Annotated in this window: 90 protein-coding genes and 13 pseudogenes (1 of these 103 running past the window's edge); 56 read left to right on the top strand and 47 right to left on the bottom strand. The window is 63.7% G+C overall.

From position 1 onward, the window contains the following. Positions 1 to 137: 137 nt before the first annotated feature. The 3 genes and pseudogenes from R4P95_RS26495 to R4P95_RS26485 form a co-directional block, all read right to left on the bottom strand. Positions 138 to 1031 carry an IclR family transcriptional regulator gene (locus tag R4P95_RS26495; protein WP_213575183.1) on the bottom strand — a complete coding sequence of 298 codons (894 nt, stop codon included), beginning with the start codon at positions 1029 to 1031 and terminating at the stop codon, positions 138 to 140. A gap of 237 nt (positions 1032 to 1268) precedes the next feature. Next, a pseudogene (locus R4P95_RS26490) lies at positions 1269 to 1781 on the bottom strand (NAD(P)H-dependent flavin oxidoreductase); the annotation flags it as partial. 63 nt (positions 1782 to 1844) lie between these two features. Next, positions 1845 to 2105, bottom strand: coding sequence for a hypothetical protein (locus tag R4P95_RS26485; RefSeq protein ID WP_317753842.1), 261 nt, complete (start codon positions 2103 to 2105; stop codon positions 1845 to 1847). A 581-nt stretch (positions 2106 to 2686) separates the two neighbouring features. On the opposite strand from R4P95_RS26485, the gene R4P95_RS26480 reads away from it, so the two are divergent. Further along, positions 2687 to 2923 carry a WGxxGxxG family protein gene (locus tag R4P95_RS26480; protein ID WP_317745549.1) on the top strand — a complete coding sequence of 79 codons (237 nt, stop codon included), beginning with the start codon at positions 2687 to 2689 and terminating at the stop codon, positions 2921 to 2923. A 141-nt stretch (positions 2924 to 3064) separates the two neighbouring features. Here the strand turns inward: R4P95_RS26480 and R4P95_RS26475 are convergent, their stop codons facing one another. Together R4P95_RS26475 and R4P95_RS26470 are read right to left on the bottom strand one after the other, a co-directional pair. Then, the gene (locus tag R4P95_RS26475; protein ID WP_317745550.1) at positions 3065 to 3325 is read right to left on the bottom strand and encodes a Txe/YoeB family addiction module toxin; all 261 of its coding nucleotides are present in this window, start codon (positions 3323 to 3325) and stop codon (positions 3065 to 3067) included. Continuing rightward, positions 3322 to 3573: a type II toxin-antitoxin system prevent-host-death family antitoxin gene (locus R4P95_RS26470; RefSeq protein WP_317745553.1), complete on the bottom strand. Its 252-nt coding sequence runs from the start codon at positions 3571 to 3573 to the stop codon at positions 3322 to 3324. Before R4P95_RS26470 ends, R4P95_RS26475 begins: the two co-directional genes overlap by 4 nt. A gap of 222 nt (positions 3574 to 3795) precedes the next feature. On the opposite strand from R4P95_RS26470, the pseudogene R4P95_RS26465 reads away from it, so the two are divergent. After that, positions 3796 to 4044: pseudogene (locus tag R4P95_RS26465) on the top strand (ATP-binding protein); the annotation flags it as partial. 1326 nt (positions 4045 to 5370) lie between these two features. Here R4P95_RS26465 and R4P95_RS26460 read toward each other — a convergent pair. The 9 genes from R4P95_RS26460 to R4P95_RS26425 form a co-directional block, all read right to left on the bottom strand. Then, complete coding sequence (locus R4P95_RS26460) at positions 5371 to 6690, bottom strand: Glu/Leu/Phe/Val dehydrogenase (RefSeq protein WP_317745556.1); 1320 nt, start codon at positions 6688 to 6690, stop codon at positions 5371 to 5373. Positions 6691 to 6957: 267 nt separating this feature from the next. Beyond that, positions 6958 to 7644: a hypothetical protein gene (locus tag R4P95_RS26455; protein ID WP_317745562.1), complete on the bottom strand. Its 687-nt coding sequence runs from the start codon at positions 7642 to 7644 to the stop codon at positions 6958 to 6960. A 188-nt stretch (positions 7645 to 7832) separates the two neighbouring features. Next, positions 7833 to 8765, bottom strand: coding sequence for a PDR/VanB family oxidoreductase (locus R4P95_RS26450; protein WP_317745566.1), 933 nt, complete (start codon positions 8763 to 8765; stop codon positions 7833 to 7835). Further along, entirely contained in the window at positions 8765 to 10054 is a 1290-nt protein-coding gene (locus R4P95_RS26445) for a cytochrome P450 (RefSeq protein WP_317745570.1), read from the bottom strand. The genes R4P95_RS26450 and R4P95_RS26445 overlap by 1 nt, the downstream gene beginning before the upstream one ends. 157 nt (positions 10055 to 10211) lie before the next feature. Continuing rightward, entirely contained in the window at positions 10212 to 11090 is an 879-nt protein-coding gene (locus tag R4P95_RS26440) for an NAD(P)-binding domain-containing protein (RefSeq protein WP_317745577.1), read from the bottom strand. 260 nt (positions 11091 to 11350) lie between these two features. Continuing rightward, positions 11351 to 11764, bottom strand: a complete 414-nt coding sequence (locus tag R4P95_RS26435) for a nuclear transport factor 2 family protein (RefSeq protein ID WP_317745580.1) — start codon at positions 11762 to 11764, stop codon at positions 11351 to 11353. 31 nt (positions 11765 to 11795) lie between these two features. Then, on the bottom strand, positions 11796 to 11903 hold the full coding sequence (locus R4P95_RS33680; RefSeq protein ID WP_397517699.1) for a hypothetical protein: 108 nt from the start codon (positions 11901 to 11903) through the stop codon (positions 11796 to 11798). A gap of 1170 nt (positions 11904 to 13073) precedes the next feature. Next, the gene (locus R4P95_RS26430; RefSeq protein ID WP_317745583.1) at positions 13074 to 13757 is read right to left on the bottom strand and encodes an MspA family porin; all 684 of its coding nucleotides are present in this window, start codon (positions 13755 to 13757) and stop codon (positions 13074 to 13076) included. A gap of 72 nt (positions 13758 to 13829) precedes the next feature. Further along, complete coding sequence (locus tag R4P95_RS26425) at positions 13830 to 14513, bottom strand: MspA family porin (RefSeq protein ID WP_317745589.1); 684 nt, start codon at positions 14511 to 14513, stop codon at positions 13830 to 13832. Positions 14514 to 15632: 1119 nt separating this feature from the next. On the opposite strand from R4P95_RS26425, the gene R4P95_RS26420 reads away from it, so the two are divergent. Beyond that, positions 15633 to 18884 (top strand): protein kinase domain-containing protein, encoded by a 3252-nt coding sequence (locus R4P95_RS26420; protein ID WP_317745591.1) that lies wholly within the window; start codon positions 15633 to 15635, stop codon positions 18882 to 18884. A 653-nt stretch (positions 18885 to 19537) separates the two neighbouring features. Beyond that, on the top strand, positions 19538 to 20584 hold the full coding sequence (locus R4P95_RS26415) for an alpha/beta hydrolase (protein WP_317745593.1): 1047 nt from the start codon (positions 19538 to 19540) through the stop codon (positions 20582 to 20584). 1073 nt (positions 20585 to 21657) lie between these two features. On the opposite strand, the gene R4P95_RS26410 is transcribed toward R4P95_RS26415, so the two are convergent. The 7 genes from R4P95_RS26410 to R4P95_RS26380 form a co-directional block, all read right to left on the bottom strand. Beyond that, a complete protein-coding gene (locus R4P95_RS26410) occupies positions 21658 to 23163 on the bottom strand; it encodes an aldehyde dehydrogenase family protein (protein ID WP_317745595.1) in 1506 nt (501 codons plus the stop codon). Between the two features lie 72 nt (positions 23164 to 23235). Next, on the bottom strand, positions 23236 to 24099 hold the full coding sequence (locus tag R4P95_RS26405) for a phytanoyl-CoA dioxygenase family protein (RefSeq protein WP_317745596.1): 864 nt from the start codon (positions 24097 to 24099) through the stop codon (positions 23236 to 23238). 358 nt (positions 24100 to 24457) lie between these two features. After that, a complete protein-coding gene (locus tag R4P95_RS26400; protein ID WP_317745597.1) occupies positions 24458 to 25717 on the bottom strand; it encodes an aspartate aminotransferase family protein in 1260 nt (419 codons plus the stop codon). Positions 25718 to 25791: 74 nt separating this feature from the next. Next, positions 25792 to 26574: a gamma-glutamyl-gamma-aminobutyrate hydrolase family protein gene (locus R4P95_RS26395; protein ID WP_317745598.1), complete on the bottom strand. Its 783-nt coding sequence runs from the start codon at positions 26572 to 26574 to the stop codon at positions 25792 to 25794. Further along, positions 26571 to 27683, bottom strand: a complete 1113-nt coding sequence (locus R4P95_RS26390) for a Zn-dependent alcohol dehydrogenase (RefSeq protein ID WP_317745600.1) — start codon at positions 27681 to 27683, stop codon at positions 26571 to 26573. Before R4P95_RS26390 ends, R4P95_RS26395 begins: the two co-directional genes overlap by 4 nt. After that, positions 27680 to 29050 carry a glutamine synthetase family protein gene (locus R4P95_RS26385; protein WP_317745602.1) on the bottom strand — a complete coding sequence of 457 codons (1371 nt, stop codon included), beginning with the start codon at positions 29048 to 29050 and terminating at the stop codon, positions 27680 to 27682. Before R4P95_RS26385 ends, R4P95_RS26390 begins: the two co-directional genes overlap by 4 nt. Continuing rightward, entirely contained in the window at positions 29043 to 29660 is a 618-nt protein-coding gene (locus tag R4P95_RS26380; RefSeq protein WP_317745603.1) for a hypothetical protein, read from the bottom strand. The genes R4P95_RS26385 and R4P95_RS26380 overlap by 8 nt, the downstream gene beginning before the upstream one ends. A 352-nt stretch (positions 29661 to 30012) precedes the next feature. Here R4P95_RS26380 and R4P95_RS26375 point away from each other — a divergent pair, with 352 nt between their 5' ends. The 7 genes and pseudogenes from R4P95_RS26375 to R4P95_RS26345 all read left to right on the top strand — a co-directional run bounded on the left by R4P95_RS26375 (position 30013) and on the right by R4P95_RS26345 (position 37356). Then, a complete protein-coding gene (locus R4P95_RS26375) occupies positions 30013 to 31467 on the top strand; it encodes an NAD(P)/FAD-dependent oxidoreductase (protein WP_317745605.1) in 1455 nt (484 codons plus the stop codon). 121 nt (positions 31468 to 31588) lie between these two features. Further along, positions 31589 to 32464 (top strand): NAD(P)-dependent oxidoreductase, encoded by an 876-nt coding sequence (locus R4P95_RS26370; RefSeq protein WP_213575272.1) that lies wholly within the window; start codon positions 31589 to 31591, stop codon positions 32462 to 32464. A 315-nt stretch (positions 32465 to 32779) separates the two neighbouring features. After that, positions 32780 to 32914 (top strand): annotated as a pseudogene (locus tag R4P95_RS26365) (acetyl-CoA C-acyltransferase); the annotation flags it as partial. A gap of 140 nt (positions 32915 to 33054) precedes the next feature. Then, positions 33055 to 34083, top strand: a complete 1029-nt coding sequence (locus R4P95_RS26360; protein ID WP_317745726.1) for a phosphotransferase family protein — start codon at positions 33055 to 33057, stop codon at positions 34081 to 34083. Beyond that, positions 34083 to 35305: pseudogene (locus tag R4P95_RS26355) on the top strand (acyl-CoA dehydrogenase family protein). The gene R4P95_RS26360 and the pseudogene R4P95_RS26355 overlap by 1 nt, the downstream one beginning before the upstream one ends. A gap of 110 nt (positions 35306 to 35415) precedes the next feature. Continuing rightward, positions 35416 to 36354: an AMP-binding enzyme gene (locus tag R4P95_RS33675; protein ID WP_397517698.1), complete on the top strand. Its 939-nt coding sequence runs from the start codon at positions 35416 to 35418 to the stop codon at positions 36352 to 36354. Between the two features lie 393 nt (positions 36355 to 36747). Next, entirely contained in the window at positions 36748 to 37356 is a 609-nt protein-coding gene (locus R4P95_RS26345; RefSeq protein WP_213575278.1) for a TetR/AcrR family transcriptional regulator, read from the top strand. Between the two features lie 146 nt (positions 37357 to 37502). Here R4P95_RS26345 and R4P95_RS26340 read toward each other — a convergent pair whose 3' ends face one another. Further along, the gene (locus R4P95_RS26340; RefSeq protein WP_317745607.1) at positions 37503 to 38954 is read right to left on the bottom strand and encodes an APC family permease; all 1452 of its coding nucleotides are present in this window, start codon (positions 38952 to 38954) and stop codon (positions 37503 to 37505) included. A gap of 465 nt (positions 38955 to 39419) precedes the next feature. On the opposite strand from R4P95_RS26340, the gene R4P95_RS26335 reads away from it, so the two are divergent. The 6 genes and pseudogenes from R4P95_RS26335 to R4P95_RS26310 all read left to right on the top strand — a co-directional run bounded on the left by R4P95_RS26335 (position 39420) and on the right by R4P95_RS26310 (position 46209). Further along, positions 39420 to 41063, top strand: a complete 1644-nt coding sequence (locus R4P95_RS26335) for a fatty acid--CoA ligase (RefSeq protein ID WP_317745608.1) — start codon at positions 39420 to 39422, stop codon at positions 41061 to 41063. 75 nt (positions 41064 to 41138) lie between these two features. After that, entirely contained in the window at positions 41139 to 42032 is an 894-nt protein-coding gene (locus R4P95_RS26330; protein ID WP_317745609.1) for a phytanoyl-CoA dioxygenase family protein, read from the top strand. 272 nt (positions 42033 to 42304) lie between these two features. Continuing rightward, the gene (locus R4P95_RS26325) at positions 42305 to 43210 is read left to right on the top strand and encodes a phytanoyl-CoA dioxygenase family protein (RefSeq protein ID WP_317745611.1); all 906 of its coding nucleotides are present in this window, start codon (positions 42305 to 42307) and stop codon (positions 43208 to 43210) included. 277 nt (positions 43211 to 43487) lie between these two features. Beyond that, positions 43488 to 44531 (top strand): dihydrodipicolinate reductase, encoded by a 1044-nt coding sequence (locus R4P95_RS26320; RefSeq protein WP_213575287.1) that lies wholly within the window; start codon positions 43488 to 43490, stop codon positions 44529 to 44531. Between the two features lie 1094 nt (positions 44532 to 45625). Next, positions 45626 to 45955 (top strand): annotated as a pseudogene (locus R4P95_RS26315) (TetR/AcrR family transcriptional regulator); the annotation flags it as partial. 122 nt (positions 45956 to 46077) lie between these two features. Then, complete coding sequence (locus tag R4P95_RS26310) at positions 46078 to 46209, top strand: hypothetical protein (protein WP_317745727.1); 132 nt, start codon at positions 46078 to 46080, stop codon at positions 46207 to 46209. Between the two features lie 223 nt (positions 46210 to 46432). Here the strand turns inward: R4P95_RS26310 and R4P95_RS26305 are convergent, their stop codons facing one another. Then, positions 46433 to 47467, bottom strand: coding sequence for an IS110 family transposase (locus R4P95_RS26305; protein WP_317745612.1), 1035 nt, complete (start codon positions 47465 to 47467; stop codon positions 46433 to 46435). A 363-nt stretch (positions 47468 to 47830) separates the two neighbouring features. On the opposite strand from R4P95_RS26305, the gene R4P95_RS26300 reads away from it, so the two are divergent. Together R4P95_RS26300 and R4P95_RS26295 are read left to right on the top strand one after the other, a co-directional pair. Then, complete coding sequence (locus tag R4P95_RS26300) at positions 47831 to 48715, top strand: MBL fold metallo-hydrolase (protein ID WP_317745613.1); 885 nt, start codon at positions 47831 to 47833, stop codon at positions 48713 to 48715. A 337-nt stretch (positions 48716 to 49052) separates the two neighbouring features. Then, positions 49053 to 49406 (top strand): annotated as a pseudogene (locus R4P95_RS26295) (RNB domain-containing ribonuclease); the annotation flags it as partial. A 38-nt stretch (positions 49407 to 49444) separates the two neighbouring features. Here the strand turns inward: R4P95_RS26295 and R4P95_RS26290 are convergent. Further along, a complete protein-coding gene (locus R4P95_RS26290; protein WP_317745730.1) occupies positions 49445 to 49651 on the bottom strand; it encodes a hypothetical protein in 207 nt (68 codons plus the stop codon). A 142-nt stretch (positions 49652 to 49793) separates the two neighbouring features. Between R4P95_RS26290 and istA the strand changes: the two are divergent. The 3 genes and pseudogenes from istA to R4P95_RS26275 all read left to right on the top strand — a co-directional run bounded on the left by istA (position 49794) and on the right by R4P95_RS26275 (position 53816). Then, positions 49794 to 51245 (top strand): annotated as a pseudogene (gene istA / locus R4P95_RS26285) (IS21 family transposase). 353 nt (positions 51246 to 51598) lie between these two features. Then, positions 51599 to 51850: pseudogene (locus R4P95_RS26280) on the top strand (transposase); the annotation flags it as partial. Positions 51851 to 52487: 637 nt separating this feature from the next. Beyond that, entirely contained in the window at positions 52488 to 53816 is a 1329-nt protein-coding gene (locus R4P95_RS26275; protein WP_317745614.1) for an MFS transporter, read from the top strand. A 25-nt stretch (positions 53817 to 53841) separates the two neighbouring features. On the opposite strand, the gene R4P95_RS26270 is transcribed toward R4P95_RS26275, so the two are convergent. After that, positions 53842 to 54732: a TetR family transcriptional regulator gene (locus R4P95_RS26270; RefSeq protein WP_317745615.1), complete on the bottom strand. Its 891-nt coding sequence runs from the start codon at positions 54730 to 54732 to the stop codon at positions 53842 to 53844. A gap of 145 nt (positions 54733 to 54877) precedes the next feature. Here R4P95_RS26270 and R4P95_RS26265 point away from each other — a divergent pair. The 7 genes and pseudogenes from R4P95_RS26265 to R4P95_RS26235 form a co-directional block, all read left to right on the top strand. Continuing rightward, a pseudogene (locus tag R4P95_RS26265) lies at positions 54878 to 55159 on the top strand (cyclase family protein); the annotation flags it as partial. 84 nt (positions 55160 to 55243) lie between these two features. Continuing rightward, positions 55244 to 55543: pseudogene (locus R4P95_RS26260) on the top strand (AMP-binding enzyme); the annotation flags it as partial. Beyond that, on the top strand, positions 55540 to 56574 hold the full coding sequence (locus R4P95_RS26255; RefSeq protein WP_317745616.1) for a phosphotransferase family protein: 1035 nt from the start codon (positions 55540 to 55542) through the stop codon (positions 56572 to 56574). The pseudogene R4P95_RS26260 and the gene R4P95_RS26255, both read left to right, overlap by 4 nt. Beyond that, positions 56571 to 57338, top strand: a complete 768-nt coding sequence (locus R4P95_RS26250) for an SDR family NAD(P)-dependent oxidoreductase (RefSeq protein WP_317745617.1) — start codon at positions 56571 to 56573, stop codon at positions 57336 to 57338. Before R4P95_RS26255 ends, R4P95_RS26250 begins: the two co-directional genes overlap by 4 nt. A gap of 35 nt (positions 57339 to 57373) precedes the next feature. Next, a complete protein-coding gene (locus R4P95_RS26245) occupies positions 57374 to 58579 on the top strand; it encodes an acyl-CoA dehydrogenase family protein (RefSeq protein ID WP_317745619.1) in 1206 nt (401 codons plus the stop codon). A gap of 168 nt (positions 58580 to 58747) precedes the next feature. Beyond that, the gene (locus R4P95_RS26240) at positions 58748 to 59068 is read left to right on the top strand and encodes a hypothetical protein (RefSeq protein WP_317745621.1); all 321 of its coding nucleotides are present in this window, start codon (positions 58748 to 58750) and stop codon (positions 59066 to 59068) included. Between the two features lie 89 nt (positions 59069 to 59157). Then, positions 59158 to 59472 (top strand): helix-turn-helix domain-containing protein, encoded by a 315-nt coding sequence (locus tag R4P95_RS26235; RefSeq protein ID WP_317745622.1) that lies wholly within the window; start codon positions 59158 to 59160, stop codon positions 59470 to 59472. Positions 59473 to 59847: 375 nt separating this feature from the next. Here the strand turns inward: R4P95_RS26235 and R4P95_RS26230 are convergent, their stop codons facing one another. The 4 genes from R4P95_RS26230 to hchA all read right to left on the bottom strand — a co-directional run bounded on the left by R4P95_RS26230 (position 59848) and on the right by hchA (position 64413). Beyond that, a complete protein-coding gene (locus R4P95_RS26230) occupies positions 59848 to 61755 on the bottom strand; it encodes a GMC family oxidoreductase (RefSeq protein WP_317745623.1) in 1908 nt (635 codons plus the stop codon). Positions 61756 to 61777: 22 nt separating this feature from the next. Further along, on the bottom strand, positions 61778 to 62068 hold the full coding sequence (locus R4P95_RS33670; RefSeq protein ID WP_397517697.1) for a UBP-type zinc finger domain-containing protein: 291 nt from the start codon (positions 62066 to 62068) through the stop codon (positions 61778 to 61780). 502 nt (positions 62069 to 62570) lie between these two features. Continuing rightward, positions 62571 to 63407, bottom strand: coding sequence for an SDR family NAD(P)-dependent oxidoreductase (locus R4P95_RS26220; RefSeq protein WP_317745625.1), 837 nt, complete (start codon positions 63405 to 63407; stop codon positions 62571 to 62573). Positions 63408 to 63531: 124 nt separating this feature from the next. Continuing rightward, positions 63532 to 64413: a glyoxalase III HchA gene (hchA, locus tag R4P95_RS26215; RefSeq protein WP_317745626.1), complete on the bottom strand. Its 882-nt coding sequence runs from the start codon at positions 64411 to 64413 to the stop codon at positions 63532 to 63534. 473 nt (positions 64414 to 64886) lie between these two features. Between hchA and R4P95_RS26210 the strand changes: the two genes are divergently transcribed. The 18 genes and pseudogenes from R4P95_RS26210 to R4P95_RS26125 all read left to right on the top strand — a co-directional run bounded on the left by R4P95_RS26210 (position 64887) and on the right by R4P95_RS26125 (position 82671). Beyond that, positions 64887 to 66386, top strand: coding sequence for a long-chain fatty acid--CoA ligase (locus tag R4P95_RS26210; protein WP_317745627.1), 1500 nt, complete (start codon positions 64887 to 64889; stop codon positions 66384 to 66386). 7 nt (positions 66387 to 66393) lie between these two features. Then, positions 66394 to 68094: a PHA/PHB synthase family protein gene (locus R4P95_RS26205; protein WP_317745629.1), complete on the top strand. Its 1701-nt coding sequence runs from the start codon at positions 66394 to 66396 to the stop codon at positions 68092 to 68094. A gap of 26 nt (positions 68095 to 68120) precedes the next feature. Beyond that, the gene (locus R4P95_RS26200; RefSeq protein WP_317745630.1) at positions 68121 to 68969 is read left to right on the top strand and encodes an alpha/beta fold hydrolase; all 849 of its coding nucleotides are present in this window, start codon (positions 68121 to 68123) and stop codon (positions 68967 to 68969) included. 225 nt (positions 68970 to 69194) lie between these two features. Beyond that, positions 69195 to 69338, top strand: a complete 144-nt coding sequence (locus tag R4P95_RS26195) for a hypothetical protein (RefSeq protein WP_317745631.1) — start codon at positions 69195 to 69197, stop codon at positions 69336 to 69338. Positions 69339 to 69455: 117 nt separating this feature from the next. Next, positions 69456 to 70619 carry a low temperature requirement protein A gene (locus R4P95_RS26190; RefSeq protein WP_317745632.1) on the top strand — a complete coding sequence of 388 codons (1164 nt, stop codon included), beginning with the start codon at positions 69456 to 69458 and terminating at the stop codon, positions 70617 to 70619. Between the two features lie 424 nt (positions 70620 to 71043). After that, positions 71044 to 71775 (top strand): enoyl-CoA hydratase/isomerase family protein, encoded by a 732-nt coding sequence (locus R4P95_RS26185; protein ID WP_317745633.1) that lies wholly within the window; start codon positions 71044 to 71046, stop codon positions 71773 to 71775. Between the two features lie 46 nt (positions 71776 to 71821). Next, positions 71822 to 72588 (top strand): annotated as a pseudogene (locus tag R4P95_RS26180) (CoA transferase); the annotation flags it as partial. A gap of 111 nt (positions 72589 to 72699) precedes the next feature. After that, positions 72700 to 73560 carry an enoyl-CoA hydratase gene (locus R4P95_RS26175; RefSeq protein WP_317745728.1) on the top strand — a complete coding sequence of 287 codons (861 nt, stop codon included), beginning with the start codon at positions 72700 to 72702 and terminating at the stop codon, positions 73558 to 73560. 8 nt (positions 73561 to 73568) lie between these two features. Continuing rightward, positions 73569 to 74561, top strand: a complete 993-nt coding sequence (locus R4P95_RS26170) for an ABC transporter ATP-binding protein (RefSeq protein WP_317745635.1) — start codon at positions 73569 to 73571, stop codon at positions 74559 to 74561. Continuing rightward, a complete protein-coding gene (locus tag R4P95_RS26165; RefSeq protein ID WP_317745636.1) occupies positions 74558 to 75685 on the top strand; it encodes an ABC transporter ATP-binding protein in 1128 nt (375 codons plus the stop codon). Before R4P95_RS26170 ends, R4P95_RS26165 begins: the two co-directional genes overlap by 4 nt. Then, entirely contained in the window at positions 75682 to 77226 is a 1545-nt protein-coding gene (locus R4P95_RS26160) for an ABC transporter substrate-binding protein (RefSeq protein ID WP_317745637.1), read from the top strand. Before R4P95_RS26165 ends, R4P95_RS26160 begins: the two co-directional genes overlap by 4 nt. Positions 77227 to 77265: 39 nt before the next feature. After that, on the top strand, positions 77266 to 78210 hold the full coding sequence (locus tag R4P95_RS26155) for an ABC transporter permease (protein ID WP_317745638.1): 945 nt from the start codon (positions 77266 to 77268) through the stop codon (positions 78208 to 78210). After that, entirely contained in the window at positions 78207 to 79085 is an 879-nt protein-coding gene (locus tag R4P95_RS26150; protein ID WP_317745640.1) for an ABC transporter permease, read from the top strand. Before R4P95_RS26155 ends, R4P95_RS26150 begins: the two co-directional genes overlap by 4 nt. After that, entirely contained in the window at positions 79085 to 79774 is a 690-nt protein-coding gene (locus R4P95_RS26145) for a GntR family transcriptional regulator (RefSeq protein ID WP_317745642.1), read from the top strand. The genes R4P95_RS26150 and R4P95_RS26145 overlap by 1 nt, the downstream gene beginning before the upstream one ends. A 91-nt stretch (positions 79775 to 79865) precedes the next feature. After that, positions 79866 to 80831 carry an NAD(P)-dependent oxidoreductase gene (locus R4P95_RS26140; protein WP_317745643.1) on the top strand — a complete coding sequence of 322 codons (966 nt, stop codon included), beginning with the start codon at positions 79866 to 79868 and terminating at the stop codon, positions 80829 to 80831. 2 nt (positions 80832 to 80833) lie between these two features. After that, positions 80834 to 81601 carry an SDR family NAD(P)-dependent oxidoreductase gene (locus tag R4P95_RS26135; RefSeq protein WP_317745645.1) on the top strand — a complete coding sequence of 256 codons (768 nt, stop codon included), beginning with the start codon at positions 80834 to 80836 and terminating at the stop codon, positions 81599 to 81601. Positions 81602 to 82021: 420 nt separating this feature from the next. After that, on the top strand, positions 82022 to 82177 hold the full coding sequence (locus R4P95_RS26130) for a hypothetical protein (RefSeq protein WP_317745647.1): 156 nt from the start codon (positions 82022 to 82024) through the stop codon (positions 82175 to 82177). Further along, a complete protein-coding gene (locus tag R4P95_RS26125) occupies positions 82144 to 82671 on the top strand; it encodes an enoyl-CoA hydratase/isomerase family protein (protein ID WP_317745649.1) in 528 nt (175 codons plus the stop codon). Before R4P95_RS26130 ends, R4P95_RS26125 begins: the two co-directional genes overlap by 34 nt. 1138 nt (positions 82672 to 83809) lie before the next feature. Here the strand turns inward: R4P95_RS26125 and R4P95_RS26120 are convergent. From R4P95_RS26120 to R4P95_RS26075, 10 genes are all read right to left on the bottom strand, one after another. Further along, positions 83810 to 85228, bottom strand: coding sequence for an aldehyde dehydrogenase family protein (locus R4P95_RS26120; protein ID WP_317745652.1), 1419 nt, complete (start codon positions 85226 to 85228; stop codon positions 83810 to 83812). 30 nt (positions 85229 to 85258) lie between these two features. Further along, complete coding sequence (locus tag R4P95_RS26115; protein WP_317745654.1) at positions 85259 to 86386, bottom strand: NDMA-dependent alcohol dehydrogenase; 1128 nt, start codon at positions 86384 to 86386, stop codon at positions 85259 to 85261. Positions 86387 to 86961: 575 nt separating this feature from the next. Further along, the gene (locus tag R4P95_RS26110) at positions 86962 to 87498 is read right to left on the bottom strand and encodes a zinc-binding dehydrogenase (protein WP_317745655.1); all 537 of its coding nucleotides are present in this window, start codon (positions 87496 to 87498) and stop codon (positions 86962 to 86964) included. A 628-nt stretch (positions 87499 to 88126) separates the two neighbouring features. Next, entirely contained in the window at positions 88127 to 89200 is a 1074-nt protein-coding gene (locus R4P95_RS26105; RefSeq protein WP_317745656.1) for a tartrate dehydrogenase, read from the bottom strand. A 221-nt stretch (positions 89201 to 89421) separates the two neighbouring features. Then, positions 89422 to 90303, bottom strand: coding sequence for an enoyl-CoA hydratase (locus tag R4P95_RS26100; RefSeq protein ID WP_317745657.1), 882 nt, complete (start codon positions 90301 to 90303; stop codon positions 89422 to 89424). 12 nt (positions 90304 to 90315) lie between these two features. Further along, a complete protein-coding gene (locus R4P95_RS26095; RefSeq protein ID WP_317745658.1) occupies positions 90316 to 91533 on the bottom strand; it encodes a CoA transferase in 1218 nt (405 codons plus the stop codon). Next, a complete protein-coding gene (locus R4P95_RS26090; RefSeq protein ID WP_317745659.1) occupies positions 91526 to 92572 on the bottom strand; it encodes an NADP-dependent oxidoreductase in 1047 nt (348 codons plus the stop codon). The genes R4P95_RS26095 and R4P95_RS26090 overlap by 8 nt, the downstream gene beginning before the upstream one ends. Positions 92573 to 92609: 37 nt before the next feature. After that, complete coding sequence (locus R4P95_RS26085) at positions 92610 to 93722, bottom strand: NDMA-dependent alcohol dehydrogenase (RefSeq protein WP_317745660.1); 1113 nt, start codon at positions 93720 to 93722, stop codon at positions 92610 to 92612. Between the two features lie 19 nt (positions 93723 to 93741). Then, complete coding sequence (locus R4P95_RS26080; protein WP_317745661.1) at positions 93742 to 95256, bottom strand: aldehyde dehydrogenase family protein; 1515 nt, start codon at positions 95254 to 95256, stop codon at positions 93742 to 93744. Beyond that, positions 95253 to 97169 carry an AMP-binding protein gene (locus R4P95_RS26075; protein ID WP_317745662.1) on the bottom strand — a complete coding sequence of 639 codons (1917 nt, stop codon included), beginning with the start codon at positions 97167 to 97169 and terminating at the stop codon, positions 95253 to 95255. Before R4P95_RS26075 ends, R4P95_RS26080 begins: the two co-directional genes overlap by 4 nt. Before the next feature lie 77 nt (positions 97170 to 97246). Between R4P95_RS26075 and R4P95_RS26070 the strand changes: the two genes are divergently transcribed. Then, positions 97247 to 97939, top strand: a complete 693-nt coding sequence (locus R4P95_RS26070; RefSeq protein ID WP_317745663.1) for a GntR family transcriptional regulator — start codon at positions 97247 to 97249, stop codon at positions 97937 to 97939. A 31-nt stretch (positions 97940 to 97970) separates the two neighbouring features. Here the strand turns inward: R4P95_RS26070 and R4P95_RS26065 are convergent, their stop codons facing one another. Genes R4P95_RS26065 through R4P95_RS26055 form a run of 3 tightly spaced genes read right to left on the bottom strand, consistent with a single transcriptional unit; the run spans position 97971 to position 102019 of the window. Beyond that, positions 97971 to 99623, bottom strand: coding sequence for an NAD(P)/FAD-dependent oxidoreductase (locus R4P95_RS26065; RefSeq protein ID WP_317745664.1), 1653 nt, complete (start codon positions 99621 to 99623; stop codon positions 97971 to 97973). Further along, positions 99620 to 100654: an alpha/beta hydrolase gene (locus tag R4P95_RS26060; RefSeq protein ID WP_317745665.1), complete on the bottom strand. Its 1035-nt coding sequence runs from the start codon at positions 100652 to 100654 to the stop codon at positions 99620 to 99622. The genes R4P95_RS26065 and R4P95_RS26060 overlap by 4 nt, the downstream gene beginning before the upstream one ends. A 6-nt stretch (positions 100655 to 100660) precedes the next feature. Beyond that, complete coding sequence (locus R4P95_RS26055) at positions 100661 to 102019, bottom strand: MFS transporter (RefSeq protein WP_317745666.1); 1359 nt, start codon at positions 102017 to 102019, stop codon at positions 100661 to 100663. 918 nt (positions 102020 to 102937) lie between these two features. On the opposite strand from R4P95_RS26055, the pseudogene R4P95_RS26050 reads away from it, so the two are divergent. Beyond that, positions 102938 to 103178, top strand: a pseudogene (locus tag R4P95_RS26050) (acyl-CoA dehydrogenase family protein); the annotation flags it as partial. Between the two features lie 61 nt (positions 103179 to 103239). On the opposite strand, the gene R4P95_RS26045 reads toward R4P95_RS26050, so the two are convergent. Further along, positions 103240 to 104457, bottom strand: coding sequence for an MFS transporter (locus R4P95_RS26045; protein WP_317745667.1), 1218 nt, complete (start codon positions 104455 to 104457; stop codon positions 103240 to 103242). 91 nt (positions 104458 to 104548) lie between these two features. Between R4P95_RS26045 and R4P95_RS26040 the strand changes: the two genes are divergently transcribed. Then, positions 104549 to 105118 carry a TetR/AcrR family transcriptional regulator gene (locus R4P95_RS26040; RefSeq protein ID WP_317745668.1) on the top strand — a complete coding sequence of 190 codons (570 nt, stop codon included), beginning with the start codon at positions 104549 to 104551 and terminating at the stop codon, positions 105116 to 105118. A gap of 112 nt (positions 105119 to 105230) precedes the next feature. Here the strand turns inward: R4P95_RS26040 and R4P95_RS26035 are convergent, their stop codons facing one another. Then, positions 105231 to 106505 carry a helix-turn-helix domain-containing protein gene (locus R4P95_RS26035; RefSeq protein ID WP_317745669.1) on the bottom strand — a complete coding sequence of 425 codons (1275 nt, stop codon included), beginning with the start codon at positions 106503 to 106505 and terminating at the stop codon, positions 105231 to 105233. Positions 106506 to 106826: 321 nt separating this feature from the next. Here R4P95_RS26035 and R4P95_RS26030 point away from each other — a divergent pair, with 321 nt between their 5' ends. Then, the gene (locus tag R4P95_RS26030) at positions 106827 to 107123 is read left to right on the top strand and encodes an antibiotic biosynthesis monooxygenase family protein (protein WP_317745670.1); all 297 of its coding nucleotides are present in this window, start codon (positions 106827 to 106829) and stop codon (positions 107121 to 107123) included. Between the two features lie 121 nt (positions 107124 to 107244). Further along, the gene (locus R4P95_RS26025) at positions 107245 to 107391 is read left to right on the top strand and encodes a hypothetical protein (protein WP_317745671.1); all 147 of its coding nucleotides are present in this window, start codon (positions 107245 to 107247) and stop codon (positions 107389 to 107391) included. 48 nt (positions 107392 to 107439) lie between these two features. On the opposite strand, the gene R4P95_RS26020 is transcribed toward R4P95_RS26025, so the two are convergent. Both R4P95_RS26020 and R4P95_RS26015 read right to left on the bottom strand, forming a co-directional pair. After that, positions 107440 to 108135 carry a type 1 glutamine amidotransferase domain-containing protein gene (locus R4P95_RS26020; protein ID WP_317745673.1) on the bottom strand — a complete coding sequence of 232 codons (696 nt, stop codon included), beginning with the start codon at positions 108133 to 108135 and terminating at the stop codon, positions 107440 to 107442. A gap of 35 nt (positions 108136 to 108170) precedes the next feature. Then, a complete protein-coding gene (locus tag R4P95_RS26015; RefSeq protein WP_317745674.1) occupies positions 108171 to 108647 on the bottom strand; it encodes a MarR family winged helix-turn-helix transcriptional regulator in 477 nt (158 codons plus the stop codon). Between the two features lie 352 nt (positions 108648 to 108999). On the opposite strand from R4P95_RS26015, the gene R4P95_RS26010 reads away from it, so the two are divergent. From R4P95_RS26010 to R4P95_RS25995, 4 genes are all read left to right on the top strand, one after another. Beyond that, positions 109000 to 110292: an MFS transporter gene (locus R4P95_RS26010; protein WP_317745675.1), complete on the top strand. Its 1293-nt coding sequence runs from the start codon at positions 109000 to 109002 to the stop codon at positions 110290 to 110292. A 97-nt stretch (positions 110293 to 110389) separates the two neighbouring features. Continuing rightward, the gene (locus tag R4P95_RS26005) at positions 110390 to 111376 is read left to right on the top strand and encodes an NAD(P)H-quinone oxidoreductase (RefSeq protein ID WP_317745677.1); all 987 of its coding nucleotides are present in this window, start codon (positions 110390 to 110392) and stop codon (positions 111374 to 111376) included. A 293-nt stretch (positions 111377 to 111669) separates the two neighbouring features. After that, positions 111670 to 111882, top strand: a complete 213-nt coding sequence (locus tag R4P95_RS26000; protein WP_317745678.1) for a hypothetical protein — start codon at positions 111670 to 111672, stop codon at positions 111880 to 111882. Between the two features lie 337 nt (positions 111883 to 112219). Continuing rightward, positions 112220 to 112519: a DUF3263 domain-containing protein gene (locus R4P95_RS25995; RefSeq protein WP_317745729.1), complete on the top strand. Its 300-nt coding sequence runs from the start codon at positions 112220 to 112222 to the stop codon at positions 112517 to 112519. Between the two features lie 8 nt (positions 112520 to 112527). Here the strand turns inward: R4P95_RS25995 and R4P95_RS25990 are convergent. Next, positions 112528 to 112993 (bottom strand): annotated as a pseudogene (locus R4P95_RS25990) (IS5 family transposase); it runs 318 nt beyond the window's last position.

Here is a 112993-nt window from a genome sequence, read left to right as displayed (position 1 = left end):
GGGGGGGGGCGGGGGCATGTTGGGGCGCGGCGGGGGGGGGGTTTTTTTGTGGGGGGGGGGGGGGGGGGGGGGGGGCGCCGCCCCCGGGCGGGGGGGGGGGCGCCCCCCCCCGCCCCCCCCCCCCCCCCCCACGGGCGCTACAGCCATTGCCCCGACTGCACCGACAGCAGCTGGTCGAGCGCCTCGGTGGACCACGAGGTTTCCGGTATCTCCGCGGTCCGGCGGGCGCGACGCGGCGTCACGGGTTCGGGATGCAGAGCCCGCGTGACTGCCCGGGCGGCGTCGACGACGAGGGGCGCGACCCGCTCGAGCTGCACCGTACGGGCATCGCCGCACAGCGAGATACCGGCGACCGGGCCGTCGGCGCTCCGGACCGCGACACCGACACAGCCCACGCCGCGAACCGCCTCACCGCGCTCGAACGCGAGACCCCGGCGCTGCCGGATCCGGTTGAGTTCCTGATGGAGGGTGGTGAGCTCGGTGATGGTGCGGTCGGTGCTCCTATCGAGACGCTGCCCGTACAGGCTGTCGACCTCCTCGGGGTCCACCCACGCCAGCATCGCCTTGCCACCGGCCGTCGTGTAGGCGGGAACCCGCCCACCCACCTTGGACGGCAGCGCGGCCGCCATCCGGCCGCCGACCTTGTCGAGGTACAGGCTGTCCCCGCCGTCCAGCACGGTCAGGTGCACGACCATTCCGGTCTGCATGTGCAGGTCGTGCAGCAGCGGCGCCGCGGCCGCCCGGATCTGGCCGTGGCCATTGTCGCCGCCGCCCACACCCATCGCTCGACGGCCGAGGCAGTAACCGAAGCTGGCGTGATTCACCCAGTCCAGGCGCACCAGCTGGTCGAGGATGCGGTGCACGGTCGATCGCGGCAGCCGGGTCCGGCACGCCACTTCCTCCAGGGTCAGGCGGCAGGTGCGGCCGTCGAACGCGTCGAGAATCAGCGTCATCCGTTCCACCATCGACGGCGGCACCTCCTTCTTCACGGCAGGTACCGACGGTGCATTGCCTGAATCGATGACAGTCATCGACGCCTCCAAATATCCTGGTCACGAGCGTGCACCAGACTAAAACTGAAATGAATTCTTAAAATACTAACAGCTGTCCGCGGTGCGGGGAAGCAGACCGACAACGCTGACCCGGGGGTGTCCACCCATGAGAGTCCGTCGCGTTCACCCATTTGGACGCGATCAGACTCGGGCGGCTGCTGCTGCATCCAGCAGAGCGGTGTATGAATCAGATTCGAACCCGACCGGCGCGTCGTAGGCCAGAGCCCGGGCGGCGGCCGGGATCAGCACGAGCCCGGGGACGTCGTCCTCGCCGGAGTGGCAGGCGCACTCGAAACCGTCGATACTGACCCCGTCGACCCCGAGTTGTTCAGCCTTTGACGGCGAGCCGGACGGAGACCACCTTGTGGATGACCTTCACCCCGGCCGCCTCGAGCGCCGGTAGGTGCGGCCCAGGGTTGCCGCCGGGGGTTTCGACAATCCGGAGGCCGCTCTCTGACGATGGCGTCGCGGTATTCCTCGTAGGGCACCGGTTTGGATGGTCGGCAGAATCGTGAGGTCGACGCCGAACGGTTTGTCGGTGAGGTCGCGGCAGCGGGCGATCTCCGTGACCAGCACTTCGGGGGTGGGCTGGGTGAGGGCGATGAGGAATCCGAGTGCGCCGGCGTTGGCTAGGGCGCTGATCAGATACGCGGTGCCGACGGCCGTCATCCCGCCGCACACGATGGGGTGCTCGATGCCGGAAGTATGGGTGAAGTCATTGGTGAACATTTTCCTCGGAGTTGGGTGCCGCCTCTCGAGGGTGGGTGGTCGGAGTGTGCGGTCTGTGTGGGGTCAGGCCGGGAAGTCGAATGCACGGATTGCGTTCTCGCGCAGAAAGACTGCGCGGGCATTCTCGTCGAGTTCGAGTTTGTCCAGCCCGGCGAGGCAGTCGGGTGCGGGCCAGGCGGGGTGGTTGGAGCCGAAAAGCACCTTGTGTCGGCCGTGCCCGCGGAGGTAATCGACAATCTCCGCCGGGAGGTCTTTATGCGCCGCCCTGCGATGGACAAGCCTGGCCCCGCACCCGGCTGACACCCACCGCCCTGCGATGGACAAGCCTGGCCCCGCACCCGGCTGACACCCACCGCCCTGCGATGGACAAGCCTGGCCCCGCACGCGGCTGACATCCACCGACCGTTGATGGACGCCGTCGAGGCGGCCAGGTCGGCTCTTTGCTGAACCGACGCGGCCTGGACACGACCGGTACTCCGGAATATCGGTCACGTCTGAGGACGTGGTACCCCAGTGGGCCACGTCCGACACTGCCGGTGAGGGACCGATCCACAATGGGGCCAGTGGGATCAATCATCGGCTCGATCCAGAGGGTGAACCGGGACTTTGAGGTCCACCACGCGAGAAGCCGCCGGCACCTTGGCGGGGCATGATCCGCCGATTCGTGGGAGCGCGTCCGGAAGGCCTTTAGGTGCAGGCAAACCGAAAGGGCGGTACATCGTCTCGCTGCGTGCCGCGTCGACCAAGAGCGGACTGCCGATCGGCAGCGTTGCTGGGTAGCGGTACGCATCGACGTGTGTGCACGGCTGGTATTTCGCGGAACCTGCTTCGGGTACAGGGAACTCCAGCGATGGTCCGCGAAGCCCGACCGAGGCTTTCCTACATCCGAACCAACACGAGACACGATGCGCAAGACCATTGTCGCCACCTTTGCCGCTACCGCGATCACGTTCGGTGGCGTCGGCGTAGCCCATGCCACCGCTCCCGAAGCCGCACCTAGCGCCTCTGTCGTGGCGCAGCAAGCGCAGGACGAGCACAGTGACAGCGAAGGCAGCGACAAGACCGGGCTGTGGGGGCTCCTGGGCCTCGCGGGCCTGCTGGGTCTCGCCGGACTCGAGCGTCGAAACGTTCCCCAGAACTGAAGCGCACAACGGAATTCACGATCACACAAGAAGCCGATCGGTACATTGAGATTCGCGCATCGGCTCGCCGAACGATCCCAGGCCAGGCAATCTCACCGACTTGACCCCCGCCGCCGGCCCCGCTGTCCGTCGCTGTCGCGATCAGTACCCGTAGTGGTAACGGCACGCCGCAATGCGGATCTGGTCGTCGACGATTTTGTACACCAGCCGGTGCTCGTCGGTGATACGCCGGGACCAGTAGCCCTGAAATCCGTGCTTGAGAGGCTCCGGTTTGCCGATTCCGTCGTTTCCGTTGCGTTCGATGTCCTTGACCAGCGCGTTGATCCGCTTGACGATTTTGCGATCCTGCGCCTGCCACCAGACGTAGTCCTCCCACGCGGACTCGTCCCAGACAAGCTTCATTCAGCCAAATCCCGGACAGTTCCCCCGCCGGCTTCCAGGCGATCGATCGATGCCAACAGCCGACGTGCGTTCTCCGGATTCTTGAGCAGATAGGCCGCTTCCTTCAGCGACTCGTAGTCATCGAGGGAGACCATCACCACCGGTTCATGCCCCGCTCGGGTGATCACGATCTCTTCGCGATCATCAACGACGGCGTTGAGGACCTCGGCGTACCTCGCACGCGACTCCGAGTAAGTCATAGTTCGCATGAGTGCACCTCCCACAGGTAACGTACAAAAAATTGTACGCACATGGTGGTTGGTTCCGCAACCGACCCGTCCCCGGCAACCGGCATCGGGAAGCGGGCCTCGGCGAGACCGTCGCGCAGGTCGCGGACACTACCGCCCGGTGGGTCGGCCGCTAGCCAACCCGACCGTAATCAGGCACTGGGGACGACGGACCGCACGGTCACCGAGGTTCGTCACACTGGCGGCATGTTGCCCGCCGGGCAGGACGCCGCCGAGGCGTTCTATCGCATCGTCGATGCCGCATACGAGCGCCGCTCGGTCGCCGTGACGTCGAACATTCACCCCTCGAGATTCGACACGATCATGCCGAAGACCCTGGCAACCGCCACCGTCGATCGGCTCCTGCACCACGCCCACGTCATCGTGACCAAGGGCGGTTCACACCGCCTCGCCGACGCCCTCGCCGGCAAAGGAGTGCACCCACTCGACTAACGACGCCGGTCACCACCGGTCTTTACGACTACACATCCGGGACTATTGATGTCCACAGATCCGGAGATCTGATGTCCGCCGGCCCGGACTTCCTCGTGTCCGTTGACACGGGGCGCTGGGGTTCCGCATACGCACGTGGGGCGGGTCCCCTGACCCAAAGGGGACCCGCCCGCGAGCACGAACAACCCGGTTACCAGGCGTGCATGGTTGCGCGGTGAAATGTGGCCTCGGCGTCAGGAGACATTTCCCGCCTGACGCAGGCCCACCGCGCTGAGCCCACTTTGGGGGCTTTGCTTTGCGTGGGTACCTACAGCTCGTGCTGGGCGCCACAACCGAGAGGTGGAATCTTCTCTTCCGGTCCGACCTTGGTCTGTCGTGGATCCGTACCTCCGGTCTACGCCGCATTACCAGTTAAAGCAAACAGTAATACGGTCGGTCATTGCACGGACTCGCGAAATGAGCACCCGACCGCCCACCCGCACCCTGGTCAAGCACCAACTCCCAGGTAAATGCGGTCTGCATTCTGCACCGGTCGCGCCGGAGAGCGCCGTGGTCGCCGATCCACGCCCGTCGCGGACGTGCCCTTCCTGCGGATATGAGCCGACCACTCGCGCCGAGGCGGCGCACCAACGTGCCGACCTCGCGGTGAGATGGCCCCGACCCCCATCGCCGGGGGGCGGTCATCAGCTGGCACCACTGTCGGCTTTGCGAACCCGGGCAACCGGCGTTGGGCATCGCCTGCAGCGTCTGCGGCGACGGTCCCATCCTCGCCGGCGCGCTCGCCGAGCAAGCGAAGAACGGCAACCTGACCGGGCCGTGCGACGATGGCTTGCGGCAGCGGAATGGGCAGTCACACCGGATCTCTTATGTTCGGGCCACGCATATGCCGCGGACTGACCCTGGGCGACCACGCTGGTTACGTCGCTACACACTGACCAAAATCATGAATCATTCATGGTCGCTCGACAAGACTCAGCGGCGCGCGGTCGTGCAGTCGTTGGCGAGTGCGTGGCGCGTGGGCTGGACCGAACCGTAACGCTCAAATCAAGGACGGCAGAGTGAAAGAACTGAAAGTACCTTTCCGCCAATTGCTTCCACACGCCGATAATCTATTTAATGTCAACTAGACTGCTCGGAATCGAGCAGAAAAGCAATTACGTTGGCTTGGATGTTGATGTCGAGTTTTCGAAATCGTTGCATCAGGGCCTGTTCGGTGAGGTGATGTCTGGCGCGGGTAACGGCGAAAAGCCAGCGCGAATCGTGGTCTGGCCGACCTCGATGTGCCACTGGATCCACCCCACCACAGCGTGTCTCGGCATTCCCGGTCTACGGGTACAGGCCACGGACCTGGTGTGCCTCGGCGACCTTGCCGACGCCCAAGACATGGGCTGCCAACCGAAGGGGGATTCTCTTGTCGTATGCGAGAGCCCACACCGAGTGGGATGCTGTGCGCATCAGCACGATAAGCTTGCGGTCCACGTCCTCGCTGCTCCAAGAGAATGCCTGCAGGTTCTGTACCCATTCCAGGTAGGAGACGACGACACCGCCGGCGTTGGCGAGGATGTCCGGAACGACGGTGATGCCCTTGTCAGCGAAGATTGTGTCGGCCTCGGGTGAGGTCGGCCCGTTCGCACCCTCGACGATCAGTCGCGCGCGGACGGTGTCGGCGTTCTGCCCGGTCAGCACACCGTCCATAGCAGCGGGCACGAGGACATCCACATCGAGCGCGAACAGTTCCGCGTTGGAGATCTGGTCGGCGCCATCGTAACTGTCGAGGGTTCCACCGCAACCCACCCACTCCTGGATCGCTGCGATCTCGAGCCCGGATTCGCGGTAGCAGCCGCCGGTGACGTCCGAGACCGCCACCACCCGGCAGCCTTCGTCGGCGAAAAACTGCGCTGCATGGGCACCGACCTTCCCGAACCCCTGAATGGCCACCGACGCACCGGCCGGGTCGATCCCCTTCTGCCGCATCGCTTCCAGCGCAGCAAGGACCACCCCACGGGAGGTGGCACCGGCCCGGCCGTTCGACCCACCGACGGCCAGGGGTTTACCGGTGGTCGCCCCGTGGACAGAGTAGCCGGCGCTGACGGAGTAGGTATCCATCATCCAGGCCATGGTGGTTTCGTCGGTATTGACATCGGGAGCGGGAATGTCCTTGTCGGGACCGATGAACGGCAGGATCTCCTGGGTGTAGCGGCGGGTGAGTCGTTCCTTTTCCGCCATGCTCAGAACACTGGTATCTACCGCGATGCCGCCCTTGGCCCCACCATACGGTAGGCCGAGGAGGGCGCACTTCCAGGTCATCCACATCGCGAGCGCGGTGACCTCCTCGATGTCACTGGCGGGGTGGAACCGGACGCCGCCCTTGCCGGGGCCGCGGGTGAGGTTGTGCTGCACACGGTAGCCGGTGTAGATCTCGGTGGTTCCGGTGTCTCGGCGCAGGGGCACGGCCACGGTCAAGGATCGGCGGGGTGTGGCGAGTAGTTGATGGAGTCCCTCGTCGAGTCCGAGGAGATCAGTGGCGTTGCGCAGTTGGGTCAACGCTGCCCGGTGGGCGAGTTGGCCGGGGGACGGCGGCGCGCCGATGGGCGCGGGAGCGGTGGGGGTCGACTCGGTGGTGGTGTGGAGATCGGTGATCGTCATGTGAGGGCGGCCTTTGCTGGTGTTTTGCCTCGACGGTCGGGATGGCGCGATCGAGGCGCTCGATCAGGTACTCGGTTTCGGAGTCGTCGATGGTGGGCAGCGGCGGGCGATCAGGAGCGCGGCGCCGAATCCGCTGGTGGTGGTGTAGAGCAGCAGGCCAGCCCTTGGCAGCAACCTCGACACCCGATCACTGGGACCAGGATGCGCTGAGATCTCCGCTGACCAGTGCCATGCCGGCGAACCCCACGGCCATGAAGGTGCCGGCGATCAGCGCACCAACATGCCGAGCGCTTCGTCCGGGCTCACCCGACGGTAGGACTCGGTGACGAGTCCGTCGGTCATCAGTGCCCGACGGCTCTCGACGACACGCTCGCGCACTTGTGCCGGCTGCTCGGCAAGCCGAGCAGCGACGACCTGCAGCCAGACCCGGGTGTCAAACTCGGCGCCGTCCCACAAGTGACCGAAGTCCTGTGATGTCAGTCCGCCGAAGGCGTCAAGACTGGCCTGCGGGTCCAGTGTGAAGGACGGGTTCACCTCCGTGGCCGGATCGAGTCCGGTAACGGTGACATCCGGACTCGCGACTCGACCCTCAGCGGAATAGGCGAACGCGCTCGTGACTCGCTCCAGCGCAGAATTGCGCTCTGACCACCCGGCGGAGATCAGGCTCGAAAAGTCGACCGAGGTCGCGATCGTGTCGGGCACGGCAATGCGGGTGATGGCTCGGTCGTTGATGGCAGTGAGGACGGCCAGCGGATCATTCTCAATGAAGACCTCCTTCCTGGTGGGCCAGAAGTCGAAGGGGCTAAGGTCGCCGAAGCGTCCCCCCACATGGATCGCGTAGATCTCGGGATAGACCGGCACGCCATCGCGACGAGTTGGCACTGCATCGAAGTGCAGAGCGGTGGCGGCTTGGATCATCAAGCTCGCGCCCAGCGCCCCGAAGGGCTCCAGCACAACGATCGCGAACCGGTCGTGAGCTCGCCACACGGGGAACAACTGGTCTACATCGGAGTCCTCGCCATTGAGTCTGACGGCGAAGTGGGATTTTTCGAGCTGTGTAGCCGTATGCACCGGGCCGCCTTCGGTCGAAAACTGTTCAGTCGTCGGGTGACCGGATCACGTCCGGTCTGCGCCTGCTTCGGTTACAGGTCGAGGCAGAGCGGACCTGAGTTCGGCTGGGCGCGCGAGACGCAGATGCACATGACATCATGGCGGTCCTGTTCCGCCTTGGTCAGGAGCGAGTCCCGATGATCGGCACACCCACTCAGGATCGAGGTCACACAGGTACCGCATGTTCCCTCTTCGCAGGAGGAGAAGACGTCCAGCCCTTCTTCCACCGCGATCTCGAGGATCGATCGACCGACCGGGACGGTGCGGCTGATTCCGCTCGTCACGAACTCGACCTCGAACGGTTCGTCCTCAGGGACGTTCACGAGAGTCTTCGGAGTGAACCTCTCGAGATGCAGCACACCCGGGACACCGCGATCCATCGCCACCTCGAGGGCGTCGAGCATCGGCTCGGGACCACAAGCGTAGATCCGCGTCTCGTCGTCACTCCAGGCCAGGGTTGTCTTCAGGTCGATCAAACCCTCCTCATCCTCGGGGATTAGGGTCACGCGATCACCGTACGCGGCCAGCTCCTCCGTGAACGCCATGGCCGCACGTGCTCGCCCGCCGTACACCAGGCGCCATTCGGCCCCCGCGTCGTTGGCGGCTCGAACCATCGGGAGGATTGGGGTTATGCCGATGCCACCGGCGACGAAGAGATAGCGCCGGGCCTCGAGGAACTCGAAGTGGTTGCGCGGCTCGCTCACCTCGACCAGGTCACCCTCGTTCAATCCGGTCACGGCCACTGAGCCACCCCGCCCAGCAGCCTGACCCAGAACGCCGAGTCGCCAGGCCTGACGCTGCGCGGGAACCGAGCAGAGCGAGTACTGACGCACGAAGTCATCAATACGGATATCGACATGCGCTCCAGGAGTCCAACACGGAACTTCGCTGCCATCCTCGCGCTCTAACACCAGGGAGACCACGTCCACGGTCTCCGCCCGCTTGTGGGCCACACGCATCCACATCAGCTCGACACTCCTCCAGCGGCGGGCACACCGGCGTCCACGACTGCGCGCGTGAAGCGCAACGGTAGCGCGTCGAGCTCGTGGATCATCGAGCCTTCACCCCAGACGGCGGGACCGTTCCGGTCAATGGACACCCCCGCTTTGGAGAGTTCGGAAAGAACGATTTCGCCCAGCATCTGGACGATGTTGCGGCCCGCACACGCGTACGCACCACCTGCGAAGGTGTACTGCCGAATCCGGTTCTCACGCTCGAGAACAAATCGGTCCGGGTCCGGGAAGAACTCCGGATCGCGATTTCCGAACAGCCAGAGCACGAGGATGGCCGAACCCTTCGGAATCGCGACATCCTCCAGGACAAAGTCGTTCACCGCTTCGCGCATCGTCATCGCAACCGGGGGGTGCAGACGCGTCGCCTCGAGGAATCCCAGCCGCGCAACGCTCGCAATGTCGCCCTTCTGCTTCGCCAGGTCGACATCCGCGTCGAGCAGGGTGTGCACCAGCGACGCCATCCCCGCACCCAAGGTGTTGAAGCCATCCAGAAGCGCCAGGGAGAACGCGTAGAACGGATCGGCCGGCTTGGCAGGCCCGGCCTCCATGGCCTCATAGTCGGCCACCAGCTTGTCCACGAGCGTGGACGTGCCGCGTTCCGCCGTGCGTCGAAGCGCCGAGGACAGCGTGTCGATGTATTCGCGCGCGCCCGCATCTGCGGTTTGCAGCGCATCGGGAGTCGGTGCCAGCAAGAAGGATTCGACGATGTCGTGCGCAACCTTGATCAGGCGCTCGCACTGGGCGAGCGGGATGTCGAGTGCGTGCGACCAGAATTCAGCGACGAGCGGCTGGGCGAACTCCGTCAGGAAGTCGAGCGCTCCCGCCTCGAGCGCGCACCCGATCCGAGCCCGCACCATCTGCGCGAAGCGGTCGGCGAACGGCGAGATGGCTGCCGGCGCAAGCGGTGCCGCGATGAGTCGCTTGTGCGGCGTGTGCTGGGGCGGCCACATCGTGAATGTCGAGTTGCGGAAGAATTCGCTGAGCGCTGCGAGTGGCGGCTCGAACTCCTCGATGCCTGCTAGAGCAGCTGCAGCCGACTGGTGGGACACGTCCCGGCTCTTGAGGAGCGCCGCGATGTCGGCGTTGCGGTAGACGACCAGGCCTCCCCAGGACGTCTGCATCGGACCCTGGTACTCCCGCTGGAACAGGTCGTCGGTGATCCACGAGAAATCGCGACCCCACCCAGGGTCATCCAACTCCGAGAAAACCGGAAGCTCACGAATTTCGCGAGTCGCCGCCATTACGCATCTCCAATCGTCGAGACCAGGCGAGAACACCACGAGAGCGGTACTCAGGACGTCTGATCAAAAAACAGTGATCGTGTGACCAAATCGTTTGAACAGTTTAGGCTGGATATGCCCGCCGGTTCAAGACCCTCTTCCACGTCGGGAAGTACGGTTAGGCTTGGGGGCGGCTGAGGTCCTCGTAGACCGCAGCGAGCGCCATGTCGCCCTTCGCCTCGACGACGTTCGTGAGGACGTCGCGGAACGCACCCAGCATGATCGCGGGCTGCCCGATCCGACGCATGTCCGCGCAGTTCACGACCATCGAGTCGAAGTGGGTCCGCAGCGCAGCCTGGTCGCTGGTGAAGTCGCCGCTCTGCAGGTGCTCGACGGCAACGTGGCAGGCATGCGAGGTCAACGGCGTCCCAAGCCGTTCGTGGAACTCCAGGAAGATGGCGGGGCTGACCCCGTAGTGGGCGGCATAGGCCGCGGCCTCGTAGAACCCAGCCACCGCCACGTGGTGGGCAATGCCACCCGACGACCCGAGGATGTTCGGCATGGCAGGATCAGCACCGTCGTAATGTGGGCGGCCGAGCGCCGCCAGTAGATGCCGGTGGGCATCGAACACCGAGCGGTCGCCGGCGTACGAGAGACCCGCAGAATCCGGCGCCAGGTTCGTCGGGTAGTCGTAAATGTTCCCGTCCAGGTAGCGCCCACCGCGCTCCTCGACCCAGCGACTCATGGTGCGAGCCTCGTCCGGCGTGCCCCAGGTGAGATTCACGATGGCGCGTCCGGACAGCGTGCCTGCGACTTCTGCCTGTTCGAGTAGCGCCTGGGCGTGCTCGTACCGGTCCAGGCAGATCACCGCCACGGCGGCATCGCCCACCGCAGCAGCGGGGTCCGGTGCCGCGGTGGCGCCTGCCGCCACCAACGGGGCAGCCTTCTCCATCGAGCGGTTCCAGACCGTCGTGGTGAACCCGCTCTCCAGAAAGAGGTGGGCAAGTGTGGCGCCCATGTGCCCGAGGCCGAGCACCGAGATGTCCTGCTGTGTCATGCGTTCCTCATCTTTCTCCAAGAGCCCAACCGAAGGACGGTCGTGGCAATTCCTTCTCCGGCGGCATCGACGACGACCTCACCTCGGGCGAGGGTGCAGGTCAGCAAACAGCGGGAGACCCTGTAGTGACCTGCTGCGAAAGACGCGAGCAGGAGACGGGCACGGTGGTCCTCGCCGTAGCCGAGCGCGGCCATGTGGGCCCGTACCTCCTAAGTGAGTCGACCCCGGACCTACGCCACGGGGTTGCGGGGACGCCGTGCTCAGGCGGCGCCGACTGCGGCGAACTTCTCGGCCACTGCCGGTTCGTCGGTGAAGGTGACCTCGCGCACGACCTTCAGGGTGGAGAGATCGAACGTGTAGGTGGCGAACATCGGCCAGTGGATCGTGACGTTCTCGCCCGACGGCCCCACGGCAGCCGCCGAGACCTCGAGAGTGACGGCAATGACGTCATCGCAGGTGTGCATTCCCACGACTCTTACCGAGAATCCAGACTCGCCGGACCACAGCTCTCGCACGTAGTCCTCGAGGCCGGCCTTGTCCATCTCCTTGCCGTCCGCGATGAAAACGAGAGCATCGTCGTAGTAGGCCAGCAGCGTGTCGAGGTCCTGGGCGTCCATGGCCGTGCCCATCTCGCCGAGCCGGGCCTGGAAGGCGTCGTGGTGCGTCGTACTCATGATGCTCCTTCGATGTTGATTCATGTGGTCTTCAGTTGAGGTACTTCTCCAGCCCCGTGCACGCTGCGGTCGGAGAGCTTCTGTCCCCCGAAGGGGGCACCGAGGTGTCGCTCTCCTCGTAGCAGTTGATCCAGACCATGCCGGTCTGGATCTGTCGCGACAGTCGGGGTGCGCGACTCAGGTCGCCGGTCCAGAGGGGACGAGCCGGGGCCGTAGACGGAGCTGTTCGCGACAGCGACCGGCCTCGATATGCGTAGTCAGAGGACCTAATCGTTTGATCAAAGTATGGCCGGGTTCACTCTGGGTGTCAATGGCGACGCGAAAGGCATGGCGTTCTCCACCTCCGCATTCCGCGATGCCATCGACCCCACATGCACAGCTGAGTCGGCCTCCGCTCGGCCATCACGAATTGACACCGACTGGGCGGGTTCGCCGAGGTAGTTCACATAATGAGTTGCATCAGGCTGATTGCTGGCCAGAGCGGAGTCCAGAGCCCGCCGGCGGTGAGCACCTCATCAGCCTGGCCCTGAAGGTCTATGGCTAGGTCGTGCCGCTGCCGGCGGACGAGGAGGAGTTGATGGCTGCCGGGATAACACGCCACGCCGCGCGATGAGCACCGAACCATTAGAACGATGTGAGGGGCTGGGCCGGAGCCCCCGCGCATGTGAACGATTGCCCGAGAATCGTCGGCTGGTGTTGGTCGTTGGCAATGCTCGATACCTGAAAACTGTTCTCCCATTATGCATCCCGGTGCGGGTGTGGTCGTCAACTGCTCGGACGGCAAGGTCGGTTCTCCTTGCGCTGCGGGGACTCCACCTTGTCCCCCCTCGTCGTCGACAACCGGTGAGCACGGACCGGACGGGAACCACAAGAACGTCTGGACGAATCATGCGGTCGTGACGACAGCGCCTGGGAGTGATTCGAGCGACCTAGGAGCAATCCCATCTGTACGTCGGGATCACGCTCGACATTAGAGAAGCGATCCTCTCCAGCCGTCGAAACCGACACGCTCGCCACAACCTCAGATCGACCGGGCCCGCGGCGCCCACAACGACGGTCCTGGATGCCGCCTCGCCCTGCGTAGAAGCCTTCTGGGGCCGGTGGTTCTCATCGCTGCTATCGCGACCACGACAAGGCGACTCGCCGGAACCTGACCATTCTCAAACAAGCTCTACTCAGATCGTTAATGCGGTCCGACGCGGCCTCGACGGCAACGCACCATGAGAAACCACCGCCGGCAATCTCTCTGCCCACAATTCGCTGCGGCGCGCGATGTTGATGCTCGTATCCCAGCGCCTCGAGGCGGTTCTCAGCCGATGCCGAAGGGCTGGCCCCACAGGGTGACGGTGCTCGTGACGTTCTCTGTCTCGACCTCGACGTTGACGAAGGCGCGGGCCTGCGCGTAGCCGGCGCACCCGCTCACCCCGAGGGTCGCGTCACTCCACGAGACCGAACCGGTGGGGCCCTCGACGTAGTTGCCACCCCAGTGTGCCTCCCGGCCGTAGGGATCGGCGTATTCCTGGTCGAGGATGTCGACCGGGACCGCCTGACCGGGGCCGAGAGCAATTCCGCCACTCGTACCCCCGGCAAGTGGGTTCCCGACCGTCCCGGCCGCAATATCGGCCCACGCCATCCCCACTCCGCCCTCGGCACCCACCTCGGCACCGAAGTCGACCTGGCATGCCAGCACATAGCCTGGATAGATGTAGGCGCTCTGCACACCCTCACCCTCGAGGCCGACGGACGCCTTACCCGAGACCCAGACGTTGCGGTGCAGCGGCGTCGAACCCATCGACGGCGAGATGTTCGCACTCTCGTCCGTCAGATTCACGTCCACGACGGTGCCGTCGGCCAGGGTCTGCGTGATGCTGCCACCGGGCAACGGAACGAAAGTATCGGCATTCGCCGCACCGACGGAGAAGAAGCCGATGGTCGCGGCAGCAGCAGCACCGATCGCAGCTAAACGCACACCGTTGTTACGGTTGATGATCATTGTTCCCTCTCAGGGATGGAAATCTCGCACAGGCGAGAAAGTGGATGCAAGAGCAGCGAAAGAGACCGACAATCAGCCGATGCTGAACGGCGCACCGTACAGCACGGTCTTCGAGTAGTCGTTACCCACGATCTCCACCACCGAGTACGACCGAGCCTGCGCGAACCCCCCGCACTTCTGCACCTGCAGTTCAGCATCCTGATACTGCAACGCGTACACGCCGTCCTTCTTGATGTCCTTCGCCGCGACCGGCACGTACTTGACCTCACCCGAGTTCACCGGAACCGACAGCCCCAGGCTCGGCGCCAACGACTCCAGATCCGCCGAGAACGACGGCGACGCGGACAGACCGGTGATGTCCACCTGGCAACCCACGATGTACCCGGTCGACACCCGCGAAACACCGTGCGTCGTCGTCGCATTCGTACCGTTATAGGTACCCGCATTGTTCGTCGTGCTGTTCGCGTCCGGAACGTCGGTGACCTCCGTGATGCCCTTGACGTCAGCAGTCACCGTGCCCGACACCCACGCCACCCGGCCGGCGCCATTGGCAGCCAACGACGGCGACGACAGAGCGCTCTCCGCGGTACGAGTCACCGTCACATTCGGACCGGTCTTCGAACCATCAGGTAGCGGGATGAAAGTATCCGCGCTCGCCACACCAGTGGACATCACACTGAGTGCAACAGCCGCAGCGGCACCCAGGCCTGCAACACGGGCAGCACAGCGCAAGCCGGACTTGTAGTTCTCGCTCATCTATTTCCTCGGAATCTTCCAAAGTTGCACTCTCGCAAAAAGTTTCATCGAGAGCATTCGCCAAACTTCGAGGAAGTTTAACCTGAGATCAAGATCAGGTTTCTTGACTGTGATGCGCATCACATCAATTGGATTTGGTTCTCATCGAGGGGCTGCTTCTACGGCCGTTCAGATTCCTCGAGACTTATACGTCAACCGTTTTCGTCGCGGTGGCGGTGTCGCGGAATGGCGTTCAGAAATGCCGCGCAGGTCGAGAACGTGAAGTCGTACCGCCCAGATGCGGACCATCGTCGCGGTTACCTGCTTGTCCGGGCGTGCGAGCCCGTGGGCATGCGACGAAAATGATCAAGAGCCGAGCGCGCCCGCTGCTTACGACGGTCTCGCCTCCGGTTCAGCATCGGCATACGACACCGAAACCACCATGCCCCGCTCCCCGTGTCATCGAAACCGGCAGTTCCCCGCTGGGCAACCCGGTCTTCGGTCGGATGCGCACCCTGCAGAACGCCGAACACCAGTTGCTCGCGCGACCAGGGGCCTCGGGTAAACGCACGACGGCGTGGTCTGGGGTCCACGCCCTCGCCGTTCCGAGGGTCCCGTGCAGACCTCGCTATTGCATGTCTCGCCGCTCGGTGTTGTCGCGATATCCAGAACCATGTCAACGTCGACCGTCGTCTGGGTCAGCGGGATCCCGCCCGCACCGCACGCCGCTGGACCATCAACCTCCGATCAGTCCACCGCTCGGAGGGAACGCGAGCAATCTCGGCGAAAAGGGATCGAGTGCAGTGACCACCCTCAATGTCATCCCCCGTCAACGTCCGGCGCCTGACCGATGGTATCGACCACCCCGGCGAGCTCGGCGAACACCGGACACCATCGCCGACGCCGCATCCCCGTTCCATTACCGGCCACGATGATGGCCCGTGCGCCACACGGTGAACGGACCCCGCATCTAACGACAACGCCATACCCACGTCCCCCGTCCCGCTCCCCATTCGTGAGCCCGCCACGGGTTCACGGTGCCGCGGAGAAGAGCGAGCGATATCCTGGGAACACGCCACTGAGAGGTAATTGTGCGGATGTCGTCGAATGTATCGCAGACCGGATGAATCGAACTCGACGATGCCCGACTTCGATCCGTTCAAGACCCAGTCCGATGTGACCCCCTCCGTCACGTCGGAGCTGCGAGCGGACGGATTCGACGGTGCGCGGGAGATCGGGCGCGGCGGCTTCGGTGTCGTGTATCAGTGCAGGCAAACCGCCCTCGACCGGACTGTCGCGGTGAAGGTGCTCACCGACAACCTCGCGGAGGAAAATCGGGAACGGTTCTTCCGCGAACAACGCGCGATGGGGCGCCTCACCGGTCACCCGAACATCGTCAATGTCCTCCAGGTCGGGGTCACCGACAGCGGCAAACCATTCATTGTGATGCCCTACCACCCACAGGGCTCCCTCGACGCACGCATCCGTCGGCACGGTCCATTACCTATGGACGAGGTACTACAGCTCGGCGTAAGCCTGGCTGACGCGCTGGAGGCCGCCCAACGCCAGGGCATCGTCCACCGCGACATCAAACCCGCGAACATCCTCCTCACCGACTACGGCGAGCCGGCGCTGACGGACTTCGGAATCGCGCACATCACCGGCGGTTTCGAGACTGCCACCGGAATCGTGACCGGTTCACCCGCGTTCACCGCACCCGAGGTGCTCGGCGGCGCCACCCCCACTCCCGCCTCCGACATCTACGGACTCGGAGCCACCCTGTTCTGCGCACTCACCGGCCACGCCGCATTCGAGCGCCGCAGCGGCGAACAATTGGTCGCCCAATTCATCCGCATCACCAACGAACCCGCACCGGATCTACGGGATCACGGCATTGCCGACGATGTCGCCACCGTGATCGAGCAGGCAATGTCCGCCCGCCCCGAGGACCGGCAACCCTCAGCATTGGCATTGGGCGAGAATCTGCGCGAAATCCAACGCCGCCGCGGGACATCTGCAGACGACAGGGCACTCGATGTGCCCACACCGGAAACAGAACGAGCATCAGAAAAGTGGTCTCACACGAACCCTTCCCGCCACGAGAGGGGAAACCTACCCCTGGAATTGTCCAGCTTCGTCGGCCGCAGGCACGAACTCACCGAAGCGAAGAATCTGCTGGCGTCGTCGCGCCTGCTGACCCTGGTCGGCATCGGTGGAGTCGGGAAAACACGGCTCGCACTTCGACTTGCAACGAGCATCCGCCACGAGTTCGCCGACGGCGCATGGTTCGTCGAACTCGACGAGGTCCACACCCCGACTCGGTTGATTGACGTGGCGGCCGCAACCCTCGGCGTGCGAGACCACACCGACCGGTCGCTACGCGAGATTCTGCTGGACTTCCTGTCGTCGCGAGAACTGCTGCTGATCTTGGACAACTGCGAGCAGGTGGTCGACGCGGTGGCCGACCTCTCGGCGGTTCTGCTGCAGCAGAACCAGAATCTGCGCATCCTTGCCACCAGCCGCGAACCCCTTGCCATCGCCGGCGAGGCGACGCTCCGCGTGCCCCCACTGACGGTCCCCGACCCCGACCGCGAGTCGTCGCTGCAGGGTCTGCCCCGCTACGACGCCGTGTCGCTGTTCACCGAGCGCGCCACCGCCGCAGTCTCGACCTTCACGTTGACCGATACCAACAAATCCGCGGTGTCTCGGATCTGTCACCGGCTGGACGGGTTGCCCCTGCCCATCGAACTGGCGGCGGCGCGGTTGCGGGCGATGTCGCCCGAACAGATCCTGCAACGGCTGTCCGACCGCTACGCGCTGTTGACCCGCGGGAGCCGAGGCGCGCCGTCGCGGCAGCAGACGCTTCGGTTATGCATCGACTGGAGCTACGACCTGTGCACCCCGCTCGAACAACGGACGTGGGAACGACTCTCGGTGTTCACCGGCAGCTTCGAACTTGATGCCGCAGAACATGTGTGCGGGCAGAACCTGCAGCCCGGCGAACTGCTGGACTCGGTGGCATCCCTCGTCGACAAGTCGATCCTGATCCGCGAAGAACACCGCGGCACGGTCCGCTTCAGGCTGCTCGAGACCCTCCGTGCTTACGGACGGGAAAAAGGCCAGCACAACGACGACTACCACGACCTGCGCCGGCGGCACCGGGACTGGTACCGACAACTGGCTCGCGACGCCGAGGACGAATTCATCAGTCCCCGCCAGCTCGAATGGATCGCGCGAATGAGCAGTGATCAGCCCAACCTGCGGGACGCGATGGACTTCTGCCTCGCCGAAAACGATGCCGAAACCGGGTTGCAGATTGCCACCCCCTTGCTGCAACTGTGGGGGTCACGAGGCCAGCTCAGCGAGGCGAGGCGCTGGCTCGACGATTTCCTCTCACTCCAGACACCACGCCCGACCATCACCTATATTCGGGCGCTGTACGCCGACTGCCTGATGTCCGAACAACAGCAGGACCATACGAGAGGTGCTGCCTTGCTCGAGCAAGCGCGCACCCTCGCCGACCAGATGACCGACCCCCTGGTGCACTCGATCGTCGAGCACACGAACGGCGTCGTCGGATTGTTCACCGCCGATCTCCCACGGGCCGCCTCGAGTCTGGAGCGGGCACAGTCAGTGTTCGCACAAGCCGAGAACGATCTTGCGTTGCGGATCGAGTCTCTGTCGTTTCTGGGATTGACGTATCTACTCGCCGACACCGAACCCCACCGGGCGATCGAATGCTACGAGGAGGTTCTCGCGATCACCGAGGCCCACGGTGAATCTGTCTACCGGTCGTACGCATTGTGGGCCATGGCCGTCGCACAATGGCGACTCGGTGATCCGCGTCGCGCATCCGAGCTACTCGAACAGGGAGTGCGGCTTGCCCGGCTCGTCGACGATCCGGTCGGTTGCGCAAATTGCATCGAAGTTTACGCCTGGATCGCCGGAACCAATGACCCCAGACGTGCCGGCACGCTGATGGGAGCCGCGGAAACGCTCGGTCACGCGGCCGGAAGCTCGTCCGTGTTCGTTCCCAACCTGCTCGTGTTTCACGAAGAATGTGAACGGTCCGCCCGTCGGATGCTGACCGCACACACCTTCGAAGAGTGCCGGCAGCACGGTGGGGCTATGGATATCGAATCCGCGGTCGCCTATGCACTCGACGAACAACCCGAGAAGACGACCTCCCCAGGCTCCCCCCGCTTGACGAAACGCGAACAACAGGTTGCGGAACTGATCGCCGAGGGATTGACGAACAAGGCGATCGCCGCCCGCCTCGTCATCTCACAACGCACCGCCCAAGGGCATGTCGAACACATACTCACCAAACTCGGATTCACCTCGCGAGCACAAGTCGCTGCCTGGGTCGTCGAAGAACGGCAATCATCGTAGGTTCCTCCGGCTACTACAACGCTCGGCAGGGCGCGAAGGCGGCTTACCCCGTCGAGACGACTGGCAGTGCAGCATCGGTAACCGGCGAGAAACTGTTGTTCATATGACTGGGTCAATCAATCCGCCACCAACGGGCTGACCAAACCTTGCGGTACGCGTCGAGCCCATGGCGACTTCCACCAGAGCACCGACGCGCACCCCAAAAACTTCTTCTAACTGGAGAAATAGCCCGTCGCAGGCGACTGGAGGATGCGGTTCGGCATTGCGACCACCACCAAGTCCAAGCCAATCCGACAGTGGACATATATCCGTTCCTCTGACATGATCGTTTGATCTTTCGCCCAGGTGTGCGCCGGTCGAGAGCAACGTTGCCCACCTCCCAGCCAGGCAAAAACTACTGCGGGAGACCCAACGTGTTCGAAGTGATCGATCGACCCTCGAGATGACGGGACAGTGATGACCGCCCCTGACTGGCGAAGGCTACTCGGCTCCGACACGATCCATGCCGTGGTCGTTCCGAACGCCTTCCACACCCCGAGGCGAGGCGATGTTCGGGAATTCGCGGGCCTCGGTGCCGCAGACCTATTTACGTCGGCTGCCGGTAGCGGCCGATACCCCACCCCAGCGTCGTCGCGATTGGAGAGTGATTGCATATGACCTACTCGCAATGGCAGGACGTCCTGGACCCGGATGCGCTGGCAGTTGCCCAGCAGCTCGATGAACTGTTACCGGGACCGCTGTACACGCTGGGGCTCGACGGCATTCGAACGTTCGCTGCGCCACCACCCCCGCCCCGCACGACACAGGTGGCATCGGTCGAGGACCGGATCATCACGTGGGGCGCTGAGCCCGGGAACGTCTCGGTTCCGGTCCGTATCTACCAGCCCGACAGCACAACCCGGGCCGGTGCGCTGCTCTACATCCACGGCGGCGGCTTCACCGTCGGCTCGCTGGACGGCGTCGACGAGTTGTGCCGGATCATCGCCGACGAGGCCTCCTGCGTTGTCGTTTCCGTGGACTATCGCCTTGCGCCTGAGCACCGTTTCCCGGCGGCGATCACCGACGTCCGGGCGGCCTACGACTGGCTCAGGGCCAACGCCGACGAACTGGGAGTCGCCCCGTCGCACCTCGCGGTCGGCGGCGATTCGGCCGGCGGCGGACTCGCCGCCTCGCTGTGCCTCGACCTACGCCGCCGCGGCATACCTCAACCCGTGATGCAACTGCTCGTCTATCCGGCGGTGGACGACCAGTTCACACGGCCGTCGTGGATAGCCTTCAAGGACGCCCCACTGCTTGACGCCGAAACCGCGCAGTGGTTCTGGAAGCAGTACGTCGGTGATTCTCCCACCGACCTCGACGAGCTCGCGGTCCCGATGAAGGCCGACACGCTGGCAGGACTGGCCCGTGCTCACATCGCCACCGCCGAGGTCGATCCGCTCCGCGACGACGGCGAGGCATACGCCGCCCGCCTTCACGAGGCAGGCGTGGCGGTGCGTCACCAGCGATACACCGGCGTGTTCCACGGGTTCTTCCCAGAGGTGCACACCTACGCCAAAAGTCGCCGCGCCGTGCTGGACGCATGCGAAAGCCTGCAGCTGGCCTTCCGATTGGGTCCCTCAGCGCCGAATCGGCATGTCCCGAGCCGCCCTCATACGGCCTCAGTTTCAAGAGTCGCCGAATGCGGAGGACACACAGCGTGACGTCTGACGAAAGAACGACCTCCTCCGAACACGACAGAGTGCACCTTCGGCACGCCACACAGGATGCGGCCCCTCGCATGCGGAAGCATCGTGACAAAGAGACGGCGCTCCTTATTGGGTTTGCCAGTATGTGGGCACCATACGGGGGTGCTAGCGATGACGAGATCCTCGTTCACTTCGGGCTGTCAAAACCCCAGTTCATCGACCGCTTGTGGCAGAAGATCCCAGAATCCAGCTGCGCCCCAGAAGAGATACAACGCTTGGCATGGGCCTACCCGCGCCGTCCGCGAATGAACGGATTCAAGCCCCTTTGACTGAATCGCTATGGAGACGTGCTCCAGCGCCGCCGACCGGTCCGACAGATCTCACGCTCATACGCAAGTGCGAGTACGCGACCCGAGAGTGGAAAAGGGATGTGGCACCGCCGTAGCAACGGCGACATTCTCGATCTTGCTCTACCGTGGAAACCGCTCGGAGGACCTGTGCCGGAAAATATAGCGGTCGTCATCTGAATCGTTCCGGCTGTCCCAAACTGATCCCTGAGCGCAGCGCGACGGCTTGACTCAGAAGCGCACCAGTTCCGCGCCTCTCGAACCGGTGGCGGGGCGATCCAGGCCTCGGGCAGCCGGTGTATCCGCACCCGCCCTCCGGTCACCCGGGCATCTCGTACGTCGGTCTTTATCCTTCGGATACCGAAAACTCCTGATAACCAATGGGTGTGCCAAGTTCACCGCGACTCCGGCCACCTCGAGCGCGTCGACGGCCCAGAACCAGCCGAAGGTCGCGCCGAGCACGACCTCCGGGGTTCGGGCCCGGCCTTTCGATCTGCAACCCTCAACGCCACTGGATCGCTGACGATGGGGTGGTCGTCAAGGGTTGTCTCGTCACCGACCGCCGCCGGTGCAGATCGTTCCCGACCACTGACACACAAACGCATCTCGGACAACTCACCACTGCCTGCGCACCAGCCAGACATACGATCCCGAAATGTCAGTGGCCGGGGGCCTTCCGGCGGGACACGCCGAATGCTCCGGACGAAATCGGCCGGTCAGTCCGGTTGGGCGCCCCGGTGATTACAGCTCGATCCAGGTCGTTTTGAGGTGCGTGTATTTGTCCAGACCGTGATTGCTTCTGTCCGCACCGTGCCCGGACATCTTGCGGCCACCGAACGGGACCGAGGAGTCGCCCTCTTCGTAGCAGTTGATCCAGACCAGACCGGCTTCGATTCCTCGCGCCATCCGGTGGGCCCGACTCAGATCCGCGGTCCACACCGCTGAACCCAGTCCGTATACTGTGTTATTCGCGATCGCGAGTGCCTCCTCCTCTGTACGGAAGGAGTGCACCGCCAGCACCGGACCGAAGATCTCGTGCTGGGCGACCCTACTGTCCGGATCGACGTCGACGAATACAGCCGGTTCGACGTACAGGCCGTCATCGCGCCTGGCATCGGAGCCCAGAACCAGCTTGGCACCCGAGTCGATGCCCTTGCGGATCTCCGCGAGAACGTCGTCGCGATGTGCGGCATAGGCCAGCGGTCCCAGCGTGGTCGCCGGATCCAGTGGATCACCGATCACCGCTGCGTTCAGCTTGTCGACAACTTTTGCCACCACTTCCTCGCGGATGTCTTCGTGGACCACTAATCGCGATCCAGCGGTGCACATTTGACCGCTGTTGAAGGACACCGCCCAGGCGGCCATTGATGCTGCCTTGTCCAGGTCGGCCACGTCGGGGAACACTATGTTCGGCGACTTGCCACCCAGCTCGAGCCATACCGGTTTGGCGTTGGATGCACCCGCGTAGGACAGCAGCTGCTTTCCCACGTCGGTAGATCCGGTGAACGCCAGGGTCGCGATATCATCGTGCATGCCGAGCAGCTCACCCACCTTGGCGCCGCTGCCTGTGATCACCTGCAGCACGCCCGGAGGTATGCCCGCCTCGAAGGCAAGCTCCGCAGCCCGCAGCAACGAGAACGGCGTCTGACTGGCCGGCTTGGCAACGACGCTGTTGCCTGCGACGAGAGCAGCCGGGATCTTGAACATCGACAGCGTCATCGGGAAGTTCCACGGCGTGATGATGCCGACGACGCCGACCGGCTCACGGGTCACCAGCGCGACCGCGCCGTTGCGGCCGCGCGGCGACTCGTCCATCAGTTTGTCGGCCAGCTCGCCGTACCAGCGCACAGTGTTGATCGCGGTACGCATCTCGACGTTCCACGCGATCGTGACGGGTTTACCCATTTCATACGCGACAAGGAACGCCAGCTCGTCACGATGCTGATCGAGCAGGTCGGCCCACCGGATCAGCGCCTCGCCGCGCTCACGCGGCTCCAGGCCTGCCCACACCCTGCTGCGAAAGGCGCGCTTGGCGCCCTGTATTGCGCGCTCGACATCCACGTCGTCAGCGCTCGCCACCTGAACCGTCTCGCCGTTGCGGGGACTGGTGTGCGTTGTGGTTTTGCCGCTGTTTGCTTGTGCCCACTCGCCGTCGATCCACATTGCGGTCGGCAACTCGGTCTGCACCTTGATGTCCAGCCAGTCGCCGAGCGTCGCCGGTCCGGGAGTCTTGACTTCGGCTGCCACAGTTGATTCCGCCTTTCGCGCGGCTCGGCGCCGCTGCTCTGCATTCTCGAATATCCGATGGTTTGCGAGGCCTCAGTTGTCGAGCCCGAGGACCCCGGCCAATTCGTTGTAATCGACCTGCCACAATCCAGCAGACGTCAGCGGGTACTGCGAGCGGAATCCGATCAGCCGTTGCGCACGCGGCGACAGCGTCTTGGCGATCTCCAGATCGACGATGAACGGGTAGGACTCTTCGGGGGTCAAATAGCCGGCGTTGAACGTGAACGCAACAGCGCGACGGTACTCGTTGTCCGTGAGATTGGCCCCACCACCGTGGACAGTCTTACCACTGATGAACAGCGCGTCGCCGGCCTTCATGATCGCCGGAATGGTGCCTTCCGGAGTCCCATTGTCCTCGAAGTCCTCCCAATGATTGCTGCCCGGGATGACCCGTGTCGCACCATTGTCCTCGGTGAAGTCGGTCAGCGCGATCAGAAAGTTGATGCACGCTTCGGGGCCGGACGGGCCCATGGCGATGAAGGGAGTCCAGTTGCCCAGGTCGCGGTGCAGCATCTGAGCCTTGTTACCCGGGCCGATCTCGATGACCTGCGCCGTGGTCATCCAGTACGTGCCGGCTTCCTCGACGAAGGTCAGATCGCCCAGTTCATGGACCAGGTCCTTGTCGATGATCTCCTCGCGGAAAGTTTTGCTGTGCGTGACCAGATTCGTCAGGCGCTTGGTGTTGCTTCCGTGGAACTCGGCGATGATGCCGTCATGCGTAGATCCGGGGCGCAGCTTTGCCATCGGATCGTCGATGTCAGCGTTGAAGCGTTTGATCTGGTCCTGTGTGAGGAAGTCTTTGATGATCACGCCGCCGTCGCGGCGGACGATCTCGAGAATTTTATCCGCAGACGTGGTCACGGGGACTTGTTGCAGTGCCTGCTGGTCGACGGTCATAACTTCTTCTCCATCCGGTAGATCCTGTTTTAGATCATTTGACCTTATCGCTCGATCAAACTAAGTACAAGGGTTTTTCGTGTGATAGATCACGTCCAGATACAGCTCGTCCGGAAGAAGCGTATGTGCTGCCGAACAGCAACATTCGAGCAGTATGGCGGGCTCGAAATCGATCCGTCCGCATCGCGGCAGGTGGTTGGAGGCGTACAGCAACATTTCACCACGAGATACCCAACCTGATCATTTGATTCGAAATTCATCATGACGCGTCAGGCTGTGATTACACACCTGTTGGGCGACGCTACGTATCGCTACCGACGCTGGGGATTCGGCTGAACCGTCAAGCAGCGCTGATCCGTCAGGCAGTTCGGCCGACGACGCGGCTCAGCGCCTCGGCGATGAAGTCGATGTCGTGCGCGGTGTGCGCAGTACTCATGAAAATTTTTCCCGAGGGCATGAACATCACGCCTTCGGCGAGCATCCCGCCCAGGACTTTCCCCCAGATGCCACCGGTTCCGTGGAGCCCGGTGGCCGCGTCCTCCGGCACGAATTGCAGCAACGACCCCACCCGGTTCAAATGCGCCGGGACTCCGGCGTCGGTCAGTACCGTATCGAACGCATCGTTGAACCGCGCCGCGTTGCTCTCCAACGTCGCATACACCGCCGGGTCCGTGAGCACACCCATCGTCGCCTCGACTGCGGCCAGCGCGACCGGATTTCCGTTGAACGTTCCGGCGTGCACGACGCCGTCGGTGACCTGATCTATCAAGTCCGCGCGGCCGACCACCGCGCTCTGGGTGAATCCGCCGGCGATCGCCTTGCCGAATACCGATAGATCCGGGCGTACCCCGAAGCGCTCGGTGGCACCACCGCGCGCGATCCGGAAGCCCGCAATGACCTCGTCGAAAATGAGCACCACGCCGGCCTCATCGCACAGCGTCCGAACCGCCCGCAGGAACTCCGGAAGCGGTTCGGTCACACCCGCGTTGCTCATGATCGGGTCGAGCAGGACCGCGGCGATATCGAGCTCGCGCGCGTCTTCGAGAATGCCCGTAATCATGTCGACGTCGTTGAACTCCGAGACGATCAGGTCATCGAGGACGCTCGGGCTTTGACCTTTTGTTGCGGTCAGCGTCGGCCTGCCGTACTCGTCCGCCGACATACCCGCATAGACCGAATCCTGCCAGCCGTGGTAACTCTTGGCGAACTTGACGATGCGTCGACGTCCGGTTGCGGCCCGGGCAAGCCGCAGCGACACCTGCACGGCCTCGGTGCCGGTGTTGCTCCACAGCAGGCGCTCACCGTGCGGAACCGCGTCCAGCACCGCTTCCGCCGCCGCATACTCGAGGACGTGGCCGGTGCCGACCACCTGCATGCGGTCCACAACTCCCCGGACGGCAGAGACCACCCGATCGTCGCTGTGACCGAGCACCATTGCACCCCAGGCCATGACACAATCGACATAGCGATCACCGTCGAGGTCCCAGACGTGGGCGCCACGAGCTTCCTGGACGAACAACGGATGCGGCTGCATGGAAGCACGCAACCCCGAACTGACTCCGCCCCCGATGCTGTTCCGGGAGCGCTGAAATGCGGCAAGTGAAGATTGAAGACCCATACCCGGTGAAACTCCTCGTATAGCTGAACTAGAATCAGAACCCGAACTTGCCGAGAATGCGCGCGCTGGGCGCGTCACCCCACCTTCCTGTCCTGTTGGCCCTGTCGGCGATCGTCCGTTGCCCACGTGCACCGTTCGATGAGCCAATCGAAGATCGGGTCACTCTCGGTTTGCCATTCTGGGTGCCATTGGACGCCGACAACCGGTCGGTCACTGAGCTCGATCATCTCCGTAATTCCGTCGGTGGCTCGGCCGGTGACCGCGAGTCCGACACCCGGCAGGTCGACCGCCTGATGATGCCAGGAGTTCGATGTTCGACGGGCACCGTAGATCTGGCGTCCGACACTGCCGGAGGAAAATTCGACGACATGGTTGTCGTCACCGGCGTAGGGCGCCGCCTTCGGTGAAGAATGCACGATGGACGTTTCCTCGATGTCCTCGATCAGCGTCCCGCCGAGGACGGCGTTCAGCAGCTGATGCCCGCGGCACACACCGAGGATGGGGATGCCCAGCGCCAGCGCATCGGAGATCAGATCGGCCTCGTACTGGTCCCGCTCGAAGTCGATGACGTCGATGTTCCGGCGCGGGTCGGCGTCCGGGTCGACCGGCCGCATGCCGCCCCAGCGCGACGGATGCACGTCCTGCCCGCCGGTCACGATCAACCCGTCCAACCTGTCGGCCACACCCGTCGAACTCGACACGAACGGCAGGTTGACCGGAATGCCGCCGGCCTGCGCCACGCACCGGTCGAAGTCGGTGAAGAACGAGTTCGTCAACCGATCGGTGAACCGTGGAGACGTACCGGTCACCATTTCCAGCCGGTAGCACCTTCCGGTAATACCGATGAGAGGTCTCATTTCGACTCCTCCCCAATTCGCACGACAACGCGGATTTCCTTGCCCGACGCCAGGGCATCGAAGCCTGCGTTGATTGTTTCGAGTGAGTATTCAGCGGTGACCAGCTCGTCGAGCTGCAACAGTCCCGCCCGTGCGAACTGCAGATACATGGGGATGTCCACTTTGAAGTGGTTCGAACCCATGAACGACCCGCGCAAACTCTTTTCCTGCATGAAGAGTTCGGATCCACGAAGTGGAATCGAATGCGAATCCGGGATCATGCCCATCACCGTGGCCACGCCGCCCGGTCGCAGCATCGCGAACGCCTGCCCTGCGGTCGCCCCGGAGCCGACTGCCTCGAACGCGTGGTGGGTGCCGCCGATGGTCAGCGCACGTACCGCCGCGACCGGGTCGGTCTCGCGGGCATTGACCACGTCTGTTGCCCCGAAGAGCTTGGCCTGCTCCAATTTTTCCGGCACGACGTCCACGCCGATGATCTGCGCCGCGCCGGCCAGCCGGGCGGCCTGCACCGCGGAGAATCCGATTCCGCCGAGCCCGATCACCGCAACGGTCTGCCCGGGACGAACGCAGGCGCTCTGCAGCACCGAGCCCATCCCGGTGGTCACCGCGCAGCCCAGCACACTCGCCGTCTGCAGTCGTACCCCCGGTGGAATCCCGACGACGCTGTTCTTGTGGACCAGCGCCATCTCGGCGAACCCACCGATCCCGGCCGTCGCCCGCACCGCCGCCCCCCGACTATTCGTCAGACGGGGACGGACGCGGCCCTGCTGCAACTGTGCCCGGCGCACGCACAAGGTCTGCTGCCCGGACAGGCAAAATTCGCACGACCCGCAGTACACCGACAGACAGGTCACGACCGTGTCGCCTGGACTGAACTCCGTCACAGCGCTGCCGACTCCGACGACTTCGCCCACCGCCTCGTGGCCGAGCACGATCGGCGTGTCGGACTCGAAGGTTCCATCCATCTCGTGCAGGTCCGAATGACACAGACCGGCGTACGCGATCCGGACCAGCACCTCGTCGGGCCCGGGGTCGTCGATAACCAGTTCTTCGATATCCAACGTACCCGGCGCGGAGTTGAGCACTGCCGCCTTGATCCGGGTGCTCATACGAGCTCGAAGTAGCGGTTGAGTTCCCAATCGGTGATCCCGCAGTCGGGGTCGCCGCCGCCCATGGTGTGGAACGCCAGCCATTCCCAACGTCGGGTTCCGATCCAGTAGTCGACGAACTCCTGCCCGAGTACCTCGACCAGCGCCTTGTCTGCTGCGAGAGCATCGGCGGCGCGGGTGATCGTGTGCGGCAGCGCCTCGGTGCCGGCCGGGTTACACCAGGCCATGCCGACGAACGGGGCCGACGGCTCGACGCCGTTGACGATGCCGTAGAGACCGGCCCCCAGCACCGCCGCAGCTACCAGGTACGCGTTGGAATCTGCTCCCGGCGTCCGGTATTCGATGCGCGAGTACTGCGGGTGGCGGGTCACCGCGCGGATGGCGGTGGTCTTGTTGTCGATCCCCCACGTGACGGTCGTGGGCGGGCCTTCCAGCGGGATCTGCCGCCGGTAGGAGGTCAGGAACGGCAGTGCCAGCGAGGTTGCCCCCGGCAGAGTTTGCATGACGCCGCCGATGAAGTTTCGCATCACGTCGGACGGCCCGTTCTCGGCGAAGAACGCGTTGCCGTCCTCGTTCGCCAACGAGATATTCAGATGCGAAGCCTGACCCCACGCGTCGGACCACTTGGCCATGAACGTCACCGACCGACCCAGCTCGTTCGCGACCTCGCGAAGGACCTGACGAGTCCGGGCCCAGTTGTCGGCCGTGGTGACGATGTCGGCGACGGCGACGTTGATCTCGATTTGGCCGACGGCCGCCTCGTCGTTACACGCCTCCCACTCCAGTCCCAGCTCTTCCAGACGCTGCTGCACCCGGTCCAGGAACTGCCACCAATCACCCGACTTGGCATGCACATAGGCTCCGCCGGCCGAACCGCCGAGCGGGGTCAGATCCGTGTATCCCTTGCGGCGCGCCTCGTGAACGGACTCCTCGAAGAGGGTAGCTTCGATCTCGATCGCAGCCCTGACCGAGTAGCCCTCCGCAGCGGCCTGCCGCTCCACCTTGCGCAAGAGGTTCCGCGGACATACCGACACCGGGTCGCCGGTCTTGGTCCAGAAGTCGCCGATGACGGATGCCTTGCCGGGCGCCCATTCGATCAGCGTCCCCAGGTCGGGACGCAAGAAGATGTCCAGCAGATCACCGCGCCACTGTGGAAAGGCGAAACCGAACTGCGGAAAGTTACCGAGATCGTTGCCGAAGACGACATCGGCGAACGGGAATCCCGTCTCGAGTCCGCTCAGAAACTTTTTCGGGGAAATCGACTTTCCCACAAACGTGCCGTCGAGGTTCGTGGCCTCGATGCGAATCGACGTGATGGCCCGCTCTTCGAGCCACTGCCGAACCTGGGCACCCGTTGTTTCAGCCATGGAACCGTACCTTCCAGTGTGCACCGCACATCACAGAAATCTGTGCGGCCGTGCCGATTACCGCGACGGCACCGACGCCCAGCGCGATGAGAAATGAATCGAACCGCCCACCGAGGACCGCCGACAGTGATTCGGCCGACCCGTGGATCTCGAATGTGGTAGCACCGTCGCCGCATACCAGACGCTCGTCGTCGTCGGTACACACGATGATCAACTGCTCGGGAAATCCGGCGGTGTCGGCGTTGAGTTCCCAGAACTTCTGCGCAGCAACATTCCAGTCCGGCAGGGGCGGCGAGAGCATCCTGCCGACCGCCTCCCCGAGCTCACCTCCCCCGACAACCGTGTACTCCGGGTAGAAGTGCAGTTCGAGAGGCTCGACGCCTTCCTCGACACCGTGCCTCACATGGACGCGACCGTCGGCGAACTCGAGCGTCACCGCCTGCCGATCGGCGACCGACGCGAGCGCCACCGCCCCGGCAGCGCTGCTGATCAGCGCGCGCAACTCGGGAATCTCGGCGCTGGCCCTCAGCGTCCGAGCCACCGACAACACCAGCGGCGTCGGATCCGGCTCGACCGCGACCAGCAAATCTTCTGCAGTCAGAGAACTCACCTACTTGACCTCATTTCGATGACTGACCAAGACTCCTGCCTAAGTCATTTGATCAATAGTGACCGGTATCACCGGCTGCGTCAAGAGTCATTCACGGTCCGCGAGTCCTCATGAAGGGAATACCTCTGTGCGGGAGTTCCCGACGCAGCATACGACAGATACTGTTGACGCGGATGGCGGTCTTGCTGCACACTAGCTGGCAGATCAAGTGATTAGGTCAATAGATTCTTCTCTCGGTCCCGATACGGTCGACCCACGGCCGGCAACCCGCCCCGTGGATCCGGATTCACCGAGTCTCACCAGCAAACACTGGTATCAATAGCAGCCGGCCCGTTCGGTAGGGAGTGACTTCATGGAGCCAACAAACTCGCACGTCGACGTCGTAATCGTGGGAGCGGGACTTTCCGGCATCGCCGCCGCGGTCGAACTACGTACCACCCATCCCGAGCGGACATTCGTCATGCTCGAGAAGCGCGACAACCTCGGTGGCACCTGGGACCTGTTCCGGTACCCGGGCATCCGGTCCGACAGCGACATGTTCACCCTCGGCTACAGCTTCAAGCCGTGGCGGGCCGAGAAGTCGATCGCGGCCGGGCAGACCATCCTCGAATACCTCGACGAAGCGGTCGAGGAGCACCAGCTACGTCCCTTCATTCGCGTCAATCAACGCGTGCTGAGGGCAGATTGGTCGAGCGAGACCAGCACCTGGAGGGTGCAGGTCGAGTCGTCCGCCGGCAACGAGACGATCACGTGCTCATTCCTGTACATGGCCTCGGGCTACTACGACAACGAGAACGGCTACCGACCACGATTCCCGGGCGAGGAGAACTTCCGGGGCCCGATCGTCCACCCCCAAGAATGGCCAGAGGATCTCGATTACGGTGACAAAAAAGTCGCCGTCATCGGCTCCGGGGCCACGGCCATCACGCTGATCCCGGCGATGGCCGGCACCGCCGCCAAGGTAACCATGGTGCAGCGTTCGCCCTCGTACGTCTCGATCGACAGCGACATCGACGAGGACGCCATCAAGTTGCGTGCGGAGATCGGCGACGAGGCCGCGTTCGAAACGGTGCGCCTGCGCAACGTGGAACAGCAACAGATCAACTACCAGTACGCACGCAACCACCCCGACGAGTTCAAGAAACCGCTGTTCGACGCGATCGACGCGATTGTGGGACCCGAGTTCCGCGAGAAGCACTTCACCCCGTCCTATCAACCGTGGGATCAGCGCCTGTGCCTGGTCCCCAACGGCGACCTCTTCGAAGCGATCAAGGCCGGCCGGGCCGACGTGGCAACCGGAACCATCGCCGAGTTCACCGAGCACGGCATTCGAATGGAGTCCGGCGAAGAGGTGGAGGCCGACATCATCGTCACCGCCACCGGACTGAACCTGTGCACCCTCGGCAAGGTTGCGTTCACCGTCGACGGGAACCCGGTCGACTTCAGCAGGACCTACACCTACAAGGGTGTCGCTTTCAGCGGCGTCCCCAACCTCGTGCAGGCGCACGGTTACCTGAACTCGTCGTGGACGCTGAGACTCGAACTGGTCAACCAATTCTGGAGTTCACTTCTCACCACGATGGACAAGCTGGGCGCCAGCTCGGTGACACCGGTGTTGCGTCCCGGCGAAGAAAACATGCCGCGCGATCCCTGGATGACCGGAGTGACCTCAGGATATTTCCTGCGGTATCTCGATCACATGCCGTCGCAGGGTGATCGGCTCCCGTGGCTGAACCCGCAGGTCCACGAGCTCACCAAGGAAATCCTCAGCGCCGATCCCGACGACGGGGTACTTCAGTTCGCTTAGCGGTACACCGGCAGTCTGCGAGAGGCCGGCTGGGCCGAGGCGAGTTCCCAATGGCGGCAGCTCTGTCCGCGGGACGAAAGCCTATTTCATCTGTTCTATTCGGTTGACAAGAGGAGTGCGCATGGATGGAACGAATCAGCTCGATGTGGCCGTGATCGGTTGCGGAAACATGGGATCCGCAATAGCCCGGGCCGCGCTCGCGAAGCAGCAATCGGTCGCAATCTGGAATCGGAGCCCGGAGCGGACCGTGCGATTGGTCGATGCCGGTGCCACCGTCCTCACGGACGTCAGCTCGGCGTTCGAAAAAGCAGACCTGACCATCGTCTGCGTCAGCACCACCGATGACGTTCGCGCCCTGCTCGCGCAGATCGATCCCGCCCGGGTCGCCGGCACGATATTGAACCTGACCAGCGGATTACCGGACGAGGCCAACGAACTTGCGGCGTGGGCGGCCGAACACGACGTGCCGTTTCTGGACGGCGTAATCCTCTGCTTCCCCGAGCAGATCGGCAGCGCCGAGGCCCACATCCTGGTCGCCGGCCCCGAGCAACTCTGGACGGCGCACAGCGACATCGTTCGGGCGCTGGCCGGAAGTTCACTGCATGTCGGGACCGTTCACGGCGCAGCCAACGTCATGGACGCCGGCCTGGTCGGCGCCTTCTACATGTCCAGCATGGTGGCGTTCATCGAGGCGACAAGGTACATGGGCAACGCCGGTGTCAGCACCGACGCGCTCCGGTCCCTCCTGCCGTACGCCCTCAATCAGTTCTCCGAGGAGATCCACGACATCCTGAACCGTGTGGACACCGGCACATTCGCCACCGAGCGAGCGACACTCACCGTCTACCAAGAGGCCGGTCAGAGCTTCCTCGACACGATGGCACCACACGGCCCGGCCACGATGATTCGGGCCACCACGAGCGTGTTCGACCGGGCAGTCGCCGCCGGCCTCGCGAACGAGGACCTCGCCGCCGTCGTCAAGCTCTCAGCCGAATAGCAGCACGATCGCCAGGCGCACGGAGACCGCGTAAAGGCCGTACAGCTAATGCGGCGCCCGTACAGGTGTGCCCTGCAGTGGGTTGGCACTCGAGGCGAAGTCGGTGGGAACGGTGTCGTTGCCGGCAAGTTCGCGTAGGTGTGGCCCGACACGTCGGAGTTTGCTGCGACCGCGCGGGCGTGTGAGCCACGCTCCGGCGTGGCGGTAGAACGTGTGCGGATCCGAGACATTGATTATGACAAAGGCTAAGCAAGCGGGGCGGCGCCGCAACAGAGCGAACAGTGCGCTCGGTAATCAACCATGAGAGGAGGGGCGATGCCCGAAGCCGTCATCGTTTCCGCCGCCCGCTCGCCGATCGGCCGGGCCGGCGAGGGGTCGCTCGAGGACCTGCGTCCGGACGCCCTGACCGTGCAGATGGTGCGGGCCGCCCTGGCTAAGGTGCCCGAACTCAGTACCGCCGTCCTTCCTCACCCGGCCGTGCCAGCCTGTTCGAATCTCTCTGAAACTGGAGCGAATCGATGACCAACACCCCCACCGCCATCGTCACCGGCGCGGCCCGCGGCATCGGGGCCGGCGTCGCTCGCTCCGTGATGTCCACGACCGCGACACCGCCACCCGGCCTGGACCTCGCACGACTCGGCGCCTGGTTCGCCGCCGAAATTCCCGGGGCGGACGGGCCGCTTCGGGCGTCGCTGATCGCCGGAGGCAAATCCAACCTCACCTACCAGGTCACCGATGGTAGATCGACTTGGATCGTGCGCCGCCCCCCGCTCGGCCACGTGCTGGCCACCGCACACGACATGGGCCGCGAGTATCGGGTGATGTCGGCGCTGCAGGACACCGCGGTCCCGGTGCCCACCACGTACGCGCTGTGCCAGGACCCCGACGTGCTCGGCGCCCCCTTCTACGTGATGGAACGCTGCGCCGGCACACCGTACCGGCGGGCGGCGGACCTGAACGAACTCGGTGCCGCCCGCACCCGGATCATCTCGACCCGGCTCGTGGACACCCTCGCGGCCCTGCACCAGGTGGACCCGCGGTCCGTCGGTCTCGCGGACTTCGGCAAACCCGAAGGCTTCCTGGCTCGTCAGGTCGGCCGCTGGAAGAAGCAACTCGACGCCTCACACAACCGGGACCTGCCCGCAGCCGACGAGCTCTACGCACGGCTGTCCGCCGACGTGCCGGAGGAGTCGGCCACCGGCATCGTGCACGGCGATTACCGGCTCGACAACCTGCTCATCGACGCCGACGACCACCCCACCGCGGTACTTGACTGGGAGATGGCCACCCTCGGCGACCCGCTCACGGACCTGGCGTTGATGCTCACCTACCACCGGCTCGGCGACGTGCTCGGCTCGGCCGCGACCGCCGACGCCTCATCGGCATCCGGTTTCCTCGCCGAATCCGACATCATCGCCCGCTACGCCGCCGGCAGCGACCGTGACCTGACCCGATTCGGGTTCTACCTCGGCCTCGCGGCGTTCAAACTCGCCGCGATCCTCGAAGGCATCCACTACCGCTACCTGCGCGGCCAGACCGTCGGCGACGGATTCGACATCGGCGACGCGGTGCATCCCCTGCTCGACGCCGGTCTCGACGCACTGACGGAGTACCACTGATGGATTTCGCCCACGATGCACGCACCGAGGAACTCCGCGCGACCATGCGCGAGTTCATGGACAGCCACGTGTACCGGCGGAGAAGATCTTCGAGGACCAACTGGTCCAGCTCGACGATCACTGGGCCTGGGACCGCACCCCGATCCTCGATGAACTGCGGACGCAGGCACGCAAACTCGGGCTATGGAATCTCTTCTTGCCCGGAGACGAGGGCGGCGGGCTGACCAACCTGCAGTACACCGCGATCGCCGAGATCTCCGGCCGCAGCGGAGATCTGGCTCCGGCGGCGATGAACTGCGCCGCCCCCGACACCGGCAACATGGAAGTGCTCTCGCTCTTCGGCAGCGAGCAGCAACGCAAGCGGTGGCTCGAGCCGTTGCTCGAGGGCGAGATCCGGTCCGCGTTCGCGATGACCGAGCCTGCGGTGGCCTCCTCGGATGCCACCAACATCTCGACCCGGATCGAGCGGGACGGAAACGAGTACGTCCTCAACGGCCGCAAGTGGTGGATCACCGGGGCGATGAACCCCAACGCGAAGATCTTCATCGTCATGGGCAAGACCGACCCGTCCGCCGATCGGCACCGCCAGCAGTCGATGATTCTCGTGGAACGCGATACCCCCGGCGTCGAAATTCACCGCGCGATGCACGTGATGGGATACGACGACCACGAGCACGGCGGCCATGCGGAGCTCTCGTTCACCGATGTGCGAGTGCCTGCCGAGAATCTGATCGGCGGCGAAGGGGACGGGTTCGCTATCGCGCAGGCCCGACTCGGCCCGGGCCGGATCCACCACTGCATGCGGGCGATCGGGGTCGCCGAGCGGGCGATCGAACTGATGTGCGCGCGGGCGGACGAACGAGTCGCATTCGGTAAACCACTGGCCGAGCAGGGGATGGTGCGGGACTGGATCGCCGAATCCCGGGTACGCCTCGAGCAACTGCGACTGCTGGTGCAGAAGACCGCGTGGCTGATGGACACGGTCGGCAACAAGGGTGCGCACACCGAGATCCAGGCAATCAAGATCGCTACCCCCGCCACCGTGCAGTGGATCTTGGACAAGGCCATCCAGGTACACGGCGCCGGCGGACTGTCGCAGGACTTTCCCCTCGCCGGAGCCTACGCACGTAACCGCACCCTTCGGTTCGCCGACGGACCGGACGAGGTGCACAAAAACGCGCTGGCCCGCACGGAGCTGCGCCGGCAGAGACAGGCACGATGACCGCCGACTGATTTGCGGCGACACGTCGAGGAGTTCCTCGCCGCCCACGACCCGGCGACACCGACCGGCTCGAATTTCTGCGTGCCCGTTACGACGCCGGCCTGGCCTGCATGCCCTGGGAATCCCGGCACACCCCTACCTCGAGCGCGCGAAGGTCGACCAGAGCGCCCTCGGCACCCCGGGGCCACCGGTCAGCTCGCCGACCAGGTGAACCTGCCGGCGTAGCCACCCACCTCCACCACATGCTTACGGAGGCCCGTCCGGCGAGACCCGCGGGGCGGCAACCCCAGCGACAGTTGCCCCAGTGCCTGACGCTCGGGTACGAGGTGGTCGTCGACCCGGCGACCGGGGCCGCGTCGTCCTTCTCCGACACTGCATACCGCGAGGCCGGGTGCCTCCCATTGGAGACGCGCTCACCACGGACATCGTTCTCGGCGTGGAACGCGCCGTCGACCGACCAGCTCGACGCCATAAAGTCTGGGGCGACGCTGATCAGCCTCTGGCACCGGCTCTGCACTCGGACCTGGTGGCGGACCCGCCGCCATCACCACCGACGGCTGGTTCCGCAACGAGGACCTCGGCGAGTTCGACACCGACAACGACCTGCGCATCGTCGACCGGCTCGAGGACCTGATCATTCGAGGCGGCTAACGTTTACCCCGGTGAGGTCGAGGGAGATCCTCTACCAGCGACCCCGATATCATTGGCGGTCGTCCGTCATCGGCGTTCCCGACGACCACTACGGCGACGAGGTCATGGCGGTCGTGGCGCCGACCCGGCTCCGATCTCGCCAAGGCGGACGTCACCGCATGGAGCCGGAAAGGCTCTCCGCGTACATGATTCCAGGCATCGTCCGGTTCGTCGACCAACTTCCGAAGGGGGCGACCGGCAAGATCCTCAAGGGTGATATCGACTGCAGCAACCCCGGAAGGTGCCTGCTTGATGAGGACGTCAGTTGTCTCTGCTCACACTTCGGGCAGGATCGGATCCCACAAAAGGCGATTCCGAATCGAATCCGCAGAGACGACTATCGCCGACATCCGCCGTGACGCGCATCATTTTCGGCGCTCAGCGAGGAGTGGGATGAGCTGGGCCACCGCCGCGCGAATTATCCCACCGCCTCTATGAAGACGATCATCACACAAGACGCCGGGCCTGTAATACAGCAGAGAAGACTTGTAGCAACGAAGGCCAGTGAATCTCATGAGCCTCGTGAGTTGCACGTCGGAACTTGCTGTCTCGGAGCGGGGATGCGTGAACTAGCTGATTCTGTCGCCGCGAACAGCAGCACCATACTCGGCTGATCGACCGTGGCGCTTGATGAGGTTGTAGATGGATCGACGATGGTCTGTCCTCGTGGGTCACAACCATGACCAAGTCATAAGATCCACTATCGGGTAGGCTGGTGGCTACCGGATCTACTGGAGAAGCGAGGAGCGAAGATGGAACGTCTGCCAGCCGGGCAACGTCGAGGGGACTTCATCACCGCGGCGGTGCAGATCATCGCCGAACGCGGTGTACATGGGGCGACCACCCGCCGCATCGCCGAACGCGCGAAGGCACCGCTCGCGAGCTTGCATTACTGCTTTCACACGAAAGAAGAGCTGTTCCTCGCCATCTATGAGGACATGTCCGCGTCACAGATCCGTGAAGGTTTTCACGTACGCGAAGGCTCAGGACTCGGCCGGGCAGCGGCTGGGCTTCTGCGCCAGATCAAAGCATGGATCGAAAAGAGCGACACCTACGCGCAGGCCCAGTTGGAATTGTTCTTCTGGGTCCGCAGGCAGGACAGTGATTTGGCGAAACGGGTGTATCAGCTTTATCTCGACATGCTCGAAAGCTTACTGCGTGAGGGTTTGAGGCCCGACGACGACGTCAACTTGGTCGGGGTTCTGGCTCGAACGATCGCCTCGGTGGCAGATGGTCTGATTCCGCAGTGGTTGACCTACACCGATCCGGTCATGCGTGACACAACAGTCGATGTCATCGCCGAATCCCTGGAACGCCTGGCGGACGCGCACCGAATCCCGCAGGCGACGGCAGCCGGCTGAAAAGCCCGGGCGAGGACGCATTGTGCGGTGTGCCCGCACCGGGAATCGCTCATCCGTCGCCACTTGTGCGAGGGATGAGCGATTCCCGTCTAACCGTCCCAATTGTGGATCGCGGATCGCGAGGGCCGGTTCAGGTGGTCAGCGCGTCAGAGGGCGATTTCCTCCTCGCCGCGGATGGGGGCGGGCGTGGAGGGGGTCAAGCGTCGTCGCCGACCGGACATCGCGAAGACCGCCAGTACGAGTGCGATCACAACGATGATCACCCATGACATCGCATCGCCCGGTGATGCCGGGGGATTGATCACCCCGTTGAAGTAGACCCAGGCCATCGTGAGGCCGCCGAGTGCGGAGCACACGAGGACGAGGGGTCGTTTCGTCTTGGTGCGGAGCATCAGAACGATGGCACCGACGGTGATGAGGACGTACGGGGCGACCCAGGCGTACACGATCAGTGGTGCGCTGGCGTAGTAGGCCTCTGTCACGGTTCCCGTGACGGCCATGACGGCTGCGATGGCTGCGAACCCGAGTACCGACAGGACGCTGATCGCCACGTGCGGGGTTCGGAATGTGTTGTGTACCGAGCTGATTCGTTCGGGAAGCAGCTTGTCGATTCCCAGTGTCATGACGAAACGGGCGCCGTAGTTGATGAACCCGATGAGCGCGGCGAAGCATGCTATGGCGAGTACCAGGTCGGTTGCCATGGCGACCGCGGACCCGAGCCCGGCATTGAGTGCCAACGCTGCCGGCGCCGACATTCCGGCCTCGAGATCGGACGAAGCGGCGATGAGCCCGGGCACTTGCAAGATGGTGCAGAGCAAGTACAGGACACCCAACACCACGGGCACGGACATCACCGCGAGTGGAATATTGCGTCGAGCATCCCGTGTTTCGGCGGCCAATGCCGTGCAACTTTCGAAGCCGATGAGGAACGTGGTGCCGGCGGCCACGCCCTGCAAGGTCCCGCTGACGCTGATGTTGTCGAAGTCGAACTGCTGGGACAGGTCGAGCCCGGTATGTACGGCACTCGCGGTGGTGATGAGGAGTACGAGTGGAATCGACAGCGCAGCGAGTCCGACCGCAACCCGCACCGACGTGTCCAGTCCGCGAATTGCGACGATGGCGCCGATAACGATCGCGGCGAGAATGAGCGCCGATTGCGGACCAACATCGAGAGCGTTCTCGAATCCCCGCGAGATGAGGAAGCTACCGGTAAAGATGCCGAAGACCGCACCGACACCCCCCACCTGCAGGACGAACCCGACGAAGAGTGCTGCTGCGGTGAGATATCGGGCCCATGGTCCGAAGACCTCGGCAATATAGCTGTACAGCGAGCCGGTGCTGACAAAGCGGCGAGCAAAGGTGATCACGGACAGCCCGACGAAAATCACCGCAAGCGCACCGAGTAGGGCGGACGGCCATGCCGCGGTACCAGCGGTCTCGAACATCAGAAGCGGTACGAGCGCCATGCCGACCGCTGGAATGAACGAGGCTAGAGACAACGAAACCAGAGGTACCCGTCCAAGATGACCGGTGTCGAGATCTTCGACCCCCGATTGATGTGGGTGCTCGCTGCCATGGGGCGATGCAGTATCGACCATGCGACTACTCCTAGAAGGTTTCGCGACAGATATCGCGTAGGTGAAGGGAGGCCTGCGGGCGCTCCGGGTCGGCCCAGCGAATCGGCGACGGCAGGAGCCGGGCGATGTGCAACCGATTAGGTCAACCGACCTCCAGATGATTGCAGCATGGTCGGCCGTGGTCAATACCACAGCCGACATTGCTTGCCGTATTCGCAAGTTGGATGTAAATGGGACAAATCGACCAGGTCTTTCCCGAGCTCCACAAGTCGTGCGCGCTGGCCTGCCGGGCCGCGCCCGGGCATTGACAATGACGCCGCCGGCGGCATAGTGTCTCCAATCACACGACTTGGGCAAACGATCAAAAATGACGTTGGTGACGTCCCCCGGGTAGGCGACGGACGGATGCGGCGGAATGCCGCCCGTCGAACCCAGTCCACGACTGCGCCGTAGAACCCGCGGGCACAGAATTCGAAGGGCGAGATCATGCGCAGCACAATGAATGACGGACCGCTGTCGCTCGCACGGTTGTTGCGCTATGCCACCACCGCGCACAGCGCAGCAATAGTGTCGACCTGGACCGATAGCGGCTGTCGGCGCCGAACCTACGGCGAGATGGCTCCCCGAATGGCACAGTTGGCCAATGCCTTACAAGGCCTCGGCATCGAGCGGTCGGACCGGGTGGCCACCTTCATGTGGAACAACAGCGAGCACCTCGAAGTGTATGCGGCGGTGCCTGCGATGGGTGCGGTGGTGCACCCTCTGAATATCCGTCTCTCGCCCAGTCAAGTGGGCTACGTGGCAAACCATGCCGAAGATCAGGTCGTGATCGTCGATGCTTCGCTGTTGTCCGCGTTCGGACAGGCGCTGCCGATGATGACGACGGTGCGGCACGTCGTCGTGGTGGGCGCGCTCCCCGAGAGTTTCCAGGCGCCCGCGCACGTCGCGGTGCATGATTACGAGGAGCTGCTCGCGGATCAATCGGAGACCTACTGCTGGCCGGATATCGACGAGCGATCAGCTGCCGCCATGTGTTACACCTCCGGGACCACCGGAGATCCGAAGGGTGTTGTCTACTCGCACCGTTCGCTCTACCTGCACGCGCTGCACGTCACCACGTCCATGGGGATGGGATTGAGCACCCGGGACACCTGCCTGGTCATCGTGCCCATGTTTCACGTCAACGCCTGGAGCTTGCCGTATGCATCGATGATGTCCGGCGCATCGCTACTCATGCCCGATCGCTTTCTGCAGCCCGAGCCGCTGCTGGCGATGCTGGCGGCCGAACGCCCGACCGTGGCCGCGGCCGTGCCGACGATCTATACCGGGATCCTGCAGGCCCTCGCGCGCACGCCGCAGGACCTCACGCACCTGCAGCGGGTGTTCGTCGGCGGCTCGGCGGCACCGTTGTCGTTGTTGCAGGCCTACGAGGACGAGCTCGGTGTCACCCTGATCCAGGGGTGGGGTATGACCGAGACCTCGTCGGTCTCTGCCACCGCGGCACTGCCCGCGGGTCATTCCGGTGACGATCCGTGGGCCTATCGCGCGACGCAGGGCCAATTCGCCCCGCTCGTCGACTACCGGCTGAAGAACGACGCCGGCGAAGCCGTCGCCAACGACGGCGTTTCACTGGGTGAGCTTCAGGTGCGTGGTCCGTGGGTCACCGCGGCGTACTACGCGCGCGATGACGCCGAGCGGCAGCGGTACGCCGAAAGTTTCGACGGTGATTGGCTGCGGACCGGCGACATCGGCCGTGTGTCACCGGACGGGTATCTGACGCTGGTGGATCGCGCCAAAGACGTCATCAAGTCCGGCGGGGAATGGATCTCGTCCGTCGAGCTGGAAAACGACCTTATGGCACATCCGCACGTCGCAGAGGCGGCCGTGTTCGGTATCCCGGATCGAAAGTGGGACGAACGGCCATGTGCAGTAGTCGTTCTCGAGGAAGGAGTGCGGCGTGATCCGATGGTGCTCCGCGACCATCTGAGTGGGCGTCTACCCAAATGGCAATTGCCCGACAGCTGGGTCTACCTCGACGAGGTTCCGAAGACCAGTGTCGGCAAGTTCGACAAGAAACTGCTTCGACAGCAGTTCGCCGACGGCCACCTCGAGGTCCTCAGTTCTGAATAGTCCAGTGGCTGAGATTCATACGAGTCCATTGAAAGAAGCGCTGCGTCCGAACGCACATCTGATGAAGGAGCCATCGTGGCTGGTTTGACTACCCTGGAAGCAAGCGCCCCCCTGGAAGAGGTGATCGCGCACATCGAGCGTGACGGCGGCGTCATCATCCGTGACTATTTTGACGGCGAAACCCTGAACGAGACTCGGGTGGAGATCGATGCCGCGCTGGAGTCGGCGGCCTGGGGCCAGGACGACTTCTCCGGGCAACGTACCAAGCGTCTGTATGGCGTCTTCAACCACACCAAGCATGCCGCCACGGCTGCGCGTCACCCGATCTACAACGGCGTAGCGGCGCACTACCTCGAGCGCGCCCGTCCGGTCTGCTTGGGTGAAGACCGGGTCGAGATAGTGCCGAACTACCAGATCGGGGTCACCTCGATCATCGATATCCACCCCGGCGAGGGTGCGCAGCCGCTGCATCGGGATGACAGTGTGTGGCAATGGCGCCACCACGAAGGTTACAACCAGGCGCGTGTCCAGTTGATGGTCGCTATCACCGATTTCACCGCGAAAAACGGAGGAACGATGGTGGTTCCGGGCAGTCATCGGTGGGACGACACCCGGGCACCGAAGACCGAGGAAGCGTTGCCGACGGAGATGGCCGCGGGGTCGGCGTTGATCTGGGTGGGCGGTACCTACCATGGTGGTGGCACCAACAACTCCGAAGGCAACCGGATCGGCTTCACCATGGGTTTGGATCTCGGATTTCTGCGTCAGGAGGAGAACGCTTTCCTTACGTACCCGCCGGAGATTGCCAGGACGTTCGACGAGGATATTCAGAAGCTTCTGGGGTACTCGACCTGCCCGCCCGGTACCGGATTCGTCGGTCACGAGGGCACGATGGCCGACCCGATCTTCTTGCTGAAGGAAGACGCTGCGTCATTCACCAACACCTACGCCCAATTCGACGCCGAGTAGGCAGGTCGCCGTTCCGGGTCCGGCCTGCACCCCGCGTCGGAGCACCCGCCGGTAATTTCTCGTGATTCCACGCAGAAAATGACTCTGCCAGAACTTAATAGGATGCTGACTTCACCGAGTCGCAGCGGCGGCAGGCTCGGACACGTCACCCTTGTCAACTTCGGCGCATCTACGCCACCGCATACCTCTCGGGAAGTAACGAAGACCATAGGCAAATCGAGGCCGATTTCACTCAAAACCTTGACCGCGCAATAACGAATGAAGGGCTGAACATGACGAGTACTCAAACGCTGGTCTCCGTACATCGCAGCACCCCCGCTGCCGAGATTATCGAGATCATGGAACGCGACGGTGGTGTGGTCATCCAGGGCCTACTCACCCAAGACCAGGTGGCGAGCTTCAACGCCGAGATCGAGCCGGCCATAAAGGCTTTGAATCCGGGAACCACACATGACAACGAGATGATGCAGGCGTTCCACGGCGTCAACACCAAGCGTCTCACCAACCTGGTGACCCACAGCGCGACCTTCCGCAACGAGGTTCTCAACGATCCGCTGGTGAAGGAGATCGCCGATCGCACTCTCTTGGAGAAGACCGGCTCCTACTGGATGACTGCCGCCCAGGTCATCGAGATCGGCCCCGGAAACCCGCTGCAGCCTATGCACCGCGACCTGGAGAACTTCTGGCCGCTGTTCGAGCTCGGCCGAAAGGGGCCGGAAGGCACGATCAACTTCCTGATCGCATTCACCAATTTCACCGAGGAAAACGGTGCCACGCGCGTCATTCCGGGTAGCAACCACTGGCCGGACTTCGAGGACCGCGGTAAGCACGAGGACACCATCCCGGCCATCATGAATTCCGGCGATGCTCTGCTGCTCAGCGGCAAGACCGCCCACAGCGGCGGCGCCAACCAGACCGTGGACGTCTACCGTCGCGCTGTCGGCTTCGCCTTCAACTCCAGCTGCTTCATCGGTGAGGAGGCCCACCCCTTCATGGTCGACATGGACCTGGTCAAGACCATGACGCCACATGCGCAGCGACTGCTGGGCTTCCGCTCACAGTACCCGGCTATGTCCGGTGGCCTGTGGCAGTACGACTACGGCGAGCTGGCCGGCCACCTGGGCCTGGATGACGAAGAAGCGTACGTCGGTCCCCACGGAGCTCCCGGCGCCCACTGACCCGGAGCCCACTGATTCGGAGACACTGGGCTCACCAGTCGTGATTCATCGGTGCAACTCCCGTTGGACTCTGACGCCTCGAAAAGTTCCGGATGTGCCCGCGGGTATCGGCACTATTTGAATTGCCGAGAAAACATATCCGTATCAGAGATCCACGCGGGGGTGCCGCAAAATGTGCTGTGGGCGACACCAGCCACGGCCACAACGCTAAAGACCTGCCGGGCCCGGTGACGCGACGCGTCGGATCGGCTGGGCTCGTACAGATTCGGGAGAAATTATGCGCACTACATCAGTTGTCCTCGTGGGACTCGGCAGCGTTGGCGTCGACGTCGGTCGGACGCTGTGCCGACGCGATGACTGCGTCGTCGTGGGCGCGCTGGACATTCAGCCTGCCATGCATGGCCGCGACGTCGGTGCGGTACTTGGCGTGGATGGGCGTCAGGGCGTCGTGGTCGGCTCTATCGACGCATTGCCGAGGGCGGATGTGGCGTTCGTCGCGACCACATCCTTCGTCGAGCCGATCGAGCCGCTGATCACAGAGTTGCTTTCGCATGGCTACAACGTCGTGTCGATATGTGAGGAATTGGGATACCCGGCGCATGCTCATCCGGAGTTCTCTGCGCGGGTCGACGAGGTGGCCCGCGTCAACGGCCGCAGCGTGGTCGGTACCGGCTGTAATCCGGGGATGCTGATGGACACCCTGCCGTTGCTGCTCAGCAGCTTGACTCAGCGCGTCGAAAGCGTGCACATCGAGCGGGCCACCCAGATGGTGCATTACGGCCACATTCTTGGGAAGTTCGGCATCGGCTTGACCGAGCTGGAGTTCGCTCAGGCCCAGGACGAGGGGCGGGTCATCGGCCATGTCGGGTTCACCGAAAGTGTCGCCGCGTTGGCATCCGGCCTGGGGTGGGTGCTGGACACGATCGAGGTCGATAATCCGGCACCGGCTTTTCTCACCGACAGTGATCGGATCGGTGACCACATCATTGTGGCGCCAGGAACTATTGCAGCGGTCCGCCATGCCGCCCGGGGGATTCGAGACGGCGAACCCGTCATCGAGGTTGCCATCCATTTCGGCTTCTTCGAAGACGGTGATCCGGTCGTCCCCGGCGACCGGTGGCTCATCGAGGGCGAGGAGCAGACTCTCGAGTTCCTCGCGCCACGTGGGCTCGACAGCCTGCAGTCGACGGTCGCGGTCGCGTCCAACGCGGTCACGGCGATCGTCGATGCGATGCCGGGACTGCGCACCATGGCCGATCTTCCGGTCGCGGCAGTTGCGTCGAAAGGTGCCCATCGAATCCAGTCCCCGACCGTGGCGTAGTACCCGCGGTACACCGAAGTCGCACACAGTGCGCAGTGCTGTCGACCTGGACCGGCGGCTGTCCTCGCACCGAACCTACATCGAAGTGGAGGACGAATAGCGCAGTCGACCCACGCGATACAACGCTCGGCATCGTGGCGGTCGACGCGACGCGCGATGGCTCACATGGTCGGCGCCGTCGAGCGCGAAGTAGCGCAGTGCGCTGAATTGCACTTCCATGGTTCGACCACGAACTGTTCGTCGGCGTGTATGCGATCTGGCGGCGAGAAGTTGTCACACACGACCGCCACGCCGGACGGTAGAGGCTCCACAGGTTTCGGCAGAACGGGAGGAACTGGGTGCGGTCTTGGTGTCGTTTTACATGCCCGTAGAGTCTGTCCGTAGAGTCTGTCCGTAGCCAATCGTAGTCGGGCCGGGCCCGGATCCTTGTGTACGCCGCAGCGTTCGGCCAACTGGCGCCTTGGATGGCTATTGCAGGCTCAACGGGCCGAACTCGTCGAGGCAGAACACCACCTCCGGCTCATTGGGTTCGGGCACAACCTCCCGGTGTGATCGCACACAGGTGCCTGGGGGCGCGGATCTTCGTCACCGCGTGATCGGGGTCCTTCGGACGCCTTCTATGTCTCACTTTGTGCAACGACACTCCCCTCTGTCGGAGCGGAATCGAAGGCCCCTCTGGAGGGCATCGACACCCCTCGGCGACCAGTAAGTCCGCCAGCTTGAACAGGATCCAGGCCGATAGAATGGCAGGTTGTGTTCGGTGGGGTGCTTGGCGATCTTCTCGATCTTCCGACGTTCGGACAGAGCGAACGTCTTCGGGTGCTCGCCCTTGCATTTCGGGTACAGCGAGGCGAAACCGTCCGTGCCGAAAGCGGTGGATCGTGCCCCTGTCCCGGTCGACGCCGGTGAAGGTGACTTCGGGCGATCTCGCCACCGACCCGCTCCCGCGACGCACAATCCGCAGAAACCGCCTTACCTAAGCGCTGGCTTACGCTCGTATTGCATGCAGGGGCCGACCGCCCAGGGCGTGTTACCTAGCTCACACTGCGCCCAGTGGTATTCATCTCCGAGCGAGGCGAGATAATGGATCCGCGATGACCGACACCTCCGATCTCCCCCGTGCCGACGCCACCCGCGCCCGCCTGCTGGACGCGGCCACGGCCTCCTTCGCGGAGAAGGGTTTTCACGGCACCACCACACGGGCCATCGCCACCGCCGCCGGGATGAGCTCCGCTGCGCTCTATGTGCACCACGAGTCGAAAGAGGACCTGCTGTACTCGATATCCCGGACCGGCCACGAGAACACGCTGCAGCTGGTACGGGCGGGGATCGCGTCCTCGGGAGATCCCGCCGCCGCACTCCGCACGGTGGTCCACGACTTCGCCGTCCACCACGCTCGCGGACACACCAACGCACGGATCGTGAACTACGAGCTGGCCGCGCTCACTCCCGAGCACTACGCCGAAATCCGCGACCTCCGCCCAGCATCGACGGGGAGATCCTCGAGCTCGTCACACGCGGCGTCTTCGACACACCCGACCCGCACATGGCCAGCGTGGCCCTACTCTCGCTGGGCATCGACATCGCCCGGTGGTACCGCGACGACCACCAATGGAGCCCGGAAGACATCGCCCAACGCTACGCCGACATGGCGCTGCGCATCGTCGGCGCCCACTGAGCCCGGCCACCCGCCCAACGCGGCGAAGCGTCCGCACCACCTCCTCGATCGTCGCGCCCGCACCCCTGCGCTTCACCTCTTCGTGGTCCTGACGCATCCTGCGCCGCACAATTCCCCGCGCCGCGGGTGAGTTCGTGACGGGTCGCCAGAGCCGCGTTGGTAACCGAGTGCCTGGCCAGCCCACTGACGAAGCCGATCGCCTGCACTGTCACTTGCTCCTCTGTCAAGCAGCGGTTGCGGTGACCATCAGTGATAAATCTGCGGCCATCGCTTTGAAGACGACGTCCGACAGTCTGCGTTTGAGGATGCGGAGTGCTTCCATTCCACCGTCGCCGCTGGCCTTGTGACGTGCCAACAGTGCTCGAGCGTCGGGATGACAGCGGGCCTGAGTGATTGCGATGCCGTGGATTGCGGCGTTGAGCTGACGGTTCCCGGTGCGCGAGAGTCGATGTCGAGCGCGGTTCGACGACCATACCGGAAGCGGCGCGGTCCCGTTGTGCCGTGCGAACGCATTTTTGGAGTGAAATCGATCGACACGAGCGGTCTCACCGACCAGCTTCGCTGCAATGAGCGGTCCGCACCCAGGAATCGCCAACAAGGAAGGGGCCAGCACAGCGGTCCGGGAAGTGATCTCGCCTTTGAGTTCGTCGATCTCGACTGTGCGGCGGCGTAGGTGCTCGACGAGTGGGGCCACCAGTTCTGCGACAAGGCCCGAAGAGTTCAACAGATGCGCTTGAACCTTATCGAACGCGCTGGTCCGGTCCATTTTCGTCGGCGCCTTCCACCCTGGGGCGAGCTCGTGAAGGTGCCAGCGCAGTCGTGCGATGATGCGAGTCCGTTCGGCAACGAGGTCCTCGCGATGGTCGACCAGAAGCCAGAGCTCACGTTCTGCGCCGGCGAGGCAGGCTTCGGGCAAATCGGGCTCACGCAGAGCCGCGCGTGCGACTGCGAGCGCGTCGATCGGATCCGACTTGCCGTAGGTGCGGTCGCCGTCGCGGACGTTCGCCATCAATTTCGCCGGGACGCGAACTATTCGTTCGCCGGCGGCGATCAGATCTCGTTCGAGGCGCCGGCTCATGTGACGGCAGTCCTCGATAGCCCAGAGTCGATCACCAGACTGTTCAGTCGCCCAGCGCAGCACCGACAGGTGGTCTTTGCTTGTCGTTCCAATGGTTTTCGTCGATAGTTGTCGTCCCGTCTGATCGACCCCGACGGCGGTGTGGGTGCGCTTGTGCGCATCGATGCCGATGACCGTCATGGTGGTATGTCTCCTGCCCAGGTTGCGGGTGGGTGGCATGGACCGGTCGATCGGCATATCCCAGTAGGGGCGACGCCACGCTCCTCGTGGGCCTGGTCGGCCGGTCCTTGTGGTGTCGGCCAGCCGCAAAACTGGCATAAGCCACGGAGGCGAAACAGCGGTAGAGCGAACCGGCCAACACGAACCATCGTGACACGCGCATTTATTAAGTAACATTTGTTGTTGTAAATGCCGAATCTCTGTACGGTGCACTCAACTGGCACTCGCCACCGGATCTTCCGTGACCGGACATGCTGACAGTGCCGACCTGGCCCGCCAGAGGCGCACGGACATCGCGATCGTCGCCGGAAAGGGAACTGGGAGATGTTCAACGCACAGGCTTACGGCAAAGTCTCGGTCCTCGTCCCCGACAATGGTGGGGTCGTTCCGTACGGAAACACCGTGGTGGTCCGCGGATCCGAAGGCACACTCGTGATCGACCCCTCGTTGGCACTCGACCGCGACCCCGTCGGCGCGGACCTCGTCCTGATCAGTCACGGCCACGAAGACCACTTTGCGGGGCTGCGCCACTTCGACGCACCGACCTTCGCGCACCACCTCGACGCGCCGTCGGTCGCCTCGCTCGAGACGATGCTGACGCAATACGGACTCGGTCCCGCCGAGCGCCTCGAAGTCGAGCGGGTGATTACCCAGGGGTACGGCATACCTCCAACCCACGAACGCGTGGCCGAGGTGGGCGACGGTCACGTCTTCGATCTCGGGGACCGCACCGCGACGGTCATCCACCTACCGGGCCACACCCCCGGACATTCTGGCGTTCTCATCGAGCCCGACGGTTTCCTCTACGTCGCCGATATCGATCTCACGTCGTTCGGCCCGATGTACGGCGACCTCGGCAGCAGCATTGACGATTTCCTGGCGTCGATCGACCACGCGGCGACCATCGGCGCCCGCTGGTACGGCACCTTCCACCACAAGGGCGTGATCATGGGCAGCGACGAGTTTCGTAAACGACTGACCATCTACCGTGACAAGACCTTCCGCCGCGAGGACCGACTCCTCGAGTTCCTCGGCGAGCCACGGACAATCGACGATATCGTGGCCCACCGCCTGGTATATCGCCCGCACGTCAAGGCTCCGTACGTCGATGCCGTCGAACGGCGCACCGCACAACTGCACCTCGAACGACTCGTAACGGCAGGCGTCGTCACCGCAGCCGAGGATGGAGAATTTCGGCGCGCACCGTGACCGTCGCGGGACGCAGCTTCAGTAGAGAACGACGCCACCTCCGAAGCCGGAAGGCTTTAGCGGTCCGGCAATTGGCCTTCGAAGCCGGCTGTCGTCCTTTCGGCGCAGCGTTCCGACGGTCACCGGGCGGAGACGACGAAACGATGTCCGCAGCACGGCGGCGGGTCCGGGCCTACATCGAGACCGATGCGCCTAACGCCCACCTAAATTTAATGTTCCTCGAAGTACGCCGACCGGGAACAGCGCTCCTCGATCGCGTGGGGAGAGAGGGTGAGGTTAGTGATGCGGTGATTGATCGAGGTCGAGCCGCCATAAGGGATACGTGTCGACGCTGCTGATGATCGACTCGGCTTCTGCGCGGGACCGGACGACGCCTTCTCCGTCCTTCCCCGCGCCGGCCGCCGCGGGTGGGCGGTCGAGGTTCATATCGCCGGTGTCGCCGACATCGTGGAACCGGGGTCGGTCGCCTACGAGCAGTCGTTCCTGCGGGCGGAGACTGGGTACCTGCGCAGCCGCACCATTCCGTTGTTTGGTGAGACCGCGGAGGAGGATATCACCCTGTCTGACGATTCCCGGTGGACCAGTCTGCGGGTCGCCGGCACCGTCACCACCGACCGTCGGTTGGTCGACGTCACCGTCGGCCGCGGGCAGATTGCGGCGGCCCGGTGTGTGGCTCGATCACGCCGAGGTGATCTGTGTCTCGTCACCAGAGTGGTAATGAAATCGTGGTCATATTCCTGCTTCTTTCAGCCACTGCAGTGTCTGCGGCAGGCCGGCGTTGACGATCTCGTCGTGTGTCACGCCGGGGCATCGCGTGAAATCGACTGTGCCGCCCCACTGTCGCGCGGCGGCAATCGCCTTCTCGCTTCCCTCTATCGGGGTGTCTTGATTGTCAGCAGTGATGTAATTCCCCAGGTTGAGAGGTTTGTCCGTCATGTAATTCCCACCCGGCCGTCACGTAATTCCCCACCCTGGGGCGTATCGGCCGGGGTTCCGGCGCTGCTGCAGGTTCGCTCCTGACTGGGCCACCGATACGGGCCCGGGATGGGGTCTGACGGTGGCAAGGAGAACGTGGACGATGACCGATCTGATGGAGTTGTTCCGGCACTGGCATGCCGGCCGGTCCCAGGTGCAGATCTCGACGGCCCTGGGGATCGACCGCAAGACGACCCGGAAATACCTGGCACCCGCGTTGGCGGCCGGGCTGGTGCCCGGCGAGGGCGGGAAGTTCGACGAGGCGCTCTGGCGGGAACTGATCTCGGGATGGTTTCCGGAGGTCGACGACCCGGCAGCGCGGGCGGTGACGGGGCCGGCGATCGCCGCGCATGACTGGATTAACGGGCAGTTGAAGGCGTCAGTGAGGTCGCGACGATCGCGCATCGCCTGCGTGACGACCACGGTGTCGCGGTGTCCGACTCGACGGTACGTCGTTATGTTGCAGCGCAATTCGCCGAGGATGCGGCGGAGTCGAAGGTGACGGTGCCCCGGGGTGCGGTCCCGCCCGGCGACGAGGCTCAGGTGGATTACGGCAAGCTCGGGATGTCGCGGGATCCTGCCACCGACCGTCGGGTGGCGGTGTGGGCGTTCGCGATGATCCTGACCTGCTCGCGGATGCTGAACGCGGCACCGGTGCTGCGGATGGACCAGTCCTCGTGGTGCGCCTCGCACGTCGCGGCGTTCGAGTTCTTCGGTGGTGTCCCCGCTCGAATGGTGTGGACAACCCCAAAACCGGGGTGGACCGGCCGGACCTGTACGACCCGAAGTCAGGCCGGGCCTATGCAGAGCTCGCCGCGTTCTACGGGCTGCTGATCGACCCGGCTCGCGTCGGCAAACCCAAGGACAAACCGCGGATCGAGCGTCCGATGCCCTATATCCGCGACTCGTTCTTCAAGGGCCGGGAGTTCACCTCACTGGCGCAGATGCAGGACGCCGCCCTGAAAAGCACCGTCTCACAACGCTTCCACCGCGACCATTCGAGCCGGTCCTCTATCGGGTCGGGAAGGTCGCCCCGGACTGTCATGTCAAGACCGGCAAGGCCCTGTATTCGGTGCCCTGACGGCTGATCGGTCAGCAGGTGCTGGTCCGCACCAGCGGCGATATGGTGCAGATTTTCCACACCGAGCAGGTGGTCGCCACCCACGTGCTGCACCTGTCGGGGCGGGCGACGAACCCCGAGCACTACCCGCCGCACAAGATCGCCTACACGCCGGGAGACGGTGTCCTGGTGCCGGGCGCAGGCCGAGCAGATCGGCCGGCCGCGGTCGCCGTGGTCAGCGAGTTGTCGCAGGTCAACGCGCTGCACCGGCTGCGGGCGATCCAGGACATCGTCCGGCTGCGGGATCGCTACGAGGATCAGCGGCTGAATGCGGCGTGCGCCCGTGCCCTCGAGGTCGGTGACCCCAGCTACCGCACCGTCAAGGGCATCCTCGCCGCCGGCACCGAACATGACGGACGGCCCACCCCGGCCGCCGCGCCGGCGCCGGCGTTCCTGCGCGGACCCGCCGCCTTCGACGCCGAACGCACCGCCTGACCGCGACTCCACCCGACTGTCCTGCAATCACGTTGAACCGAGATGTAGACCCCGCATAAGAATCCGCGGTCGAGTGTGACAGCGCTGACCAAAGTGCATCCAGCAATGTTGACACCCAAGAGCACGATTTGTGCTGGTCAAGGCCGGCGTCGGCCGAGCACAACTCGCATTCGTCCTGCGTCAACGATGTCCGAACGGGTGCGATGACCACGAGAACACCGTCCTGCCTCTGGTAGGACGGATCCGACGATTCCGGGTCCTCCGATCGAGCCGTTCCTGCTGACAGCCTAGGAGATGAAGCCCTTCGGCTGATCCATGAGGGCAACGGCTGTACGGACAGATCCATGGATCTGTACGACGTCGAGATCAGGCGAGTAATCTGCTCGACGAATGCCATCGAGAGCCTCAATGCACGGTATCGGCGGGCGATCCGGGCACGCGGGCACTTCCCGACGGACCAATCGGCACTTAAGTGTCTATATCTCGCGACTCGGGCACTGGACCCGACAGGGAAGGGCAGAGCACGATGGGCAGTGAGATGGAAGCCGGCACTGAACGCATTCGCGATCACGTTCGAAGGCCGGCTCACCCCGAGTGAGAACTAAACCGATGTGCCAGATCCAGATCCACCGAATAACTGATAGTCCCTCTCTCGCCGCACCACATGGATGTGAGCTCCCCGTACCGGACAGTGGTGCACGCCATTGTCTAGAAGTAGATGCAGGACAACGCGACAGCACTCAGACGAATGCCCCTGCTCGGCTCCTTGACGCGGTTGGCAGGGGACGGCGAAGAGGGACGAATTGTGATCGGGTTCGGACGATCACAATGCGAAGGTCGGAGAGGCGCTCGGATAGGTGGCGGACTGCACCCGCGACGGCTCGGCGTACCCAGGCCGTGCAGCACGAATGGACTAGTCGGCTGGCACAAGACCGCGAGCGTCCTGCTGCGCTGCTGCGATCTTGTGTTGAAGCATCAGGACGAGGTGCTCGACTTGATTCAGCTGGAGAACGGCACTGCGTGTCGGCACGCATTCGAAGTTTGTGTGGCCACCGGTGGCCCGGCATGCGGCCAACATGGCGTGAGAGCCGACCACCGCGATCTGCGACCGCCACCCTTGCCACGCTGCGATGACGCCAGTGAGCGTCAGATGGTGAGGGAATACCAAACTTCCCTATTGCAGCGTCACAGAGATGCCGGTTACGCCTATCACGGTGGAGAGACGCCAGTCACAGTTGCCTGATGACTCCAGGCATAGTGACAGCCCCACCAGATCAGCGGAAGGAAGCGCGAAAAGCCTCGATTGCGGCGGCGCTCGCGTCCTCGCTTGAGTGGTATGACTTCTTCATCTACGGCACCGCGGCCGCCCTTGTGTTCAACAAGACGTTCTTCTACACCGGTGATCCGGTGTTGTCGGCGGTCAACTCGTTCGCAAGCGTGGCAGTTGCGTTCGTCGCCCGGCCGTTCGGTGGCATTGTGGCTGGACACTTCGGTGACAAGTTGGGCCGCAAGCCGGTGCTGGTGGCCGCGATCGTGCTGATGGCGTGCGCCACCTTCCTGATCGGCTTCACTCCCGACACCGAAATCATTTGGCTTGCAGCGGTATTCCTGGTCGTCATGAGAATTGCGCAGGGTCTGGCACTGGGCGCGCAGTGGGGTGGGGCGATGCTGCTTGCCACCGAGTACGCCCCGCCGAACAGGCGCGGGTTCTATGGGAGCTTCGCGCAGATCGGGGTGCCTGTCGGTGTCCTCACCGGAAACCTCGTCTTCCTCCTCCTCAACACCGCATTCGGCGAGAGCGCATTCCTCGAATGGGCCTGGCGGATTCCGTTTTGGCTGAGCATCCTGATGCTCGGCGTCGGGCTCTACATCCATCGCTACCTGGAAGAGACGCCCGCCTTCCGCGACGCGGAGAAGGCGCTGGAGAACGCGCCGAAGCAGAAGTCACCTGTCCTGCAGGTAATCCGGCAGAACGGTGGAACCATCCTGCAGGCAGCCGGAACATTCGTCGTCGTCAATGCAATCTTTTACGCGACCATCATCGCCTCACTCCAGTACGCCGACGTCGTCCTGGGCATCAAGACTTCCCAAGTGCTGATGCCGATCCTCGTCGGGGCCGGCATCCAGGTACTCTTGATGCCATTGGCGGCCCTGGCGTCCGACATCTTCGGCCGGACTCGTGTCTACGCGATCGGTCTGATTGCCATCGGATTATGGGCCTTCCCGATGTGGTGGATCTTCAGCCGGGCAACACCCGACAACACACTGCCGATCTGGGTCAGCATCATTGTTGCGTCCGCATTCATCAGCATCAGTTACGGCCCGCAGGCTGCCCTCTTCGGCGAGATCTTCCCTTCTGAACTGCGCTACTCCGGAGCGTCCCTGGGCTACCAGATTGCCAGCGTGATCGGTGGTCTCACTCCGATTGTCATGGTCACCCTCATCAACGGTGACAAGACCAACGCGTGGCGGTTCTCAACGTACATCGTCGTCCTCGCGCTTGTTGCCCTGGTCAGCGTCGGCTTGATCCACCGCAAGAATGAACAGTCCAAGACCGGACTCGAGTCGTAGCGCGAGGGTCAGCAGTCAGGCAGGGTCATTGTGTGCTCGCTTTTCCGCGCATCATGTCGAGAGCAAACTGGGCGTACTCGGCGGCAATCTGCTCGGGTGAGGTGGTGCCGCCGGGACGAAACCACTGCGGCAGCGATGTGCACATGGTGGAGACCGCCCTGGCGGCGTCGTGCGGATGCGAGGTGGTGAAGTCGCCCTCACGCAACGCCTTTTCGACCTCGTCGTCAAGCATGTATTGGACCTGGTTGCGTTGCCTCGCGATACGCGCATCATTCGGCGCCGCAAGGCTACGCATCTCACTGGCACCGATGAACGCCAGGTTCCGGCGGTGGGTATGGAACAACGCGAGGGCCTCGACCATGTTGGCGAAACGCTCGGCCGGTGTCCGCCCCTCCGCGCGCGCGGCAGGTACACGCCAGTGCAGTTCGGCCATGGCGAGATCGAGGATGGCGACGATGAGGTGCTGCTTACTCGGATAGTGGTGATACACGCCGGGGACACTCATCCGTGCGTTGCTCGCGACTAAACGCATCGTCGCGCCGTGGTAACCGGTCCCCACGAATGTCTCGATGGCGGCCTCGAGAACAGGGTCCAAGTTCAAGGGCTCGAATTCTCGCCATTGCGCTGACGAGCCGGTGGCGTCCGGCCCGGGTACCAACCCCGGGAGCGCATCCGATTCGGGGATCGTGTCGGTGAGGATGTCGACGGCCGAGACATCCAATGCATCGGCGATGCGGTGCAGTCGGTGGACCGTCAGTGCCGTTTTTCCCGTCTCGATAGCGCTCATCGTCCCCGGGCTGACGTCTATCCGCCGCGCCAACTCGCGCAGCGAGATGCCGGAGCGTTTCCGGGCGTTCCGAACGCGCATCCCACCATCCGCACCGACGTCCCGCAAAACCGTCCGATGTTCAGTCATGCTGAACATGCTACCAAGGTTTGCCGATCGGTTTCAAAAACTCTTTGCATCATCCAGGATGTTTAGAGACCATAGTCACGTCCTGAACCCTACCGACCGAACGCACGGTAGGGTTCAGTACAGATTCTGTACGGAAGGGCACGCCATGACCAACGCGTCAAACCTCGGCGACCTCCTCGAGGACTCCCCATCGAACTGGGGAAAGTGGGGTCCTTACGACGAGGTGGGAGCACTGAACTACCTGACTGCCGCCGATGTGCTGCGCGGTGTGGCACACATCAGTGCCTGGCAGGCCTTCACCCTGCAGCGCCTGATTGGCGACCCGAACGGGGATCCCGTGTGGCCCGGCCGGAACCCGGCCGAGCGCGAACAGATCGTCGACGAGTCCGCCTGGGACGAGGGCGGCGACCTTGAAACTTCACCGGGCGAGCGGCTCGCCGGTCAATCCCCTCGTGATCACATGAGCACCTACACCGATCGGCCCTGGCTCGGCCTCTATCCCGAGGGCCTGATCAACGCCTCCGGCTACAAGGTTTGGCCCCGGGAGGTCGAAGACGTCCTGTGCGGCCACCCCGCCGTGCGCGAAGCAGCGGTGGTCGGGATGCCCGACCCCTATTGGGGCGAACCCGTGCAGGCGATCGTCTCGCTCGAGCCCGGACAGTCCGCCACGGCACCGGAGTTGATCGAGTACACCAAGACCCGGATGGCCGCGTACAAATACCCGCGGACCATTCAATTCCTCGACGAAATCCCCAAGACCGCGTCCGGCAAGCTCCTGCGACGCGAACTACGCGATCGGACGACCACATGACCGACATCGACACACTGCTCCGCTCCGCTAGGCTCGGCCCGAGGCTCGCCGCGGCCACCGGCGACGAGAGGTGGACCGCATTCGATGCGTCGCTGATCGCCGGCGGGAAATCCAATCTGACCTTCGAATTACGCTCCGCTGCCGGTGAACTCATCCTGCGGCGGCCGCCAGCAGGTGACCTGCTCCCGAGTGCGCACGACATGGGCCGCGAGGCCCGCGTCCAGCGGGCGCTGGCCGGGACCGACGTCCCGGTGCCGGAGATCGTGGTGTTCGAGGAGTCGTCCGACCTTCTCGGCGTCCCGTTCTACGTCATGGACAAGGTGCCCGGTCACGTGATTCGCGACGCGCTGCCGGCGGGCTACGCCGCATCTACCGGGGCCCGACATCAGATCGCGGACGCCCTGATCGGCGTGCTTGCCGAGCTCCATCGGGTCGATCCACAAGCAGTGGGACTCTCAGAATTCGGTAGACCGCAGGGATTTCTCGAACGGCAGCTGCGGCGGTGGACGGGGCAGTCCGAGGCGAGCCGAACCGGCGAAGTGCCCGCGCTCGATTCCCTCGGCGCGGCGCTGAAGGCGCAGTTGCCGACGAGCCCGGCGCCGACCATCGTGCACGGCGACTTCCGGCTCGACAACTGTTTGATGCATCCGACCGACCCGTCTCGGGTGGCCGCGGTGCTCGACTGGGAGCTGTCCACCCTCGGCGATCCCCTGACCGACCTCGGCCTGCTGCTGTTCTATTGGCCCGAGCAGGGCGAGCCGGAGATTCCGCTGGTCCCCAGCGTCACCTCACAGGAGGGCTTCCCGCCGAGGTCCTATCTGCTGGACAGGTACGCCGAGAGCACCGGTATCGACGTCGGTGCGGTGCCGTACTACGAGGCCTTCGCCCACTTCAAGTTCGCGGTGATCATCCAGGGCGTCGCCGCGCGCTCGGCCGCCGGAACGATGGGCGGGCAGAACTTCGGCAACGTCGACGACGAGGTGATCCGCCTCGCCGAGGCCGGCCTGAAGATACTCGAGGTGAGGTCATGACCCCGATCCTGCAACGCTTCAGCCTCGAGGGCCGTGTCGCAGTCATCACCGGCGCGAGCTCCGGTCTCGGGGCGGGGTTCGCTCGCGCACTGAGCGATGCCGGGGCCTCGGTCGTGCTCGGAGCCCGCCGTGAGGAGCAGTTGACCGAACTCGCCGAACAGATCAACAGTGCCGGTGGGAAGGCCGTCACCGCGCGCACCGATGTCACCGATCCCGGGGACTGCACCGCGCTGGCGACCACGGCCATCGATTCGTTCGGGCGGCTCGATGTGCTGATCAACAATGCCGGCGTCGGCACCGCGGTGCCCGCGCTGCGCGAGCTCCCGGAACAGTTCCGCGGAGTCGTCGACGTCAACCTCATGGGTACGTACTGGATGGCCCAGGCGTGCGCGCGGGTCATGACGCCGGGCTCGAGCATCGTCAACATCGCGAGCGTTCTCGGGCTGATCAAGTCGTACACTCCCCAGGCCGCCTACGCGGCCAGCAAGGCCGGGGTGATCGGGCTGACCCGCGACCTGTCGCAGCAGTGGTCCGGGCGCAAGGGAATCCGAGTCAACGCCATCGCCCCTGGCTACTTCGCCAGCGAACTCACCGACACCATTCCCCGGGGCCCGCTCGACGAGTTCATCACCGAGACCGCGACCCTGAAGCGGCTCGGCGAACAACACGAACTCGACGCCGCCGTCGTCTTCCTCGCCAGTGACGCCTCGTCCTACATCACCGGAATCACCCTGCCCGTCGACGGCGGCATGTCCGGCCACTGACACCCGGCCGTCTTTTCGATCAAGGAGCAACCCTCATGGACTTCAGCATTTCCCCACGCGTGGAAGAACTCACGGCGCAACTGTGGGACTTCATGCGCGAGCGCGTATTTCCGGCCGAGGCGGTCTACGCCGCCTGGCGGGCCGAGAACCCTGACCACGCTCGGCCCCCGATTCTCGACGAGCTCAAGGACGAGGCCCGCCGGCGCGGACTGTGGAACCTGTTCCTGCCGAGCCTGTCCGGGCTCACCAACGTCGAGTACGCCAGCATCGCCGAGATCTCGGGCTGGTCCCCGATCATCGCCCCCGAGGCCATCAACTGCGCCGCGCCGGACACCGGGAACATGGAGACCCTCCACATGTTCGGCACCGACGCGCAGAAGAAACAGTGGCTCGAGCCGCTCCTCGACGGACAGATCCGGTCCGCGTTCGCGATGACCGAGCCCGCGGTCGCGAGTTCCGATGCCCGCAACATTGCCACCTCCATCATCCGGGACGGCGACAACTATGTGATCAACGGGCGAAAATGGTGGATCACCGGAGTCGCCGACGAGGGCTGCACACTCTTCATCGTCATGGGCAAGACCGACCCCGATGCCGCCAGCCACCGCCAGCAGTCCATGGTGCTGGTGCCCCGCGGCACCCCCGGGATCGAGATCGTCCGGCACCTGCCGATCTTCGGGTACCAAGACCAGCACGGCCACTCCGAGATCGTCTTCGACAACGTCCGCGTGCCCGCCGCGAGTATCCTGGCCGGCGAGGGCGATGGATTCGCCATCGCCCAGGCACGCCTCGGTCCGGGCCGCATCCACCACGCCATGCGCGCGATCGGGATGGCCGAACGGGCGCTGGCACTGATGGTCGACCGCGCCCAGAACCGGGTGGCCTTCGGGAGCCCCCTCGCCGAACAGGGCGTCGTGCGCGATCTCATCGCCCAGTCACGCATCGAGATCGACCAGGCCAGACTGCTGGTACTCAAGACCGCATGGCTGATCGACCAATTCGGGGCGAAGGGCGCCAGCACCGAGATCGCGGCAATCAAGGTTGCCGCGCCGGCGGTCGCGACGGCGGTCATCGACCGCGCCATCGAGGTCTTCGGTGGAGCGGGGGTGAGCGACGACTTTCCGCTGGCCTACTTCTACAGTTGGGCGCGGGTCCTGCGGATCGTCGACGGACCCGACGCCGTCCATCGACGCTCGATCGCGCGCGAGGAACTGCGCCGGGAACGCCCGTACGTCGGCTGAGCAGGAAGTGCTACATCGAAGAGGCCGCTCTGGTCCGTGTGCGATTCGAATTCATCACGGTCACCACGGGCTATGATATGTGGTTCAAGCACAAACGCGGTTCCCTCCCGTGGCACCGGGCTCGCGGGCCGCTCGGTGTGCGGACGTTGCTGCGGGAAACCACCTGCAATGGGACTGCGACAGGCCTCACTCCGCACCGCAGGCTTCGATCGCACCTGCAAGGTGGTGGTCGCCTCGGGGCGAGTGACCGATGAGGCCGGCGGCCGGCAATCCATCGTTCGAGTAATCGGGCAGGCCGGCCGGTCGAGCCCGCGGGGTGTGGTGACCATTCGTCGCGGCGAGATCATCGGGATCTTCCCCATCGTCGGTGACGACAGTTCGCCCCTTCTGGGGGAACTGCGCCAAGTTCTCGAAACATTGCGCGCGCACCAAATCGATGAATCTCTCGGCACGAGCACAGTCCATAACAGTCTCGATGCAGTTCCATAGGCCTATCACGAAGCAGTCCCGACGCGTACCGCCCTGTCCGGGCGACCGCCATCCACTCCCTCGAAACATTCACAGCCTTCGACTACCTGATGTCCCAGCCGGGTGAAACCGTCCGCCGACTGATCTCACCCGCGGTCCGCCGGTTCATCGAGGAGGATGTTGCCGCGGATCCCATCTACATCGAGACGCTACTGGCCTACGTCGACGCCGAGCTCAACGCCAAAGCCGCGGCCGAGAAACTCTACGCACACAGCAACACCGCGTACTACCGGCTCGATCGCATCGCCGAAGGGACCGGCAAGGATCTCAGGCGATTCGACGAGGTATTGAATCTTCTCGTAGCCGTGAAAATCCTCGTGCCCCGCGACGTCTCTCAGCCCGACAACGGCACACCACGCCGATAGACGAGTGCGGGGCCGCCGCACCGCCGAAGCGGGTCACACTCTGGTCACGGCAACAGCCGCCGCGGCGGTTCGACGTCAGACCGACACCCGGAGCTGTTGGCGCAGTGCGTCGCATACGATGACGCGGAAAACGCCCTGAACCCGGTCGGAGCTGGTGCAGCGCTGCGCTTAGGTAAGGCACGGGCTCGAGGTCACCCGTGCCGATCGCACCGAACCGATCCTCCGCGTCGGCCGCAGCCACGGCAGGGCCCGTGATCAGCGCGGACGGCAACAGCCCGGCGATCGCCGGGCTCGTGTTCGTGTCGGCTTACGTGTCCAAGACTGAGAGAGGGTGGACACCGCCCCCCGGTGGCCAGCGGATGCCAGAGCGCCGGATCATGCGGGAGCGGGATGTTCTCGGAGAATGACTTCGCTTGCCTTCTCACTGATCATATAGACCGCCGATGCAATGAAAAACCCTGGGATATCGGGGAATACTGACGCATCGACGACTCGCAGTTGTGATACTCCGCGTACCCGGAAGTCCTGGTCGAGCACCGCCTGCGGGTCGGATTCGGTTCCGATCTTTGCGGTGCCGCAGGCATGGTGTCCCCATGCCTGCTCGCGGACGAAGGTGGCCAGGTCGTCACGCTCGACGACGCTCGCACCGGGGATAAGTTCGCGGGTCGCCCCGGTCTGGATGTGCTTGGCGATGTCGCGGGCGATCTCGATTCCGTCGACGACGCCTTGCAGATCGGCCTCGTGGCCAGCGGAGCCTTCCTCGAAGTAACGGAAGCGGATGTCCGGAACGTCTCGCGGGTCGGTCGAGCGCAGCGTGACCGAACCGGCCCGATTATTGGTGTGCGCCTTGAGAACCAGCACCGACAAGCGATTGTGGCGGCTGACGCCATCCTTGGAGTAGCCGGGATAGTAACCATGGAAGTCGATCGGCAACGAGAAGACGATCAAGTCCGAGTCGTCCGTGGCGGCACTGGACTTGGCGATGATGGCGGCCAGGGAACCGTTGGTGGTATAGGGCCCGTCGCGTTGGTCCCGCCATTCGGTGAACAGCGCGTCACTCCCTCCGCCGAGGTCCTCGGGGACGTCGAGCGGTGAACCCTCGAAGATGGGGTAGTCGCGGTCGAGTTCACTGAGCACCGATACCTCGTATCGGTCGTGGAGGTTCTCTCCCACTCCGGGTGCGTCGACGAGTACCTCGATGCCGTGCCGCTCGAGCTCCACCCGCGGACCGATTCCGGACAGTTTCAGCAACTGGGGTGTGTTGTACGCGCCGCCGGCGAGGATGACTTCCTTTTGGGCCCTGGCGATCAGTGCCGACGGATCTGTACGAGCCTGCGGCGGGTGGTGCCCGGAATCATGCGTCTCCGCTTCACCTCTGGGAGACGAGGCCCGGTACAGGCGGTCCCCGACGAGGTATTCGACTCCGACAGCATGTGTTCCCTCGAAAACCACTTTCGTTGCCAACGCGTTGAGGCGGATGGTCAGTTTGTCGGGAACCTGTGCGGCGGCGTCCTGCAGCCGTTCGCGGCTGCCGTTGCGGTGACCGTCGCGGATCGCGGTGGGGATGAACGCCATGCCCTGGTAGTCGTCGGGGGTGTCGGCGGCATTCGGGTCTCGCGGAAGGGAGATCTCTTCGGGGATGCCGTACCGGTCTCTGCTGGTCTGTTCCATGGCGCTGATGATGTCGAGGAACATCGGCTCCCGGCCACCGACGGCCGGGTTGGCCCGGGTGGTACCGAGCCAGCCGTCGCGTCCGTGTCCGGCCTTCTTGTCACGCTGGGCCTCGGTGTCTCCGGGAAGCGGCTTGGCGTCCACGCCACGCCAGGCCTCGAGTCGGCGAAAGTGCTCACGCATGGGGACCGCCCCCCACGACGGGTCGCCGGTCAGCTCGGCCAGGTGATCCCAGTCGCTGGCGTGTGGATAGATCGTGACCATGGCGCTGACCGCCGTGCTGCCACCGAGGGTGCTACCGCGGGGATAGAGAACACCGCCGCGGTCGTCGACATACTTGTCATCCCTGGTCTGCATGTCATCGTTGTCCCAGTGTCGGACGAAGAAGTCCCAGCGCATGTCGGCGTCTTCGCTGGCGTAGCCTTGCATGATCGGGATGGAATAGTAGGGGCACTGGTGGTCGTCCCCGGCCTCCAGCAGAAGGACCGAATGTCCGGCCAACGCCAGGTTGGCCGCGAGCGGTCCTCCCCCGGCGCCCGAGCCCACGATGACGAAGTCATAGACCTCATCGTCTCCGCCTGCGCCTGCTGAGCTGGTCGTCGGTGTAGTCATGTCTGCCTTCCCGAAACGTCCGTCATCGACATCCCACGCGGGCAACAGCCCCCATCTCACCGCTCGAGGCCGTCAGCGGATCAGTTCCTGCCAATTCGGACGGGACCCGACCGGCCGGCCCGGGCACTGGCTGGTCCTCAGGCGGCCGGGCGGAGGCGCGAGCGACCGACCGTTGTCGAAGGCCTCGGTGCGGTCGTCGTAGAAACCAGTCCTCCCCGGGTTCGAAGCTTTGGGCGACTGGATGGCCGGTCCCACGGAAATGCGCAGACGCGTGCTGAGACGGAGAGGCGTCGCAACACCCCACATGCCACATCCCGCGCACCGACGAACACGCACCACACCCTTTCGGCCTCAAGGCACTCCACACAACCGGTGCCGCTCGGACGCGCTTCGATGCTGATCCCGACTTCCTCGGCACCATCGGTCATGTGTTTCAGCGTAGTCCCGACTGCGGTCGAGGATGTCTGGTAGCAGAAATCCACGGCGCGGCCGTGTGTCGCGCCACGAGCAGGTCAGGACTTCGTCGAACTGTCCGAAAAGGATGCGTACGGGCCAATTCTTAGAAGTCGGCGCGGTGCCTGATCTTATGGCGGACTTCGTTTTACGGAGGCACTCCCAGGCGATCAACATTGTAAGCACGGCAGTCAGCAGACCGAGAGCGACATCGAGGCCGGCAGCGCGGCCGCGGCGGGAATCAGGCAAACATGAGCACCTTCATCAGGTAGAGGCCGACCAGCACGATGCCGACCACAATGGGCTCGGCCGGCCAGCCGTTGCGGGCTCCTTGATCTGCCGGGGCGGTCGCGAATTGAGGTTCAACGGTCGATGCTCGTGCTGAGATCTCGATAGCGCCGGACACCGTCGAGTACGGTGCGGGCCTTGTGTTCGATCGCGTGCAACGCGTCTGTGCCGAGGTAGAGCCGGCTCGGTGGCTGCTCCATCTTACTCAAGGCGATCAGTGCTTGTGCGACCAATTGCGGATCGCCGCCTTGTTGATGGTTCAGCTCGTCATACCGGTGCAGCGCTGAGCGCACGGTGCCGTAGTCGGCGATTTCGTCGCCGGCCCGTCGTGATGAGCTCGAATCGAGGAAGTCGGTGCGCACCCCGCCAGGGCAGACCGCTGTGGCGTGCACTCCCAGGGAAGCGGTCTCGGCAGCGAGCGCTTCGGTGAGCATCAGCACCGCGGCCTTCGTGGCGCTGTACAACCCGGTGGCGGGGCCGGTGACATCGGCCGAGATCGAGGCGAGGTTGATGACGTGCCCGCTGCCCTGACGCCGCATGTGCGGCAGGACCTGCTGGGTGAGCTCGAGCAGGCCGAATACGTTGACGTCGAAGTTGTGGCGAATCTCGTCACGGGTGAACTCTTCGACGGCGCCGAGCATCGAGTACCCGGCATTGTTGACCAGCACGTCTATTCGACCGAAGGCGTCGACCGCTGTGGACACCGCACGGGACACGTCGGCGGGGTCGGTCAGCAACATCGACACCGCGAGGAAGCGATCCTCGTGCACCCCGATCTGCTCGTGCAGGCGGTCGGGGTCACGCGAGGTAGCCACGACCCGCGCGCCGGCGTCGAGCGCGGCACGCGCGGTCTCGAGACCCATGCCCTTGGACGCACCGGTGACGAACCACACCGGTTTCGGAGTGGACATCAAACCTCCTTGTGTAGCGGAACCACGCTCCGTTGCCAGAAATCTCGCACCACTGGGGACCCGAAACCGGGTGTCGGGTCCCCACCAGGCGTGGGACGTGTGGAATTTCTGCTGACTGGGTGCTCTACCCCGTGTTCTGGACTGCCTCGATGAGGGCGTCGGCGGCGAGTAGACCGAGGCTGTTCGAGGCGAGCGGGCTGTCGCCGGTGAGCAGCTTGCGGTCTTGGTGGGTCATGCCGGTCATGTCGTCATTGAGGATCGTCAGTCCCTGCTTGCGCAGCAGGTCGGCGACGAGCCACTGCAGGTGACCCGGCAAGTAACCGATGTCGAGATTCGGGCCTTGATCGAGGGCATCGGGAAACACGCACACGGAGTAGCCCTTGAACGGCGACTCCTTCCTGTCCAGTGCAGCGGCGAGCAGTGCGGCCGGGCCGTGGCACAGCGTGATGATGAACTTGTCGTTCGACAGGGCCCAGTCCAGCGTCTGCTGCACTGCCTCGCTCGCCGGCAGGCCAACGACCGCCCCATGACCACCGGGGATGAACACGGCAAGGTAATCGGAGTCGGCCCCGAGCTCGCCTGCGACAACCTCGGTGAGTTTCTTGGGTTGCTTCAGCTTCGGCTTCAGCGCGTCGTAGGTGGCCAACACGGCCTCGTCCTCACCCGGCATCGCCCACAATTCGATCTTGACCGGGTTACCACCGATGGTCGCAACATCGACCTCGAAACCGGCCTCGATGAGATGATGCAGGGGAAGCAGCATCTCGATCGGGTGATTGCCGGTGGAGAAGAATTTGCCGTTTTCCAGCAGGACGTAGCGTTCCTCGGTGGCGATCATCAGGATCTTCCACTTGCCACCGGTGTATTCGCCCTTGTGCTGCACCCCATCGAAGTCGGTCTTCGACGACGTGTACTGACTCAACGAGTACGGGGACGGAAAGAACGCATTATCCTCGGCTTCGTCCGGGGTGGGATCCTTGCTCAGGTTTTCTGTATCTGTCGACATCTCGTGAACCTACTTTCGTTGTTGTATCTCAGAGTCGGCCGTCGCGGGCGGCCGACCGAAACGGTGCTTCTTCGGCAGGCTCCAGCGCGGCCGGTACCGCACCGCACTCAGCTGCAGCGGCCTGGCTCACAGTTGCGATACATACGAATATGACTCCTTCATCAGCACGTCAATAGTGGAACTCCGACCGGACGAAGCCCCGCTAGCAGGCGACGATCCCAACGGTGAATGTCGCTGGGGTCATCGGCTTCTCAGATACCCGGTAGGAATTGCTATCTAGTCGCCCTCCCCTATTCCTACACCAATCTGCGCTCGTGGAGCCTGGCATTGCAAGGGGCTTGTCACCCATTCACATCCATGACTGTGGCCTGACCTCTAACGCCCCGACGACACCGACGACGATGCTGTGACCGGCGACATGACCAGTGGGGCACGTGTTGCCGATCACGCTCATTACCGGAGGCGACGGAAGTATGACCAACCTTGTTCGAGGACTTCTCGACAGCGCCCGGCGGGCACCCTCGTCCCCGGCGGTTCGCGCCGACGACGAACTGCTGAGCTACGGCGAGCTCGAGCTCGCCAGCCGGAGGGTTGCGACGATGTTGCGCGAGCGCGGTGTGAAACCAGGCGATCGAATCGGCGTGATGCTTCCCAACGTCTCCGCGTTCCCGGTTGCGTACTACGGAATTCTCCTCGCCGGCGGCGTCGTGGTGCCGATGAATCCGCTCCTGAAAGAGCGGGAGGTGTCCTACTACCTTGCAGATTCCGGAGCGCGCGTGCTGTTCGCCTGGCATGAAGTTGCCGAGGAAGCGACGGCAGGAGCGGGCACGGCGGACTGCGCGCCCGTCATCGTGGACCCACAGAGCTGGCACGCGCTGCTCACGAATACCGATCCCGCTACCGAGGTCACCGACCGGGCAGACGAAGACACAGCCGTCATCCTGTACACGTCGGGAACGACGGGCAAGCCCAAGGGCGCCGAGTTGACCCACTTCAACCTGCGCCGCAACGCGGAGGTCTTCAGCCGGCAGTGGCTCGAGCTGACGGCCGACGACGTGATGATCGGCTGCCTGCCCCTGTTCCATACCTTCGGTCAGACCGTCTCGATGAACTGCGCGATCTTCACCGGCGCGTCCCTGACGCTGATCCCCCGTTTCACCGCCGCGAAAGCCCTCGACGTGATCGCCCGCGACGGGGTGAGCATCTTCGTGGGCGTTCCGACGATGTACTCGGCAATGCTGGAGGACCAGCGCGCCGAGCGGTACGACACTTCCTCGCTCCGGCTGTGCTGTTCGGGAGGCGCACCCCTCCCGGTCGAACTGCTCGGCGCGTTCGAGGAGAGATTCGGTTGCGTCATCATCGAGGGCTATGGGCTGTCGGAAACCTCGCCGGTGTGCTGCTTCAACCCGCCGGGCGGACAGCGAAAGCCCGGTTCGGTGGGTCTTCCCCTGCAGGGTGTCGACATTCGAGTGGTGTCCGACGACGGCGAGGGCCTGGCGGTCGACGAGATCGGTGAGATCTGCATCCGCGGCGAGAACGTCATGAAAGGCTACCTCGGACGCCCCGACGCTACCGCTGAGGTGTTGATCGACGGGTGGTTTTACACCGGTGACGTCGGCCGAATCGACGAGGACGGCTACCTATTCATCGTCGACCGCAAGAAGGCCCTGATCATCCGCGGCGGATACAACGTCTACCCGAGAGAAATCGAAGAAGTTCTCTACGAACACCCCGATATCGTCGAGGCCGCTGTGATCGGGGTTCCGCACCCCGCCCTCGGCGAGGAGGTCGGCGCCGCCGTTGTCCTTCGGGCCGGCACAACGTCCACAGCGCAAGAGGTCCGGGCGTTCGTCAAGGACCGTGTCGCGGCATACAAGTACCCGCGCGAAGTGTGGGTTGTGGACGAGCTTCCCAAAGGTCCGACAGGTAAGATCCTCCGCCGCGAAGTGACACGGCCCGAAGCGATTCGATAGGTCGATTATGCGTCGAGACAACGACAGGCCCGAAGAATCAGCGGCCGACGCCGCCGTCCCTTTGGACATGCTGCTCACCAGTGCGGCACGAGGTCAATGGCAGCGTTTCGTCCCCGGTCGAGCAGGCTTACGGTTCATCCGGGCGCTCGCCAGGAAGCCCCAGGCGGTTGCCGGACGGTCGGAAGAACTCGCACGAGAATTAGCCGCCATCGCAATCGGCCGATCCCACCTCGCACCGGACACGAAGGACCGCCGATTCGCCGACCCCGCGTGGATGTCCAACTGGGCACTGCGGGCGATCCTGCAGTGTTATCTGGCGGTCGGGCACGCAGTCACCGATGTCGCCGACCAGGCCGAGCTCGACTGGCGCGACGCCGAGAAGATGCGCTTCATCATCGACAACCTCATCAATGCGCTCGCCCCGAGCAACAACCCCGTCCTCAACCCACTGACCTGGAAAGCGATGATCGACACCGGCGGCGCGAGCGCGGCACACGGCGTGCTCAACCTCGTCCGGGATCTCGCGCGGAAACCCCGGGTGCCGACGATGGTCGATGTCAGCGGATTCCGCCTGGGCAACAACATCGCCGCGACGGACGGTGCCGTGGTCCTGCGAACACCGGTCTTCGAGCTGATCCAGTACAAGCCGACCACCGAGGAGATCGGCACAATACCGCTGCTGATCGTTCCGCCCCTGATCAACAAGTTCTACGTCGTCGATCTCGCGCCTGGGCGCAGCCTCATTGAGTATCTGGTTTCGCGCGGCCAGCACGTCTTCGCCGTCTCGTGGCGCAATCCTGGTATGGAGCAGCGCGATTGGGGTCTCGACACCTACGGTCAGGCGGTCATCGACGCGTTGATCGCAATCGAAAACGTCACTAATTCGCGTCGTGTCCACACCCTGAGCCTGTGCTCATCGGGGGCATTGACCTCGATGGTTGCCGCCCATCTGACGGACACCAGGGATGAGGACCGGATCGCGAGCTGCAATCTTGCCGTCAGCGTCCTCGACCAGTCGAACGCCGGCCTGACGTCAGCGCTCGCGGACCACCGCGCCGCGAAGATCGCCACCGCCGCGTCCGCCGCCAAGGGCTATCTCGAGGGCAGCGCGCTTGCGGAAATGTTCGCCTGGATGCGGCCGAACGACCTGATCTGGAGCTACTGGGTCAACAACTACCTCCAGGGCCGCAAGCCCGCCGCGTTCGACGTGCTGTTCTGGAACGCGGACACCACACGTATGGCGGCGGCCCTACACCGGGACTTCGTCGAGCTGTTCTTGGCGAACCAACTCGGCCACCCGGGTTCGGCCACCATGCTGGGAACACCGATCGACCTGACCACCGTCAAGGCCGACTCATACATTGTCGCAGGGATCGCCGACCACATCAGCCGATGGCAGTCCTGCTACCGGAGCGTCGCCTTGCTGGGCGGAGACACCCGCTTCGTGCTGTCTACCAGCGGACACGTCGCCTGCATCGTCAACCCTCCGACCAACCCCAAGGCGACGTTCCGAACCAACGAGGCCCGACCCGAGGATCCCCAGGAGTGGATAGCGAGCGCGCACGCCACGAAGGGGTCGTGGTGGCCCGACTTCGCGGACTGGCTCGCCGAACGAAACGGCGGCACCGTCCGCGCGCCGAGCACTCTCGGATCGTCCGCGCACACCCCCACCGACAAGGGCCCCGGCACCTACGTGTTCGAGAAATGACTGCGCACCAGAAACGGCGGGTGACCATGAGGACAACCGAAACCCTACACACCGACACGATGCTCGTATTCGGTTACCGAATCCACGTCGCGGTACGCCCTGGCCGCCCTCACGCTGTTCCCCTGGTCATCTGCAACGGAATTGGCGCCCACCTCGAAGCGTTCGATCCGCTCGTCGACGAACTCGATCCGGCGCGAACTGTCATTCGGTTCGATGTGCCAGGGTCCGGAACTTCACCGACACCGCTGCGGCCGTATCGCTTTGGTCAACTTGCCGCACTGGTGACACGCATGGTCTCAGCATTGGGTTATCAACGATTCGACGTGCTGGGCTACTCCTGGGGAGGAGCATTGGCGCAGCAACTCGCGTTGCAAAATCCCCGCAGAGTCCGGCGCGTGGTGTTGGCCTCGACCAGTCCGGGAATGGGAAGCATCCCCGGTCATCCCCTGGTCCTGTCCAAGATGCTCACCCGCCGACGACACCACGACCCCGCGTACGCCATACGGGTGGCCCCCGGCCTCTATGGGGGTTCGGTACGTAACGATGCCGGATCGGCTCGGGCCATACTCGGAACCGGAACACCACACTGCGACACCCGAGGGTATCTGTACCAGTTGTTCGCCGGAGTCGGCTGGAACAGCCTGCCGTGGCTCCCACTGATCTGCCAGCCCACTCTGCTGCTCTACGGCAACGACGACCCCATCATCCCGGTGACCAACGGGCGCATCATGAACATGCTCCTGCGCCGCGCCGAACTCCAGATCTTCACTGGCGGACATCTCGACCTCCTGGTCTGCCCCGCCGAGTTTGCGCAACGCATCGACCGGTTCCTCGGTGGCATTCCGCCCGCCAGCTCTCGCGCAAAGGGCAATTGACACAGACTTCACGCACGAGACACACGGCAATCCGGATCGAGATGTTCAGCCGAAGGGCTCGCCCGGCTGCGACATCCGACACGTACTCCCACTGTTCCCAGTCGCGAATCCGGTGGCGAACTCGACCTTGGAGCTCTCCTTGCCAAGCGGGCCTCGGTGCGCGCGACAAGCCTACGCGGACAACCGACCTCGGGGCGGTCGAACAAAGCCGAGATCCTCGCCGCCGTGACCGAGAACCTGTGGCCGTTGGTGGCGAAGGACATTGTGAAGCCGGTCGTCCAGGCGAAGATTCCAGTTACTGCTGCGGTGACCGGACACCAACTCCTCGACGCTCCCGAGACCGGCAAAGTCGTACTGCTCGTTCGCTGAAGCCTACGAGTCCAACTCCACCGGTTCTGAAGGGGAATCGCCTGTGCCCGATGAAGCGAACAGAGACCCTTTCCACGTTCGACACCTCCTGAAGCACCGTCGCATAACCTTATGGGCATGACGTCCGCCCAAAATCGGGGCCCGCTGTGGCGTATGGGTGGCGCCCCTCAGCCGGTCAGTCCGCTGGAGTTGTTGTTCGACCTGGTGTTCGTTTATGCGTTAAGTCAGTTCTCGCAGCACCTGCACCATCACCTCGACTGGGCGGGGGCACTCCAGACATCAGTCCTGATCTTGGTGGTTATTTCGTTGTGGTTCAACACCATTTGGGTTGTGAACCTGCTCGACGTCACTCGAACTCCGGTCCGCGCAATGGTGCTTGTCATCATGTTTGTGGGCGCTCTCGTGATTACATCGATCGCCGGCGCCTTCGCCGACCGCGCGTGGCTGTTCGTGTCGGCGTATGTGGCGTTCCAGATCGGGCGATCGAGTTTCATGCTGGCCATCGGCCCTGACCCTGCGATGCGCAGAAACTTCGTTCGCACGTTGATCTGGCTGGTCCCGACATCAGGGATGTGGTTGGCCGGTGCGGCCGACGAGAACCCCGGTTCACGGTTGACAATATGGGGGACGGCTGTCGCGGTGGAATACGTCGCGATCTGGTGGGGCCATCCAGTGCCCGGAATGGGACGCACCGACACCGCCGAGTACGGGCTCGCCGGTAGCCATATCGTGGAGCGGTGTCGACTGCTCTTTCTGATCGCGGTTGGTGAGACCGTGATCTCGGGCCTGATGGCGTTCACCGCGGAACCGGTTTCTCTCTGGCGAGTCGTCGCGCTGGGGGTCGCTTTCACCGGCACCGTCGCGATCTGGTGGATCTATTTTCACCGCAGCGAATCAGTTGGGATGTCGCTGGTCGAGGAAGCAGCCGATGAGGCGGCTCTCGGCAAGCGCGCGATCTACACACTTGTGGTGATGATTGCAGGTTTGGTCGCTGTCGCCGTCGGCGACGAGTTGGTGATCGCCGAACCGACCGTACGTTGCGACGCTGCCCTCAGCATCGTCCTCTACTCGGGTCCCGCGCTGTACCTCGCGGGCAAGGCATGGTTCTTCCGGAGGGTAGACGAAACGTCCACGGTCGCCCCAGCACGCGTCGCAGGCATCGCTGCACTGGCGATCCTCGGGTTTCTGACCTATCCACTGCCGGCACTGCTCGCCGCCGTCGGCGCCGCCCTTGTTCTCGTCGCCGTTGCAATCGTCGAGACACGAGCGCCCGCTACTTGAGGTAGCAAACCTGGACCGTGGCTGCATTTCTCGTCCAGGACTGCACTGGGGACGCCCTGACCCCACTGACCGACTCCACCCTTTGATGCTGCGAGTCTCCGCGATAAATAGCCGCGATTGCATCCTCTACGACGCGGCGCCGCCGGCAATCAACTAGCGGGCCGTCAAACGCTCCCCTCGATTCCACGACGGCTCACAACGGGAGCGGTCACAGCAACACTGATAATCGCCCAGCGTCTGGACCGGGGCACATGCATCGCCGCGGTCGACCTTGACGATGCCGTAACCCGTTCCTCCACGCGTGAGCACACAACTACCATGGTATCCATTTCCTTTGTTTGGGATACATAGATTGACGTTGTATACCGTTCGCCTCTAGTGTGATCGCAGTCATATAGGGCAGATCACCATTGGAGGAAGAGTCTTGAGCGACGACGGCGTGATTACCTATGAGTCGATTGACAAGGTTGCAATTCTGACGATCGAGCGTCCAGCGAAGAAGAACGCGATCAGCCGGGCCATGGCCGAATCATTGGCCGATGCTTGGTTGACCTTTGACAGGAGCTCGGACCGCGTTGCCATCGTGACGGGGGCGGGGCAGAACTTTACGGCGGGGATAGATGTCCGCGATGCCCCTGAGAACCCTTCTTGGGCGCCAAACCTGGGGATTGCCACGCAGAAGCCGATCATCGCGGCCATCGACGGGTGGTGCATCGGAGCAGGAATGATGTTGCTCCAGCAGACGGACCTCGCGCTGGCCGCGCCTACCGCAAAATTCCGGTATCCCGAGGCGAAGTTCGGTCTCTCACGCGGAATGGCCGCAGGAATCGCAACCAAGACCGCCCACAAGATCGCCATGGAGATCCTCCTCCTCGGGAGGGTGCACACCTCGGAGGAGTTCGTAAGGGCCGGTCTGATCAACGCGGTCGTTGAGTCGCATGCGCTCTTCGATACGGCGCTGGAGTGGGCCCGTGAGATCGCGACGGCCGACGAGGACGTGGTGAAGTATTTGAAACAGGGGGTTCTCGACACAGTTCCGCGGGGTCCTGGAGAGCGGGCCGCACACGAGATTTGGATGATCGAACAGCTTCCTGGCAACCAACGCCTGAAGAGGGGCGATCTCTCCGTCGACGATCTCAAGAGCTACGCACGCTGACTGCGCTGACACCGGATCGCGAGCGGATACCTCTCCCCTCGCCGGGTTGAATGTTGTGGATCTGTCCCACTTTCTGGCAGGTCCGTTCGCCACCATTATCTTGGGCGACCTCGGCGCGGACGTGCTGAAAATCGAACCGCCGACCGGCGATCCCGTCCGCAACCGGCCGTCGACAGCCTGGTGCAGGCGCTCAGCGGGGGTCATGGACCTCACAGGGGAGGCTGGAGGGCCTCCCGCACGCGTCGGCTATCAAATCGGCCACACCGCGGGAGGACTGTGGGCGGCCATCGCCATCCTCGCCGGACTCCAGGGACGCAATACCGATGGAGCGACCCGGCATGTGGAGATCTCGCTCTTCGACGCCCAGCTGAGTCTGTTGGTGTGGCAGGCGCAGGACTATCTCAGTCACGACGTGGTGTACGAGCGGATGGGCACACGTCATGCGACATTCCCGCCGAGCCAGGCCTTCGGGTGCGCCGACGGCCGGTACGTCTATGCGACGCCGAGCGCCATACCGCGGTGGTGGGCCGGATACTGCACCGCACTCGACGTCTCGGACAACCCACAGTTCGCGGAACTCGCTGACCGGCAGCGAACCGAGACGAACTCGAGCAGGTCGTGACGGCGTGCTTCAAGGAACAACCGTCCCATGAATGGGTAGCACGCTTCCGCACGCAGGATGTCCCCATCGCCCTCGTACAGAATGTCGCCGAAGCGGTCGCCGTGCCCACCGTGGAACGGCGAAACATGATCGTCTCAGTCGACCTCGGCGACGGCGACGGCGACGGCGAAGCAACGCGCATGGTCGGCAACCCGATCAAGACCGGAGCGCCCGAAAGATTCACCGCTCCCCCGCACCTCGGCCAACACAACGACGGCCAACTTCCTCATCCACCAAACCGACCACGCTACGGAGCAACCTGCATGAACGACGACCACCGCACCGACGACCTCGTGCTGTACGAGCAGAGCTACGGCATCGCGACCATCACCCTCAACCGCCCGGAGGTCTGCAACGCTCAGAACGGCAAGCTCCTCTATGCCCTCGACCGCGCCTTCCAACAGTTCGCCTACGACGACGACGCGAAAGTCGCTGTGCTCGCAGGAAAGGGACCCCACTTTTCCTCAGGCCACGATTGGTGCCCTACCGGAGATCGGGACACCTCATTCGACCGTGTCTCACTGTGGTGGGACCACGTCGGCAAAGAGGGCGCCGAGAACCGATTCGCTCGTGAGAGCGAACTGTACGTCGGCCTGTGCCGACGATGGCGTGATTTACCCAAACCGACCATCGCGGCGGTTCAGGGCGCCTGCATCATGGGTGGGCTCATGCTGGCGTGGTCGTGCGACCTCATCGTGGCATCCGAGGACGCGTACTTCGCGGACGTCGCAGTGGATTTCGGTATCCCCGGCGTCGAACTGTTCGCGCATCCGTGGGAGCTCGGTTCGCGCCGGGCCAAGGAATTTCTGTTCACCGCCGACCGGCTCCCGGCAGCAGACGCCCATGCGGCCGGCATGGTCAATCACGTCGTCCCGGCCGATGAGCTGATGGTGTTCGCCCGGACGCTTGCCGCCCGGATTGCCGAACGCCCCCGAATCGGTCTCGCCCTGGCCAAGCAGGCGGTGAACCAGTGCGACGATCTCATGGGTTATCGGAGCGGAACGGATTCGGTCTTCGGGTTGCATCAGCTGGCGCATGCCCACAACTCGGAGGTGATCGGTCACATGAATGGTCCAGGATCGACCGAGTTGGTGAAGAAGACGCTCGCCAAGAACTCGAGGTAACGCCCCACATGAACACGCCACTTTTAACCGTGTCGGGACTGAACGTCGATTTCACCCAAGGCCAGGGCGGCACCCGCGTCGTGGAAGATGTTTCGTTCCAGGTGAACTCCACGTCGATCGTCGGCGTGGTGGGAGAGAGCGGCAGCGGGAAGTCGGTGACCGCCCGCGCGATCGCCGGGATTTTGCCCGGCAACGGCACTTCGAGTGGAAGTGTGGTCTTTCAGGATCGCGAGCTCGTCAATCTGTCGCCGCGTCCCGCCCGCGCGGCTCGTCGCGGTATGTCCATGATCTTCCAGAACCCACGCATGGCGCTCGACCCGGTTTTTACCATCGGTAGCCAGCTGACCGAGACCCTCCGACTGAAACAGGACCTGTCGAGACGTTCAGCGCGGTCGCAATCGGCTGAGCTCTTGGCGGCAGTGGGTATTCCAGAGCCGAGGCGGCGACTTGACGATTACCCGCACATGATGTCCGGCGGTATGGCGCAGCGGGTCATGATTGCCCTGTCCCTTGCGTGTTCACCGGATCTGCTAATCGCAGACGAACCGACGAGCGCCCTGGATGTGTCCGTTCAGGCTCAGATCCTCGAACTACTGAAGCGCCTCCGGGACGAGATCGGAACGGCGATCGTCTTCATCTCCCACGACCTGGGTGCGGTCGCCGAACTGTGTGACGACATCGTCGTGATGTACAACGGCCATGTCGTCGAACTCGGTCCCGCGGCCGAGGTGATCCGGTCCCCTCGGCATCCTTATACCGAGGGTCTGCTCAACGCCGTGCCTCGTTTGCGCGACTCCCCGATCGGCCGGGAGGAACTGCCGTTCAACGGAATTCCCATCACCGTCACCAAGTCAAGCCTGCCGTCGACGGGATGCAACTTCGCCCACCGTTGCCGCTCTGCCGCCGATGAATGTCGAACAGAGACTGTGTTGCGTCCGGTAGGACCGGCGCGTGAGACCCGCTGTACGCGATCGGAACCAATTTTCTCGGAGGCGACATGACCACCGAAGTAGCAAATTCCACCAGTACGCACGATCTCGAGATCCGAGACCTGATGGTGCAGTTTCCTCTCGGCAAACATGGATTCTTCGGCCGCCGCCGCGTAGTGCACGCCGTCGATGGAGTGACGTTCACGGTGCCGGCGGGAGAGATCGTCGGCCTGGTGGGCGAATCGGGATCAGGCAAGTCCACCATCGCTCGGGCGATCATGGGATTGAACACGGTCACGTCGGGTTCGATCACTCTGGCTGGCAAGGAGCTGACCGGGCTGAGCAAGCCCGACCGGCAGGCGCTTCGGCGCTCCGGAACGATGCAGATGATCTGGCAGGATCCGAGGGGATCGCTCGATCCGCGTCAACGAATCCGAGACGCAATCACCCTCGGGATGCAGCGACATGTCCCGTACGCCGCCGTCCAGGCCAGGGTGTTGGCCACCCTGGAGGAAGTGCGGTTGCCCGAGTCCGTCCTCGAAAGACGACCCGGTCAACTCTCGGGCGGCCAGAACCAACGGGTGGCGATTGCCCGCGGACTCATGAGTGATCTGAGTGTGCTCATCGCCGACGAACCGACATCCGCACTGGATGTCTCGGTGCAGGCCGACATCGGGAACCGGCTGCTCGGGCTGAATCGCGAGCTCGGTATGTCATGTCTTCTCGTCTCACACGATCTGGGATTCGTCAGCAACGTCGCCTCACGGATCGTCGTCCTGTATCTGGGGTGCGTCATGGAATCCGGCCCGGCGCATCAAGTGATCTCCACCCCCACACACCCATACACGGCGGCTTTGCTAGCCGCGGCGCCGAGCTTCGGAGGAGCGAACGTGCACCGCGCAGCGTATCGGATCGAGGGCGAGATTCCCAGTCCGATAGAACCCCCGTCGGGGTGTCGCTTCAGCACCCGATGTCCCTTCGCTCGGGACAAGTGTCGCACGGAGCAACCTCAGCCCCGGCGGACGAGTGTCGGGACCGTCTCGGCATGCCACTTCGCGGACGAAATCGCCCCGGATCTGCATCGAATTTCGACCGAGGTTCTCGCCGACCAGCTCGCGTGCGATATCGAACGGAACTTTCCCCCTTCCGGGACGCCGACAGGCTGCTCGGAGTACGAGGATGAGGAACAAACATGACGTTCAAGAGATTGGCAGCGGCAGTGTTCGCATGCATGCTCGGCCTCGGATTGGTGGCCTGTAGCGGCGCCGCCGGGGGAAGCGCGTCCGCACACGACGGGACGTTGCGCGTGGGATTTCGGACCGCGAACCCGACCTCGCTCGATCCGGCCAAGGGCAACGCCGGCAGCGACCACACCATATTGTGGGCAATCTACGATTCGCTCATCCACTTCGACAAGGACATGAATCCGCAGCCCGGGCTCGCCAAGGGTTGGACCTGGGCGTCGCCGACGCAGCTGCGGCTCGAGCTCGTCGAAGGCAACAGGTTTCATGACGGAACCCCTTTCGACGCGGAAGCTGTCAGGTTCAACCTCGACCGTATCCGTGCGGGTGGCGCGGGAATCATGATCGCGAGCGATCTCGCTGCGGTGCAGTCCGTCGAGGTACCCTCGCCCACCACCGTGAACATCACCTTGTCGCGCCCGAACGCGAGCCTGCTTCTTACCCTGAGCGACCGCGCGGGCATGATGGTCTCACCTACTGCCCTGCAACAGGATGCCGACGCGGTCGAACGGACGCCGGTCGGTGCCGGTGCGTTCAAGTTCGACAAGTGGACCCCGGGTGATCGAATCGACGTCAGCAAGGCAGACACGTACTGGAACACCGACGCCACGAAGCTCAGCGGCATCTCGTTCCGGCTCATGCCTGACCCGCAAACGCGTCTCAACGCTCTTCGAGCGGGAGACATCGACTTCATCTACGAGGTTGATCCGGAATCCTTCAGCAGCATCGAGCACGATGCGGCACTCGATCACCAGACCTCACCGACCTTGGCGTACTACCAATTGTTCTTCGACATGAGCCGAAAGCCATTCGACGACAGACGTGTTCGTCAAGCGATCGCGATGTCCATCAATCGCACAGCGCTGGTCAACGCCGTCCTCGGCCCCGGCGGAGGCGAACCGGCGTGGATGCCGATGCCGGCCGATCACTGGGCGTACACACCCGCACTCGAGGCCACACCGTCGTTCGATACCGACAAGGCCCGCCAATTGCTCGCCTCCGCCGGACACCCTGACGGGTTCACCTTCGAGATGGCCTTCGAGAACGGGGCATTGAACGAGCGGCGCGCCGAGATCATCAAGTCCTCGCTCGCCGACGTGGGAATCACTGTCAACCTGAAACCGAACGACACGGCGAGCACGACATCAGCCTTTGTGGTCGACAAGACCGTCGATGTCTTGAACAGTCGCTGGACCGGGCGACCGGACCCCGCGACGACGTACTTCGGCGAATTCGCCGAGAACGGGTTCACGAACGTCGGCCGCTACGTCAACCCTGCTTTGGACAAGGCCCTGCAGGATGGCGAAGCGACCCCCGACCAAGCCGCCCGCAAGGCCGCGTACGCCACGGCCAACGAAATCCTGATCGATGAGGCGTTCAATGTTCCGCTCTACTTCCAGAAGAACATCGTCGTCTATAACAAGCGCGTCCAGGGCTTCGAAGGGTCGCTGCTCGGGAAGCCGCGCTTCGACGGCGTGAGTCTGTCCGGCAGCTAACCCGCACATACATCACACGGTTGGAAGGAGGAATGCCCGATGACACGCCTGGTGGTATACCGACTCGCGGCGATGGTTCCGCTACTGCTCATCGTCAGCCTCATCGTCTTCGGACTCAGTCAGCTGATTCCAGGAGACCCGGCGGTAGTGCTGGCAGGAGAACACGCGACCCCCGAGCTGATCGCAAAACTTCGCTCCGAACTCGGCCTGGACCAGTCCCTGCCAGTGCAGTATCTCGACTGGCTCCGAGCCGCGCTGACCGGTGACCTCGGGCACTCCATCCAGACGACCGAACCGGTTCGAGACGCGGTTCTCAACCGTCTCCCCGCCACGTTGTACCTGGTCGCCGTCTCCATGGTGGTTTCGATCGCGCTGGGCGGCGCGCTGGGGGTGACGGCAGCGGTACGAGCCGGTCGAGGGGCCGATCGGGTCCTCAGTGCCTGCGCGAGCTTTCTCGTCGCGGTTCCGAGCTTCGTGCTGGGGCTCTTCTTGGTGCTCGTCTTCGCCCTGCACCTCGGCTGGGCCCAGGCAACCGGATTCCTGCTTCCCGATGCCGGGCTGGGCGAGTCTTTGCGTTCTGTCGCGCTGCCGGCGCTCGCTCTCGGCGCCGGCAGCGCCGGTGAGTTCGCGCTACATGTACGTTCGGCCGTGCGCACGAGCCTTGACGCCGAACACACGCTCGCCCTGCAGTCCCGGGACGTTCCGATGAAAAAGATCGTGTTCAAGCACGGACTCCGCAACGCCGCGATCCCACTCACCACCGTGCTCGCACTGATCTTCCAGCACCTGCTCGGAGCAAGTGTCGTGATCGAAGTATTGTTTGCCATTCCGGGGATGGGCACCCTCGGAGTGGACGCGGTGCAACATCGCGACCTTCCCATGCTCCAAGGTGTGGTCATCGTGCTGGCGGTCACGGTCCTGCTCGCCAACCTCCTCAGTGATGTTCTCTACGGACTCCTCGACCCTAGGACTCGACGATCATGACGACCATCAGCAGTATACGAAGACCTCCGGCCGCTCTTGCATCGTTTCGCTCCAGCGTCCGCGAGGCCGATCTCGGGTGGTCGCACTACACAGCCGCGGGCTTTTTGCTCGTCCTCACGGCAATGGCGGTACTTGCCCCTTGGATCGCGCCATACCCACCGACTGAGCAGAATCTGGATACTCTCCTGCAGAGCCCGTCCGCAGTGCACTGGCTCGGAACCGACGACACCGGCCGTGACATCGTTAGTCGCATCATGTACGGAGCGCGGATGTCGTTGTTCGGTTCCTGTTTCGCGGGCGCGATCGCCCTGCTCATCGGGATGCCGATCGGACTTGTCGCCGGGACGGTGGGTGGTCGGGTCGATATGATTCTCATGCGCGTTGTCGACGCCATGCTCTCGTTTCCTGCTGTAATCTTGGCCCTCGCTGTGGTCGGGGCCCTAGGACCCGGCATCATCCAGGCCATGTTCGCGATCGGTATCGTCTACTCTCCGCGACTCGCACGATTGCTGCGTGCCCAGGCAAAAAGCGTGGCCGTCAAAGACTACGTCGAGGCGGCACGGTTATCGGGTCTCTCATCCACCGCGGTGATGATTCGCCACGTGTTGCCGAACAGCCTCCGTCCCATCTTCGTCCAATGGTTCCTCATGCTCTCATTCGCCTTCCTGGCCGAGGCAGGACTGAGTTTCCTGGGACTGGGTATCCAGCCACCCGACGCCAGCTGGGGTCACATGCTCTCGCGCGCATATCGGGTGATGTCCACCGCAGGCTGGCAGATCATTGCACCGGCGACCGCTATCGCGCTGACCGTGCTCTCGCTCAACCAGGTGGGAGACGCGGTGTCCAGATGGTTCAACAAAGGGATAACAGAGTGATGACAACTACCCGAGGAAACGACCCCGAGTCGGTACCCGAGAACCAAAAAATCAGCGACGGAACCTACGTCCACCTCCGGTCGATGTTGGTGAGCAGCGAGCTCGGCATCGGAACAGCGCTCACCGAACAGCGCCTTGCGCAACAACTGGGTGTCAGCAGAACGCCGATCCGCGAGGCCCTCTCTCGCCTCAGCGCCGAGGGACTGGTGGAGACACGCCCGAACGGCACCAAGGTTGTCGCGGACCTGTGGCCCAAGGTCTGTGATGTCTTCGCCATCCGCGTCAAACTCGAACCCTGGGCCGCGGCGCTGGCGTCGCAGCGCATGACGGCACAGGACATCGAATCGCTCCGACAATTACAGGATCGCATGGAGGTCATCGTCGACGATCCGAGCGGGATCGCCGAACTCTCCGAACTAAACCAGCAGTTCCACTGGACGGTCGTCACCTTCTGCGGCAATACCCCCCTGATCGAGACGCTAGATCGCCTCCGCCCGTACAGCGTCGTCCCGAAGATAGTCGAACAATACGCACCAGCGGTCCGTCACGAGGCGATCCTCGAGCACCGGTTGATCATCGACGGTTTGTGGCGACGCGACGCCACCGAAACGGAAGAACTGGTCCGCACCCACCTTGACCGCGGGTTCGACACCTTGAAGAACGCCGTCGCCACAGCGCAGGTCCCGTAGCCGCCGACGGGGCGCGCGGCGGCGGAGAAACTGACGGAGCGTTGACACAACGACCCATGCCAGGCGCCCTTCCATTCCAGTAAGGACCACCATGACACACGTCGTCATCACCGGTGCAACCGGATTCATCGGGAGCTACGTGACCCGGGAATTCTTGCAGCACGGTCACCGGGTTCTCGCGCTCGATGCGGCACCCGAGCCCGCTCTGATCGACGGGCTCATTTCCGACGAGGAGCGCTCACGGGTCGAGATCCGCCCCGCAGATATTCGAGACGGTAGCTTCCTCACCGAGGCGATCGCCGGCGCCACCGCTGTCATCCATTTGGCTTCGGCCCTCCAGCGCCGGTCCAACCAGGACCCGCGTCTCGCTGTCACCGTCAACTGCCAGGGAACACTGAATGTGTTCGAATCAGCCCTCGCAGCGGGTATTACGAGGGTCGTGTGGGCGAGCAGCGTCGCCGTGTTCGGGCGCGCCCTGCTCTCGGTGCCCGTTGCGAACGACGCGGCCCAGCCCGCGTCCGACATCTACGGCAAGACCAAGTCGCTCACCGAGTCCATCGGCGCCCATTTCAACCGGCATTACGCCATGGAAACGGTCGGATTGAGGTTCACCGTCGTATACGGATTCGGCAGGGCAACGGCCATCGGCCGTGGCTCCGTCGGAGGTCCCGTCGTCGACATGGTCGAACTTCCGGCCACCGGTCGCAGCGCCCCGCCGGTCAGGTCCGCGGACAGCGAACTCGACTGGCTCCACGTCGAAGACGCCGCACGGGCGGTGTATCTGGCATCGCAGTCCCCGACGCTGACCAGCGCGGGACTCTCGATCACCGGCGAACGCGCCACGCTGCGTCAGGCGGCCGGAATCGTCACCGAACTTCTGCCCGGCACCGACTTCGATCTGCGGCCCGGAGAACGCTCCGACCCTTACTTGGATGCGGGCACTGCACGGAACGAAATCGGATACATCCCGCAAATACCCTTACGCACCGGGATCCGCCGGTACATCGAGCAAGTACGCCAGGCCAGCCCAGGTCAGGAAACGAAAGTGGGTTCATAACCGTGAGACGCTTCGAGGACAAGGTGGTCGTAGTGACCGGTGGGGGCGGCGGAATCGGCCGAGCGTGCGCCGCACGCTTCGCCGCCGAAGGAGCCCGAGTGGCGGTGGTCGACCGCGACCACGCCACGGCCGCCGAGGCGGTATCGGATGTGCGCAGCGCAGGCGGAACCGCGGAGTCGTTTGTCGTGGACATCACCGACTCGGCCGCCGTCGACTCCTGCGCAGAAGCGATTGTGCACTCCCTCGGCGAAATCGACGTGTTGGTCAACAACGCGGGTGTCCACTCGACAGCGCTCATCCACAAGATCACCGACGACGAGTGGCGACGGATGCTGGACATCAACCTGTCCGGGAGCTTCTTCTTCGCCCGGGCCGCGCAGGCGTCGATGGTCAAACAGCGGGCGGGCCGGATCGTCAATGTCACCTCACAGGCGTCCATCGGAACCGAACGCGGTTTCGTCCACTACGCCGCGGCGAAAGCTGGTGTCATGGGCATGACCAGATCACTCGCGCTCGACCTGGGCCCGTTCGGAATCACCGTCAACGCAGTCGGTCCCGGACACGTGGAAACTCCCCTGACGCACCACCTCGCCGAGGCTGCCGGCATGGACTACGCCGATATCAGGGCCGAACAGATCCGCCGCAACGCCGTCCCCCGGGTTGCACAACCCGAGGACCTCGCCGGTGTGATCAGCTTCCTCGCCTCCGACGACGCCCGGCATATGACTGGCCAGGTACTGTGGGTCACCGGGCGACCGAACGGCGCATGACCGGCCTAAGGATCGCACCACGATGTTCGAGGGTCCTCGCGGCGACCTCGTACCCTCATCCCATACCCGCGGCCGCCGAGAAAACTGTTGTCCGCGTTCACGAAATCTGCCCACAAACGCACGCAGCGCAAGTCCCCCACGCGAACCGAGCTGAGCGCAGAAACCTACGTTCCGTTCACCTGTGGAACCGAGGGAGCGATGCCCAGGTAAGCGGCTAGACGGCCCCGACCCCTCCCCGTTGCAAACTTACCTACGGCATACCAGTTTCTGTGAAACGCACCGCCGGAGTCCTCCGAAATCCCACTGCTCGAATTATCTACATCTGCAAAGGAAACGAGGGATACAAGCCCTTCTATCACCTGTCGCCGCATCTGCTGGGCGGCGAAGCCGCGCGACGCGCGATACAACACAAGGAGTCCGATGATGTCACTGTGGAACGTCGAAGCCCTCGAGGGCGGAATCGTTCATGCTTGCTTCTATAATTCCCCGGCGAACTACGCCACACCTGAGGCATGGAAGGAACTCGAACAGCTCGTCACACGATGGAACGATCCATCGATTCGGGCCGTGTACTGAGCGGAAATCCCGAGGCTGGGGCGTTCATCACCCATTTCAGCGTTGAGCATCTGGTCGAACTGAAGAAACAGCAGGACAGTGCCGCGTTGAAGAATCTCCCGGCCCACCGATTACGGCGGTCGATACGCGACCTTGCTAAACCGGTAATCGTTGCCTTGAACGGCAATACGATGGGCGGTGGGTTCGAATTGGCACTCGCATGTGACATCCGCATCGGTCAATTCGGCGACTTCCGCTACGGATTGCCGGAGGTTCGTCTGGGATTGATTCCGTCGGGCGGCGGAACACAACGCCTCGCCCGGCTTCTCGGCGCCGGGCGGGCCATCGAGTTCATCCTGCGTGGTCGAGTTGTACCCCCTCCCGAAGCGCTCGCGCTCGGACTCGTCCATGAACTCGCAACCGATGCCGTAGCCCGCGCGCTCGCGGTCGCGACCGAGATCGCCGCCCTGCCCCCGCTTGATGTCGCGGCCGCCAAAACCGCTGTCTACCTCTGAGGTGATACGCATCTCGAAGCGGGGCTGGAAATCGAGCGGAACGGCGGATACAACGCCCTGGCCTCCGACGACGCCGCCGTCGCGATGCGCTCATATCTGGACGAGCGAATCGAGCGCCGACGGGGCTGGTTCGAGAAGACGGACTACCCGCCCTACTCCGGCCGTTGACAAGCCGCGGACCACACTTCAGACACAGTACCGATCGGAGACAGTCCTGAGCGCGGCGGATCGGACACGACGACCCACCACACCATCGGAATCACGGTACAACGCAGGTGATCCGAGGCGCCGGTGCGACGAATGACCACTCTCCGTCGGTACGTTCTCGACGCCATCAGGCACGTCCAACCTGCCAAGGACACCGACGTCATTGGGAGCTGAAAGAACTCTACGAAGAACCCGGCGCCGACGACGGCGGCACCGAACGCGCCGCCGAGACAGGTCACCGCCTGCGCCACGCGATGATCGACGTCGAGCGCGAACACCTGCTTATGCCGCGCAATACCCGCGAATGGACGCCGGGATCATGTCGAACCTGACACCCCTGCAGCTGTACGGGTTGAGCGCGATCAACATCGCTGGGCTGGCCCTGCCCGTCTGCTCCGGGCTGCCGACCCCCTCGTGCGGCCGCCGTTCAACATCGTGATCTCGAACACGATTCGTGTGCGCCATCGGCGACTGGATCCGCGTGAGACGCTGCCCCACGTCGGAGGGCTCGGTGCCGAGGTCACAGAGCGCGGCGCCCACGGCGTTGCCGGTCGCTTCGGCGTCGCCATCGGGCTGGGCTGGGCGAATCGAGACCCGCACCATCGCGATCAGGGGTTTGTCCGGCGTCGGGATCTGTTCAGGTGGGGTGAGGTTGATGAACCAGTCCCGAAGCGGCGCACGGTGGGGTGTACCGACCGGGGAAGCCCTGAGCGTGACGGTCGGCCACGACAACCCACCACGCCATCCGAATCGCGGTACAACGCAGATGATCCGATCTGTCAGTGCGACGATGACTGCTCTCCGTCGGTACGGTCCTCGCCGCCATCGAGGAACGTACCGACTGCCGCAGTGACACAGAGGTTCTGGTCTATTCGCTCCGGCTGACCGCTTGTCCGCGGGTGCCGCGGAGGACCGATCGCCACATTTGCCGTCAGATCTCGATCGCCTTGACCTCGAGGAATTCTTCGAGCCCGAACCTTCCGTATTCTCGACCGTTCCCGGATCTCTTGTACCCCCCGAAGGGTGAGTTCGGATTGAAGGCACCGCCGTTGACGTAGATCTGACCGGCACGAATGCGGCTGGCCACATTCCGTGCCTTTGCGGTATCGGAGGACCATACCGCACCTGCGAGACCGTAGTCGGTGTCGTTGGCGAGGCGGACGGCATCGGATTCGGTGTCGTAGGGAACGATCACCAGAACAGGTCCGAAGATTTCCTCCCGGTGGATCACCATATCGGCAGTGACCTCGGAAAATACGGTGGGCCGGACGTAGAATCCGGAATCTACGCCCGGAACCGTGCCGGGTCCTCCGGTCACCAATTTGGCGCCCTCCCGGATGCCCTGGTCGATATAGTTCAGGACCCGAGTTCGCTGGTCGGTGGAGACCAGGGGGCCGAGTGCCGTTTCCGGTGAGCGTGGGTTTCCGACGGATAGGGCTTCGACGTGCTTCTTGATCAGCTCTTCGGTCTCGGCGAGCTTGGGCCGTGGGACAAGCAATCGTGTGAGCGCGGCGCAGGTCTGTCCGGTGTTCAGGTAGGCCAGCTGCACGGCGGACGGGATGACTGCGTGCAGGTCAGCGTCGGGCAGCACGACGTTCGGGCTCTTGCCCCCGAGCTCGAGGGTTACCCGCTTGACGGTCTTGGCCGCCAGTTCGCTGACCCGCATGCCAGCGCGCGTGGAGCCCGTGAACGACACCATGTCGACGTCCGGGTGGGCAGCGATGGCTTCACCGACTGTGGGTCCCGGGCCACTGACGAGGTTGAAGACGCCGGCGGGTAGCCCAGCTTCAGTGATGATCTCGGCGAGTATCCACGAGTCCAGCGGTGCGAGTTCGCTCGGTTTCGCTACCACCGTGTTACCGGCGGCGAGTGCGTACGCGACTTTCGCTGCCAGCTGGTGAAGCGGATAGTTCCAGGGCGTGATCGCCCCGACGACACCGACGGGTTCACGCACAATGACGGTGTTGCCGTTGATCGCTTCGAACTCGAGTGCATCGGCTGCGTCGGCCGCCGCACGGAAACTGTTGATCGGAAGTGGTACCTGCATCGCGGTCGTGAAAGAGATCGGAGCACCCATTTCATCCGTAATGAGCTGGGCGAGCTCGATGCGGCGCCGTTCGATACCGTCCGCGATCCGGCGCAGGATCTGTGTTCTGTCGCGGACGGGGGTCTGGGCCCAACCCTCGAATGCCTTACGTGCCGCCGACACTGCATCCTCGACGTCCGCGATGGACCCGGACGGCACCGAGGCGATGACAACCTCGGTGGCGGGATTAACGACGTCGATAGTCCCCGTCCCTTGGGACGGCACCCACGCACCGTTGATGAAGAGCTTCGAATAGTCTGTCATGAGGTGTTCCTGTCGTCGGTTCGCGGGCGTTCAGTAGTCCGATTCGGTGTATTGGATGACCCCGCGCAGGTTTCGACCCGCGAGCATGTCGTCGTAGCCCTGATTGATCTCGTCGAGTGCGTAGGTCCGCGTGACGAGTTCGTCGAGCTTCAGGGTGCCTCGCCGGTAGAGCTCGATTAGTTTCGGAATCTGAGTGCGTGGGCCGGTTCCGCCGAAGATCGCTCCCTGCACCCGCTTCTGGTAGGAGGTCAATTCGAAGAGATTCATCGACACCTGACTCTGCTGCAGGTCACCCATGGCGGTCACCACAACCTGCCCGGCTCTTCCCGTGATCGACAGTGCCGGCTGGATGATCTCCCCGTCCACCTCGCCGATCGTGATGATGGTGACGTTGGCCATCATGCCCCAGGTGATCTCCCGGACGGCCTCCTCGGCTTCGGACAGTGACGCGAATGCATGCGTTGCCCCGAACTCGATCGCTTTGTCCCGCTTGAACTGCACCGGATCGACCGCAACGACATAGCGTGCGCCCGCGGCCGCGGCGCCCTGGACCGCGTTGATCCCCACACCACCGACCCCGACGACGACGACCGTGTCGCCGACGCGGGTGTTACCAATGGTGACTGCCGAGCCCCAGCCGGTGGAGACGCCACAGCCGAGCAGCGCCGCTTTCTCGAGCGGAATATCCTTTTCGATCTTGACCACCGACGCCTGATGCACGGTCACGTACGGGGCGAACGTGCCCAGAAGGCACATCGGCATCAGGGGCCGGCCCTCCCACTGCGCCCGGTACGTGCCATCAGCGATGGATCGGCCGGTCAACAACCCGGCGCCCTTGTCGCACAGGTTCTGCAGACCCTGCGCGCAGAGGCGACAGGTGCCACATGCGGGGATGAAGGCAAGAACGACGTGGTCGCCCTCGGCGAGATCGCTGACGCCGGGCCCGACCTTGGTGATCACGCCGGCGCCCTCGTGGCCGCCGAGCACGGGAAAGATTTCACCTTGGATGTCTCCGGTTCGGCAGTGGTGATCGGAGTGACACAAGCCGCTGGCGGCCAATCGAACCTGCACTTCACCAGCGATCGGGTCGCCAAGGTCGATCTCCTCGATTTCCCAGTCTTTTCCGACGCCCTTCATGAGTGCGGCCTTGGTCTTCATCTGATCTCCTTGACTATTAACAGGACGGGACGAAGCTGAGATGGTGCTTCGGACTCATCGTGTCGGACGGCGGGCCGAAAAGCGTTGACTGCGCCGCCAGCTCGTTGCCGTGCGGGTATGTTGCCGATAGGAGGGAGCATATGTGACTGCCCTCACAAATGACAATACTAAATGCATGCTGCATGTCACAGCAAGACGGGAATGCACCGGTCTACCGCCGAATCAGTTGGCTGACGTCTCGACACGCCGGGTCGGTAGTGCATACTGCCGATGGGAGACCCCTGCACAGAACGTATCGCGGGCATCCTCCCGAGCAACGTGGGGACGTATGTGTGCCGAACAACGCGTCCACGGACCGGCGTCGCCTGTCGGTGCGTGGGTCTTCCCATTTTAGGGCGGGCCACTGCTCCTTATCCCACGAGACGCGGCTCCGAGTCGCGCGGGTCGTTTCGTTGTCCATGCGGGACAGCCGGTTTCGCCGTGGACACCATTTACGCGAGGTCGGCGTGCGCCCCGGCGGCGTCAGGCCGGCAACTGAGCGTGCCGTTGGGATCGCCCAGTCGGGACCGGATTGCTCATGGTCGTGGGCGCGGCGCGGAAGTCAGCACCGCTCGACCGTTGACTCTTCTCCGCCGCAGATCCGAGCAGGCCCGCGCAGCGTCGTCGAGGGCGTATAGCTGAGTTTCGATGTGAAGCCGGTCCGCACGTGCCAAGTCGATGACAACGCGCTGGTCGGATCGAGTACCGCATACGGTGACCAGACGTCCCTGAACGTCGCCGTTCGCCAGTCGCCGGTAGGCCGCGTTGAGATCGGCGAAGTCGACGAGGGAGGTATGCGGTGTGATCGTTCCGGCGGCGATCATCTCGAAGATTCCGGGTAGTTCCCTGGGTTTGTTGCCGCTGCCGAGGGACCCTTTCAGTGTCATGGCCCCCAGCACGAGTTCGATCACACTGACCGGGGCCGCATCGGAACCGAGTCCGCGCACCACCACGGTTCCGCGGTACTTGACGACTTCGAACGATTTCGAAATGGTCGATCGGGTCCCGACGAAGTCCACGATGACGTCCGGGCCGAGTGGAGCGATCTGCTCGAGGTCGGTGAAGCAGTCCACCGCCCCGGCCGAGAGTACGTCGTCGAAGGTGTTGGCCGTAGGTCGATTCCATACACTGCGGCGCCGCTTCCGGCGGCGGCTGTGACCCCGTTGACTCCGAGGCCTCCCAGTCGGACGATTCCAACCGTGTGGCCGGCACGAACGTTTCCGACGGAGCGCACGGCATGGAGGGCGGTCAGGATGGAATCGGTGGCGACCGTGGCGGCCTCATAGGACACTCCCTCGGGGATCGGTACGAGGCCGGTCGCGGGCACGGCGACGTTCTCGGCGAATCCGACGTCGATGTTGAGGCCGGGGCACAGTCCGGGCGGAGTGCCGCTGACCGCGACCTTGTCCCCCACCCGCATGGTGTGGACTCTCACCCAGTGCTTTAACCATCCCTGCGATCTCGTGACCGAGCACCAGCGGTGGGAGCGCCGAGAGCTGTGCACCGAACCGTGCCTCGAGGCGAAATCCGGCCATGAGTGTAGGTCCGAGTGGCACAGCCCTGCTGCCCGGATCTCGACGACAACCGACCCGGGTGTCGGTACCCGGTCGTCTATTTCGTCGAAGAGAGCGGCTGGTCGCTGCCCAGGAATCGCATCGATTGCATCGTTTGCCCTTCGCCCGGGACCGTCTGTGGATGTGATTAGGTGGTCGGTCGGCTCCCGAGTGCGGCCAGCACGGCCTTGGTCACTTCTGACGTGGTCGCCGCCCCGCCCAGGTCCGGGGTACGGATATCGCTGCCACTGAGGACGTCTTCGATCGCGGCAACCACTGCCGCGCCGGCTTCGGGGTGGCCGAGATGGTCCAGCATCATGGCGCCGGTCCATATCTGTCCCAATGGATTCGCCACACCGAGACCGGCGATGTCGGGTGCGGACCCATGGACCGGTTCGAACATGGATGGATGGATCCGTTCCGGATTCAGGTTCGCCGAGGGGGCAAGGCCGATGCTGCCGACAATCGCCGCACCGAGGTCGCTGAGGATGTCGCCGAACAGGTTCGAAGCGACGACCACGTCGAGGGTTTCTGGACGTTGCACGAAGTACGCGGCGAGGGCGTCGATGTGGTAACTGCCGACCTCGACGTGCGGATAGTCGGTGCCGACCTCGGCGCAGATCTGATCCCACAACGGCATCGTGTGAATGATCCCGTTCGACTTCGTTGCTGATGCGAGTCGGCCCGTGCGTTCAGCGGCGCGGTCGAAGCCGTACCGCATGATGCGTTCGACGCCACGTCTGGTGAACACGGACTCTTGAATGGCAGTTTCCATCGGTGTTCCGGGGAAGAGACGTCCGCCGGCCTCGGAGTACTCGCCCTCGCTGTTCTCCCGCACGACGAGCAGGTCGATGGTGCCGTCGAGGTTCGACAGCCGGCTGTCGATACCGCGAAGCAGCCGCAATGGACGCAGGTTCACGTACTGATCGAACGCACGTCGGATCGGGATGAGCAGCCCCCACAAGGAGACGTGGTCGGCGACCGTCGGGTCTCCGACCGCGCCCAGGAAGATTGCGTCGCTCTCGGCGAGTCGGTCGAGTCCGTCACCGGGCATCATGTGCCCGTGTTCCGTGTAGTAGGCACAGCTCCATGGGTAGGTTGTCCAGGAGAGGGCGAAGTCCCATTGGCGGGCCGCCTGTTCGAGGACTGCGATCGCGGGTTCGATGACTTCTCGGCCGATGCCGTCCCCGGGTAGCACGGCAATGTGGTGTGTCGGTGTCATGTGGTACGTCCTGTCAGTAGCACAGTGTGTCCGGCGAGGGAGCGGTGTGAGGTGGGCGGAATGCCGATGCCGGGTGGCGTTCGGGCGGCGCGGGCACATCCTTCAGCGCCGGCGTCGGCCTTACGCAAATGGTGGGCGTGCCGAGTCCGGTGGCGTTGTCCGGTGACAGACTGATCCCCCCGTTCTCGCCGCGCACTAGCGCGGATCTCCCTCTGCTGTCGTCATGGGGTGGTCGTGGCGGCACCGCCCGCGAGGGCCCGTTTGACCACGTCGGGAGAGCCGCCGCCGTTGAAGTCGCCACTGGTCTCGGCGTTGTGTGCGTGGGCGAGCTGGTGAAGACCGAAGACCGAGTCGGTGCCACTGCGGTACCCCATCAGGTCCTCGCATTGATTGACCGCTTGCTTCGCGAGGGCGAGTCCGAGGCGCGGTCGCTGCGCGATCCGCTGTGCCAGCGCCATCGCCGAGCCCATCAGGTCATCTCGCTCGACGACGCGGCTGACCATTCCGAGGTGATGCGCTTCTGTTGCGGTCAACCGCTCAGAGGTGAACAAGAACTCCTTCGCCCGCCGGGCGCCCAGCTCCCACGGATGTCCGAACATCTCCACCCCGGGGATGCCGAAGTCGACCGCGGCGTCGGCGAAGTACGCGTCGCTGCTGGCAACGATTAGGTCGCAGGACCATGCCACCATCAGTCCGCCCATGATGCAGGCGCCTTGAACCGCGGCGATGGTCGGCTTGGGCAGTTCTCGCCATCGGCGGCACAGTCCCACATACAGTTCGGACTCGCGTGCGAATCGATTCGCCACCCCAGACTGTCCGACATGATCCCACCACAGGGTGCGCCGATTGAAGGTCGTCTCACGGTCTCCCGTCGGTCCGAGATCGTGGCCCGCGGAGAAGTGCGGGCCGTTGCCGGCGAGGATGGCAACGGCGGCCTCGTCGTCGTAGGCGAATCGTTGGAAGGCCTCGTCCAATGCGTAGAGCAGTTTTCCGTTCTGCGCGTTGCGCACCTCGGGGCGATTGAGCGTGATAGTCGCGACCTTGCCGGTCCGTTCGTAGAGAACGAGATCCGCCGGGGCGATCGTGTTGTCGATGTTGGTCATCCTCTTGCCTCTTCAGTTTCGAACGCGGGGGGTGGTGCCGAGCACGTCGTCGGTGTGCTGCCCGAGCTGCGGGGGTGCCGTGAAGATGCCGGGGGCACCTGTCTTGATGGGATTGCCGACCATCTTGGCGGTGGTTCCGTCCACAAGATCGACTTCGACGACCATCTCCCTGCGCTTGACGGTGGGGAAATCGAAGGCCTCTGCGACCGATTGCACGAGCGCGATGGGTACACCCTCGCGCTGGAATTCGCGCACCCAGTGATCGGAGGTGTCGGAGCGGAACTTCTTGGCGAGGATCTCTTCGAGTTGGTCGCGGTTGGTTTGACGGGCCGCGAGATCAGCGAATCGTGGGTCGGTGTTGAGCCACAGTTCATCGATCGCATGGCAGTAGCCGGTCCACCACCGCGGGATGGCGCTGGGTGTGGCGTATACGTGGCGGCCGTCACTGCACTCGAACGCCTGGCTCGGCGGCAGGGTTGCGTGCCGGGTGCCCATTCTCTCGTAGACGATGTTGTGGGTGAGATAGTCCTGCGCTTGCCACACCAGCAGACTGAGTTGCGCGTCGAGCAGGGAAATCTCGACATGTCGACCCTGCCCGTCCGTGCGTCGTCCGTGGACACCGGCGAGGATGGCCACAGCCGCGAAGAGACCTCCGGCCGTGTCACCGATCTGGTAGCCGACCCGCGCGGGCGGGCCGTCGGCCTCACCGGTCAAACTCATCACGCCGCTGAGCGCTTGTACCAGACTGTCCACTGCCGGGTAGTCCGCGTAGGGCCCTTCATTGTCGAACCCATAGATCGAGCACAGCACGATTGCCGGGTTGCGGGCATGCAGGGACTTGTAGTCGATGCCCAACCGCTCGAGAACACCCGGCCGGAAGTTGTGGCAGACGACGTCCGCCGATTCGACGAGGTCGAGAAACGCTTCCCGCCCCTCGGCAGCTTTCAGGTCGAGGACGACGCTTCGCTTGTTGCGGTTGACGCTGAAGAAGAAGGTACTGGCGCCGTCGATCTCATGGGGCGGGATGGCGCGTACCGGGTCCCCGGTCGGGGGCTCGATCTTGATGATTTCTGCACCGAGGTCACCGAGGAGCATGGTGGCGTAGGGACCGGCAAGGAAGTGCGACAGGTCGAGCACCTTCAGGCCGGTCAGCGGCAACTGCTGCTGGCCCGGTTGTTCACGGTTCCCGCTGTTGTCGACCGGGGTGTAAGAGACAGCGTCCTCAGGCATCGCGGGCTCCTTCCTGGTTGTCCAGCGTGACGAGCATCTTTCCGGTGTTCCTGCCGCGCAACATGTCCAGGAATGCCGTGGGTGCGTTCGCGATTCCATGCACGACGGTCTCGTCGTAGCGCAACCGTCCGTCGCGAACCCACTGTCCGACTTCGCGGTGGAAGTCCGGGCGGCGGTCGACGCTGTCGCTGACGATGAATCCCCGCATGGTGAGCCGCTTGGTGACCACCTGGAACAGGTTGCTCGGTCCAGGGACCGGCCCCTTGGCGTTGTACTGGGCGACCGCACCGCACGCAGCGATGCGTCCACCCACGTTGAGGACGTCGATCGCCGCTTCAAGGTGGTCGGCGCCGACATTGTCGAAGTAGACGTCGATTCCGTCCGGTGCGGCGGCGCGAAGCTGCTCGAGGACGGGGCCGTCCTTGTAGTTGAACGCCGCGTCGAAACCGAGGTCGTCGGTGAGGTAACGCACTTTTTCTGCCGAGCCGGCGCTGCCGATGACGCGCGGTGCGCCGCGCAGCTTGGCCATCTGACCGACGAGTGAACCGACCCCACCGGCCGCGCCGGAGACGAACACGGTGTCTCGCGGCGTGAACGCCGCTTTGTCGAAGAGCCCAACGTAGGCGCTCAATCCGGTCATGCCCAACACCCCAAGGTAGGCGCTGATGGGCACATCCGGATCGTGGATGACCGCGGCGTCCGTGTGGTCGAGCACGGCGTACTCGCGCCACCCCAATCGATGCTGGACGGTGGTACCGACGGCGATCTCAGGTGACCGGCTGGCAATTACTTCGCCGACGGCGGCGCCGTCCATCGCGTTGCCGATCTCGTACGGTGGTACATACGATTTGGTGTCGTTCATGCGGCCACGCATGTAGGGGTCGACGCTCATGATCCGGTTGCGGACCACGATCTGGCCGTCGACCGGTTGCTGGATCGGTGCCGCGACGATGTCGAAGTTGTCAGCGTCGGGCCAGCCCGACGGGCGCGAGACGAGTCTGACTTCGAGACCGTGCTCGGGTACTCGTGTATTTCCCATGTTGCTTGCTCCCTCGTTCTCCGAAATGTGGGCGTGCTCACCCGTGGGGTAAGACAACACCGCGAATGTTCTTGCCGTCCACCAGGTCCTGATAGCCCTGGTTGATCTCCTCGAGGGAATAGCGGGTGGTGATGAGCTCGTCCAGTTTCAGGTCACCCGCCTGGTAGAGGCCCAGGAGGCGGGGGATGTCGTATTGCGGATTCGCGGATCCGAACATCGTGCCCTTGATCGTCTTCTCCAGGACCACCATCATCGCGCCGGAAAGCTTGACGTTGACGTCATCACGGCCGGACAATCCGATCAGCACGACCGTTCCCCCTTTGCCGATCGCGTCGAAAGCGTGCGCAACGGTGTCCTCGCCGACGACACCGGTAGCCACGAGCGCTTGGTCCGCCCCTTGACCCCAGGTCATCTCGACCACCGCGGCGTGCGCCTGTTCGGCGGTGTCGAAGACGTGGGTGGCCCCCAATTTCAGGGCGGTATTGCGTTTGAACGACACCGGATCGACGACGACGATGTTCTTCGCGCCGGCCGCGGCGGCGCCTTGGACGGCGTTGATGCCGACTCCGCCGGCCCCGTAGATGACGACCGTGTGCCCGGGGCGGACGTTCCCGGCATACACCGCCGCTCCCCACCCAGTGGGGACACCGCAACTCACGAGTACCGCGCTGTCTAGCGGAAGGTACTCGTCGATCCTGACCACGGAGTTCTCGCGGACGACACCGTATTCGGAGAAGGTGCCCAGCGCGCACATCGCGCCGATATCAGTTCCCGAGTGTTGAAGGCGGAAGGTGCCGTCGGGCATACATCCCTCGGTTGCGCGTGCCCCGGAATCACACAGGTTCTGATGTCCAGTGGCGCAATAGCGGCAGCGGCCGCAGCTCGGGGTGAAGCTACACACGACGTGGTCGCCGGGTCTCACCCGCGTCACTGCAGGTCCGACCTCTTCGACCACCCCGGCACCCTCGTGTCCGGGAACGATCGGGAATCGGGTGCCGATGGTGCCGTCGGTCAGGTGCAGGTCCGAGTGGCACATCCCCGACGCCTCATAGCGGATCAGCACCTCCCCTGCTCGGGGACCGGAAAGGTCGAGTTCCATGATCTCGAATGGGGTGTTCACTGCCGTGAGCACAGCTGCCTTGGTCTTCATTTCATTTCCTCGTTTCGGTTCACAATGCGATGTTGACGGCCTTGACCTGGGTGTAGAGGGCGATGCCATCCGCTCCGAGTTCCCGACCCCACCCGGACTGCTTGTAGCCGCCGAAGGGCAGCGCCAGGTCGCTGGCGTTGTACTGGTTCACCCAGACCGATCCAGCCTTGATTCGCTTGACGACCCGGTGCGCGGTGGAGAGATTTCTCGTCCACACGCCCGCTGCGAGCCCGTAGATGGTGTCGTTGGCATGGGCGACCACCTCGTCCACACCACCGGCCGCGGAGAACGGCATCGCTGCAACGACAGGACCGAAGATTTCCTCCCGCACCACACTGAATTCGGGGCGCACGTCGACGAGAACTGTGGGCTCGACAAAGAAACCTCGTGTGCCCCAACGTTTTCCACCAGTTAGCACGCGGGCACCGTCCGCGATACCCTGGTCGATGTATCCCGTGACCCGGTCCAGCTGGTCCTGCGAGACGAGAGGACCCATCTGGGTGTTCGGGTCGAGTCCGGGGCCGATCTTCGTCGTCGCCACGTGCTGGGCGACCGCGTCCGTGAACTCGTCGAAGATGGAGTCTTCTACGAACAAGCGGGTGCCGGCGACGCAGGCCTGGCCCTGGTTGCTCAGCCACGCGTTGACGGATCCTGGCACCGCCTTGTCGAGATCGGCATCGGCGAACACGATATTGGGGCTCTTGCCGCCGAGTTCGAGCGAAACCTTCTTCAGGTTCCCCTTCGCCGCGTCGACGATCTTCCTCCCGACCTCGGTGGAGCCGGTGAAGGCAATCTTGTCCACATCGTCATGGGCAGCCAACGCCGCACCCGCATCCCCGAATCCGGTGACAATGTTGACCACACCCGGCGGCAGGCCGGCGTCGAGGAACACCTCGCCGAGCAGGAGTGCCGTCAAGGGGGTCTGCTCCGCGGGCTTGAGCACGACGGTGTTCCCCGCGGCGAGCGCGGGTGCCAGTTTGAACGCGGCCATCAGCAGCGGAAAGTTCCACGGAATGATCTGTCCGCAGACACCGATCGCCTCACGCAGGGTGTAGGCGTGGAACTCACCATCCGGGACCCTCGTCATCGATACATTGACGGTGCTGCCCTCGAGTTTGGTGGCCCACCCCGCGTAATAGCGGAAGAGATCCGCCGTGCGGGCGACGTCCGAGATCTTGGCGATCGAGGCCGGTTTGCCGTTGTCGAGGGATTCGATCTGGGCGAATTCGTCCGCGCGGGCATCGATTGCGTCGGCGATGCGCCACAACAGACGTTCCCGCTCGTTAGGGCGCATCGTGGTCCACGGTCCGGTCTCGAACGCCACGCGTGCCGCGTGAACGGCGCGGTCGATATCGATCGCACGTCCGCGAGGCGCCTGGCACAGCACTGCCCCCGTCGCGGGGTCGACGGTGGGGAACGTTTCGCCGTCGGCGGGATCTATCCAGTCCCCGCCGATCAACAGCTTCTTGGGCTGTGCCAGGAAGGTGCGGACCGAGGGAAGAAGCTGGTTTTCGATGGCAATGGTAGAGGTCACGGTCGTACTACTCCTAGATCAGGGGATGCGGACTCTCGCGGGGATCGATCGGTGAGGATGGGGGCGAGTTCGTCGAGGACACTGGGGTCTTCGATGGTCGACGGAATGGAGGCGGGCTCTCCGTCGACGAGTTGCCGGAGCGTGCGGCGCAGAATTTTTCCGGACCGGGTTTTCGGCAGGCCGCCGACCACATCGACCCGGGACAGCGACGCGATCGGCCCCACCTTGGTCCGGACCACGTGTGACAGTTCCTCCTCCAGACCCGAGCTGTCGTGTCCGATCTTCGTCACCACCAGCGCGCGGGGCACTTGGCCTTTGAGTGCATCGCGTTCGCCGATGACCGCGCATTCGGCCACAGCGGGATGGGAGGCGATCGCGGCTTCGATCTGCCCCGAGGAGAGCCGGTGACCGGCAACGTTCATCACATCGTCGGTACGCCCGAGCACGAACAGGTAGCCGTCTTCATCGACGTAACCCCCGTCCCCGGTGAGGTAATAGCCCGGGTATTTGCTGAGGTAACCGTCGATGTATCGGGTGTCGTCACCCCAGAGTCCGGTCAGGGCCCCCGGCGGTAACGGCAAGCGCAGGCAGATCGCTCCTTCCTCGTCGGCGGCGAGCCGGTACCCGACATCGTCGAGGATGTGCACCACGTAGCCGGGCAGCGGCACGGCCGCGGACCCGGGTTTGTTCGGAAGGGGTTCGAGTCCGCGAGGATTGGAGGCGATCGGCCATCCGGTTTCGGTCTGCCACCAGTGATCGGTCACGTCGACATCGAATGTGGTCGTCGCCCATTCATAGGTATCGGGATCGAGCCGTTCGCCGGCCAGGAACAGATTCTTCAGGCTGGAGGTGTCGTACCTCTGAAAATGCTCACCCCGTGGGTCGCTCCGCTTGAGTGCCCGGATCGCTGTCGGCGCGGTGAACACAGCTGCGACCCGGTGTTCCTCGACGATCCGCCAGAACGCGCCCGCGTCCGGTGTCCCGACCGGTTTCCCTTCGTACAGGACGGTTGTCGCGCCGACCAACAAGGGCCCGTAAACGATGTAGGAGTGTCCCACCACCCATCCGACGTCGCTCGCCGTGAACATCGCATCGCCAGGGCCGATGTCATACACATTCGCCATCGACCAGGCGAGGGCGACAGCGTGGCCTCCGTTGTCGCGGACGACGCCCTTGGGCCGGCCTGTGGTGCCCGAGGTGTAGAGGATGTACAACGGGTCGGTCCCCGCGACGGGGACGCAGTTCGCAGGTTCGATCCGCGATTCCATCATCTCCGTGTAGTCGACATCGCGGCTAGTCATCGACGCCTCGTACTGCGGGCGTTGCACCACCACACAGCGTGCGGGCGCGTGATCGGCGAGGTCGAGTGCGGCGTCGAGAAGAGGTTTGTATTCGACGATTCGGGTGGGTTCGATTCCGCACGAGGCCGAGACGATCACCACCGGTTCTGCGTCGTCGATCCGCGCCGCCAGCTCGGGAGCGGCGAATCCGCCGAAGACGACCGAGTGCACGGCGCCGAGGCGCGCACAGGCCAGCATCGCGATGACGGCCTCAGGGATCATCGGCATATAAAGCAGGACGCGATCGCCCTGACGGACGCCCAGGTGCCGAAGGACGCCCGCAAACTTCGCGGTGAGCGCCGTCAGTTTGGCGTAGGTGAACGACCTCTTCGATCCGGTGACCGGTGAGTCGTAGATCAGGGCCTGGCGTGCACCGTGCCCGGCCTGCACGTGTCGATCGAGAGCGTTGAAGCAGGTATTCAGTATGCCGTCCGGGAACCAGCGGTAGAGCGGCGCGTTGCGTTCGTCGAGCGTCACCGCAGCTGGGCGATCCCACTCGATCGCACGGGCCGCCTGTGACCAGAATGCGGTGGGGTCGGTGGTGCTGAGTTTGTATTCGTCTCTATAGGTCATGTGATGCTCCGAAGATTGTCGCGAAATGCTCGGACCTGCCCCGGCAGAATGCATCCTGCGGTCTGTAGCATCGGGCTATGTCTTTCGCCCCGCCCCCGACCCGTGCCGCCGCTGTCCTCGATCAGTTGCGCGCCGAAATCGTCGGGGGGGTACTCGCCCCCGGTGAGATCCTCAAGGACGCGGAGTTGGCCGCCCGTCTGGGCGTCAGCATCACCCCGGTACGAGAGGCGATCGCGGAACTCGCCCGAGAGGGACTCGTCGAGGTCTCGCCCAACCGATGGCGGCGGGTTGCGTCGATGACCCTGGAGCAGGCCGTCGCCACAATCGACGTCCAGTTCGTCCTCTTCGGCGGCGCCGTCGAGCGCGCCGTGCCCCGGTTCACCGACGAGGACATCGAACAGCTCGAGGCGAGCGTGGCCGAGATGCGCCGTGCCATCGGCGACGGCGAACCCGCCAGTACCGCGAGGGCGGTCGCTCAGTTCTTCGATCTCACCATCACCCGCGCCGGAAATGCAGAACTGTCGGGCGTGTGGAATCTGGTTTTCGGCCGGGGCCGGCGCTTCATGGGCTTGACCGCGACGAGCAACCTGTGGCAGCTGTGGCTCGACGGATTCACCGAAGTCTTCGCTGCCGTCCAGAATCGTGATGCAGACCTGGCCGGGCAACGGGTACGGGAAATGGCCACGACGATCCGGGAGACGACCCTGGGGCCCGATGCCCACGGCTACATCCTTGGTGCGCCCAGCTCCAATCCCCCGAACGGGCACTGACCCCGCCGCGAAACGTGGCGAGCCCCCTTGTTCAGTGGGCAACGGACTGCCTCACCCGGATGAATCCGCGGTAGCCCTCGGCCGCTACCGAGTCGCACAGTTCCCGGTATGCACCGACGCCCCCAACATAGGGCAGGAACACTCGCGGCTTACCCGGAATGTTCGCGCCCATGTACCACGACGCCGCCATAGGAAACAGTGTGTCGTCTGCAAGTTCGCGCAGATGGTCGACCCAGCCGTCCTGCGCTTCCCGGGTTGGCTCGATCATTCCCACACCGTCCGCAAGCGAACGTTCGACCAGGTCCGATATCCACTCCACATGCTGTTCGATGGATGTCATCATGTTGCTCATCACCGAAGGACTGCCGGCGGTCGCGATGGTGAACATGTTGGGGAAACCTGCACAGGCGACACCGAGGTAGCTTCGAGGTCCTGCCGCCCACGTTTGACGCAGTATTTCACCACCTCGCCCGATGATGTCGATGTTGTTGATCGCGCCGGTCATCGCGTCGAAGCCGGTGGCGAAGACGATCGCATCGACCGCGTACTCGGTGGTGCCGGTACGCACACCGCGCTCGGTTATTGTGTCGATGGGATCGGTTCGGATGTCGACCAGTTCGACATCGTCGCGGTTGAAGGTCGCGTAATAGCCGGTGTCGACGCACGGTCGTTTCGTCGCGAAGGGGTAACTGGTGGGTGTCAAGGTCTCGGCAACGGCCGGGTCCTCGACGATCGCACGGATCTTCTCGCGGAGGAATTCCGCTGCTGTCTCGTTTGATTCGAGGTTCTTTTTCAAGTCGGCGTAGGCGTTGGCGAAATTCAGGCCGCCCTCCTGCCAGAGCGCTTCGTACCGTGCGCGTCGACGGTCCTCGGGGACGTCGATTGCATTCTCCGTGTTGTCGATCCGGTAGACGCCGCCGGAGTTGTAGCGTGCAATTCGCCGACGCTCCGGGTAGTTGGCCTTTACTTCGCGCACGAAGTCGTCGTCGAGCGGGCGGTTGCGCGCAGGGAGGCTGAAGTTCGGTGTGCGCTGAAAGACGGTGGTACGGGCGGCTTGCGCCGAGATGAGGGGGATGGACTGAATACCGGACGAACCCGTGCCGATGACCGCGACCCGTTTCCCGGTGAAGTCGACGCCGTCGTGCGGCCAGTCTCCGGTGTGGTAAGTCGGTCCGGAGAAATTGTCGATTCCAGGAATGGCGGGGACGTTCCCGACGGAGAGGCACCCAGTCGCGAGAATGAAGTACCTCGCTGTTACTTCCACCCCGGAATCGGTGGTGATTCGCCACTTCTCGCCGCGTTCGTCGAAGACGGCCGACACTACCTGCGTGTCGAATTCGACGTTGGTGCGCAAATCGAATCGGTCCGCGACGTGCTTGGCGTATCTCAGGATCTCTGGCTGCGTTGCGAAACGCTCCGACCATCGCCATTCCTGCTCCAGTTCAGAGGAGAAGGAGTAAGAGTAGTCGACACTTTCGATGTCGCAGCGCGCTCCCGGATACCGGTTCCAGTACCAGGTGCCGCCCACATCTGTGCCGCGTTCGTACACACGCACCGACAGACCCATGCCACGCAGCCGATGCAACATGTACATGCCCGAGAAACCGGCACCCACAATCACTGCATCGAACTTCGTCTGGTTGTCGTGGTTCCTGGTTGACGTGGAGGTGTCGAGGAGAGTCATCGGGAAATCTCTTTCGCGGTAGTGGTGAGGAAGTGAACTATCTCGTCCGCAACGAAGTCGAGCGCGGATCTGCTGGCGGGGAGCACCCCGAAAAGGGTGAAGAATCCGTGCATTTGGTCCTCGTAGTGCCGAGAGACGACCGCCACACCCGCCTGGCGGAGACGGTCGGCGTACTCGATCGCCTCGTCGCGGAGCGGATCGTGTTCGGCGGTCACCACGATCGCGGGCGGGAGCTCGGCGAGATTCGGCGCATGCAGGGGCACGGCCTCGATGTCGGTTCGGGCCGATCGGTTTGGGTCGTAGTGGTTCCAGAACCATATGATGGTCTCGCGGGTGACCAGAAGTTGGTTTTCACTATTCAGGTAAGAATCCCGATTGAAGTTGGAATCCGTTGCAGGATAGACTAATAGCTGAAGAGCTATGCGTGGATGCGCCGCCTCCCGTGCACGGTGGGTGACGACGGCAGCTAGGGTGCCGCCAGCGCTGTCGCCACCCACGATCAGGGGCGCAGCCGACCCCGCGATCCGTTCGATGTGCTCGTGCACCCACAGCAACGCCGCCCACGCATCGTTCACCGCAGTCGGGAATCGGTGCTCGGGTGCGAGTCGATAGTCGACGAGGGCGACGGCGCATCCCGTGGTGTCCGCCAGGAAACGGCCGAAAAGCTCGGACTGTTCTATCCCTCCGAGCACCCAACCACCGCCGTGGTAGTACACCACCACTGCGCGAACCGAGCCGCGTGGAACCAGCAGTCGAACTCGTATGTTCCCGCCCGACACTGCGATCACCTGGTCTGACACTGACGACATCTCGCGCCGATCAGCCGGCAAAGTCCCCTTTCCACGCGCAAGTCGTGTGGGAAACGCGCGCGCCTCGTCAACGGTCATACGGTGCAATGGTCTCTCGCCGAGAGCTGCGATTTGCGCGAGCAAGTTCTTTGTCGCCACATCGACTGCCACATCAACTCCTATAATGCAGGATGCATTCTTGTAGTGAGACCCTGTCGGCACATACTCCGACAGTGCCACCACCGCCGGTCACTCTGCTGCGTACTCCACCCGGCCCGTCGGCCGAAACTCCAGGTCCTTCGTTTCCGGACCCCACAGCGCCCCTACAAGAATGAGCACTCCTCCGATCACGATCAGCGGAATCGCCGTCACCGTTTCGGGCAGGAACGTGCCCAAACCCAACAGATAGAAGCTGTAGAAGCTCGGGATCAAAAGGGACAGACTGTATCCCATCGCGAAGCCCGACGAACGCACACTGGTACCGAACCGCTCGTTGACATACACCGTCGCAACACCGAACACCGAACTGATTACGACCTGAACCACGAGGGACGCGGCAATGATACCGAGTGTTCCTTCGATCAGGTCCGACATGAAGACGTAGTACGCAGCACTGCCGGCCACCGCGATCACAATCCCCATCGTCGCAAGAAACTTGCGGCGCCCGACGCGCTGGCTCGTCACGCCCGCCGCCACGAATCCCGCATACAACACCACATTCGTGACCAACAGCGCCCACGTCACCGTAGTCGCGTCGATCTTGTGGAAGTTCTTCAGCTTGTCGGGCACCACGGAAGCCACCATCGACGACGTCAGCCACAGTCCGGTCATCAGAACGAACACCTGCCAAAACGAGCGGCGCTCCGATCCGAACATCACTTGCCGTAGCGGGGACTTGGCCTTGGCGGACTCTTCCCAGAGGTCTGACTCGGGAAGATGCTTCCGCCGGTATATGAGGAAGGCGAAACCGCACGCTGCCCCGAACAAGAACGCAACTCGCCAGCCCCACTGCACGTACGGGGAGTCGAGTCCGCCGGCCGGTGCGATCTCGAGCATCACGAGTGTCACCAGGGAGATGATCACGAATGCGGCGCAATAGGCGCCGGCCAAGATCCCTCCTACCAGGCCCCGCTTCTCGCGGTCGCAATATTCGTAGGCGAGCGGAACGGCAGCGGTGTACTCGCCACCGAGAAAGATGCCGTCGATGAAGCGGAGCCCCACCAGCAGGACAATCGACCACATTCCCACCGTCTGGTACCCCGGGAGAAATGCGATCAGGAGAGTGCATACCGAGAACCCGGCCACCGAGATCATCGTGATCCGGCGCCGTCCGAGCCGGTCGGCCATCGAACCGAAGAGCAGGGCGCCGATCGGTCGGCCGAGGAGGGTGGCTGCGAAGGTCATGAAGTAGATCGTCGACTTCATGGCCGGTGACAGGTCCGCCGGCTGGAAGTAGATGATCGCCGGCACCAGAGCGATGACGGGGAGGTAGATGTCGATGAAGTCGACCAGCAGTCCCTGGTAGGCGCCGACAATTGCCTTTCGTCGCTTCCCTGGATCGACCTTGCGCCCGGCGTAGCCGAACTCTGAGCTGGTTATCGCTGTCATGCAAAGCTCCTTGTGCATGGCCCCTGACGTGGGGTTTTCAAGTGTCAGCGGACTGTAAACCCGGACAGAGACAAAGCCTAGGTGGCTTGAGTCACGTCGTCAATGCTAAATGCATTCTGCATCACATCTGGGTAGAATCAAGTTGCTTACTCCGGAAGCGGCGATTCAGGGCACGTCGGGCCCGTGCACAGAAATGGGTTCAGATCACCTCGCCAACTCAACAAGGGTGTCGCCAACACGTCCACGGAGGCACCGAGCCTGGTAGGGCCTGCGTGCGCGCACCTCACGGTGACTGCTTTACCCCGCGGTCCGGTGGAGCAGTCTCGGATTCCACCTGTGAGGACACACGATGGCCACTACCTCTCCCCTACATCAATCCAGCGGCGGTACCGGGCATCCGGCAAACCGGGAGTCCACGCTCACCGCTCAGGTTCGGGCGTACAAAGACGCGCGCCGTCGGAGGCTTCACGCCATCGCGGGTGAGAGAGCTCGTCGTCAGGTTTCCCGGGAAACCCAGGAGATTGTCGACTTCGCCCAGATGTGGATCCCCTACGGTGGAGCACCAAATGACGAGATATTCCTGCGCTTTGGTATGTCAGCTGCCCGATTCTCCGACCGGCTCTGGCAGGCGGTCTCGGACATGAGATGCAACACGCAGGCCGTGCAGCGGTTAGCCGAGGTCTACCCCCGACAGCGGTTGCTACCCCTCCCCACCCCCCACTCCGGTCATGAATGCTCTTCCGGGGACGAATAGGACCGCGTTGCGCTGCGTCGCGAATCTCCACCTATCAGCAGCCCGTTCGCCGGTGCCACGAGCCCCGCGAATAACGCGATCGGTGATGCGATAGGTACACCGACCCGGCCATCCGCTCAGTGGAGGAACGAATCCCCCTGGAACTGACCGGGCGGTCTTGCCACGGGGCCAAGGGCGCCAGCACCGAAATCGCATCGATCAAGGTTGCGGCTCCGGCCGCTGCGACGAAGGTGATCGACCGTGCCATCGAGGTCTTCGGTGGCGCGGGTGTGAGTGACGACTTCCCGCTGGCGTAATTTCTACAGTTGGGCTCGATTTCTGCGTATCGTCGACGGACCGGATGCGGTCCACCGACGCTCGTTTGCGCGCAACGAGCTACGGCGGGAACGGCCCTACGTCGGTTGATTTCGCTCGTGGTCGGCACGGTCCGGCGCGGATACCTGCACCGGACCGTGCTGACAGGAAATCACGGTCGTCGGGCAGGTCCGCCGACGAGGCCGGTGATCAAGGCGGCAAGCGCCATCGCAACGAGTACCGCACCGTAGACGAGTTCGGTCTGCAATAGTCCGAACGGTGCCACCATGCGTCCGGCGATAATCGCCGGAATGCTGAACGACAGGTAGCTAACGACATACAACGCCGCGAACACCTCGGCCCGCTGGTGTGGTTCCACCAACGGGCTGAGGTGTTGGATGCTGCCGGAGAAGGCGGAACCGAAGCCGACGCCCGCCACGGCGGTGCCGATGAAGAACACCGGGACGGATCCGACGCCGATGCCGATCAGGGTGATCGTCACACCGGCCGCCAGCGCGCATGCCCCGATGAGCGTGGTGGTTCGACTGTCACGCTCGCGAAGAACGATGGGGGCCAGCGCGCCCACTCCGTTGAGCACAGCGATGGCCACGCCGCTCGCGAGCCCGGCGTGGATATGCAGAATCTCGGTCATCGTCGACGGGATCAGGGAAAGGTAGAGACCTCCCAGCATCCACACACTGATGATGGCCGGAACACTGGCGAGAAAAGCTGTGTGGGCTGTGGGTGGAATCGACACTCGGGGAATGAGCGAGCCGAGGGCGCCCGGCCGGGGTGTAGCCGATTCGGGGATGAAGAAGGTCAGCACGCCGGTGACGGCGAAGAACACGGCAAGGGAGAGGAAAGTCGACAACACCGGGGTGTCGGAGAACTGAAGGATCAACCCGGAGCTCAAAGCGCCCAGTGCGAGACCCGCAAGTGGTGAGATGCTGCCCAGCATGGCTCCGACGTGCTTCTTGTCCGGTGGAGCTGCCTCCACGATCGCCGCGGTCAGGGCGCCGGTGACGATGCCCGTCGCGAGTCCCTGCACGACTCGCGCGGCGATGATCCAGTAGACGCCATCGGCCGCGACGAACATCGCCATGGCGCCGATCTGTACGAGAATGCCGGCGACGACCACCGGTTTCCGCCCGATGTGGTCGGAGACCGCGCCGGCCGTCAGCAAGGCGACGAGCAAGGCGATCGCGTACACGGCGAAGATAACGGTGAGGGTGGACGCGCCCAGGGACCAACGGTTCTGGAAGAGAACGAACAGGGGCGATGGAGCGCTCGCGGCGAAGAAGAACGCGAGGAGTTCCACGCTCAACAAGGGCAGGGCGAGGATTCTGGAGGTTCGTGCGCTGCGCTCGCGTGTGTGGATGGAGTAAGGCATCCCTCTCCTTAAAGCGAAGATGTGTGCAATAAGGATGATGGTAGACCGGGCGAATCCCTTAAAGCAAAGTGCTGTGCGTTAAACTAGCCTCATGTCGTCTGATTCTGTTCCCGCCCGCCGTACCGGCGGCCGCACCGCGCTGGTCATCGCGGCAGTACGCGACGCCGTCGAGGATCTAATCGCAGAAAGCGGCACAGATCGGGTCACCGTGCCCGCTGTCGCCGCCCGCGCAGGGGTCAGCCCCTCCAGCATCTACAGACGATGGGGCGACGTCGGAAGCCTCGTGGCCGAGGTCGCGACGCTGCGCCTAGACCCCGACCGGCCGCTTCCCGACACCGGGAACATTCGCGACGACCTACGGGAATGGGCGCGGGAACTGTACGGGCACCTGGCTCGTCCCACCAAGGCGTCGTTACTGCGCGCCTCCGCCGTGCTCGCAGACGACGGCGAGACCAACTGTCTGGCCTCGCGCCGAGACGAAGCGGACAGGCTCGTCGAGCGCGCACGTGCACTCGGACAGGTCACCCCCAGCGTGCGGCAGATCATGGATCACCTCGTTGCGCCCATCATCTATCGCATCACCTTCGAACCCCACACCGTCGACGACAGATTTCCGGAAACGCTCGTCACCGAACTCGATCGGATCACAGAACCGAGCTGACACGAACGGCCCGCGGAAAACTTCGTGGCCTCGCACCAAGCAAATTGGTACTCGAACCACAGGCCACACACCCATTCCGAGGAAGCGCCGACGGGCACCGGCAATCGGCCAGTCAGGCCTCGCGACCGGGCGGAGGGCGCGGGTTCCGGCGTGCGTGCGGGGTGAGCAACTTCACTGCGACTAGAAGGTCCAGAACATCGTCGAAACGCCGGAGGTCCTTCCCGGTACGCTCCGCGATACGGTCCAGTCGGTAATAGGCGGTGTTGCCATGGACAAACAAAGTCTCCGCTGCCGCCTTCGCATTGAGGTTGGCCTTCGCGTATGCCTCCAGCGTGTCGATATACACCCGATCCGCAGCAAAGTCGTCCTCCACGAAACGTCGGACCGCGGGATCGATGAGACGGCGCGCGGTCTCGTCCCCCTTGGTGATGAGGTATTCGAACGTTGTCAGGTCACCGAGCGGCTTGACCCCCGGGCGATCGGACAATGCCTCGCGAGCGGTGACGGCTTCGCAGTAGGCCTGAGGAACTCCCCCGAGACCGAGGTGCACGGTGCTGATACCGATCGTGAGTTCGATTCCCTGTGCGCGCAAGGTCTCGAAGGCACGCGTCAAACTGTGGAGGACGGCCTCACCGTTTCCGTCGTCCGCCGGAAAGATGCCGATGAATTCGCCGTGCCGAAAGGCGATCAGGCCGCGGGTGCGCGCGTGGTCTGCACCCGCCACTCCCAACGCACGAACGATGACCTGCCTGCTTCCACCGTCTCCGGTCGCGAGACCGGAAGCGACCACGACCGTCGAGCCGAGATCGAGTCCGGCCGTCCGTAGCGTCGCCTGCCTCGAACCCACAGTGGGTGTCTTGCCGGCAAGCAGATCGTCGACGAGGTCGCGGGCCGCCCTCGCAGCGTCTGCGAGCAAGAACTGCTGTGCTTCCAAGTACCCTTCTGCGGCGATCGTGCTGCCCCCTTCGATCACCCCCATGATGAATCTGACGGAGTCGGTCGCCGCGACCTGCAGGTCAGGGTGTTGTTGTGCAATTTCGAGGACGCTCTCCCAAAGAGTCAACTGGCTGATCCGGAACGCCTGGAGGAAGTCGGCGAGAGGGATCGACTGCGTCACTCTGCGCAGGGCGTGGTTTCCGGTGACCCGGAAGTCATCCCGCGAAGGAAACTGGTCCTGCGCCAGGCTGCGGGCGAACGTGTCGAAGACATCACGGCAGTGGGCCGCAACGTCTTCACGCAAACCGGGATCCGCATTGTTCCGATAACTCGGTACCTGCTCGCAGATCCGGGTTGCGGCAAGTGCGGCCACATCATGCACCGCGTCCTCGACGTGGCGTGCGAGCTCTCGCGTCAGCTTCTGTGTGTCGGAGTGCGGTCGGTCGACCACGGGTGTCACCCCTTATCGATTGCCGGAAACGGAGCGCCTCCCGGTCCGAGAGCACCTACCGCTCCGGTGTGCCGGGATTGTCGGCATCTCACACGCTAGTCCGGCAGTTGCGGCGCCGGGTCGCATCGAGGCTCGGTGTCGGTCAAGGTCAAGGTACCTGCTCCGGGATCATTCCAGGAACTACCCCACGATTGGTCGATCACCCACAAAGCAATCTGTGACCCGGACACTGTGCGTGCTCGATCGCGTGCGCTTATCGTGCGGCAAAATCCAGCACCTCCGCATTGCGGTGCTGCGTCAATTCGATTCTCAGGGGGCGTTATGGTTCGTGAACTCGCACAAATCGACGTGGATCCAGGAACGGCCGACACGTTCGAAGCAGCAGTCGGGAAAGCTGTTGCACTGTTCGACGCCGCCGAAGGCTGCACAGGCGTTCGATTACACAGGTCGGTCGAGGTGCCGAACCGATACTGGCTGATCGTGCAATGGAGCACGATCGGCCATCACACGGAATTCCGGAACACCCCCGCCTTCGAGGACTGGCGCGCCCTGGTCGGCGAGTTCTTCGTCTCCAGTCCTGTCGTCGAACACCTCGACCAGGCCGCCCTCGGATTCTGAGACCTGGCACGGGGTGCTTCCTCGACGGCAGTCCCGCAGAACGAATCGAAGCCAGGATGGTCCCCGCGGCGAGTTATGTGGCAGGAGGCACGCGCCGTGGAATTGTCCGACGGGAGCATCCATGAGGACATCGGAATCGGAATACGAATTCGTGATCGTCGGATCTGGTGCCGGTGGAGATCCACTCGCTGCAAGCTTCGCCGCCTCGGGACATCGCGTGCTCGTGCTCGACGCTGGTGACGACCACTCCTGCGTCTACTACGAGTGATCAGCCTGTGGCCGGGAGCCGCCGTGGACTCCCGGCCGGCTGTTGCACTCAGCCGAGCTGCCGGATCACGGCCTCGCCAACCTTGCGCGCACTGCTCGGATTCTGCCCTGTGATCAGTCGGCCGTCCTCGACGACGAACGGATCGAACGGGTTCGGTGCGAGGGTGAACTGAGCTCCCCGGCGCCGCAGTTCATCTTCCAGGTTGAACGGGACCGCGTCGCCGCGCTGCGCGAGTTCCTCTTCCTTCCACGTGAATCCGGTCACCGAGCGGTCCTTCACGAGGTATTCACCGTCGCGGGTCTTGACCTCGAGCAACCCGGTGGGACCGTGGCACACCGCGGAGACGATCTTCCCCGCCTCGTAGAACTGGGCGATCAGTTCGGCGAGCGTCCGGCTCTGTGGGAAGTCGAACATCACACCGTGTCCGCCGGTCAGGTAGATCGCGTCGAAGTCCGCCGCATCCACATCCGCAACAGACACCGTCTTCTCGAGAAGATCCATGAAATCGCGATCCGCGTAACGCTTCCCGGTCCCGAGATCGCCCAGGAAGTCGTGGGACAAACTCTCCGGATCGATGGGAACACGGCCGCCCGCAATGCTGGCGATCGTCAGATCCAGTCCTGCCTCCTCTGCCACATCCCAGAAATGCGTGAGTTCGCCGAGCCACAAGCCGGTTCGGTAACCAACTTTCTCGTACTCGCCGATGCTGGTGACGATGACGAGAACCTTCGAGCGAGTTGTCATGTGCTTTACCTCTTCGTGTCGTGAGTTATTCGGTGTCAGGTCAGGTCGTCGCGGGACCCACGTGCCACTCTGCTGAGTAGCGAACGAAATAAAGCGCGCTCGCTACCGTCGAGCACGCGGAGAACCGACTCTTCGGCGACGCGCACATTGCGTTCGAGGACGGTGTAGTGCGCGGTTCCAAGATCCGTCGGGACAACCTTCCGGGCGCGGCGGTCGACCGGATCCTGTACTCGCTCGACGAGACCCGCTTCTACCAGTGCATCGATCACATACGTGATGACGGTGCGATCGATTCCGAGGTAGTCGGCGAGACCGAGCTGAGTAGGTAATTCCTTGCGCAACACGGTGTGGAGCAATTGGTAGCTCCGCGTGCCATGGGGTAGTTCAGCGACGGCCGTCGCTACCAGACTGTGAAAGCGGCGCTGGAGTGTGCTGACCGACCAACCCAGGTCGCAGTCCGCATCTGCGACGTTACCCGGCAGACTCTGCGGTTGCCCCGATGAATTGACCATGTGACGAACTGTAAGAACAGATCTTCTGCTTCACCAGGGAATAGGTCACAAGCTCGTTTGTACGCCCGCACAGGGCGTGACACGCCGGCGCCCGGCCCGAGTGAGCGCACCTCCAGCGACAAGTTGTGACCGAACCACAGGGCTCCTCCCGATACGTTGTGGGGTGGTCATCGTGTGTTGGCCATCACATGCAGGAATAGTCGAGGACCATACGGACCGGATGCGGTGAACCCGCAGTCCGTGCCACACCCGACATCGCCAGATTCCGCGGCGAAGCTCCCAACCGTGAGGCCAAATGACCACGAAACTTCCCGTGCCCGAAAGCAGCACCTCAGCGAACCAGCCACGATCGATGTTCAGGATCGCTACCGCATCGCTCGTCGGGACGACCATCGAGTTCTACGACTTCTTGATCTACGGGACTGCAGCGGCGCTCGTCTTCGGCCCGCTCTTCTTTCCCTCCCTCGGCGCGGGTGCGGCCACACTGGCATCCATCGCCACGTTCGGCGTGGCCTTCGTGGTCCGCCCCCTCGGTGCAATCCTGTTCGGCCACTACGGCGATCGTCTGGGACGCAAGAAGACTCTCGTGACCACCCTCCTCATCATGGGAGGCTCCACCTTCGCGATCGGTCTCATGCCGACCGCCGACGCGATCGGGGCGGCAGCCCCAATCTTGTTGGTAGCGCTCAGGGCGCTGCAGGGGCTGGCCCTAGGTGGCGAGTGGGCGGGCGCCGCGCTCCTGACTTCGGAATATGCCGACCACGGCAAGCGAGGCCGATACAGCATGTACCCACAGCTCGGACCAGGCCTCGGAGTCGCATTATCCAGCGGAACCTTCCTGGTCACCGGGCTGGGGATGAGCCCGGAGAACTTTATCGACTGGGGCTGGCGCATCCCGTTCCTGGCCAGCGCCGTACTCATCGCGGTCGGTCTCTGGGTGCGGTTGAACATTGCCGAGACACCTGCCTTCGCGAGGACCATCGCCACCAAGGAGCAAGTCAAGCTGCCTTTCGCGGACGCGCTGCACGACCAATGGCGCCAGATCCTCTTGGGTGGCGGCATGCTGTCGATGACGTTCGGCTCCTTCTACATCGCCATTGTCTTCCTCACCAGCTACGCCGGCCGGGGCGAGACCGGTGTGCTTGGTCTGTCGCGGGAGACAATTCTCATCGTCAACATCCTCGCCGCCGGGGTGCTCTCCGCGGCGGTCATCGGCTCTGCGATCTGGTCCGACCGGATCGGCAGACGGCGAGTTCTGCTCACGGGAACCATTTTCGGAATTGTCGCAGGCCCGCTCGCGTTCGCCGTCATGGAGCCCGGAAGCGCAATCTCCTTCTTCCTCGCGATGAGCCTTCTGATGCTGGTGCTCGGCATACCCTACGGCCCTGCCGCCGCCTACCTCCCAGAGCTCTTCAAAACCCGATACCGCTACACCGGCGCCGGGATGAGCTACAACCTCGCCGGCATCCTCGGCGGCGCCCTCCCGCTCGTTGTCGCCGATCCGCTGATCAAGGCCTTCGGAGGAATGGGCGTGGCCTACTTCCTCTCCGCCCTCGGTGTGGTCAGTACAGGCTGTCTGCTGCTCCTGAAGGAGACCAAGGACGTCGCAATTGCCGACACCAATGCCGGATCTCGCATCGCCTGACCCCTCGATCGCAGGTGGGCCGCTCGGACGAATGCGGGCGGCTCACCTGTCACCAGAACTGGAGACAATTATGAGCAACCAACTGCTTCCTGGGCACATGACTGAAATGGTGATCACTGAGCCCGGGGGACCTGACGTGCTACAGCCACGGCGGGCCCCGGTCCCGACTCCCGATGACGACGAGGTACTCGTACGTGTGGGGGCGGCGGGGGTCAACAGGCCTGACGTCATGCAGCGCAGGGGTGAGTATCCGATGCCACCCGGGGTCAATCAGACGCCTGGCCTCGAGATCGCCGGCGAGATAGTCGCCGTAGGTAGCAACGTCACCCGTTTCGCAGCGGGAGATATCGTGTGTGGACTCACCGAAGGCGGCGGGTACGCCGAATACTGCGTCCTACCGGCCTCGCAGACCCTACCTGTACCTCATGGCATGAAGGCGAGCGAGGCGGCTGCCATCCCAGAGACCTTCTTCACCGTCTGGGCCAACGTCTTCCACATAGGTCGAGCGGCGCCTGGCGACACGCTTCTCGTCCACGGCGGCACCAGCGGCATCGGATCGACCGCACTCATGCTCGCCAAGGAGTTCGGGATCCGAACCATCGCCACCGACGACGGCCCCGAAAAGTGCAAGGCCATACTCGAACTCGGCGCCGAGTCCGCCATCGACTTCCGTGAACAAGACTTTGCCGAAGCCGTCCTCGACTGGACCGACGGCCGGGGCGTCGACATCATCCTCGATATCGTGGGGGGTGCCTACCACGAACGCAACATCGCATCGCTGGCAACGGACGGGCGGTTACTGTCGATCGGCTTCCTTGGCGGTGAGGTTGCGCCGCAGGTGAACCTGCTCACCATCGCGCTCAAACGCGCGACTCTGACTGGCTCGACGATGCGGTCACGAGCCGCGCACGAGAAGGCGGTGATCTCATTCGATTTGCAGGCGAAGGTGTGGCCCGCGCTCACCGCAGGCCGCTGCCATCCGGTCATCCACGAGGTGTTCCCCTTGGCGCGAGCTGCGGACGCCCACCGGATGATGGAGAGCGGCCGGCACATTGGAAAGATCGTTCTGAACGTCACGGAATGACAATGTCCTCCATCGGACCGCTGAACCCGAAGATAACGACGACCACCCCTGACTTCGAGAGTTCCGCCGGTTCGAGGGTGAATCCCCAATCCGAAAACGAGGTGACGCACTTGCTAAACCGTGGCAAGCCACGACCGAGACTGTTGCAGATGCGCGCCGCTCCTCTTTTCGGATTCTAGTGGCCCGTGACAGAAGTCTTTGGACGGTACGACAGAATTTTCCCGGCAGATACCGAGTTCGCGAGGTACCGGTGCCTGACTCGGGACCTCGCCGAAAGCCTAAAGGTTCGATACATGCCCGTAATCATCCTTCACGCTGCGATCGCATTCGCCATGCTGCTGACACCCCGCCGTGTCGCGGAGACGATCCAACGCATGCTCACAAATATCGCAGTCGCGCAGGCCACTGCGAGATGGTTGGCAATGGCCGCGAGCGAAAACCAAGAGGACTCCGGCCATGATCCGCTGAGAGACGGACCGGCCGAGCCGAACGTCGCGACCCAGTGAGCCGACCACTCTGGAGCGCGGGCATTTGGTGGGCGTTCGCCGATCCCGCAAGCAATTTCAGTGGGCGTATCGGTTCTCGCGCGCGGAATAAACTGGTGCTGCATCGCTTTTGTGTACACCACGGCGGAACAGCTGATCGGTCAAGATTGCGAACCGTCGCTCGACCTGGTTGATCCAGGAGAACCGGTCAGGGTGAAGTAAGCCTGAAAACGTGGGAGCTTGACCAACCAGTCGCCCACTGCAGGGCTCTCGCTGTGGCTCGGACGTCCAGAATTCCGAGGGCAACACAGACACGATCGAGGTGTGAGAATCCGTGAACTCTCGTGAGTACCGCCAAATGCGCCAAGGGTGGCGGAGGGACGCAAACCGCATACGCCACCACCGTGACATCGAGACGAACCGCGTCATCGAGTTTGCCAGCAGGTGGGCGCCGTACGGGGGCGCGACCGAGGAGGAAATTCTCGTCGAGTTCGGAATGACGCCACGCCGGTTCATCGAGCGATTGTGGCAGGTCATCCCTGATTCGAACTGCACCCAGGACCAAGTGAGCCGGTTGGCGAGCGCATACCCTCCCGATGACGAGGTTCCTCCCCCGCTCCTTAAGCCCCGCCCATCCGTTCGTGGGCTACCAAATTAGAGCTTGTCTCATGTGGGAAGTTTCTTGAAGCAGGTCAGTGCGGCGGCGAGGTGGAGGAATGCGGCGAAGTGTTCGCCGTGGCGTTCGTAGCGGATGGTCAGGCGTCGGTAACTTGGTGAGCCAGGCGATGGTGCGTTCGATTTTCCACCTGTATCGGCCGAGCCGATCGTTTCGGTCGATCCCGCGTCGGGCGATGCGCGGGACGATGCCCCGCGCGCGCAGCCAACGACGGTGGACGTCGTAGTCGTAGCCCTTGTCGGCCCGGAGTTTCCCGGGTCTACGGCGACGCGGACCACGCCTGGACTTCACCGGAGGAATCGCACCGACCATCGGCTGCAGCAGGGTGCTGCCCAAGGGTGTTCGCTCCGGAAACGTCAACGGCCAGCGGAATTCCGTTCGAATCGGAAAGGACATGGATCTTCGATCCCTTCTTGCCTCGATCGACCGGGCTGGGTCCGGTCAGCGAGCCCTCAT

It is taken from the genome of Rhodococcus sp. IEGM 27 (assembly GCF_033142305.1).
GTDB classification, from domain to species: Bacteria; Actinomycetota; Actinomycetes; order Mycobacteriales; family Mycobacteriaceae; genus Rhodococcus_F; species Rhodococcus_F oxybenzonivorans.
This window is presented reverse-complemented; position numbering and strand designations above follow the sequence as displayed.

Excerpts from the sequence above, each read along its gene's own strand:
- R4P95_RS26445 (WP_317745570.1), bottom strand. The coding sequence starts at position 10,054 with ATGGCGGCGACTCGCGAAATTCGTGAGCTTCCGGTTTTCTCGGAGTTG.
- R4P95_RS26140 (WP_317745643.1), top strand. The coding sequence starts at position 79,866 with ATGACACACGTCGTCATCACCGGTGCAACCGGATTCATCGGGAGCTAC.
- R4P95_RS26430 (WP_317745583.1), bottom strand. The coding sequence starts at position 13,757 with ATGATCATCAACCGTAACAACGGTGTGCGTTTAGCTGCGATCGGTGCT.
- R4P95_RS26395 (WP_317745598.1), bottom strand. The coding sequence starts at position 26,574 with ATGAGACCTCTCATCGGTATTACCGGAAGGTGCTACCGGCTGGAAATG.
- R4P95_RS26065 (WP_317745664.1), bottom strand. The coding sequence starts at position 99,623 with ATGACTCTCCTCGACACCTCCACGTCAACCAGGAACCACGACAACCAG.
- R4P95_RS26305 (WP_317745612.1), bottom strand. The coding sequence starts at position 47,467 with ATGACGGTCATCGGCATCGATGCGCACAAGCGCACCCACACCGCCGTC.
- R4P95_RS26010 (WP_317745675.1), top strand. The coding sequence starts at position 109,000 with ATGTTCAGGATCGCTACCGCATCGCTCGTCGGGACGACCATCGAGTTC.
- R4P95_RS26160 (WP_317745637.1), top strand. The coding sequence starts at position 75,682 with ATGACGTTCAAGAGATTGGCAGCGGCAGTGTTCGCATGCATGCTCGGC.
- R4P95_RS26070 (WP_317745663.1), top strand. The coding sequence starts at position 97,247 with ATGTCTTTCGCCCCGCCCCCGACCCGTGCCGCCGCTGTCCTCGATCAG.
- R4P95_RS26435 (WP_317745580.1), bottom strand. The coding sequence starts at position 11,764 with ATGAGTACGACGCACCACGACGCCTTCCAGGCCCGGCTCGGCGAGATG.
- R4P95_RS26025 (WP_317745671.1), top strand. The coding sequence starts at position 107,245 with ATGAGGACATCGGAATCGGAATACGAATTCGTGATCGTCGGATCTGGT.
- R4P95_RS26235 (WP_317745622.1), top strand. The coding sequence starts at position 59,158 with ATGTCCCAGCCGGGTGAAACCGTCCGCCGACTGATCTCACCCGCGGTC.
- R4P95_RS26085 (WP_317745660.1), bottom strand. The coding sequence starts at position 93,722 with ATGAAGACCAAGGCAGCTGTGCTCACGGCAGTGAACACCCCATTCGAG.
- R4P95_RS26040 (WP_317745668.1), top strand. The coding sequence starts at position 104,549 with ATGTCGTCTGATTCTGTTCCCGCCCGCCGTACCGGCGGCCGCACCGCG.
- R4P95_RS26375 (WP_317745605.1), top strand. The coding sequence starts at position 30,013 with ATGGAGCCAACAAACTCGCACGTCGACGTCGTAATCGTGGGAGCGGGA.
- R4P95_RS26320 (WP_213575287.1), top strand. The coding sequence starts at position 43,488 with ATGCGCACTACATCAGTTGTCCTCGTGGGACTCGGCAGCGTTGGCGTC.
- R4P95_RS26360 (WP_317745726.1), top strand. The coding sequence starts at position 33,055 with ATGTCCACGACCGCGACACCGCCACCCGGCCTGGACCTCGCACGACTC.
- R4P95_RS26425 (WP_317745589.1), bottom strand. The coding sequence starts at position 14,513 with ATGAGCGAGAACTACAAGTCCGGCTTGCGCTGTGCTGCCCGTGTTGCA.
- R4P95_RS26325 (WP_317745611.1), top strand. The coding sequence starts at position 42,305 with ATGACGAGTACTCAAACGCTGGTCTCCGTACATCGCAGCACCCCCGCT.
- R4P95_RS26420 (WP_317745591.1), top strand. The coding sequence starts at position 15,633 with ATGCCCGACTTCGATCCGTTCAAGACCCAGTCCGATGTGACCCCCTCC.
- R4P95_RS26170 (WP_317745635.1), top strand. The coding sequence starts at position 73,569 with ATGAACACGCCACTTTTAACCGTGTCGGGACTGAACGTCGATTTCACC.
- R4P95_RS26190 (WP_317745632.1), top strand. The coding sequence starts at position 69,456 with ATGACGTCCGCCCAAAATCGGGGCCCGCTGTGGCGTATGGGTGGCGCC.
- R4P95_RS26405 (WP_317745596.1), bottom strand. The coding sequence starts at position 24,099 with ATGACCGTCGACCAGCAGGCACTGCAACAAGTCCCCGTGACCACGTCT.
- R4P95_RS26020 (WP_317745673.1), bottom strand. The coding sequence starts at position 108,135 with ATGACAACTCGCTCGAAGGTTCTCGTCATCGTCACCAGCATCGGCGAG.
- R4P95_RS26400 (WP_317745597.1), bottom strand. The coding sequence starts at position 25,717 with ATGGGTCTTCAATCTTCACTTGCCGCATTTCAGCGCTCCCGGAACAGC.
- R4P95_RS26270 (WP_317745615.1), bottom strand. The coding sequence starts at position 54,732 with ATGACTGAACATCGGACGGTTTTGCGGGACGTCGGTGCGGATGGTGGG.
- R4P95_RS26475 (WP_317745550.1), bottom strand. The coding sequence starts at position 3,325 with ATGAAGCTTGTCTGGGACGAGTCCGCGTGGGAGGACTACGTCTGGTGG.
- R4P95_RS26075 (WP_317745662.1), bottom strand. The coding sequence starts at position 97,169 with ATGACCTATAGAGACGAATACAAACTCAGCACCACCGACCCCACCGCA.
- R4P95_RS26460 (WP_317745556.1), bottom strand. The coding sequence starts at position 6,690 with ATGACGATCACCGATCTCCACACCACCACCGAGTCGACCCCCACCGCT.
- R4P95_RS26250 (WP_317745617.1), top strand. The coding sequence starts at position 56,571 with ATGACCCCGATCCTGCAACGCTTCAGCCTCGAGGGCCGTGTCGCAGTC.
- R4P95_RS26205 (WP_317745629.1), top strand. The coding sequence starts at position 66,394 with ATGCGTCGAGACAACGACAGGCCCGAAGAATCAGCGGCCGACGCCGCC.
- R4P95_RS26210 (WP_317745627.1), top strand. The coding sequence starts at position 64,887 with ATGACCAACCTTGTTCGAGGACTTCTCGACAGCGCCCGGCGGGCACCC.
- R4P95_RS26470 (WP_317745553.1), bottom strand. The coding sequence starts at position 3,573 with ATGCGAACTATGACTTACTCGGAGTCGCGTGCGAGGTACGCCGAGGTC.
- R4P95_RS26255 (WP_317745616.1), top strand. The coding sequence starts at position 55,540 with ATGACCGACATCGACACACTGCTCCGCTCCGCTAGGCTCGGCCCGAGG.
- R4P95_RS26175 (WP_317745728.1), top strand. The coding sequence starts at position 72,700 with ATGAACGACGACCACCGCACCGACGACCTCGTGCTGTACGAGCAGAGC.
- R4P95_RS26155 (WP_317745638.1), top strand. The coding sequence starts at position 77,266 with ATGACACGCCTGGTGGTATACCGACTCGCGGCGATGGTTCCGCTACTG.
- R4P95_RS26005 (WP_317745677.1), top strand. The coding sequence starts at position 110,390 with ATGACTGAAATGGTGATCACTGAGCCCGGGGGACCTGACGTGCTACAG.
- R4P95_RS26015 (WP_317745674.1), bottom strand. The coding sequence starts at position 108,647 with ATGGTCAATTCATCGGGGCAACCGCAGAGTCTGCCGGGTAACGTCGCA.
- R4P95_RS26125 (WP_317745649.1), top strand. The coding sequence starts at position 82,144 with ATGGAACGATCCATCGATTCGGGCCGTGTACTGAGCGGAAATCCCGAG.
- R4P95_RS26095 (WP_317745658.1), bottom strand. The coding sequence starts at position 91,533 with ATGCCTGAGGACGCTGTCTCTTACACCCCGGTCGACAACAGCGGGAAC.
- R4P95_RS26000 (WP_317745678.1), top strand. The coding sequence starts at position 111,670 with ATGCCCGTAATCATCCTTCACGCTGCGATCGCATTCGCCATGCTGCTG.
- R4P95_RS26145 (WP_317745642.1), top strand. The coding sequence starts at position 79,085 with ATGACAACTACCCGAGGAAACGACCCCGAGTCGGTACCCGAGAACCAA.
- R4P95_RS25995 (WP_317745729.1), top strand. The coding sequence starts at position 112,220 with ATGCGCCAAGGGTGGCGGAGGGACGCAAACCGCATACGCCACCACCGT.
- R4P95_RS26275 (WP_317745614.1), top strand. The coding sequence starts at position 52,488 with ATGACTCCAGGCATAGTGACAGCCCCACCAGATCAGCGGAAGGAAGCG.
- R4P95_RS26230 (WP_317745623.1), bottom strand. The coding sequence starts at position 61,755 with ATGACTACACCGACGACCAGCTCAGCAGGCGCAGGCGGAGACGATGAG.
- R4P95_RS33670 (WP_397517697.1), bottom strand. The coding sequence starts at position 62,068 with ATGTGGCATGTGGGGTGTTGCGACGCCTCTCCGTCTCAGCACGCGTCT.
- R4P95_RS26045 (WP_317745667.1), bottom strand. The coding sequence starts at position 104,457 with ATGCCTTACTCCATCCACACACGCGAGCGCAGCGCACGAACCTCCAGA.
- R4P95_RS26340 (WP_317745607.1), bottom strand. The coding sequence starts at position 38,954 with ATGGTCGATACTGCATCGCCCCATGGCAGCGAGCACCCACATCAATCG.
- R4P95_RS26450 (WP_317745566.1), bottom strand. The coding sequence starts at position 8,765 with ATGTGGATGCGTGTGGCCCACAAGCGGGCGGAGACCGTGGACGTGGTC.
- R4P95_RS26495 (WP_213575183.1), bottom strand. The coding sequence starts at position 1,031 with ATGACTGTCATCGATTCAGGCAATGCACCGTCGGTACCTGCCGTGAAG.
- R4P95_RS26115 (WP_317745654.1), bottom strand. The coding sequence starts at position 86,386 with ATGAAGACCAAGGCCGCACTCATGAAGGGCGTCGGAAAAGACTGGGAA.
- R4P95_RS26130 (WP_317745647.1), top strand. The coding sequence starts at position 82,022 with ATGATGTCACTGTGGAACGTCGAAGCCCTCGAGGGCGGAATCGTTCAT.
- R4P95_RS26385 (WP_317745602.1), bottom strand. The coding sequence starts at position 29,050 with ATGGCTGAAACAACGGGTGCCCAGGTTCGGCAGTGGCTCGAAGAGCGG.
- R4P95_RS26245 (WP_317745619.1), top strand. The coding sequence starts at position 57,374 with ATGGACTTCAGCATTTCCCCACGCGTGGAAGAACTCACGGCGCAACTG.
- R4P95_RS26165 (WP_317745636.1), top strand. The coding sequence starts at position 74,558 with ATGACCACCGAAGTAGCAAATTCCACCAGTACGCACGATCTCGAGATC.
- R4P95_RS26200 (WP_317745630.1), top strand. The coding sequence starts at position 68,121 with ATGAGGACAACCGAAACCCTACACACCGACACGATGCTCGTATTCGGT.
- R4P95_RS26220 (WP_317745625.1), bottom strand. The coding sequence starts at position 63,407 with ATGTCCACTCCGAAACCGGTGTGGTTCGTCACCGGTGCGTCCAAGGGC.
- R4P95_RS26030 (WP_317745670.1), top strand. The coding sequence starts at position 106,827 with ATGGTTCGTGAACTCGCACAAATCGACGTGGATCCAGGAACGGCCGAC.
- R4P95_RS26440 (WP_317745577.1), bottom strand. The coding sequence starts at position 11,090 with ATGACACAGCAGGACATCTCGGTGCTCGGCCTCGGGCACATGGGCGCC.
- R4P95_RS26105 (WP_317745656.1), bottom strand. The coding sequence starts at position 89,200 with ATGACACCGACACACCACATTGCCGTGCTACCCGGGGACGGCATCGGC.
- R4P95_RS26390 (WP_317745600.1), bottom strand. The coding sequence starts at position 27,683 with ATGAGCACCCGGATCAAGGCGGCAGTGCTCAACTCCGCGCCGGGTACG.
- R4P95_RS26240 (WP_317745621.1), top strand. The coding sequence starts at position 58,748 with ATGGGACTGCGACAGGCCTCACTCCGCACCGCAGGCTTCGATCGCACC.
- R4P95_RS26120 (WP_317745652.1), bottom strand. The coding sequence starts at position 85,228 with ATGACAGACTATTCGAAGCTCTTCATCAACGGTGCGTGGGTGCCGTCC.
- R4P95_RS33675 (WP_397517698.1), top strand. The coding sequence starts at position 35,416 with ATGCCCTGGGAATCCCGGCACACCCCTACCTCGAGCGCGCGAAGGTCG.
- R4P95_RS26100 (WP_317745657.1), bottom strand. The coding sequence starts at position 90,303 with ATGACCAACATCGACAACACGATCGCCCCGGCGGATCTCGTTCTCTAC.
- R4P95_RS26090 (WP_317745659.1), bottom strand. The coding sequence starts at position 92,572 with ATGGGAAATACACGAGTACCCGAGCACGGTCTCGAAGTCAGACTCGTC.
- R4P95_RS26150 (WP_317745640.1), top strand. The coding sequence starts at position 78,207 with ATGACGACCATCAGCAGTATACGAAGACCTCCGGCCGCTCTTGCATCG.
- R4P95_RS26300 (WP_317745613.1), top strand. The coding sequence starts at position 47,831 with ATGTTCAACGCACAGGCTTACGGCAAAGTCTCGGTCCTCGTCCCCGAC.
- hchA (WP_317745626.1), bottom strand. The coding sequence starts at position 64,413 with ATGTCGACAGATACAGAAAACCTGAGCAAGGATCCCACCCCGGACGAA.
- R4P95_RS26415 (WP_317745593.1), top strand. The coding sequence starts at position 19,538 with ATGACCTACTCGCAATGGCAGGACGTCCTGGACCCGGATGCGCTGGCA.
- R4P95_RS26335 (WP_317745608.1), top strand. The coding sequence starts at position 39,420 with ATGCGCAGCACAATGAATGACGGACCGCTGTCGCTCGCACGGTTGTTG.
- R4P95_RS33680 (WP_397517699.1), bottom strand. The coding sequence starts at position 11,903 with ATGGTCTGGATCAACTGCTACGAGGAGAGCGACACCTCGGTGCCCCCT.
- R4P95_RS26290 (WP_317745730.1), bottom strand. The coding sequence starts at position 49,651 with ATGACGGACAAACCTCTCAACCTGGGGAATTACATCACTGCTGACAAT.
- R4P95_RS26370 (WP_213575272.1), top strand. The coding sequence starts at position 31,589 with ATGGATGGAACGAATCAGCTCGATGTGGCCGTGATCGGTTGCGGAAAC.
- R4P95_RS26310 (WP_317745727.1), top strand. The coding sequence starts at position 46,078 with ATGGCCAGCGTGGCCCTACTCTCGCTGGGCATCGACATCGCCCGGTGG.
- R4P95_RS26480 (WP_317745549.1), top strand. The coding sequence starts at position 2,687 with ATGCGCAAGACCATTGTCGCCACCTTTGCCGCTACCGCGATCACGTTC.
- R4P95_RS26055 (WP_317745666.1), bottom strand. The coding sequence starts at position 102,019 with ATGACAGCGATAACCAGCTCAGAGTTCGGCTACGCCGGGCGCAAGGTC.
- R4P95_RS26345 (WP_213575278.1), top strand. The coding sequence starts at position 36,748 with ATGGAACGTCTGCCAGCCGGGCAACGTCGAGGGGACTTCATCACCGCG.